At 39.1% G+C, this 112,584-nt stretch carries 115 protein-coding genes and 1 pseudogene (1 of these 116 running past the window's edge); 81 read left to right on the top strand and 35 right to left on the bottom strand.

The features are described from left to right. Nucleotides 1–1,571: hypothetical protein (locus JI666_RS11350; protein WP_206891785.1), on the top strand; the 1,571-nt coding region annotated here is incomplete at its 5' end. Between the two features lie 109 nt (nt 1,572–1,680). Continuing rightward, nucleotides 1,681–2,381: pseudogene (locus JI666_RS11345) on the top strand (DsbA family oxidoreductase). Nucleotides 2,382–2,420: 39 nt separating this feature from the next. Here the strand turns inward: JI666_RS11345 and yvfG are convergent. Beyond that, the gene (gene yvfG / locus JI666_RS11340; RefSeq protein ID WP_206891784.1) at nt 2,421–2,642 is read right to left on the bottom strand and encodes a protein YvfG; all 222 of its coding nucleotides are present in this window, start codon (nt 2,640–2,642) and stop codon (nt 2,421–2,423) included. Nucleotides 2,643–2,893: 251 nt separating this feature from the next. Next, on the bottom strand, nt 2,894–3,565 hold the full coding sequence (locus tag JI666_RS11335; protein ID WP_206891783.1) for a B3/B4 domain-containing protein: 672 nt from the start codon (nt 3,563–3,565) through the stop codon (nt 2,894–2,896). An 81-nt stretch (nt 3,566–3,646) separates the two neighbouring features. Between JI666_RS11335 and JI666_RS11330 the strand changes: the two genes are divergently transcribed. The 14 genes from JI666_RS11330 to JI666_RS11265 all read left to right on the top strand — a co-directional run bounded on the left by JI666_RS11330 (nt 3,647) and on the right by JI666_RS11265 (nt 19,213). Then, nucleotides 3,647–5,347: an ABC-ATPase domain-containing protein gene (locus JI666_RS11330; protein WP_206891782.1), complete on the top strand. Its 1,701-nt coding sequence runs from the start codon at nt 3,647–3,649 to the stop codon at nt 5,345–5,347. A gap of 34 nt (nt 5,348–5,381) precedes the next feature. Continuing rightward, nucleotides 5,382–6,521, top strand: coding sequence for a tRNA epoxyqueuosine(34) reductase QueG (gene queG, locus JI666_RS11325; protein WP_206891781.1), 1,140 nt, complete (start codon nt 5,382–5,384; stop codon nt 6,519–6,521). 65 nt (nt 6,522–6,586) lie between these two features. Continuing rightward, complete coding sequence (locus tag JI666_RS11320; RefSeq protein ID WP_211201490.1) at nt 6,587–7,123, top strand: methylated-DNA--[protein]-cysteine S-methyltransferase; 537 nt, start codon at nt 6,587–6,589, stop codon at nt 7,121–7,123. 155 nt (nt 7,124–7,278) lie between these two features. Further along, nucleotides 7,279–8,169 (top strand): amidase domain-containing protein, encoded by an 891-nt coding sequence (locus JI666_RS11315; protein ID WP_206891779.1) that lies wholly within the window; start codon nt 7,279–7,281, stop codon nt 8,167–8,169. Nucleotides 8,170–8,234: 65 nt separating this feature from the next. Next, nucleotides 8,235–8,708, top strand: a complete 474-nt coding sequence (trmL, locus tag JI666_RS11310; RefSeq protein WP_206891777.1) for a tRNA (uridine(34)/cytosine(34)/5-carboxymethylaminomethyluridine(34)-2'-O)-methyltransferase TrmL — start codon at nt 8,235–8,237, stop codon at nt 8,706–8,708. A 642-nt stretch (nt 8,709–9,350) separates the two neighbouring features. Continuing rightward, nucleotides 9,351–9,656 (top strand): antibiotic biosynthesis monooxygenase family protein, encoded by a 306-nt coding sequence (locus tag JI666_RS11305; protein WP_098446377.1) that lies wholly within the window; start codon nt 9,351–9,353, stop codon nt 9,654–9,656. Nucleotides 9,657–9,847: 191 nt separating this feature from the next. Further along, nucleotides 9,848–11,743, top strand: coding sequence for an ATP-dependent protease PrkA (gene prkA / locus JI666_RS11300; RefSeq protein WP_206891771.1), 1,896 nt, complete (start codon nt 9,848–9,850; stop codon nt 11,741–11,743). Nucleotides 11,744–11,889: 146 nt separating this feature from the next. Beyond that, on the top strand, nt 11,890–12,447 hold the full coding sequence (gene lepB, locus JI666_RS11295; RefSeq protein WP_206891770.1) for a signal peptidase I: 558 nt from the start codon (nt 11,890–11,892) through the stop codon (nt 12,445–12,447). Nucleotides 12,448–12,504: 57 nt separating this feature from the next. Next, a complete protein-coding gene (locus JI666_RS11290; protein WP_206891837.1) occupies nt 12,505–12,672 on the top strand; it encodes a hypothetical protein in 168 nt (55 codons plus the stop codon). A 290-nt stretch (nt 12,673–12,962) separates the two neighbouring features. Further along, nucleotides 12,963–14,132 (top strand): sporulation protein YhbH, encoded by a 1,170-nt coding sequence (yhbH, locus tag JI666_RS11285; protein WP_206891769.1) that lies wholly within the window; start codon nt 12,963–12,965, stop codon nt 14,130–14,132. An 87-nt stretch (nt 14,133–14,219) separates the two neighbouring features. Beyond that, nucleotides 14,220–15,089 carry a ComEC/Rec2 family competence protein gene (locus JI666_RS11280; RefSeq protein WP_206891768.1) on the top strand — a complete coding sequence of 290 codons (870 nt, stop codon included), beginning with the start codon at nt 14,220–14,222 and terminating at the stop codon, nt 15,087–15,089. A gap of 76 nt (nt 15,090–15,165) precedes the next feature. Further along, nucleotides 15,166–15,603, top strand: a complete 438-nt coding sequence (locus JI666_RS11275) for a CBS domain-containing protein (protein ID WP_206891767.1) — start codon at nt 15,166–15,168, stop codon at nt 15,601–15,603. A 120-nt stretch (nt 15,604–15,723) separates the two neighbouring features. Continuing rightward, complete coding sequence (locus JI666_RS11270) at nt 15,724–17,259, top strand: bifunctional GNAT family N-acetyltransferase/carbon-nitrogen hydrolase family protein (protein WP_206891766.1); 1,536 nt, start codon at nt 15,724–15,726, stop codon at nt 17,257–17,259. A gap of 214 nt (nt 17,260–17,473) precedes the next feature. Further along, complete coding sequence (locus tag JI666_RS11265; protein ID WP_206891765.1) at nt 17,474–19,213, top strand: phospho-sugar mutase; 1,740 nt, start codon at nt 17,474–17,476, stop codon at nt 19,211–19,213. A gap of 96 nt (nt 19,214–19,309) precedes the next feature. Here the strand turns inward: JI666_RS11265 and JI666_RS11260 are convergent, their stop codons facing one another. Beyond that, nucleotides 19,310–19,498 carry a hypothetical protein gene (locus JI666_RS11260; protein ID WP_048312976.1) on the bottom strand — a complete coding sequence of 63 codons (189 nt, stop codon included), beginning with the start codon at nt 19,496–19,498 and terminating at the stop codon, nt 19,310–19,312. A 154-nt stretch (nt 19,499–19,652) separates the two neighbouring features. Between JI666_RS11260 and JI666_RS11255 the strand changes: the two genes are divergently transcribed. The 5 genes from JI666_RS11255 to JI666_RS11235 all read left to right on the top strand — a co-directional run bounded on the left by JI666_RS11255 (nt 19,653) and on the right by JI666_RS11235 (nt 22,762). Next, nucleotides 19,653–19,913, top strand: a complete 261-nt coding sequence (locus tag JI666_RS11255; RefSeq protein ID WP_206891764.1) for a metal-sensitive transcriptional regulator — start codon at nt 19,653–19,655, stop codon at nt 19,911–19,913. A 47-nt stretch (nt 19,914–19,960) separates the two neighbouring features. After that, the gene (locus tag JI666_RS11250) at nt 19,961–20,599 is read left to right on the top strand and encodes a hypothetical protein (RefSeq protein WP_206891762.1); all 639 of its coding nucleotides are present in this window, start codon (nt 19,961–19,963) and stop codon (nt 20,597–20,599) included. Further along, nucleotides 20,596–21,156 carry a peroxiredoxin family protein gene (locus tag JI666_RS11245; protein WP_206891761.1) on the top strand — a complete coding sequence of 187 codons (561 nt, stop codon included), beginning with the start codon at nt 20,596–20,598 and terminating at the stop codon, nt 21,154–21,156. Before JI666_RS11250 ends, JI666_RS11245 begins: the two co-directional genes overlap by 4 nt. Before the next feature lie 119 nt (nt 21,157–21,275). Further along, nucleotides 21,276–21,464 carry a hypothetical protein gene (locus JI666_RS11240; RefSeq protein ID WP_206891760.1) on the top strand — a complete coding sequence of 63 codons (189 nt, stop codon included), beginning with the start codon at nt 21,276–21,278 and terminating at the stop codon, nt 21,462–21,464. A gap of 215 nt (nt 21,465–21,679) precedes the next feature. Beyond that, entirely contained in the window at nt 21,680–22,762 is a 1,083-nt protein-coding gene (locus tag JI666_RS11235; RefSeq protein ID WP_206891759.1) for a mechanosensitive ion channel family protein, read from the top strand. Between the two features lie 39 nt (nt 22,763–22,801). Here JI666_RS11235 and JI666_RS11230 read toward each other — a convergent pair whose 3' ends face one another. After that, the gene (locus JI666_RS11230; RefSeq protein WP_206891758.1) at nt 22,802–23,770 is read right to left on the bottom strand and encodes a bile acid:sodium symporter family protein; all 969 of its coding nucleotides are present in this window, start codon (nt 23,768–23,770) and stop codon (nt 22,802–22,804) included. Nucleotides 23,771–23,934: 164 nt separating this feature from the next. Here JI666_RS11230 and JI666_RS11225 point away from each other — a divergent pair, with 164 nt between their 5' ends. The 5 genes from JI666_RS11225 (at nt 23,935) to JI666_RS11205 (ending at nt 28,306) form a co-directional block, all read left to right on the top strand. Continuing rightward, nucleotides 23,935–25,338, top strand: coding sequence for a SpoVR family protein (locus tag JI666_RS11225; RefSeq protein WP_206891756.1), 1,404 nt, complete (start codon nt 23,935–23,937; stop codon nt 25,336–25,338). Nucleotides 25,339–25,341: 3 nt separating this feature from the next. Further along, nucleotides 25,342–25,917: a DUF4257 domain-containing protein gene (locus JI666_RS11220; RefSeq protein ID WP_206891755.1), complete on the top strand. Its 576-nt coding sequence runs from the start codon at nt 25,342–25,344 to the stop codon at nt 25,915–25,917. A gap of 352 nt (nt 25,918–26,269) precedes the next feature. After that, on the top strand, nt 26,270–27,631 hold the full coding sequence (locus JI666_RS11215) for a TrkH family potassium uptake protein (RefSeq protein ID WP_206891754.1): 1,362 nt from the start codon (nt 26,270–26,272) through the stop codon (nt 27,629–27,631). A 127-nt stretch (nt 27,632–27,758) separates the two neighbouring features. Continuing rightward, the gene (locus JI666_RS11210) at nt 27,759–27,974 is read left to right on the top strand and encodes an alpha/beta-type small acid-soluble spore protein (RefSeq protein ID WP_048313244.1); all 216 of its coding nucleotides are present in this window, start codon (nt 27,759–27,761) and stop codon (nt 27,972–27,974) included. Between the two features lie 80 nt (nt 27,975–28,054). Then, on the top strand, nt 28,055–28,306 hold the full coding sequence (locus tag JI666_RS11205) for a hypothetical protein (RefSeq protein WP_206891753.1): 252 nt from the start codon (nt 28,055–28,057) through the stop codon (nt 28,304–28,306). A gap of 33 nt (nt 28,307–28,339) precedes the next feature. Here the strand turns inward: JI666_RS11205 and JI666_RS11200 are convergent, their stop codons facing one another. The 10 genes from JI666_RS11200 to JI666_RS11155 form a co-directional block, all read right to left on the bottom strand. Further along, a complete protein-coding gene (locus JI666_RS11200; protein ID WP_206891752.1) occupies nt 28,340–28,999 on the bottom strand; it encodes an amino acid ABC transporter permease in 660 nt (219 codons plus the stop codon). After that, nucleotides 28,992–29,783, bottom strand: coding sequence for a transporter substrate-binding domain-containing protein (locus JI666_RS11195; protein WP_286170747.1), 792 nt, complete (start codon nt 29,781–29,783; stop codon nt 28,992–28,994). Before JI666_RS11195 ends, JI666_RS11200 begins: the two co-directional genes overlap by 8 nt. 171 nt (nt 29,784–29,954) lie before the next feature. Further along, the gene (msmX, locus tag JI666_RS11190) at nt 29,955–31,052 is read right to left on the bottom strand and encodes an oligosaccharide ABC transporter ATP-binding protein MsmX (protein ID WP_206891746.1); all 1,098 of its coding nucleotides are present in this window, start codon (nt 31,050–31,052) and stop codon (nt 29,955–29,957) included. A 312-nt stretch (nt 31,053–31,364) separates the two neighbouring features. Then, nucleotides 31,365–32,252: a PucR family transcriptional regulator gene (locus JI666_RS11185; protein ID WP_206891745.1), complete on the bottom strand. Its 888-nt coding sequence runs from the start codon at nt 32,250–32,252 to the stop codon at nt 31,365–31,367. A gap of 139 nt (nt 32,253–32,391) precedes the next feature. Further along, a complete protein-coding gene (locus JI666_RS11180) occupies nt 32,392–32,574 on the bottom strand; it encodes a hypothetical protein (protein WP_206891744.1) in 183 nt (60 codons plus the stop codon). A 66-nt stretch (nt 32,575–32,640) separates the two neighbouring features. Then, nucleotides 32,641–32,853, bottom strand: a complete 213-nt coding sequence (locus tag JI666_RS11175; protein ID WP_136948112.1) for a DUF5342 family protein — start codon at nt 32,851–32,853, stop codon at nt 32,641–32,643. A gap of 45 nt (nt 32,854–32,898) precedes the next feature. Continuing rightward, the gene (locus tag JI666_RS11170) at nt 32,899–34,068 is read right to left on the bottom strand and encodes a YheC/YheD family endospore coat-associated protein (protein ID WP_206891742.1); all 1,170 of its coding nucleotides are present in this window, start codon (nt 34,066–34,068) and stop codon (nt 32,899–32,901) included. Then, nucleotides 34,065–35,438: a spore coat-associated protein YheD gene (gene yheD / locus JI666_RS11165; RefSeq protein ID WP_206891741.1), complete on the bottom strand. Its 1,374-nt coding sequence runs from the start codon at nt 35,436–35,438 to the stop codon at nt 34,065–34,067. The genes JI666_RS11170 and yheD overlap by 4 nt, the downstream gene beginning before the upstream one ends. Next, on the bottom strand, nt 35,435–36,496 hold the full coding sequence (locus JI666_RS11160) for a YheC/YheD family endospore coat-associated protein (RefSeq protein WP_206891740.1): 1,062 nt from the start codon (nt 36,494–36,496) through the stop codon (nt 35,435–35,437). Before JI666_RS11160 ends, yheD begins: the two co-directional genes overlap by 4 nt. 9 nt (nt 36,497–36,505) lie before the next feature. Next, nucleotides 36,506–37,861 carry a YheC/YheD family endospore coat-associated protein gene (locus tag JI666_RS11155; RefSeq protein ID WP_206891739.1) on the bottom strand — a complete coding sequence of 452 codons (1,356 nt, stop codon included), beginning with the start codon at nt 37,859–37,861 and terminating at the stop codon, nt 36,506–36,508. A 131-nt stretch (nt 37,862–37,992) separates the two neighbouring features. Here JI666_RS11155 and JI666_RS11150 point away from each other — a divergent pair, with 131 nt between their 5' ends. Continuing rightward, nucleotides 37,993–39,135 (top strand): DUF445 domain-containing protein, encoded by a 1,143-nt coding sequence (locus JI666_RS11150; RefSeq protein ID WP_206891738.1) that lies wholly within the window; start codon nt 37,993–37,995, stop codon nt 39,133–39,135. An 81-nt stretch (nt 39,136–39,216) separates the two neighbouring features. After that, on the top strand, nt 39,217–39,585 hold the full coding sequence (locus JI666_RS11145) for a YlbF/YmcA family competence regulator (RefSeq protein ID WP_206891737.1): 369 nt from the start codon (nt 39,217–39,219) through the stop codon (nt 39,583–39,585). Nucleotides 39,586–39,686: 101 nt separating this feature from the next. Here the strand turns inward: JI666_RS11145 and JI666_RS11140 are convergent, their stop codons facing one another. Further along, complete coding sequence (locus JI666_RS11140; RefSeq protein ID WP_206891736.1) at nt 39,687–39,962, bottom strand: FmdB family zinc ribbon protein; 276 nt, start codon at nt 39,960–39,962, stop codon at nt 39,687–39,689. Nucleotides 39,963–40,104: 142 nt separating this feature from the next. On the opposite strand from JI666_RS11140, the gene JI666_RS11135 reads away from it, so the two are divergent. Further along, the gene (locus JI666_RS11135; RefSeq protein WP_206891735.1) at nt 40,105–40,956 is read left to right on the top strand and encodes a Cof-type HAD-IIB family hydrolase; all 852 of its coding nucleotides are present in this window, start codon (nt 40,105–40,107) and stop codon (nt 40,954–40,956) included. Nucleotides 40,957–41,140: 184 nt separating this feature from the next. Next, nucleotides 41,141–42,622, top strand: a complete 1,482-nt coding sequence (locus tag JI666_RS11130) for an aldehyde dehydrogenase family protein (RefSeq protein WP_206891730.1) — start codon at nt 41,141–41,143, stop codon at nt 42,620–42,622. A gap of 211 nt (nt 42,623–42,833) precedes the next feature. On the opposite strand, the gene JI666_RS11125 is transcribed toward JI666_RS11130, so the two are convergent. Beyond that, a complete protein-coding gene (locus JI666_RS11125) occupies nt 42,834–43,019 on the bottom strand; it encodes a YhzD family protein (protein WP_206891728.1) in 186 nt (61 codons plus the stop codon). A gap of 148 nt (nt 43,020–43,167) precedes the next feature. Between JI666_RS11125 and JI666_RS11120 the strand changes: the two genes are divergently transcribed. The 9 genes from JI666_RS11120 (at nt 43,168) to JI666_RS11080 (ending at nt 54,329) form a co-directional block, all read left to right on the top strand. After that, nucleotides 43,168–44,067: an ABC transporter ATP-binding protein gene (locus JI666_RS11120; RefSeq protein ID WP_206891826.1), complete on the top strand. Its 900-nt coding sequence runs from the start codon at nt 43,168–43,170 to the stop codon at nt 44,065–44,067. Next, complete coding sequence (locus JI666_RS11115; RefSeq protein ID WP_206891726.1) at nt 44,060–45,313, top strand: ABC transporter permease; 1,254 nt, start codon at nt 44,060–44,062, stop codon at nt 45,311–45,313. The genes JI666_RS11120 and JI666_RS11115 overlap by 8 nt, the downstream gene beginning before the upstream one ends. 189 nt (nt 45,314–45,502) lie before the next feature. After that, entirely contained in the window at nt 45,503–46,747 is a 1,245-nt protein-coding gene (locus tag JI666_RS11110) for a metallophosphoesterase family protein (RefSeq protein WP_206891725.1), read from the top strand. Further along, nucleotides 46,744–49,524, top strand: a complete 2,781-nt coding sequence (locus JI666_RS11105) for an ATP-binding protein (protein WP_206891724.1) — start codon at nt 46,744–46,746, stop codon at nt 49,522–49,524. The genes JI666_RS11110 and JI666_RS11105 overlap by 4 nt, the downstream gene beginning before the upstream one ends. A 15-nt stretch (nt 49,525–49,539) precedes the next feature. Beyond that, nucleotides 49,540–50,205: a response regulator transcription factor gene (locus JI666_RS11100; RefSeq protein ID WP_206891723.1), complete on the top strand. Its 666-nt coding sequence runs from the start codon at nt 49,540–49,542 to the stop codon at nt 50,203–50,205. Next, nucleotides 50,202–51,563, top strand: coding sequence for a sensor histidine kinase (locus JI666_RS11095; protein ID WP_206891722.1), 1,362 nt, complete (start codon nt 50,202–50,204; stop codon nt 51,561–51,563). Before JI666_RS11100 ends, JI666_RS11095 begins: the two co-directional genes overlap by 4 nt. Before the next feature lie 70 nt (nt 51,564–51,633). Beyond that, the gene (yhaM, locus tag JI666_RS11090) at nt 51,634–52,599 is read left to right on the top strand and encodes a 3'-5' exoribonuclease YhaM (protein WP_206891721.1); all 966 of its coding nucleotides are present in this window, start codon (nt 51,634–51,636) and stop codon (nt 52,597–52,599) included. Nucleotides 52,600–52,682: 83 nt separating this feature from the next. Continuing rightward, nucleotides 52,683–53,969, top strand: coding sequence for an MDR family MFS transporter (locus JI666_RS11085; RefSeq protein ID WP_206891720.1), 1,287 nt, complete (start codon nt 52,683–52,685; stop codon nt 53,967–53,969). 84 nt (nt 53,970–54,053) lie between these two features. Next, entirely contained in the window at nt 54,054–54,329 is a 276-nt protein-coding gene (locus JI666_RS11080) for a sporulation YhaL family protein (protein ID WP_211201487.1), read from the top strand. Nucleotides 54,330–54,370: 41 nt separating this feature from the next. On the opposite strand, the gene JI666_RS11075 is transcribed toward JI666_RS11080, so the two are convergent. Together JI666_RS11075 and JI666_RS11070 are read right to left on the bottom strand one after the other, a co-directional pair. Further along, nucleotides 54,371–55,276 carry a peptidylprolyl isomerase gene (locus tag JI666_RS11075; RefSeq protein WP_206891719.1) on the bottom strand — a complete coding sequence of 302 codons (906 nt, stop codon included), beginning with the start codon at nt 55,274–55,276 and terminating at the stop codon, nt 54,371–54,373. A gap of 388 nt (nt 55,277–55,664) precedes the next feature. Then, entirely contained in the window at nt 55,665–55,853 is a 189-nt protein-coding gene (locus tag JI666_RS11070; RefSeq protein ID WP_211201486.1) for a hypothetical protein, read from the bottom strand. Nucleotides 55,854–55,970: 117 nt separating this feature from the next. On the opposite strand from JI666_RS11070, the gene JI666_RS11065 reads away from it, so the two are divergent. Next, complete coding sequence (locus tag JI666_RS11065; protein ID WP_206891717.1) at nt 55,971–56,567, top strand: YpmS family protein; 597 nt, start codon at nt 55,971–55,973, stop codon at nt 56,565–56,567. Between the two features lie 133 nt (nt 56,568–56,700). On the opposite strand, the gene JI666_RS11060 is transcribed toward JI666_RS11065, so the two are convergent. After that, nucleotides 56,701–57,243 (bottom strand): DUF3267 domain-containing protein, encoded by a 543-nt coding sequence (locus JI666_RS11060; protein ID WP_206891715.1) that lies wholly within the window; start codon nt 57,241–57,243, stop codon nt 56,701–56,703. 239 nt (nt 57,244–57,482) lie between these two features. On the opposite strand from JI666_RS11060, the gene JI666_RS11055 reads away from it, so the two are divergent. Continuing rightward, nucleotides 57,483–57,824 (top strand): DUF1878 family protein, encoded by a 342-nt coding sequence (locus JI666_RS11055; RefSeq protein WP_206891713.1) that lies wholly within the window; start codon nt 57,483–57,485, stop codon nt 57,822–57,824. On the opposite strand, the gene JI666_RS11050 is transcribed toward JI666_RS11055, so the two are convergent. Further along, complete coding sequence (locus JI666_RS11050) at nt 57,821–58,393, bottom strand: HTH-type transcriptional regulator Hpr (protein WP_136948135.1); 573 nt, start codon at nt 58,391–58,393, stop codon at nt 57,821–57,823. The two genes, JI666_RS11055 and JI666_RS11050, sit on opposite strands and share 4 nt — an antisense overlap. A 71-nt stretch (nt 58,394–58,464) precedes the next feature. After that, nucleotides 58,465–58,833 carry a YtxH domain-containing protein gene (locus JI666_RS11045; RefSeq protein ID WP_206891710.1) on the bottom strand — a complete coding sequence of 123 codons (369 nt, stop codon included), beginning with the start codon at nt 58,831–58,833 and terminating at the stop codon, nt 58,465–58,467. Nucleotides 58,834–59,058: 225 nt separating this feature from the next. Here JI666_RS11045 and JI666_RS11040 point away from each other — a divergent pair, with 225 nt between their 5' ends. Both JI666_RS11040 and JI666_RS11035 read left to right on the top strand, forming a co-directional pair. Beyond that, nucleotides 59,059–59,256, top strand: coding sequence for a hypothetical protein (locus JI666_RS11040; RefSeq protein WP_136948137.1), 198 nt, complete (start codon nt 59,059–59,061; stop codon nt 59,254–59,256). 124 nt (nt 59,257–59,380) lie between these two features. Then, nucleotides 59,381–59,779 (top strand): YkvA family protein, encoded by a 399-nt coding sequence (locus JI666_RS11035; RefSeq protein WP_206891708.1) that lies wholly within the window; start codon nt 59,381–59,383, stop codon nt 59,777–59,779. Nucleotides 59,780–59,818: 39 nt separating this feature from the next. On the opposite strand, the gene JI666_RS11030 is transcribed toward JI666_RS11035, so the two are convergent. Both JI666_RS11030 and serC read right to left on the bottom strand, forming a co-directional pair. After that, nucleotides 59,819–60,337 carry a tryptophan transporter gene (locus tag JI666_RS11030; RefSeq protein WP_206891705.1) on the bottom strand — a complete coding sequence of 173 codons (519 nt, stop codon included), beginning with the start codon at nt 60,335–60,337 and terminating at the stop codon, nt 59,819–59,821. Nucleotides 60,338–60,466: 129 nt separating this feature from the next. After that, the gene (serC, locus tag JI666_RS11025) at nt 60,467–61,555 is read right to left on the bottom strand and encodes a 3-phosphoserine/phosphohydroxythreonine transaminase (protein WP_206891703.1); all 1,089 of its coding nucleotides are present in this window, start codon (nt 61,553–61,555) and stop codon (nt 60,467–60,469) included. A 179-nt stretch (nt 61,556–61,734) separates the two neighbouring features. On the opposite strand from serC, the gene JI666_RS11020 reads away from it, so the two are divergent. After that, nucleotides 61,735–62,634, top strand: coding sequence for a hypothetical protein (locus JI666_RS11020; RefSeq protein ID WP_206891702.1), 900 nt, complete (start codon nt 61,735–61,737; stop codon nt 62,632–62,634). 34 nt (nt 62,635–62,668) lie between these two features. Here the strand turns inward: JI666_RS11020 and JI666_RS11015 are convergent, their stop codons facing one another. Further along, the gene (locus JI666_RS11015) at nt 62,669–63,112 is read right to left on the bottom strand and encodes an HIT family protein (RefSeq protein WP_286170746.1); all 444 of its coding nucleotides are present in this window, start codon (nt 63,110–63,112) and stop codon (nt 62,669–62,671) included. Nucleotides 63,113–63,418: 306 nt separating this feature from the next. Here JI666_RS11015 and JI666_RS11010 point away from each other — a divergent pair, with 306 nt between their 5' ends. From JI666_RS11010 to JI666_RS10995, 4 genes are all read left to right on the top strand, one after another. Further along, nucleotides 63,419–63,886 (top strand): PCYCGC motif-containing (lipo)protein, encoded by a 468-nt coding sequence (locus JI666_RS11010; RefSeq protein ID WP_206891701.1) that lies wholly within the window; start codon nt 63,419–63,421, stop codon nt 63,884–63,886. Nucleotides 63,887–63,963: 77 nt separating this feature from the next. Continuing rightward, nucleotides 63,964–64,704 (top strand): ABC transporter ATP-binding protein, encoded by a 741-nt coding sequence (locus JI666_RS11005; RefSeq protein WP_206891700.1) that lies wholly within the window; start codon nt 63,964–63,966, stop codon nt 64,702–64,704. Then, complete coding sequence (locus tag JI666_RS11000; RefSeq protein WP_206891699.1) at nt 64,701–65,948, top strand: ABC transporter permease; 1,248 nt, start codon at nt 64,701–64,703, stop codon at nt 65,946–65,948. The genes JI666_RS11005 and JI666_RS11000 overlap by 4 nt, the downstream gene beginning before the upstream one ends. Before the next feature lie 12 nt (nt 65,949–65,960). Further along, entirely contained in the window at nt 65,961–66,704 is a 744-nt protein-coding gene (locus JI666_RS10995) for an EcsC family protein (RefSeq protein ID WP_206891698.1), read from the top strand. Between the two features lie 45 nt (nt 66,705–66,749). Here JI666_RS10995 and JI666_RS10990 read toward each other — a convergent pair whose 3' ends face one another. Next, complete coding sequence (locus JI666_RS10990) at nt 66,750–67,184, bottom strand: ferritin-like domain-containing protein (RefSeq protein ID WP_136948147.1); 435 nt, start codon at nt 67,182–67,184, stop codon at nt 66,750–66,752. Nucleotides 67,185–67,364: 180 nt separating this feature from the next. On the opposite strand from JI666_RS10990, the gene JI666_RS10985 reads away from it, so the two are divergent. From JI666_RS10985 to JI666_RS10975, 3 genes are all read left to right on the top strand, one after another. Continuing rightward, the gene (locus JI666_RS10985) at nt 67,365–67,880 is read left to right on the top strand and encodes a type 1 glutamine amidotransferase domain-containing protein (protein ID WP_286170745.1); all 516 of its coding nucleotides are present in this window, start codon (nt 67,365–67,367) and stop codon (nt 67,878–67,880) included. A gap of 17 nt (nt 67,881–67,897) precedes the next feature. Then, nucleotides 67,898–68,245 carry a DUF3243 domain-containing protein gene (locus JI666_RS10980; protein WP_206891697.1) on the top strand — a complete coding sequence of 116 codons (348 nt, stop codon included), beginning with the start codon at nt 67,898–67,900 and terminating at the stop codon, nt 68,243–68,245. A 63-nt stretch (nt 68,246–68,308) separates the two neighbouring features. After that, nucleotides 68,309–69,055 (top strand): phosphatase PAP2 family protein, encoded by a 747-nt coding sequence (locus tag JI666_RS10975; RefSeq protein WP_206891696.1) that lies wholly within the window; start codon nt 68,309–68,311, stop codon nt 69,053–69,055. Here JI666_RS10975 and JI666_RS10970 read toward each other — a convergent pair. Further along, nucleotides 69,020–69,913, bottom strand: a complete 894-nt coding sequence (locus JI666_RS10970; protein WP_206891695.1) for a diacylglycerol/lipid kinase family protein — start codon at nt 69,911–69,913, stop codon at nt 69,020–69,022. The genes JI666_RS10975 and JI666_RS10970 overlap by 36 nt on opposite strands. Nucleotides 69,914–70,165: 252 nt before the next feature. On the opposite strand from JI666_RS10970, the gene JI666_RS10965 reads away from it, so the two are divergent. Next, nucleotides 70,166–72,385: a YhgE/Pip domain-containing protein gene (locus JI666_RS10965; protein ID WP_206891694.1), complete on the top strand. Its 2,220-nt coding sequence runs from the start codon at nt 70,166–70,168 to the stop codon at nt 72,383–72,385. 47 nt (nt 72,386–72,432) lie between these two features. Here the strand turns inward: JI666_RS10965 and JI666_RS10960 are convergent, their stop codons facing one another. The 3 genes from JI666_RS10960 to JI666_RS10950 all read right to left on the bottom strand — a co-directional run bounded on the left by JI666_RS10960 (nt 72,433) and on the right by JI666_RS10950 (nt 74,815). Then, entirely contained in the window at nt 72,433–73,296 is an 864-nt protein-coding gene (locus tag JI666_RS10960; RefSeq protein WP_349769325.1) for a formate/nitrite transporter family protein, read from the bottom strand. Between the two features lie 198 nt (nt 73,297–73,494). Next, nucleotides 73,495–74,250, bottom strand: coding sequence for a PRC-barrel domain containing protein (locus tag JI666_RS10955; RefSeq protein WP_206891692.1), 756 nt, complete (start codon nt 74,248–74,250; stop codon nt 73,495–73,497). A gap of 70 nt (nt 74,251–74,320) precedes the next feature. Further along, nucleotides 74,321–74,815: an antibiotic biosynthesis monooxygenase family protein gene (locus JI666_RS10950; protein WP_206891691.1), complete on the bottom strand. Its 495-nt coding sequence runs from the start codon at nt 74,813–74,815 to the stop codon at nt 74,321–74,323. A 162-nt stretch (nt 74,816–74,977) separates the two neighbouring features. On the opposite strand from JI666_RS10950, the gene JI666_RS10945 reads away from it, so the two are divergent. From JI666_RS10945 to JI666_RS10900, 10 genes are all read left to right on the top strand, one after another. Then, entirely contained in the window at nt 74,978–77,197 is a 2,220-nt protein-coding gene (locus JI666_RS10945) for a transglycosylase domain-containing protein (RefSeq protein ID WP_206891689.1), read from the top strand. Nucleotides 77,198–77,370: 173 nt separating this feature from the next. Further along, nucleotides 77,371–78,414, top strand: a complete 1,044-nt coding sequence (gene hemE / locus JI666_RS10940; protein ID WP_206891687.1) for a uroporphyrinogen decarboxylase — start codon at nt 77,371–77,373, stop codon at nt 78,412–78,414. A 17-nt stretch (nt 78,415–78,431) separates the two neighbouring features. Next, nucleotides 78,432–79,388, top strand: coding sequence for a ferrochelatase (gene hemH, locus JI666_RS10935; RefSeq protein ID WP_206891685.1), 957 nt, complete (start codon nt 78,432–78,434; stop codon nt 79,386–79,388). Continuing rightward, on the top strand, nt 79,381–80,787 hold the full coding sequence (gene hemY / locus JI666_RS10930; RefSeq protein WP_206891682.1) for a protoporphyrinogen oxidase: 1,407 nt from the start codon (nt 79,381–79,383) through the stop codon (nt 80,785–80,787). Before hemH ends, hemY begins: the two co-directional genes overlap by 8 nt. Nucleotides 80,788–80,926: 139 nt before the next feature. After that, complete coding sequence (locus tag JI666_RS10925) at nt 80,927–82,174, top strand: ATP-binding protein (protein WP_206891681.1); 1,248 nt, start codon at nt 80,927–80,929, stop codon at nt 82,172–82,174. A gap of 13 nt (nt 82,175–82,187) precedes the next feature. Then, complete coding sequence (locus tag JI666_RS10920) at nt 82,188–82,763, top strand: TetR/AcrR family transcriptional regulator (RefSeq protein ID WP_206891680.1); 576 nt, start codon at nt 82,188–82,190, stop codon at nt 82,761–82,763. Between the two features lie 198 nt (nt 82,764–82,961). Further along, nucleotides 82,962–85,289 (top strand): YhgE/Pip domain-containing protein, encoded by a 2,328-nt coding sequence (locus JI666_RS10915; protein WP_206891678.1) that lies wholly within the window; start codon nt 82,962–82,964, stop codon nt 85,287–85,289. A gap of 178 nt (nt 85,290–85,467) precedes the next feature. After that, on the top strand, nt 85,468–86,607 hold the full coding sequence (locus JI666_RS10910; RefSeq protein WP_206891676.1) for an ABC transporter ATP-binding protein: 1,140 nt from the start codon (nt 85,468–85,470) through the stop codon (nt 86,605–86,607). Further along, nucleotides 86,600–87,262, top strand: a complete 663-nt coding sequence (locus tag JI666_RS10905; RefSeq protein ID WP_206891674.1) for an ABC transporter permease — start codon at nt 86,600–86,602, stop codon at nt 87,260–87,262. Before JI666_RS10910 ends, JI666_RS10905 begins: the two co-directional genes overlap by 8 nt. A gap of 29 nt (nt 87,263–87,291) precedes the next feature. Beyond that, complete coding sequence (locus JI666_RS10900) at nt 87,292–88,176, top strand: glycine betaine ABC transporter substrate-binding protein (protein WP_206891820.1); 885 nt, start codon at nt 87,292–87,294, stop codon at nt 88,174–88,176. Nucleotides 88,177–88,218: 42 nt separating this feature from the next. Here the strand turns inward: JI666_RS10900 and JI666_RS10895 are convergent, their stop codons facing one another. From JI666_RS10895 to JI666_RS10885, 3 genes are read right to left on the bottom strand one after another with little or no spacing between them, the layout of a single operon-like run. Further along, the gene (locus tag JI666_RS10895) at nt 88,219–89,142 is read right to left on the bottom strand and encodes a glycine betaine ABC transporter substrate-binding protein (RefSeq protein ID WP_206891673.1); all 924 of its coding nucleotides are present in this window, start codon (nt 89,140–89,142) and stop codon (nt 88,219–88,221) included. Between the two features lie 11 nt (nt 89,143–89,153). Further along, nucleotides 89,154–89,987 carry an ABC transporter permease gene (locus tag JI666_RS10890; protein ID WP_206891671.1) on the bottom strand — a complete coding sequence of 278 codons (834 nt, stop codon included), beginning with the start codon at nt 89,985–89,987 and terminating at the stop codon, nt 89,154–89,156. Continuing rightward, nucleotides 89,988–91,196 carry a quaternary amine ABC transporter ATP-binding protein gene (locus tag JI666_RS10885; RefSeq protein ID WP_206891668.1) on the bottom strand — a complete coding sequence of 403 codons (1,209 nt, stop codon included), beginning with the start codon at nt 91,194–91,196 and terminating at the stop codon, nt 89,988–89,990. It abuts the gene before it with no gap. Between the two features lie 334 nt (nt 91,197–91,530). On the opposite strand from JI666_RS10885, the gene JI666_RS10880 reads away from it, so the two are divergent. Beyond that, entirely contained in the window at nt 91,531–92,058 is a 528-nt protein-coding gene (locus JI666_RS10880) for a GbsR/MarR family transcriptional regulator (RefSeq protein ID WP_206891666.1), read from the top strand. Nucleotides 92,059–92,217: 159 nt separating this feature from the next. On the opposite strand, the gene JI666_RS10875 is transcribed toward JI666_RS10880, so the two are convergent. Beyond that, a complete protein-coding gene (locus tag JI666_RS10875) occupies nt 92,218–92,946 on the bottom strand; it encodes an amino acid ABC transporter ATP-binding protein (RefSeq protein WP_211201485.1) in 729 nt (242 codons plus the stop codon). A gap of 251 nt (nt 92,947–93,197) precedes the next feature. Between JI666_RS10875 and JI666_RS10870 the strand changes: the two genes are divergently transcribed. From JI666_RS10870 to JI666_RS10855, 4 genes are all read left to right on the top strand, one after another. Continuing rightward, nucleotides 93,198–94,871, top strand: a complete 1,674-nt coding sequence (locus JI666_RS10870) for a glycoside hydrolase family 13 protein (protein ID WP_206891664.1) — start codon at nt 93,198–93,200, stop codon at nt 94,869–94,871. A gap of 312 nt (nt 94,872–95,183) precedes the next feature. Then, on the top strand, nt 95,184–97,184 hold the full coding sequence (gene tkt, locus JI666_RS10865; protein WP_206891663.1) for a transketolase: 2,001 nt from the start codon (nt 95,184–95,186) through the stop codon (nt 97,182–97,184). Between the two features lie 152 nt (nt 97,185–97,336). Next, nucleotides 97,337–98,299, top strand: coding sequence for a DNA-binding transcriptional repressor DeoR (gene deoR, locus JI666_RS10860; RefSeq protein WP_206891660.1), 963 nt, complete (start codon nt 97,337–97,339; stop codon nt 98,297–98,299). Beyond that, nucleotides 98,296–99,036, top strand: a complete 741-nt coding sequence (locus tag JI666_RS10855; protein WP_206891659.1) for an MBL fold metallo-hydrolase — start codon at nt 98,296–98,298, stop codon at nt 99,034–99,036. The genes deoR and JI666_RS10855 overlap by 4 nt, the downstream gene beginning before the upstream one ends. A gap of 191 nt (nt 99,037–99,227) precedes the next feature. Here JI666_RS10855 and JI666_RS10850 read toward each other — a convergent pair whose 3' ends face one another. After that, entirely contained in the window at nt 99,228–99,422 is a 195-nt protein-coding gene (locus JI666_RS10850) for a hypothetical protein (protein WP_206891658.1), read from the bottom strand. Between the two features lie 169 nt (nt 99,423–99,591). Here JI666_RS10850 and lplA point away from each other — a divergent pair, with 169 nt between their 5' ends. The 10 genes from lplA to paaX all read left to right on the top strand — a co-directional run bounded on the left by lplA (nt 99,592) and on the right by paaX (nt 108,030). After that, nucleotides 99,592–100,581 carry a lipoate--protein ligase gene (lplA, locus tag JI666_RS10845; protein WP_206891657.1) on the top strand — a complete coding sequence of 330 codons (990 nt, stop codon included), beginning with the start codon at nt 99,592–99,594 and terminating at the stop codon, nt 100,579–100,581. A gap of 178 nt (nt 100,582–100,759) precedes the next feature. Then, nucleotides 100,760–102,286 carry a fatty acid--CoA ligase family protein gene (locus JI666_RS10840; RefSeq protein ID WP_206891654.1) on the top strand — a complete coding sequence of 509 codons (1,527 nt, stop codon included), beginning with the start codon at nt 100,760–100,762 and terminating at the stop codon, nt 102,284–102,286. 125 nt (nt 102,287–102,411) lie between these two features. Beyond that, the gene (paaA, locus tag JI666_RS10835) at nt 102,412–103,377 is read left to right on the top strand and encodes a 1,2-phenylacetyl-CoA epoxidase subunit PaaA (RefSeq protein WP_206891652.1); all 966 of its coding nucleotides are present in this window, start codon (nt 102,412–102,414) and stop codon (nt 103,375–103,377) included. Beyond that, a complete protein-coding gene (gene paaB / locus JI666_RS10830) occupies nt 103,370–103,711 on the top strand; it encodes a 1,2-phenylacetyl-CoA epoxidase subunit PaaB (protein ID WP_136948176.1) in 342 nt (113 codons plus the stop codon). The genes paaA and paaB overlap by 8 nt, the downstream gene beginning before the upstream one ends. Then, complete coding sequence (paaC, locus tag JI666_RS10825) at nt 103,711–104,490, top strand: 1,2-phenylacetyl-CoA epoxidase subunit PaaC (protein WP_206891650.1); 780 nt, start codon at nt 103,711–103,713, stop codon at nt 104,488–104,490. Before paaB ends, paaC begins: the two co-directional genes overlap by 1 nt. A 17-nt stretch (nt 104,491–104,507) precedes the next feature. After that, on the top strand, nt 104,508–104,981 hold the full coding sequence (gene paaD / locus JI666_RS10820; protein WP_206891648.1) for a 1,2-phenylacetyl-CoA epoxidase subunit PaaD: 474 nt from the start codon (nt 104,508–104,510) through the stop codon (nt 104,979–104,981). A gap of 25 nt (nt 104,982–105,006) precedes the next feature. After that, nucleotides 105,007–105,327, top strand: coding sequence for an EthD family reductase (locus tag JI666_RS10815; protein ID WP_206891640.1), 321 nt, complete (start codon nt 105,007–105,009; stop codon nt 105,325–105,327). Nucleotides 105,328–105,347: 20 nt separating this feature from the next. Continuing rightward, nucleotides 105,348–106,121 carry an enoyl-CoA hydratase-related protein gene (locus tag JI666_RS10810; protein ID WP_206891638.1) on the top strand — a complete coding sequence of 258 codons (774 nt, stop codon included), beginning with the start codon at nt 105,348–105,350 and terminating at the stop codon, nt 106,119–106,121. A gap of 144 nt (nt 106,122–106,265) precedes the next feature. Beyond that, entirely contained in the window at nt 106,266–107,042 is a 777-nt protein-coding gene (locus JI666_RS10805) for an enoyl-CoA hydratase-related protein (RefSeq protein WP_206891636.1), read from the top strand. Between the two features lie 94 nt (nt 107,043–107,136). After that, entirely contained in the window at nt 107,137–108,030 is an 894-nt protein-coding gene (paaX, locus tag JI666_RS10800; protein WP_206891634.1) for a phenylacetic acid degradation operon negative regulatory protein PaaX, read from the top strand. Nucleotides 108,031–108,062: 32 nt separating this feature from the next. On the opposite strand, the gene JI666_RS10795 is transcribed toward paaX, so the two are convergent. Further along, entirely contained in the window at nt 108,063–108,593 is a 531-nt protein-coding gene (locus tag JI666_RS10795) for a gamma carbonic anhydrase family protein (RefSeq protein WP_206891631.1), read from the bottom strand. 131 nt (nt 108,594–108,724) lie between these two features. Between JI666_RS10795 and JI666_RS10790 the strand changes: the two genes are divergently transcribed. The 4 genes from JI666_RS10790 to JI666_RS10775 form a co-directional block, all read left to right on the top strand. Next, nucleotides 108,725–109,696 (top strand): NAD(P)H-dependent flavin oxidoreductase, encoded by a 972-nt coding sequence (locus JI666_RS10790; protein WP_206891629.1) that lies wholly within the window; start codon nt 108,725–108,727, stop codon nt 109,694–109,696. A 227-nt stretch (nt 109,697–109,923) separates the two neighbouring features. Next, nucleotides 109,924–110,892: an ABC transporter substrate-binding protein gene (locus JI666_RS10785; RefSeq protein WP_206891818.1), complete on the top strand. Its 969-nt coding sequence runs from the start codon at nt 109,924–109,926 to the stop codon at nt 110,890–110,892. Between the two features lie 96 nt (nt 110,893–110,988). Continuing rightward, nucleotides 110,989–112,023, top strand: a complete 1,035-nt coding sequence (locus JI666_RS10780) for an ABC transporter permease (RefSeq protein WP_206891626.1) — start codon at nt 110,989–110,991, stop codon at nt 112,021–112,023. Then, nucleotides 111,989–112,584, top strand: partial view of an ABC transporter ATP-binding protein gene (locus tag JI666_RS10775; RefSeq protein WP_206891625.1) — the 5' portion only. Its footprint extends 199 nt past the window's final position; 596 of the gene's 795 nt are visible here — the first part of the coding sequence; its start codon is at nt 111,989–111,991; its stop codon lies off the right edge, out of view. Before JI666_RS10780 ends, JI666_RS10775 begins: the two co-directional genes overlap by 35 nt.

The raw sequence follows: 112,584 nt of genomic DNA, 5'->3' as shown, positions 1-112,584 counted from the left end.
CTACAGGACCAACTGGAACAACGGGACCAACCGGACCAACTGGAGCAACCGGAGCGACTGGAGATACAGGAACAACTGGGGCAACGGGAACAACCGGAGCAACTGGAGTAACCGGAGCAACCGGGACAGCCGGAACAACTGGACCCACAGGAGCAACCGGAACGCCAGGTGTAACCGGGGCAACTGGATCAACGGGAGCGACCGGAGCAACAGGACCAACTGGGGCAACCGGAGCGACTGGAACAACAGGTTCAAGTGGAGCTACGGGCCCAACAGTTGTTAATGTTGAAAGAGTGGCATTTGTAGATGATGTTTTTGGCAATGATTCAACTGGGGTTGTTCAAGATGAAACTAAACCTTTTAAAACGATTGCGAGCGCTTTTACGGCCATTAATGGAGTATCTGGTACAAGAAATAGTAATAACAGGTGGAAGGTTCAAATTCGACCTGGTTTGTACGCGTCTGAACCATCCAATTCAATTACAACTCTAGATTTTATTGATCTATATGGTTCAGGATCTTCGACAGTTTTACCTGTTTCAATCAATGTAAGAGGTGGTCCGTTAACCATTTCTGATGTCTCTATCGTACCGCCTAAAACTGTTAGTACACCAATACAAATTTCATCGTCAGTTACTTTTAGGGAAGCAGATATTACTTATTTAGGACCAGGAGATGGAAATAGCGCTACTTTGATTACATTGAGTGCTGGAGGAGCTGCCAATTTTATAAATACTGCTCTTACTATTACAAATAATCCTGGCTCTGCAGTGCTAATAGGTCTTGATACGACAGCCGGATCTTACAATCTCTTTATGGATGGTATTCGTGCCAATGTTACGGGTAGTAACCTTGCACAAATAGTAAATCGTCCTATAAGTGTAGCGAACGGTAATTATGCTCTAACCTTTCTAAATAGTAACTTCGGAGTTCTTTTTACCACAACAGCTGCAAACGAAGTTTTATATTCAATTCAGGGGACGGTAAACAGCATGGTGTCCGTTACTGAAAGTTGTAATTATTTAATTTCTTATAGTAATGCAAATACGCTTACTGGAACGATAACTGTTGTTAATGCTGATTTACCAATAGGTTCTAGATTCGACTTAAGACATTCAGGATTTCGTTTATCGGGGCCAGGAACTTTAAATAACTTTATTTCAGCGAATGCTACAACTTCGAATACTGTATCTCTCATTAGTAACCACTGGGCAAATGTTTTTCCTAAACCACCTGAGGGTGTTTCTTCGCAGTCGATCAACCGCATTAACTATAGTGGCCTTGGTACATTAGACATTTCGGGTGGAATTCAGCTTAATATTAGATCAGTATCGGAAAACACGTTAGTTGGCGATAATGATTTTGCAATTATTGCAACTGGAAATACGTCTGTAACTCTTCCTCAACCTAGTAATCGTTACTTTGGTAAAGCTGTTGTGGTGAGAAACAATGGATCAGGAACTGTAACTGTCAATGCTTTTGGCGTAGGAGGAATCGCCACACTCTCTGCAGGCACGGTTATTATTGTTCAATGTGATGCTACAAGCTGGTATATCATTTCTTCATCTTAGAGTTAAAAATATGGCTGCATCCCTTGCTTTTATCATAATCTTGATTACATGCATTTTATCTTATATTAATGTTAAGATAACTGTAATCTTTATGGAAAAGAGTGATACGATGCAAGTTGAAATTTGGTCTGATTTCGTATGTCCATTTTGTTATATAGGAAAAAGACGTCTTGAGAATGCACTTAGTAGCTTTCCACAAAAAGATCAGGTAGAGGTTATCTTCAAAAGTTTTGAACTTGATCCGAATGCTAAAAATCGAATGGAGAAAGCATGGCGGAGCTACTCTCAGCGAAGTATAATGTGAGCTTAGAGCAGGCTCACGGTATGTGCGAGAATATGAGACAGCAGGCAGCTGGAGAGGATCTAACGTATGACTTCGATAAGATGATCCCTACTAATTCGTTCGATGCTCATCGTCTTGTGCATTATGCGAAAGAGATTGGTAAAAGCAACGAAATGTCAGAGCGTATATTCTATGCTTTCTTTACTGAATCTAGAAATATTGGTGACCATGAAACCCTAGCGTCGCTTGGTGATGAACTTGGGTTAGATGGTACTGATATTAAGCGTATGTTGGGTACCGACGAGTTTAGTAAAGAAGTACGTAATGATGAAGCAATGGGAAGCCAGCTAGGCATTCAGGGAGTCCCGTTCTTTGTATTTGATGGTAAATATGCCGTATCAGGTGCTCAGCCTGTAGAGATGTTTGAACAGGCGCTTGCTAAGGCTTGGGGAGAAGGGAATAAACTTGAGGTTGTTGGTGGCGATGCAGATTCATGCACAGCTGATTCTTGTGATTTTCCAAAATAAGCATGTAAAAAGCTCTCTTATTGAAAAGAGAGCTTTTTCTTATGCTTCGGTATTTTCTTGTTTAATCGTTTTGTATGCCGAATCTAGATTACGAATGCGACGAACGATTTCTGAGTTTTTATTCAAGTTGTCGTAAATCATAGAGGAAACAACTGAGCGGTAATAGCTGTTCATCGCTTCTAATTTTGAAAAAACGTCGCTATTCTTTTGTATGTACTGACGAAAGTTCTCTTCAAAAAAAGGTGTTGAAAATGGTTCCATATAGTTGCTCCTTTCTACTTGTCTCTCTGCTTGATTATAGGGGGTGTTTTGTTTAATCGTCAAACCGGAATGGTGCTAATCGAATCGATTTGTAAGTGAGATGTAAAGAAATTATAAATATCTATTGTTTATTGTTATTGTTCTGTGGTATTCTAACTACATCAGCGAGGAATGTAGAAATTCCTCGAATTTTCACCATTTACCCAACGCAGTGTTTCGTTATATTAACGAAGCGTTGCGTTTTTTTATTTTCAACGATCGATAACACCATATTGGAAACGACCACCGTGAATCTGGTTAAACATTTCTGCTGAAGCTTTTACGAGTTTCTCTGCTTCAATGGTAGGTAATGATGGTTGTATATAGAAAAGCTGGATTGCGTTTTGTGTCTCCTCTGTTACAACTGTTCGTTTTGAGTCAACGATCGGACTACCAAAAGGACCAACACCATCGCTCGAGATAAGCTTATTGTTAAATGTTACAATACGTCCGTTCAAACCTTCATATGAGTGAGACTCATCCCCAATATGAATCGTTATAGCTCCTTCTACCTGATCCAGATCATATATACCAATTGGTATTTTGTATTGAAGTGAAAGAAGATTATTGATATCAGCAGCAGAATGAATGAGTGGCAATGGTGTGCCTTTTTTTAATCGACGCAAAAGTGCTTCTGAAGAAGGACGATACCGAGAAGGGTCTGTTCCAATCCGTTTGAATGTGGAGCGCCATTCTGCAACAGCGTTGAATGTATTTAAGTCTGTTTCTTCGAGATCCATCATCATGGTTTCTTGATAGAATTGATAGCGCCCGCGTACCATTTGCGGTGAATTTTCAACCACGATATCATGATAAGTAGCGTACCCAATTTTAAAATCCGGAAGTGTATCAGCGATAATTGGAGAGAATGATAACTGTGTCATGACGTTTTCCTCCGATCTATACATTTTTCGTTCATTTTATCACATACAAGGAAACGAAGCTTACAAGGAGGTTTTCCTCAAATGAAAGAACTTAAAAGCAAATTAGATAAAATAGATGGAAAAGGATATAAGGCATATAAAGACATTAGGGGCAGCTATTCATTCGCTGATTATACCCTTTCAATTGATTATGTGCAGGGAGATCCATTTGCAAGTCCTTCTAGAATTAGAATAATCATACCTCGTCATAAGACTATTATAGATCCAGAATGTGACCTAACGACAGTTAGAAGAATTCGATCAGAAGACGAGATCGCAAGAAAGGTAGCTTTTGCGATACAGAAACAAAAGAGGAGGGCGAAAGGTACTGGAAAAAGCGGTCTTATCTCTATTGATGAACCCGGCCAAAAAGTAATCGAACGCTCAGCTGTGACTATTACCGAAGATAAAGTTACGATTTGCTTATCTATTGGTCTACCAGCACAGGGAAGGCGTGTCCTTGGGAAACAGGCTCAACAGATGTTGTTTCATCAGTTGCAAGAGACGGTGAGTAACTCTGTATTTTCATTAAATAAAGAGGAAGTAACGAAGGCGCTCTACTTGGCTGATCAGCAACATGCCATTAGGGAGCATTTAGTAGACAATGGCTATGTATCCTTCATCGCAAATGGTGCTGTATTACCTCGTGAGAGTGGAATTAGCGATCGCCCTATGACAAATCGCGCTGTTGCGTTTCAATCACCAAATCAAATGGAAGTAGAACTCACTCTCCCACATCGAGAAAAGCCAATTAAGGGGCTGGCGATTAAGGAAGGGATAACATTAATCGTTGGTGGTGGTTACCATGGTAAGAGTACCCTCTTGCGTGCAATGGAACACGGCGTATATGATCATATTGCAGGAGACGGAAGAGAATATGTGATCTCGAATGAACATGCTATGAAGATTCGTTCTGAAGATGGTCGTAAAGTAACGGGTGTTGATATCTCCCCGTTCATACAAAATCTTCCATACGGTAAAGATACAAGCTCATTTACTTCAGAAAATGCTAGTGGTAGTACATCACAGGCTGCTAATATTGTTGAAGCCATTGAATCGGGTTCTAAAACCCTTTTTATTGATGAAGATACAAGTGCAACGAATTTCATGATTCGCGATTTTCGTATGCAGCAATTAGTTGCTAAAGAAAAGGAACCGATTACGCCCTTTATTGATCGAGTAAAACAGCTTTTAACAGATTACGGAATTTCAACTGTTCTTGTTATGGGAGGATCAGGTGATTATTTCGATGTAGCTGACAATGTAATCCTAATGGAAAATTACTTACCTTATGATGTAACAGACGAAGCCAAAAAAATTTCACATGAGAACTCTTACACTCGTAATCAAGAGGGTGGCGAGCGGTTTGGTGAAATGAGAAGAAGGATTCCAGCAGGGGCAAGTTTGAACAGTCAGAAGGGTAAGAAATCCAAGGTTTCCGCGAAAGGATTGCACCACATCTTATACGGGAATACCGATCTATTATTGCATCAGGTAGAACAACTCGTAGATCCAAGTCAAACGCGCTTAGCAGCTGATGTGCTTCATTACCTTGAGAGAAACAACTTACTTGGAGAGCATACAATTCCTGAATTACTTGATCTCATAGAAGATAGGATGAATAAAGAAGGCATTGGAGCTTTTTCCTTATTTCAAAATCAACACCCTGGAGACGTTGCTCGTATTAGAAGATCTGATATGGCAGCAGTTCTGAATAGACTTCGTACGTTAAGGATCATGTAAAGTATGTAAATGAGGAAAGAAAGGAGGGAGAAAAATGAAAAACGCACAGTTAAAGTCAGATATTGTAGCATACAGTAAAACCATAGGGATTGATAAAATAGGTTTTGCAGCAGCTGATCCCTTTAAGTCACTTAAAGAGCGATTAAAACGTCAGCAGGATCTCGGGTATCAGTCAGGGTTTGAAGAATCAGATATTGAAAAACGCACTGAACCAGAACTATTGCTTAATGGTGCTACAACAATTATATCAATCGCAATTGCTTACCCATCTAGAATGAAGGAAAGTCCAAGAAGTAAGCGAGGGGAGCGAAGAGGTTTGTTCTGTCGCGCTTCCTGGGGTGTCGATTATCACCATGTGCTTAGAGAGAAACTCTCCCTTCTAGATGAATATATTAAATCAAAGGTCCCTGAAGCGAGCACAAGTTCAATGGTAGACACAGGAGAACTTTCTGATAGAGCTGTTGCAGAAAGAGCAGGCATTGGATTTAGTGCTAAGAATACAATGACAATAACCGAGGAATTTGGTTCATGGGTTTACCTTGGTGAAATGATTACGGATCTTTATTTGGAGCCGGATGAACCGGTAGAGGAGGGGTGTGGAGACTGTAATATTTGCGTTGATGCATGTCCAACAGGAGCGCTAATTGAAGGAGGACAGCTCGATGCTAACAAGTGTATTGCATTTCTCACTCAAACAAAAGGATTCCTTCCAGATGAATATCGCGCAAAACTTGGCAACCGACTATATGGTTGTGACACATGTCAGCTTGTCTGTCCTAAAAATAAAGGCAAAGATTTTCATCATCATCCAGAACTCGAACCAGATCCTGAAGTGGTTAAACCGAAGTTAATACCGCTACTCACGATGAGTAACCGTGAATTCAAAGAGAAATTTGGAAACGCAGCTGGGTCGTGGAGAGGAAAGAAACCGATTCAACGAAATGCTATTCTAGCTCTTGCTCATTATAAGGATGAATCAGCTGTTGATACATTGATTGAATTGATGGAAAACGATCCACGTCCTGTTATTCGTGGAACTTCAGCATGGGCATTAGGGAAAATTGGTGGAAATAGGGCTTATGATGCTCTTTATAAAGAGCAAATGCGAGAAAAAGACAAGGATGCAGCTGATGAGATAGCTAAAGGGCTATCAATGCTTGAAAATAAGGTTTAATGCCGATGGTCAAACATTAACATGCGTTGTAAGATAGTGAAAAATGTACAAAAAGAAGGGATAGTATGGAGAAACAAGTGGTTCATTATGGGGAGTTTCAATCGCCAATCGGTATGATAACGATATTTACTAGTCCTGCGGGTGTTAGTAGGGTTGATTTTGGTTGTGCGGATGATGTACTACCTGCAGTTGAAACGTGGTATAAAAAGCATCACGTGATAGCGGACCTTGTTTTCAATCCTGAAATGATTGAACCCATAACCATGCAATTAGAGGAATACTTCAATGGGAAAAGAAGATTCTTTGATCTTAAGCTTGATATGATTGGAACGATTTTTCAACAGAAAGTATGGAACAACCTTACTGAAATCCCATATGGTGAAACCCGATCTTATAAAGATGTCGCTGTTAACATTTCTGCACCAAAAGCTGTTCGCGCAATTGGTTCAGCTAATAATCGTAATCCATTACCCATCATTGTACCCTGCCATCGAGTAATTGGTAGCAATGGAGCTTTAGTAGGTTACGGCGGTGGCGTTGATAAGAAAGAATATTTGTTATCGCTTGAACAGCAGAATTCGTTACATGTAGCACTACCATAGTTTTTTAAGCCAGCTTTCCTCTTTTCTTACAAAGAGGAAAGCTGGCTTTTTACTTTTTTATAGCTTCGTCTTCTTTTGCCTCACTTGATAGTAGCGATAACTCTAAGGCATGTGTTTGTAATCCACGTCATAAAGTGCGATGAGGGGGGACGCACATGGGGTGGGGTGACCAGGTTAAAACATTTTGGGAAGAGCAAGCTACGAGCTTACTAAATAGAACAGATCATTCTAGGTTAGGAACAAGGCCAGCAGAGGAAGAAGAAGCTGCAGCAAGATATATGAATCAATGTAACGAAAGAGGAGCAACTGTTATTCGTATCAAAAACCGTGGGATTCTACTTGGGAAAAAGAATCTTGTTCATACTCAAATTTACGATTATCTATTGCATCATCAATACCTTATTAAGCAGGGGAATAAAATTTATCAGGAAGAACGAGTAGAAAAAAGGCTAGCAAAGATGGAAGACGGCGCACTAGTCCTCGATCGATCAGTTGAAACGGAAGGGAATATGATTGAAGAAAATATTGAAGGTAGTGGTAATTCTGTAAGTCGTTCAAAAGGTTCATATTATGATCGTCTTTCAGCTGTGAAATATGCTGAGCGGTGGTGGGATGATTACAATCCTGCTTATAAGGGTTTTGATGTTGATTGTACAAATTTCATTTCTCAATGTCTTTATGCTGGAAAGGCTCCGATGCGTGGATATCCAGATCGTACAAAAGGATGGTGGATGCAAGGGAAAAGTTGGAGTTATTCATGGACAGTTGCTCATGCACTCCGCTGGCATTTAAGTGGCTCTAAAAGTGGGCTAAGGGCTCGGGAAGTATCTCAGGCTGATGATCTAGTCCCAGGTGATGTGATCTGCTATGATTTCGATGGAGATGGGCGCTTTGAACATACTACATTCGTAGTGGATCAGGATGAGAAAGGGCATCCACTTGTGAATGCTCATACAATGAACAGCCGCTTACGCTACTGGGCATACGAAGACTCGACTGCATGGACTCCGGATATTAAGTATAAGTTTTTTCATATAGAGGATTAGTGTATTCCATCTTCCTTATTAAAACATGCTATAATAGATATGTTTTGATGTGGAGGTGAATGAATATGTCTTTAAATATCGTCCTTTTTCAGCCAGAAATTCCTGCTAATACTGGCAATATTGCTCGTACATGTGCAGCAACAAATACAAGTTTACATTTAATTCGTCCACTTGGATTCTCAACAGATGATAAAATGCTTAAACGTGCTGGATTGGATTACTGGCAATATGCTGATGTGCATTATTATGATTCCCTTAATGAGTTCTTTGAGAAGAATCCTAATGGGGATTATTACTATATTACGAAATATGGTACAAACACGCACACTGACTTCGATTACTCTGAACAGGACAAAAACACATACTTTGTTTTTGGAAGAGAAACAAACGGTCTGCCAGATGATTTGATTCAGAATAATAAAGAGCGTTGTCTGCGTCTTCCAATGACTGAGCATGTACGCGCGCTTAACCTTTCAAATACAGCAGCCATTATGGTGTATGAAGCTCTTAGGCAGCGGAATTATCCTAACATGGACTAAAAAAGAACGACCTCAAATGAGGTCGTTCTTTTTGGTGGATCACTTTGATATGTCATTCTTTCACCAATGGTTTAGTTCAAGAGCTCCAATATCTCCGTTTCTAAACGCTCGTCTCCGCTTTTCTAGTCCAGCTGCAGTGGGCAGACCCTCGGTCACTTCACCATCAAACTCGAACACAAAGACCGTGTTCAATTTTGATGGTTCCAGTGCCTGTCGGGTCTAAACGCCCACTTCCGCTTTTCTAGTCCAGCTGCAGTGGCCAGGTCCTCGATCGCTTCACCCCACCATCCGAACACAAAGACCGTGTTCAAATTGTGGGGCTCCAGCGCTTGTCGGACCTAAACGGCCACTTCCGCTTTTCGGGTTTACCGACTTCCTTTTTTGGTTTTGCTTGGTCGGTCGTTGTAGCCGGCTGTAAAGATGGCTGCAAGGAAAGCTAAGATTACTACTAAAATACCTAGGAAACTCATGGTCTCATCCTCCTCAGGTAAAATTGTGTCCAAATCTACCTCTCATTATAAACCAAGTTCTTTATGCTGTGAATGTTTTGAGGGTAATTCTTCGAGTGTGGAGTAGATACAATTGGAAAAAAACGTTGTAATCCTATACGATAGAGAAAGAATGGCAAAGGAGGATTTACTTATGTATGTTGTAATGAACGAATTAAAAGTACCTGATGAAGCAAAAGACATGATGAAGCAGCGTTTTGGTAAAAGTGCTGAAAGTATGAAAAATGTTGAAGGTTGTTTGGAATTTATGTTCCTTGAACAGTCTGCTGAGAATGGTAAGCTTATTGTTTTTACTAAATGGGAGAATGAAGAAGCTTATCAAAACTGGGTGCATTCAGATTCTTTCAAAAATGCTCATAAAGAAAAGCGTGAATCCAAAGAGAAGTCCCCTGCAACAGGGAATGAATTAAGTGAATTTACAGTTGTCTATCATACGTGAAAAATGGAACCGGTCCTACCGGTTCTTTTTTTTGTTCTATTGCTTTTCATTAAACTAATATACTCAGAATGAATTATGTTAGACAGAGGCTTACTTTATTGAGACTTAAGCGAAAAGAAAGCCGAATGTTATAGGACATCCCCGCATAACATGTATTAAATCCGATGAATCAAACTTGGAGGGGGCTCTTAATGGATATCTTACGCAAAATCCAGCAGCATCGAGAAGAAGAGAGGCGGCTGAAGTGGGAAGGAACCTTCAGTGAGTACTTAGAAATTATCCGGGAACGACCTGAAGTAGCGCAGTCAGCTCATTCACGTGTTTATAATATGATAAAAGATGCTGGGATTGATGAAGTCGACGGCAATAGAAGTTATTCTTTCTTCTCAGAAGAACTTTATGGACTTGAGGAAGCGATTGAACGTCTGGTAGAAGAGTATTTTCACCCTGCTGCGAAAAGGTTAGATGTCAGAAAACGTATTCTCTTATTAATGGGTCCTGTTAGTGGGGGGAAATCAACATTAGTGACAGTTCTGAAAAGAGGTTTGGAGAAATATTCTCATGAAGATTCTGGTGCGGTCTATGCAATTAAAGGCTGCCCAATGCATGAAGATCCACTGCATCTTATTCCTCATCACTTAAGAGAGGAATTCCATGATGAGTATGGTATTCGTATCGAAGGAAGTCTATCGCCACTTAATGTGATGCGTCTTGAACAAGAATATGGTGGGCGTATTGAAGATGTTATGGTTGAACGAATTTTCTTTAACGAAGACAAAAGGACAGGTATTGGAACATTCAGTCCGTCTGATCCAAAATCACAGGATATTGCTGACTTAACTGGTAGCATTGACTTTTCAACAATTGCGGAATTTGGTTCAGAGTCAGACCCGAGAGCTTACCGATTCGATGGAGAATTGAACAAGGCGAACCGTGGAATGATGGAGTTCCAGGAAATGCTGAAATGTGATGAGAAGTTTCTATGGCATTTGCTCTCATTAACGCAGGAAGGAAATTTTAAAGCAGGCCGATTTGCTTTAATTTCTGCTGATGAGCTGGTAGTGGCCCATACGAACGAAGCGGAGTATCGTTCCTTTATTTCAAATAAAAAGAATGAAGCTCTCCATTCGCGTATCATCGTCATGCCTGTTCCTTATAACTTAAAAGTGAGTCAGGAAGAGCGTATCTATGAAAAAATGATTCGGGAAAGTGATGTTGCAGATGTTCATATAGCACCTCACGCTCTCCGAGTAGCTGCTATATTCTCTATTCTTACAAGATTAAAGGATACAAATCGTCAGGGCGTTGATCTTGTTAAGAAAATGCGTCTTTATGATGGGGAAATTGTAGAAGGCTTTAACCAGGTGGATGTAGATGAGCTTCATAAAGAGCATTCAGACGAAGGGATGAGCGGTATTGATCCGCGTTATGTGATCAACCGTATTTCATCTACGATTATTCGAAAAGAAGTACCATCAATCAATGCGCTTGATGTGCTCCGTTCTCTGAAAGATGGACTCGATCAACATGCTTCCATCTCCAAAGAAGATAAAGAGCGTTACATGAATTTCATATCAATTGCTCGTAAAGAATACGATGAAATTGCGAAGAAAGAAGTGCAGAAAGCATTCGTTTACTCGTATGAAGAAAGTGCGAAGACGCTTATGGATAATTATCTTGATAACGTAGAAGCATATTGCAATAAAAATAAGTTACGTGATCCGCTTACTGGAGAAGAAATGAGTCCAGATGACAAGTTGATGCGTTCCATCGAGGAGCAAATCGGAATTTCAGAGAATGCAAAGAAAGCATTCCGAGAAGAGATTCTCATTCGGATATCAGCATATGCTCGTAAAGGGAAGAAATTTGACTATAACTCGCATGAACGTCTAAGAGAGGCCATTCAAAAGAAGCTATTTGCTGATCTAAAAGATGTTGTGAAAATCACGACTTCTTCTAAGACACCAAATGAAAACCAGCTTAAGAAAATTAACGAAGTTATTGCCTGCTTGATTGATGAACATGGCTATAATTCTATTTCAGCAAATGAATTGCTCCGATATGTTGGCAGTTTGTTAAATCGATAATATAACGAGGCATACCTTAATAGGTATGCTTCTTTTTAATGAATTGAATTGTTTGTTTTGAAACCGCTATCAAAACCTTGCGTGCTTGTGCCTATGGATTATGAGTGATAGATTATACGTAAAGACGTATCGAAAAGAGGTTTAACATGAAGAAGGAACGCAGTCCGCTATGGGAATGGATTAAAGCTTTTTCTATAGCTGTCGTCCTAGCCATTGTTATACGTGAATTTCTTATCACTAACTACGTTGTTCACGGTGAGTCTATGATGCCTACGATTCAAGATGGGAATCGTTTAATTATTAATAAAATTGGATATGAAGTGTCTGAACCAGATCGGTTTGATCTTGTTGTTTTTCATGCAAATGAAAAAGAAGATTATATTAAAAGAGTAATCGGTCTTCCTGGAGATACGATTGAATATAAAAATGATGAGCTTTACATTAATGGAGATAAGATAGAAGAGAGTTATCTTGATCGATATAAAGATGACATCTTTAACGGAAATTTAACTGAGAATTTTAAGTTAGAAGATAAGACGGGGAAAGTTGAAGTGCCAGAAGGGTATTTATTTCTTATGGGAGACAATCGTCGACATAGCTATGATAGTAGACATATCGGTTTTGTTCCGATGGATCAAGTTGTAGGAAAGGTGAACCTTCGCTACTGGCCGCTTGAAAAAATCGATTTCAGTTTTCACAAATAACCTAATTGGGTTAGAAAAAACAAAATACGGGTACTGTACCTCGTGAGGTGATTCATTGTGGCAAATCGTAAAGAAAAGCCTGAAAACAGTTCGATGGCAATGGATGAGAAAGAAATGAAAGAGCTTGGTAAGGAAATGGAAGAGCTTGATACGAATGAACAAGTAAAAGAAAAAGGACACCATCCAGATCCTGAACAACATGAAAATGAAGATAGTAAAGGATAACTCCCATCAAGGGAGTTATTTTTTTGGATTCAATTCTGGTGTTTGACGTAAAACTGGTGAGAAAAATGTACAACTTTTAATTAATTATTGAAATTAGAGCGGTTAAAGCCCTATTTGTCAGAATTAATTGTCAATTATCGCTTGTATTTGCATAGGATAAAGTATACTATTCCACGCAGCCAAGGGATGTCCACATTAGGATTATGTTTTTGAACAAACATCATGAACGATCATCGATCATTGAATAAATTTCCGATAGAAATTTTATTTTTTAAGGAGGGGAATAAGGCATGAAAGACAAAGATTCCAACAATTTCGTCGTCTCTCAGGAGAATTGGTCCCTCCACCGAAAAGGCTATCAGGATCAACAACGCCATGCCGAAAAAGTTCAGGATGCTATCCAAAACAATCTCCCGGATCTCATCAGTGAAGAGAACATTATTCTTTCCAACGGTCGAGATGTCATTAAAATACCAATTCGTTCTCTTGATGAATATAAAATTCGTTACAACTATGATAAGTCAAAGCATGTTGGGCAAGGTGAAGGCGATAGTCAGGTGGGAGACGTAGTGGCACGTGATGGGTCTGGTGAAAAGAAACCAGGTGCAGGTAAGGGTGAAGGAGCAGGCGATCAACCAGGTGAAGATTATTATGAAGCAGAAGTCTCGCTTGTAGAACTGCAGGATATTCTATTCAAAGAACTTGAATTGCCGAATTTACGTGAGAAAGAAACAGCTGATGTTGTGCAGAAAAAAGTGGAGTTTAATGATATTCGAAAAACAGGTCTAATGGGTAACATCGATAAGAAACGAACGATCTTAACGGCTTATAAGCGAAATGCAATCAGCGGGAAACCTTCGATTGCTCCGATTTATCAAGATGATCTACGTTTCAAAACATGGAATGAAGAAATCAAGCGTGAGTCAAAAGCTGTTGTTCTAGCGATGATGGATACAAGTGGCTCAATGGGCAAATGGGAAAAATATATGGCAAGAAGCTTTTTCTTCTGGATGTCTCGTTTTCTAAGGTCTAAATATGAAACAGTGGAGATTGAGTTTATCGCTCATCATACAGAAGCAAAAGTCGTCACTGAAGACGATTTTTTTTCAAAAGGAGAAAGCGGTGGAACCATCTGTTCTTCTGCTTATCGAAAAGCGCTTGAGCTAATTGATGAAAAGTATTCGCCGACACGTTACAATATATATCCGTTCCATTTCTCAGATGGAGATAATTTAACATCAGACAATACACGATGTGTTAAACTAGTTAATCAAATTATGAAGGTTTCAAATATGTTTGGATACGGTGAAGTCAATGCTTATAATCGGCATTCGACGCTTATGAGCGCATATAAGAACATTCACGATCCGAAATTTAGGCATTATATTCTTAAAGAGAAAAAAGATGTATATCACGCAATGAAAAGTTTCTTTAGAAAAGAAGAAGAAGTTCGTTCTTAAAGGTTTCCCTAAATGGGAAGCTTTTTTTCTTTTAGTAAGAAAAGAAACGCACATACTAATGAGAAGAAAAGCTCTGGAGGAATTTATATGAAGTATATAGCTATATTCTTTTCTTCGCTTCTTCTTTTATTGCTAATGCCCACCAGTGCAACAGCCCAAATGAATGAGGCAGAAATTCATTTTATCGATGTTGGACAAGCGGATAGCATTCTTGTCATTCATGGAGACAAATCCATGTTAGTTGATGCAGGGGATAATGGTGACGGAGACATTGTGACAGAATATATAAAAAGAATTGGGATAGAAGAGCTGGATTACGTTGTTGCTACGCACCCACATCATGACCACATCGGGGGTATGGATGAAGTGTTGAAGGCATTTAAAGTTGGAAAACTTATTATGCCTGATGTGTCATACCCAACTTATCATTACAAAGCACTACAGCGAGTTATTAAGAAAAAGAAAATTAGTGTAATGTATGCAGAGGAAGGAAAGAAAATTAAACTTGGACAGGATGTATACGTCCACATATTGTCGCCACAAAAGCGTGCTGAATATGAGGACTTTAATGATTACAGTGCTGTTTTACGACTTCGTCACAAGCAAAATACATTTCTTCTAATGGGTGATGCCGGTGTGGAGGTTGAGAAAAATATGATGTCTTCATTAAAGAAGAAACAACTGTCTTCAGATATTTTGAAATTAGGACATCATGGGGCTGATTCAGCTACCTCAGAATTATTCCTTAATACCGTTTCGCCTGAAGCCGCTGTTATATCTGTAGGCAGAAATAATAGGTATCATTTTCCAGATACTAACGTATTGCAGAGGTTGAAGTTGCAAAACATCCCAATACTTCGAACAGACCAAATTGGTACAATTATTGCGACAAGCGATGGTAAGCATATTGTTTTTCATACAGATAACAGTTTCATTTCACAGAATAAGGAAAAATAATTGAAGAGGAAGGGGTCTACACTAGAGGGTGAAAGACGTTGTCTTTCATGTCTTACGATCTAATAAATCGGGAGGAATGCTTGTGCATAATAATCTGCAAAACCTCATGTCGAAGAATATTGTGTCTGTTTCTCCAGAGCAATCGATTCAGGAAGCAGCAGCTTTAATGAATCAATATAACATTGGTTCACTGCCTGTCATGAAAAACGGCCAGCTCTGTGGAATGGTTACCGATCGAGACATCACAACTCGAGCTACTGCTACTGGAGGCAATGCGAATTGTCAGGTGAGTCAGTGCATGTCTGACAATATCGTTTCTGCCACATCAAACATGAGTGCAGAAGAAGCGGCGGCTTTAATGGCACAGAACCAGATTCGACGCCTGCCTGTTGTAGAGAACAATCAGGTTGTCGGGATGGTATCACTTGGTGATTTCGCTACGAAGACACCAGGCCAGCAAGAAGCAGGTACTGCACTTTCTAGCATTTCTCAGAATGGAACAACTCGAGCGTAAAGACAAAGAGGCTGACGAATGTCAGTCTCTTCTATTTGATTAATCGTATGATAAAATCAGGGTAGAATGATCACTAAATAGGGTACATAAGAAAATAGATAGAATGTGGAGGGAAAGCAGATGTCAGAATTAGACGTTTCGAAGTTTGAAAAGAAGATTGAACTAAGACCCATTCGGTATGAGGACATTGATGAAATTCTTGCATTACAGAAAAAGTGTTTTCCCGGTATGGAACCGTGGAAACGAGATCATCTCGAAAGCCATTTAGATATTTTTCCTGAAGGACAGTTTTGTGTAGAGCTTGAAGGAGAAATTATCGGCTCATGTTCAAGCCTAATGGTGAACTTTGATGAGTATGATGACCAGCATACCTGGGACGATATAACAGATGAAGGGTATATTACAAACCATAACCCAGATGGGTACAACCTATATGGTATTGAAGTAATGGTTGATCCTGAATATAGAAGAATGAAAATTGGTAAGCGACTTTATGATGCTCGTAAGGATCTTGCCCGCGAATTAAATGTGAAGAGTATTATAATAGGTGGACGAATTCCTAATTACCATAAACATTCGGATGAAATGAAAGCAACAGAATACGTTGAAGAAGTGAAATTCCAGAATATATACGATCCAGTGCTGACATTCCAATTAATGAATGGATTTAACGTCATGAGAATTAATCCAAACTACTTACCCGACGATAAAGCTTCAAAGCAATTTGCCACATTAATGGAGTGGAACAATGTAGAGTATAAAGCCAAAACACGTAGGCATTTTAGATCTTCTTTCCCTGTTCGGATCTGTGCCATACAGTATGCAATGAAGAAAATCTCCTCATTCGAAGAATTTGCGAATCAGGTTGAATATTATGTTGATGTTGCAGCAGACTTTGGATCAGACTTTGCTGTTTTTCCTGAAATCTTCACGACACAGTTGATGTCATTTATGGATGAAAAGATTCCAAGTAAAGCTGTAAGGCGTCTGACGGAATACACAGAACCATATATAGAACTATTTACAGAATTAGCTGTGAAATACAATGTAAATATTATTGGTGGATCTCACTTTGTTCTAGAAGATGAGAAAATTTATAATATCGCTTATTTATTTAGAAGAGATGGAACAATTGAAAAGCAATACAAAATTCATGTTACTCCTAATGAACGTCGCTGGTGGGGGATACATGGTTCAGATGGTATTGAAGTGTTTGATACAGATTGCGGTAAGATTGCCATCCAAATCTGTTATGATATTGAATTCCCTGAGCTTGGACGCATTGCAACTGACAAAGGAGCAAATATTCTATTCACCCCATTCTGTACAGATGACAGACAAGGCTATCTTCGTGTACGTTACTGTGCGCAGGCTAGAGCTGTTGAGAACCAAATCTATACGGTAATTGCCGGTACGATTGGAAACCTTTCTCAGGTAGAAAATATGGACGTACAGTACGCACAGTCAGGTATTTTCACTCCATCTGATTTTGCGTTTTCAAGAGATGGCATTGCTGGTGAGTGTCATCCAAATATTGAAACAGTTGTTGTGGGTGATGTTGATCTTGAAATACTTAGAAGACAGCGCCAATCTGGAACAGTACGTCAGCTCCGTGATCGAAGAAAAGATTTATATGAAATCCATTATAAAAAGTAAGCCGATACATGGCTTGCTTTTTTTGTGTCTAATTTGCCTAGTTTATTAAAAGAAAAAGTGATTTTTCTGAAATGTCATTGGCATATATTTCAATTCGTATTATGATGAACAAAGAAGTAGAGAGAATGTATACCAATCCTTAAAAACAGCAGGATTTCGACTGATACTCTCGAATATATACCATTACAGAAGTTCTACATAACAGGAGGCAAATATGGACTGGAAAAACGAATATCAACGATGGACAACAGCGACTTCACTTGATGAGGAACTGAAAAGAGATCTTGAAGCTCTTAAAGGACAGGACAAAGCAATTGAAGATGCATTTTATAAAAATCTTGAATTTGGAACAGGCGGTATGCGCGGTGAAATCGGACCGGGTACTAATCGGATGAATCTTTACACGATCCGCAAAGCGTCTGAAGGTCTTGCTCAATACATAGATGCACATGGCGAAGAATCAAAAAAACGTGGAGTAGCGATCGCTTATGATTCTCGCCATAAATCTCCTGAGTTCGCTATGGAGGCTGCAAAGACGCTTGCAACCCATGGCATCCAAACTTACGTATTTGAAGAGCTACGCCCCACTCCAGAGCTTTCATTTGCAGTAAGGAAGCTAAACGCCTACGCAGGTATCGTTATCACCGCTAGTCACAATCCTCCCGAATACAATGGATACAAAGTATATGGTGAAGACGGTGGCCAGTTACCACCTAAAGCAGCAGCAGAAGTTATTTCCTACGTTGACGGTGTTGCGAATGAGCTAGAAGTACAAGTTGATTCAGAACAGAAGCTGAAAGATAACGGACTTATTGAGATGATTGGAGCAGAAATTGATGCTCAGTACATTGAAGAGTTAAAAACGCTTCGCGTCAATACGGAGCTTCTTGAAGAAATGGGCGATCAATTGAAAATCGTATTTACGCCATTGCACGGAACAGCAAACCTTCCTGTACGTGAAGGTCTTAAGGCATATGGATTTAACCAAGTAACAGTTGTAGAAGAACAGGAGCTTCCTGATCCTAATTTCTCAACAGTTTCTTCACCGAACCCAGAAGAGCATGCAGCATTTGAGCTAGCTATTAAGTATGGGGAGAAACAAGATGCTGATCTACTTTTAGCGACAGACCCTGATGCGGATCGTGTTGGAGTTGCGGTTAAGAATAAAGAAGGTCAGTATGTGGTGCTCACAGGTAATCAAACCGGTGCCCTCTTATTGAACTATATTATTACTCAAAAGAAAGAAAATGGAGTCTTACCAGAAAACGGTGCTGTTCTTAAAACAATCGTTACATCAGAGATTGGTCGCAAAATTGCGGAAGACAATGGGCTTACATCTTATGATACATTGACTGGATTTAAATTTATTGGAGAGAAAATAAAAGAATTCGAAACATCAGGTGAACATACCTTTTTATTTGGATATGAGGAAAGCTACGGTTATTTGGTTGGTGACTTTGTACGTGACAAAGATGCTGTACAAGCCTGTCTTGTAGCAGCCGAAGTAGCTGCTTTCTATAAGTCGAAAGGTATGACACTTTATGAAGGATTGCTTGAGGTGTTTGAGCAATATGGTTATTATCAGGAAGGGCTTGAGTCGTTAACGCTAAAAGGTAAAGAAGGAGCAGAAAAGATTGTATCCCTTCTCGCTCAATTCCGTGAACAACCACCGACTGAAGCGGCCGGCCTTAGGGTGGATAGTGTAGAGGATTATCAAACCAGTGTGCGAACTTATTTGGAGAAAGAAAGCACCGAGAAAATCGATCTTCCTAAGTCCAATGTGCTGAAATACAAACTTGAAGATGGATCATGGTTCTGTCTGCGACCTTCAGGAACTGAACCGAAAGTTAAGTTCTACTTTGGTGTCGATAGTGACAATCTCGACAACAGTAAGAACAAACTTGATGAATTAAGAAAGTCTGTTATGAGTAAGGTCCACGACCGTTTGGGGTAACATAGTACTATAATAGAAAGCCAGGACCATGGAGTCCTGGCTTTTGATTGAATTCGTAAACATAAAGAAAACCGGCTTGCTCAGCCGGTTTTTCTATTATTGGTGAAGTTGTTGTTTATTTAATTGATGTTCGTAGTCAGCTTTGTTCATACGAATGAGATTAAATACTTTGTCTTTCGTTTCGTTATCTAATTTCTCAAGAATTTTACCTGCTTTGTACTCGTTCGAGGTAACAATTTTTCGATAAATTTTTGATAACCGTTTATCATCTTCGGATAAATCCAAAGGGCACTGCCTCCTTTTATTTACCTAAACCTTTTTCCTATCCTTAAATTACGATTTATTTTACAATATATGAAGAGAAGTAGCAAGAAATTAATTTATTTATGACAGAATATTCGTAAATAACGTTTTATATAAATGATTTAGGAGGGTAATTATGGAATATTCAAAAGAAATGAAAAACCGATTAAAGAGAGTAGAAGGCCAGATTAGAGGTGTTCTACGTATGATGGAAGAAGAAAAGGATTGTAAAGAAGTAATTACTCAACTTTCTGCAAGCCGAACAGCGATTGATCGTACGATTGGTTTAATTGTTGGTTCTAATCTTGAAGAATGTTTGCGTGAGCAACTTAGTAAAGGAGAATCAACGGAAGATGTTGTGAAACAAGCCGTTGAACTTCTAGTCAAAAGTCGGTAGGTTGCTGGTGTTTTAAAAGTATGCGAGTGTGAAGGTGAAAAACGAATATGACTACCATCGGAAAAATCTCGGTTCCAGATGAGTTTGTATGGGCTGGAATTGGCATAATTGTTGCACTTTTGATGATTTATTTCATTGAGAAAAAATGGTACAACCATTCAACGGCATCTTCTATTGCATATGAGACGGTGATATTTTTTGTGCTTGTTTGGAAATTAAGCCTAGTGTTTTTAAATCCAACACTTGTTTTTACAGCTCCATTATCACTTGTCTATTTTACTGGAGGTAGCTATGGTTTTGTGATAGCACTATTCTTAAGTATAGGGTATGTTGGTTGGAAAATTATGAAGCTACATGAACGGAGAAGGATCTTATTTCTATTAGTAATAGCGGTAGAAATAACGTCGGTCATCATTGGAGTATGTTCTTGGCTGTATAGTGATGGAAGTTTCTTGTTTATGCTTCTACATGCTTTTCTGCTTGGTCTATTATTTTTGACAAAATCATCACAGTGGCTTTTTCTTGATCTTCTCCTTTGGGGAGGGATTCTTTCTATCATAGTAGAGTTCTTCTTTGGAGAGCCAACGTTACTTGGTCTATCAGGTTGGCAGTGGATTAATCTTATTACTGCCGGATCTGCATCTTTTATTCTACTTCACTTGCATACGAGGAGGAGCTACGAATGAAACGGTCACTCTTTGGAATAGTTGTCCTTATTATGCTTATCACTATTGGTGTTATTTCCTCTAACGCAGGTAACAAAAGTGAAAATGAAGAATTAACAGAACCGGTTACAGGAGAACAAGAAGTTGGGATAAACGAAGGAAATGTTGCTCCTGATTTTACATTATATTCATTAGAAGGCCAGGAAGTGAGACTATCTGATTATAGAGGGAAAGTAGTATTTGTAAACTTCTGGGCAACCTGGTGCCCTCCATGTAAAGCAGAAATGCCTCATATGGAAGAGTTTTATCAGGAAAAGGCTGAAGAATATGATGCAGAAATTCTTGCTGTAAATATTACGAGTGAGGAATCATCCGCCCAGGTGGTGGAAGAGTTCATCAATAAATATGAAATTACGTTTCCTGTGCTTATGGATACCGAGGGAGAGCAAGCAGAAAATTTTGCAACAATCACAATTCCTACTACGTATGTGATTGACAAAAATGGTATAATAATGAAAAGGCTAGTTGGACCAATGAGTAAAGATCGTATGATTGAATTGGCATCTTCTATTGATTAGAAGGTGCTTCTGATTATTGAATACCGACTAATTGTTCGTTTTATGGAACGATAATTGTCGAAAACTGTCTTTGGAAATTTTAAAAAGAACAGGGAAGGTGTAAAGGGGGGGAGTCGGCAGTGACAAGCTTAGCGTCCGGCATTATGCTGCTGTTCATACTGGGGTTTGTTCAATACAGTTGGTTATATGAGCCAATTAACGGAGTTTCAATCGAATTTCAATCAAAGTGGTCTTATATATTCATTTCTACTTTTTTAGGGGTTCTTGTTGGTTATTTAATTACGACTGGATTGCATTATTCTTATTAGGAAAGAAACCTGCTGATTTCTAGAGGGCTTTCTTTTAATACTCATTCAGACCACAAAACTCTATAAGACGAAACGTATATGTTAATCGCCCACCTATTTATCGAGTGGGCGATTTTTTGATAGTAAATGAGCTATTATAGATGTTGGACTGCCAAAATGGTAGTAGAAGAAACGAATGTCTATTCTAATAACCTATAAAAAGGAGAAATTGCGTAATGGAGTTTTTAGAGGTTGAAAACAAATGGCTTCAATTAGGAATCGCTCTAGGAATTTTCTTTCTGTTTCTCATCATGAGAAAAATTTTCGCGAAATACATCTTTACTTTATTTCTAAAAATCAGTAGAAAATCTTCTACAGAATTCTTTACGCATTTGTTCCTGGCTTTTGAAAGACCTGTTCGAATGCTTTTTGTCATTATTGGTTTATATATTTCCGTCTTGTATGTACCGTTTTGGAATCATCATAATGATATTTTCCTACAAGTCGTCCGTTCGTCTCTCATCTTTCTTGCATCATGGGGGTTGTATAATCTATCTTCTGCATCCTCGTTGTTCTTCAACACCGTCAATGAGAAATACAATTTAAAAATTGATCAGTTGCTCATCCCATTCCTATCTAAGACGATTCGTTTCTTAATTGTAGCAATGACCTTCAGTGTTATTGCAGGTGAGTTTGATTACGATGTGAATGGATTTATAACAGGGCTAGGTCTCGGGGGTCTTGCCTTTGCACTTGCTGCAAAAGAAACAATTGAGAACTTCTTTGGCGGGATTGTCATTATTACAGAGAAACCGTTCTCGATCGGAGAATGGATTAAAACGCCGAGTGTTGAGGGTGTAGTTGAGGATATCACGTTTAGAAGTACCAAAATTCGTACCTTCGCTCAAGCGCTTGTTACCGTACCAAATGCGAGATTAGCAAATGAAAACATTACGAATTGGTCAAAAATGGGCAAACGTCAAATTACGTTTCATCTTGGTGTAACGTATGATACACCGTCTGAACGATTAGAAATCTGCATTAATCGTATTGAGAATATGCTTCGAGAGCATGATGATATTCATCCAGAAACAATTTTTGTATCGTTTGATGAGTTTAATCACAGTAGTCTTGATATCTTCTTATACTTCTTTACAAATACGACTACATGGGGTGACTTCTTAAATGTGAAGCAGGATGTGAACTTCAAAATTATGAGAATTCTTGAAGAAGAGCAAGTTTCCTTTGCATTTCCTACTCAAACACTTCATCTCGAGAAGACATCTTCAAATAAAGAAGAAGAAAAAGTATATAACTAATTTAAGACAGGCTCCTCATATGAGGGGCCTGTCTTTTCATTATGCACTTTTACTCTCTATAGATCCTTTATTAGATTTACTAACTGTCGATTTCTTACTCCAAATTGTTGCAAGAATAGGTCCTGATAGGTTATGCCAAACACTAAATATCGCACTTGGTACGGCTGCGATTGGGTTAAAATGGGCAGCAGCGAGTGCGGCACCAAGTCCGGAATTTTGCATACCAACCTCGATCGATATAGCGCGCTGATCGGATTCCTTCAAACGAAGGAACTTTGCAAGCCAGTAGCCGATGAGAAGCCCAAGAAGATTGTGAAGAATAACGATTGAAAAAATAATTAGACCAGTCTCTGCAATTCGATCCTTACTTGCTCCAACCACTGCGGCTACGATTGCAACGATAGAAATAACAGAAATAAGAGGGAGAGCTTTAACGCTTTGCTCCACTTTTTCTTTAAATACTAATTTAACGGCAAAACCAAGTGTAATTGGAATAACGACCATTTGAAAAATGGAGAGAAAAAGATCACCTGCTGAAACAGGTAACCATTGACTCGCTAATAATAATACGAGTGAAGGGGTTAATAGTGGTGCAAGAAGAGTGGAAACTGCTGTAATGGCCACTGACAGTGCTGTATTCCCTTTGGCAAGGTATGTCATGACATTAGAAGCTGTTCCGCCCGGACAGCAGCCTACTAGTATAACGCCAACTGCTACTTCAGGAGGTAATTGAAACACAACGGCAAGTCCATAAGCAAGGAGCGGCATCACAATAAATTGAGCAGCTACACCAATCGCAACGCTTTTAGGTTGTTTAACCACTTCTTTAAAATCACTTCCTGACAAGGTCATACCCATTCCAAACATAATAATACCAAGCAAAATCGTTATGTAGGACGTGATCCATGTAAAACCTTCTGGGAAAAGATACCCAAGCACAGCAAAGAGAATAACCCATACTGCAAATGTATTTCCTGCGATTCGACTGGCATTTTCAAGTAGCTTCAAATCATCAACTCCCTTACAAAATTTATCCTTGATTATACTCTTAATAATAGAATTTTCAATAGATTTAAAAAATACGGTTGAGTAGCTTGTTTTTAATCCCTCTAATCATGAACCTACCTGTCCGGTCATACATATTAGTAAGCAATCCTTTAGGAGGGAATGACATGACTACAGAGAAAGAAATTTTTTTCGCTATTGAAGAGATTACAGAGATAGCGAAAGGATTCGGCCTTGATTATTATCCTATGCGTTATGAAATTTGTCCTGCAGACATTATTTATACGTTCGGTGCATATGGAATGCCTACGCGGTTTTCCCACTGGAGTTTCGGTAAGCAATTTCATAAAATGAAACTTCAATATGACCTTGGTTTAAGCAAAATCTACGAACTCGTTATTAATTCTGATCCCTGCTATGCCTTCCTGTTAGATACAAACAGTTTAATTCAGAACAAACTCATTATTGCCCATGTACTTGCTCACTGTGATTTCTTTAAAAATAATGTTCGTTTCTCTAATACGAGGCGGGATATGGTTGAAAGTATGACGGCCACTGCTGAACGTGTTGCTTATTATGAACATCATTATGGTAAGGAGGAAGTAGAGAACTTCTTGGACGCGGTGCTCTCGATTCAAGAGCATATTGATCCATCCATTATGCGACCTAGGTTAACTTACAGTGCTCAGGAAGATGATTTACCGCCAGTAAGAGACGATTCTCCTTATAATGATTTATGGTCACTTGATAAAGACAGTATGGCGGACGAGCCGGTTCCAAAAAAGAAAAAGAAGTTTCCACCTCATCCTGAGAAGGATCTACTGCTATTTATACAAGAAAATAGCACCGAACTAGAAGACTGGCAAAGAGACATTATGACTATGATGCGTGAGGAAATGCTATATTTCTGGCCGCAACTTGAAACAAAGATCATGAATGAAGGATGGGCGAGTTATTGGCATCAACGCATTTTACGAGAAATGGATTTAACAACGGATGAAGCGATAGAGTTTGCTTCCCTTAATGCAAACGTTGTTCAGCCTTCCAAAACGCGTATTAATCCTTACTACCTTGGACTTAAAATCTTTGAACATATTGAAGAAGTATACGATAATCCAACGGAAGAAATGAAGCGAAGAGGGTTTATGCCTGGTGGTGGCAGAGAGAAAATGTTTGAGGTTCGTGAAGTGGAAGCTGATATTTCGTTTATTCGAAATTACTTAACCAAAGATCTTGTTTATAGAGAAGACTTGTATTTATTCCAGAAGAAAGGTCGTGACTACAAAATCGTTGATAAAGAATGGGAACACATTCGAGATCAACTTGTTACGATGAGAGTGAACGGAGGCTTCCCATATTTAACGGTTACAGATGGGAATTACATGAAAGCTGGAGAAATGTATGTTCATCATTCATTTGAAGATACTGAACTTGACCTCCAATATTTAGAGCGAGTTCTGCCTTACATTCATCAATTGTGGGGACGTCCTGTTCATATGGAGACAAGAGTAGAGGATAAAGAAGTGTTATTTTCTTATGACGGAAAGAAATTGCACCGTAGATACTTATAGAAAATGGATATTATTTCTGATTTAACAGATCACTTCTGGAGTTACATTGTATTTATTAGTGTTGCTGGTGCACTTGGCGGTGTTGGTAATATTCTCATGTCTGGAGAATTTCAACCATGGCGAAAGGTCGTTAATCAACAATCCAAAACGATCCATTATAACATTGGATCGTTGAAGGAGCCTTTCGTTGGGGCGATAGGTGGAATATTAACCACACTTCTGTTTATTGAGAGTGGGACTGGACAATATTTATTATATCTCTCAATGTTAACAGGATTTGGAAGTAGTGCGTTTCTAAAACGGTACATTGATCATAAAACAAATCAAATTATTGAGGAAAGTAACATTAAAATTGAGGGGGAGAACATTCAAACTTATCATCTAAAAGATGAACATTCTACGACTCCAGTTGTAAAAGGAGTCATGTCACCGCCTCCTGTTTATTTAACAGAAGAGGAGGTAAATCGCCTCACTTTGCTTCAGTGCAATTTAGCTGAATCAATCGGACCAAGAGAAGCAAAAGTTTTTCAGTCCGAAATCAATGCGTTACTGAATAACGGAAAACAGCGTTCCCTTTAGTTCTATGCAACTGTTTAATTCTATACAAAATAGAAGGAGCTGATTATTTCAGCTCCTTCTATTTTGTATGAGTGGATATATAGGTATTTCTTTTTGGACATGCTTTCATATAAACTAGAAGAAGAATTAGAATAGAACGTGTGAAGATTCTCAATAATGGGTGATATAGGAAAAGAGATTGACACTTACCTTATTTGAGTTAAGATAGGGATGGTGATTATCAATACTCTAAGGGGCAGTACATCCTTTACCTCAAAACAGGTGAGGCGACTGCCCCTTTAGTTCTCCAATACTAACTATCAGAGGAAATAAAGCCCCCTTCTGTTAGAAGTTTCACTATACTGAAAAGGCTGTGGATGCTTTGTTACGATCTCGTTTTCGACGCATACGATTAACCTCTGTACAGTTAATCGTTTTATTCTATTTAATAGCGGTAACGATTTCCACTTTTTTAATCGGCTTACCGATAGCACATCAGCAAGGAGTTGAGCTGTCCTTTATTGATGCGCTTTTTACTGCTGTAAGTGCTGTAAGTGTAACTGGTCTTACTGTTGTTTCCACAGCGGATACATTCAGTGTACCAGGTATCTTTATAATTGCTTTCGTGCTGCAAATTGGTGGGATCGGCATAATGACCCTGGGTACATTTGTGTGGCTAGTTATGGGTAAAAAGATTGGATTAAAAGAACGTCAGCTTATCATGACGGATCAAAATCAATCCACTTTAGCTGGGTTAGTACAGTTGATGAAGCAAATACTTGGTTTAATCTTCATCATTGAGCTGATAGGTGCACTCGTCCTTGGTACTTATTACCTTCGTTTTTTTGAAACTTGGCAAGAAGCCTATTTGCAGGGGTTCTTTGCTTCTGTCAGCGCAACAACGAATGGCGGTTTTGATATAACAGGAAAATCTCTTCAACCATTTGCACATGATTACTTTGTTCAATTTATTCATACTTTGTTAATTGTAACCGGCGCAATCGGCTTTCCTGTGTTGATAGAAGTGAAAAACTTTTTATTTTCAAGACAAAACAGCTATCGATATAAATTCTCATTGTTCACGAAGCTTACAACGATGACGTTCCTAGTGCTTGTAGTATCAGGGGCCATTCTCATATGGGCATTTGAAGCAACATCATTTTTTGCAGATAAAAAGTGGCACGAAACATTTTTCTACTCGATGTTTCAATCCGTTACAACGCGAAGTGGCGGTCTCTCAACAATGGACGTGAATCAGTTTCAGGAGCCAACACAGCTACTAATGTCTGCACTGATGTTTATCGGTGCTTCACCAAGTAGTGTAGGTGGCGGTGTTCGTACAACAACATTTGCCATCGTATTGCTTGCGATTTTCTTTTTTGCAAAAGGTGCGACATCCATTAAAGTATTTGGTCGGGAACTCCATCATGAAGACATCCACAAAGCGTTTGTCGTTTTTTCAGTTGCCATCATTGTGTGGAGCATTGGCATTGTAATGCTTTCATTCTCAGAGCCATTTCCGATTGTAGCGATCATTTTTGAAGTCTCCTCAGCGTTTGGTACGACAGGACTATCAATGGGTATTACCCCAGGTCTAAGTCCATTTGGTAAGATCGTTATAATGTGTCTTATGTTTATTGGACGGATTGGGATTCTGTCATTTTTATTCCTTATTCGTGGAACGGTTCTACGTGAAAGATATCACTATCCAACCGAACGAGTCATTATTGGTTAAAAGTAAGAGGGATAACTCCTCTTGCTTTTTTTTTTGAGTATTTCTGTCTATGGTCATAATTACCAATTCTTTTTGGTATATAAAAAGTGAGATTTCACAAACTAGTTGTACAAAGGAGGTGATTGACATGGCTCAACAACAAAGCAGACAAGGAAGCTCTAACAACCTTGTAGTACCTGGTGTAGCTCAAGCTATCGACCAGATGAAGTATGAAATCGCAACTGAATTCGGAGTACAACTTGGTCCGGACTCAACTTCTCGCGCTAACGGATCTGTTGGTGGAGAAATCACTAAGCGTTTGGTTCAAATGGCTGAACAACAGCTTGGCGGTTACCAAAAATAATTATATACCATGGCTGTAAGGGGTGGACAAGTCCATCCCTTCTTACGTCATTCAGTACATAAGAATTAAGGGGGATATCGATGACGTTTGAGTGTCCACTTTGCAATAGTTTTGCGGCGATTCAGCTTGTATGTCACATATGTGAGTCTATTCCACTAGTAGATCAAGGAAGAGAAGCAGATTATTATGATGATTACAGTCCATATGAACCCATTGAGTCGCTCAAGCAAAACGATGGATATCAAGACAAGGTTCATGAGTGTCCCCATTTGTTAGCATGCCCTACATGTGGAATGAGCGAGGTCTACTTAATTGAAGAGTGGATGACATAGTTAAAAGAGCTGCCTAACGTTAGGCAGCTCTTCTTATGAGGATGGAATGTATAATCGTTTTTCTAGAATGCTTTGAATAATGTTAAGAATGGTTGTGAAGAACCAATAAATAAGTGCTGCTGTTAATAGAATTGGGAGTACCTTATAGCTAGAAGCTGCAATCTGGTCTGCGTTATACGTTAGTTCAGAGATTGTAAGTACCGAAGCAAGGGAAGAAGCTTTTACTATGTCAATCAATGAATTCCATACTGGTGGAATAGCTCTTCGCCATGCTTGAGGTAATATAACCTCTTTGTAAATTAACGATTTCTTCATACCTAGCGACATGGCTGCTTCCCATTGCCCTTTTGAAAGGGATAGAATGGCTGCTCGAAAAGATTCAGATATATAGGCACCAAAGTGCAGAATCAGTCCAGTGTATGCTGCCTGCCATGCTGTTAGTTCGATATTAACAGATACAAGTCCGTAGTATAGAATGAATAACTGTATGAGCAGAGGCGTACCTCTGAAGAACGATACATAGAGTTTTGCTACACCTGTTGCTAATTTGTTTTTCGATAAACGTAATAATGCGATGACTAAACCAACAAGTAAGGCACCAAAAATAGAGAAAAAACTAAGTAGAAGAGTATTCTTTGCCCCTTCAAATAGAAAAGGCAAAGAATTAATCAAAACATCAGTTGTTTCACTCACTTACATTCTCTCCATCGAAATACTTCTTAGAGAGTTCCTCAAGGGTACCATCTTCTTTCATTTCTTTTAGTGCTCCATTAATTTTCTCGATTAAGTCATCTTTTCCTTTTGGTAAGGCAAAAGCCATTTCTGTTTTATTAAAAGTTTCTCCAACGCCTTTAACGTTGTAATCTTGTTCTGGAAGTTCAGTTAGAATGAAAAGACGATCATTCATTGCAGCATCAATGTTTCGTCCACTGCTTAGGTCCGTTAACACTTGGTTAGCACCTTTATAAATTTTTGTCTCAGCTCCAGCTTCTTCAGCAGCTTGTGCATAGTTACTACCTTGTGTTGTACCAACTGTTTTACCTTTCAGGTCGTCAATACCTTTGATGTCATTGTTGTTTTCGTTAACGATTACTTGTCCACCAGAATATGTGTATGGTGATGTGAAGTCGAATTGTTCTTTACGGTCATCTGTGATGGTTACCTGATTCGCTACCATATCAATACGCTCTGTTTCAAGAGAAGAGAGGAGCCCTTTCCATTCAATTGCTTTAAATTCAGGTTCCATACCAATTCGATTAGCTACTTCGCGTGCAACTTCTACGTCGTATCCTGTGATTTCATTATTATCATCTCGATAACTGAATGGTGGATATGTTGCTTCTGTACCAATTAGAAGCGTTTCTTTCTTATCTGAAGAGTCTTCTCCTGCATTTTCAGTATCCTGATTACTGCCACATGCCGCAAGTATGCTGAGTGTCAGAACGAATACCAACCCTAGCATCCATTTTTTATTCAAATTAAATCCTCCTTAATTCCTACAAAATTGATGTGAATTACAGGTTTATTGTAGTCAGGATTTGACGGAAAGTCAATCTCGAAACATTATTGACGTTAATTCCATTATTCATGCATTTCATCACCATAAAAAAACACCTCCTCAAATAGAGGAAGTGTTTCAACTAAAATGTTATTTGATACGAAGTTCTGAGTCAGTATCGAAGAAATGACACTTGTTCATATCGAATGCAAGACTAATGTTTTGACCGTTTTGAATATCTGTACGAGAATCAACGCGTGCAACGAAATCTTGATCTGCTATCTTCGAGTACAGGTACGTTTCAGCTCCCATTAATTCAGCTACATCGATGACGGCATTTACTTTTGTATCCTGAGAAGACTCAATAAATACTGGCTCATCATGAATGTCCTCTGGACGAATACCAAGCATAACCTCTTTGTTTAAGTATCCATTTTCACGTAGCGTTTTCATTTTTCCTTCAGGTACTTTCACTTTAACGTCGCCCATTTTAAAGTAGCCATCTTCAAGTGTTCCGCGGAAGAAGTTCATAGCTGGAGATCCAATAAAACCACCAACGAAGACGTTATCAGGTGCGTCATAAACTTCTTTAGGTGAACCAACCTGTTGAATAACGCCGTCTTTCATAATAACGATTCGTGTTGCCATTGTCATAGCTTCTGTTTGGTCATGTGTTACGTAAATAGTTGTTGTCTGCAAACGTTGGTGAAGCTTAGAAATTTCAGCACGCATTTGTACACGTAGCTTTGCATCTAGGTTTGAAAGAGGTTCGTCCATTAAGAATACTTTAGGATCTCGAACAATTGCACGTCCCAATGCAACACGCTGACGCTGACCACCTGAAAGAGCTTTAGGTTTACGATCAAGAAGACTTTCAAGACCAAGGATGCGAGCAGCATCTGTAACGCGACGTTCAATTTCTTTTTTGTCGAATTTACGAAGCTTTAATCCAAATGCCATGTTGTCGTATACATTCATATGTGGATAAAGGGCGTAGTTCTGGAATACCATTGCAATATCACGATCTTTAGGTGCTACATCATTCACACGACGATCTCCAATTACAAGGTCGCCATCTGAAATATCTTCAAGACCCGCAATCATACGAAGTGTTGTTGATTTACCACAACCAGAAGGTCCAACGAAAACGATGAATTCCTTATCTTTAATATCTAAGTTAAAATCCTTAACTGCTTCGAATTTATTATCATATCGTTTGTAAATGTGATTGAGTGTAATTTCTGCCATTATAAAAGCCTCCCAAGAATTGAACTCTTTTGTTAGTTCTAAGTCTACTTTATGAAAACGCTATCGTAAATTGGAAGCGTGCACAAAAAACATGATGAGTTTTGTGCAGTATGAACGAAAGAGCTCATTTTTTAGTGCAAATCAAGAAGGATCTTTTATTAAAATTCTTTAATTATGGCTCTTTTCTAAAAGATTGTTGTTTTGAAAGGTTATTCTTAAAAAGAACCTGACTTCGCTAATTGGAGCGGAAATTGACCTACTCTTTCAGCAACAATGTATACGAAAAGACCCCTATAAAAGAACTGCGTTATATCAACGCAGTTCTTGAGCAAGAAGGGATAAATAAACCATTACCGCTCCTCTAAAACTCTTTACATCTATTCCAGTTTTCTCAATGAATTTATCTACACGGTATTGAAGACTGTTTCTATGTACATACAGCTGTTTAGCAGCAAGCGTGATGTTTAAATTACATTCCAAATATATTCGAATGCTCTTCACTAATTCAACATCTTCTTTAACAGGTTCAATTAGTCTTATTAAGTATTGAATGGTGTCTGTTCTTGCTTCATTAAATAGAATAGCAGGAATGAGGTCCTGGTGAGTAAAGACCAGTTTGGAAGGGAATATGTTCAATCCTGAAGAGAACCACTCCTTCTCAGAAGTATAAATTCGGGTTAAACTCCTTTCATCAGTTTGTTGAATCGTTTGCCCGACGAACAGAGCCATGCCAGTAAAGAAGTCAGCAGTAAGTGCAGCAGCCATTTGTTCAAGATCGTGAACACTTTCTCCATCTATCGCATTCAATTGAATAAGGAGTCCTTCTTTTTCATTTTCAAAAAGTAAGATCGTTTCCTCAGAAAATAACCCCATCATTGCTTCTCTGAAATCGAGAAGATCAGAGGGAGCTTCTTTTAAGGAGAATTGTATGTATCTTATAGGAGCTTTAACATTAATGTCGACATTAGAGTCCTCATTGAATAAGAGGGAAGCCCATTTCTTCTGAGTAGGATTTAGCTCTTCTTCAAGTCGTATAGTGGGAAAGAGAGCGTTGAGAAGGCTTTTCTCTCGTGTAGTTAATCGAGTTTTACGAATACCAAACCGTTCTCCCTCAGGAGTTCTGTACCAGAAAAATTGTTCAGGCTGATCCGTTCTAATTGTATAATCGTTCCCATATAAGTCAGCTAGTTTTGTATTCATTAGGAGCACTCCTTTCTCAATCAGTATCCTTTAGTATAACGCAACACTTCTAACAAATTAATATAAAATGGAGAAATAGAAAGAACCTCTGTAGGTGACAGAGGTTCGAAAGATTTATTTTTGCTAATCGGTATTCACTTTACTTCTCCTTTGAACGAGGAGGCTCCTGTTCCATAATGGGTATGGCTTCTTCAATCTGAGCCTGCTTATAGCTATGGTGAACAGCTCCACCAGCCATTCCTTCATTTACCATACGATCAATATCCATGTCGTATTTATCTCGACCTTCATACATAGAATCTTCAACTTTTTTCTTGGTCATAATCCTGCAACCCCCTGTTTAGTTAGATAGGGTTAGTATGAGGATATACAGAGATAAATATGAATTTTATTTCTCATAGACGTGGAAAAGCATTAACTCATGTATTTGAGATTGGAGCTTTTCCTGCTCAGACTCAGGAGGAGCAGGTTCAAACCAATCAAACTTACCGTTGTGAAGATAAAGGGCACGGTAGTATGCACCCTGGTAGAAAAATGAAATTTCCCATTTCGGTTTTCTTGCTTTTAATCCAACTGATTTATATTGAAAATGTGAAAACATTTTTACTCCCCCATACATCGTTTTCCCTAATCATAACATAAGGTGTTAGAACGCGGAGAAGGTTCGAAATGAAGCAATGAGTGATTGAATATAATCACGATGAATATAAGGTTCATCGAACCGCATTGGCTTAGAATTGGCTTCGAAAATCCAGAACTGCCCGTCCGAATCTTTGCCAATATCCATTGAACATTCCTTCATCTTCGTTTCTTCTTCAAGCACTTCAGCTGCCATAATAGCGAGTCTCGTTAATTTTGCTTTGTCCTTATGATTAGCAAGTTTATGGAATGGTATAATTCGTCCTCCCCTTGGTACATGTGTAGTTAGACTACCAGCTTGTGCCGCACGTATACCAATTCCAGTTACGTTCCAACTGTTGAGGGGCTTTTGAACGAGGATTCTGAAATCATAGGTTTGGTTTTCGTAAGTATCAAGTTGAATGTCACGCTGTATCATATAGTTTTCAAGTAGAAGGGGGTGGATATAATCATGAAGCTTATTAATTGAAGCGAAGCTATGCGCGTTATCGTGATCGATGTACTGATAACCTGTAGAGGTGTTTTTCACTCTAAAGATGCCTCTTCCTTTACTCCCAGAAGAGGGTTTACAGAAAACGGATGGATACGTGTGTAGATATTCCTCTAAGCTTGTGACCGTTAATCTTTCTGTTTCTGGTATGAAGTTTGTTAGTTTTTCATTGCTGTTAAGGTGTGAAATAATCGCATCCTTTTGGAAAAATGACCGATTAAAATAAGGGATTCCTTTTTGTGAAAATAAGTTAAATAGAAGAGCTACTTTCTCTGCTTGTTCTTCCTTTCGATCAGGTATCCGATTGTAGACAATGTTCGGGTAAGGGAACCGGTAACCTGTCCACTTTTTTGAATGTGGATCATAGAGATACCCCTTAATGAATGTTCGGTATACATCGTTAGGGGTGAAAACATAGGAAAGACCTCCAGTGTTACGGATTTCTTCTTGGATGGATTTGAATATAGAGGCATTCCCACTGAAGTGATGAGAGGAATTTGACCCTGCAAGAATGCCTACAATTGGTCGTATTGCATCGTTTTTATTTGAGTCCAATGTGATGATTGAAGAAATGGAAGAACTAGGAGGGGGAGCGAGCCTTTTCTGCTCTTTCCCCCAATAAAGAAATTGATATGTGCTTTTTTGATACCATTTATTTGTCTTATCATTGTAGAGAAGTTCAATCATACGGTTGTAACCAGCTGTTTTTCAATTGCAGATTTCGCCAGGAATATGGCATATTCCATTGGTAAAGATCTTGTTCTAGCTTCCTCAGATTTAAGTCTAGCGTGTGAAAAGATTCCTCTACCTGGCTTAGAATTCGCTTCGAAAAGATAAATTTGCCCTTCCTTCGTAACACCAAGGTCAAATCCAATTTCTCCGATGAATCCCGGAAGCTTTAAATCGATGGCACGACTTAATTGCAAAGAAGCCTCCATTAAATCTGTTTCGATTTGTCTATTAATACCAAACTCAGAAGCAAGTTCACCAATTGTTTTAACGGTTCCGTCCGATGCCATATGAGTCGTTAAACTTCCTGCGCCTGCTATTTTGGCAGCAATTGCGCTTACTTCCCATTTTCCTTCTTTATTCTTGTTCGTATGAACACGGTAATCCATAGGTCTCTGATTAATGCGGTGGAGGTCTATGCCCTGTTGGACAATTAAGCCTTTCAAACCGTTAGGATATTGCGTTTTCAACAATCTAGTGAGAGAAGTGTATCTTCTCAGACGATTTTCTTTCTCTGTTCTAAATCGACAATAGTAATATTTTTCATTTGCTGGCTTAAGGATTTGTTGAATACCTAATCCAAGACTTCCGTTTGCTGGTTTAATATAAACCTGTTCATAATCATTTAGCATTCGTGATAGGATGCTACTTTTAGGATTCAAAAGAGTTTCTGGTAAGTACTGCTTAACGATCTGATCTTCACGAAGCTTCTCAAACATCGTCCATTTATCGAAGAAGCCAGGGTTAAACCAAGGTGTGAAATATTGTGACTGTAATTTCTGCATCGTGTCTGAAACTTGTTCGATTGCTTCTGAGCTACGGTTCGGTAGACGATCGTAAACAACATCTGGAATGGGAACCGTTGCCCTGTACCAACCTCGTTTGTTGTACATTAACCCTTTAATTGTTCCTGATTTCCAATTAATTTGATGTGCGCCAAAAACAAAACCGACCGCACCACATTTTGTTGCAGATGAAAGCAATTTAGCAAAATACATACTACGCTCTCCAATTGGCCTCATACTATCCTTCGTAAATCCCGCTGTGAAAATACCAACTAGTGGTCCAATATGGAGTGAGTTCCCCTTCTCAAAAAGATGGATCGGACACTCTTCAGGGATACCAAGTACCTTCCAAAGATCCTCGGAAAGCAGGGATTCCTCTTTGTTTTCAGGATGGGGGGAAACGGTACAAAATGAGCGACGAGAACCAAAACAGAGTTGATTTGGGAACGAAACCTGATCTACCCAGCTTTTAAATCGACTTGGAGGTACATAAAACGTTCCAGTAGAGTTCTTTTCTTTCTTCAATGAAAGTATCGTATTCATATTTTCTTAACCCCTTCCTTCTCGTTAAGGAGAGAACCGCAGTATTCAAATAACAATGACGGATAATTAATATGGGTTGGAATAACTTGATGACCAGGCTTTGAATTCGCTTCAAGCAACCAAACTTTACCTGATTGATCTATACCAAAATCTAGACCAAGTTCGAAAAGAGGAGGGAACTTTTTCTCTAATAAGTTAGCAATATATGAAGCGAGTTGTGTGATCTTCTCATCTGCAGCCAGAAGGAGCTGAGATGGTACAGCAACTTGATCGTCGTGTTCGATCGAACCGCCACTATGCAAATTCGAAACGAACGATTGTTCTTTCCCTACACGCATTGCACGACCTAATTCGATCCATGTAGAATTTGCACTTTTCTTTAATACAACTCTCCTGTCGAATGGCCTTTGTTTCTCATCGAGCAGTGTAAGCATTTGTTGTGCCATATAATCATGCTGGTACAATATTCTATTTACAAATTGAAGAAAAGAACTGGTTGTATCATAAGTATGATGAGTGACATTGCCTTTATGATTGATTTGAAGAGAGATCTTTTGTGAGGTCTTTGTAATATGAATTAGTCCGTTTCCTTGTGAACCAAAAATAGGTTTCATGATAAGAGTATGATTGTTTTTAAACCAATCAGTTAAAGCTCTAGAACTGGTGTGATACTGAAGTTTAAGTGTTTTCGGAAGGTGTCTACGAAGTAATGGGTCCGTTTTTAAATATTTATATATAATCCATTTTCCAGGAAGGCCGTAACCAAGAAAGGTTGCATTCGTTTGATTTTTCAACCAGTGGACAAAGGGAGATTGCTTATCTTTTTTACTTGCAGGGTAGAAACAGCGATCGTAGATAAAATTTGGTACAGGGAAGGTTGCCTTCTTCCAAGATTGTAATGATCGATCGTAGGTTAAGCCGCTTATATTATTCAAAGGAATTTGATCAGGTAGAAAACGGTAGATAGAATAGCCCAACGAGCTCCCTTCTTGTGCGATTCTTTCTATATAATTCTGTTCGTGCATGAACGAGGACTGCATAATGCCAAATGATGTCATATAATCCTCCTAAGATGTGTACCAGTTAAAAAAGCGGATGAGTGCTTTTACTGATGGCCGATAACTCTTTGTATTGATTCCATCAGACGTCTTAGATGGCTTGGTATTAACTTCAATAATCCATGGGTGTCCATCTTGATCCACAGACAGATCAATACCGAGTTCGCCAAACATCCCGTCACTTTCTTGATCAATAATTTGTGAAATTTCGCATGCAAGTTCAGGAACAATTCTTTTGGTTTGTTTCTGAAGGGCTTCATCGAATTGAATGAGGCCTTCTTCAAATTTTTTTAACATGGCGCCACGAGCAATGTTGGATACAAACTGGTCTTTAGACTGAGCAATGCGTGCAACTGCTGAAACGACCTTCCATCTTTCGCCGGAATCCTTTAAACACAAGATTCGGAAGTCAACAGGGCATCCATCAATTTCAAGAAGCGGAATCCCCTGTTGGACAAGATAAGGTACAAGCTTAGAACGGGCGCGAATGGTTGGATAAAGTCCTGAAAGGGTCTTTGATGTGATGGTCTGATTCCCTTGAAAGCTAGAGTAGTCAAGTTGAAAAAGGTGATTGTGATGACTAATACGAAAAATATGCTTTCCCTGACTTCCATTAAGTGGTTTTAAATAGAGTGTAGGATAGCTATTCATCATGGATTGAATGTTATCTAATGATTCAAGTAAAATCGTCTCTGGAAGATAAGGTGCTACTTCATCATGTGATAAAAGTTTTTGATGCACTTCCCACTTATTAAGAAAGGACTCATTGAAATATGGAATGTTTTGTTCTCGCCATATGTCTTTCAGTTTCTCAATTTGACTGGATTTCTCTAGTTTTCTTGAATGAATGCGGTTATAGATTAAGGATGGTATAGGTAGATCTGAATTAACCCATGTGCGTTGATTCCATATCGTTCCCAGCACTCGATGTTCATTCCATGGCTTTAATGTGTATACATAGAACAGTATATGGTGTTCTTCGCAATACTCGGCGATTTCTCTGCAGAAAGCTGTGTACGCTCCAAACGGTTGTGATTCATCACCCGTTGCGTTAGTTGCGAGACAAAATATTGGACCGAGTGATATCACATTTTGCTTGTTGCAAAATGTAAGAGTGATAGGAATGGTTTGGTTCGGTAGTGAAAGGGAAGTGAGGAGAGCAGGTGAACAGTATACGGTATGACTTGAACTAGTTCGATAGACCTGTACCTCTACGACTGTTTCAAGTGCACCACATCGAAATAAAAGTGATGGTTCATTTAAATGCCACTTTATTGCGATCGTTTCCGGGATTGATAGTGACAGAAGAGTGGTATTCTTTATTTCATTATTAGGTTGCAAAATAATCTTCTCAGTATATTTCATCAGAGACCCTCGTTCAACTGTTTTTCTGTTTTTTAATACCTTCCTTTAACTGGATAGGCAATAGCGGATATCGTATACTATGAAGATGGAGTTTAGTATGTGAATGTGATAGATAGAAAGGTTGAGGTACGATGTCGTCCATTATCATAACTGTCCTATTTATGATAGCGATTGGCGCTATTATAGGAGGACTTACGAATTCATTAGCGATTAAAATGTTATTCAGACCCTATGAAGCACGTTACATTGGCAAGTGGAAAGTTCCGTTTACACCTGGACTTATTCCTAAGAGAAGAGATGAGCTTGCTGTTCAGCTTGGAAGAATGGTTGTCGAACATCTTCTTACCGCTGAAGGCATACAGCAGAAAATGCATGATCCAGTATTCAAGCGAACGATGATTGAATATGCGCAAAAAGAAGTGCTTCGTTTCCTTGAGACAGATGAATCGATAGAAGCACTTTTAAAAAAAGGTCTTCATATGCAGAATCCTACAAATGAAGTAAAAATGAGAGCTTCCACTTATATTAGTGGCAAGCTTGAATTGAAGATGGCGCAATTGAAACAAAAGGAAGTTGTTGACATTCTTCCTGAACGATTGCAAACGAAAGTAGATGGAGCTATTGAACCTTTTGCTGACTTAATTCTTACAAAAGTTAGTGATTATATTGCCTCGACAGAAGGTAAGGATAAGTTGTCTATTATGATTGATCGCTATCTAGCTGATCGTGGGACATTAGGAAGCATGATTAATATGTTTTTTACAAACACGCGACTCGTGGATAAAGTACAGCCAGAACTGCTTCGGCTTTTGAAGCAGAAGGATATACAGAATGTAATCGTGACGATGCTTGAGAAGGAATGGAACGAACTGAAGGTAACGAAGCTGGAATCGTTTGAAGGTAAATTCGATTCAAAAGAAATGATTGAGGAAATCACTTCACTTATTGTAAATGAGCTTCCTATTGATCATTTCATGCAGCTTTCATTAACGGATGCTGTAGCACCGTATAAAGATCGTATCGTTGAAGATATTGTTCCTAGAATTGTGGATGCTGCTGGAAATTATTTAAGTAATAATCTTCAGCCACTAATGGAGCAAATGCATCTCGCAGATATTGTAAAAGGACAAGTAGAAACCTTTTCAGTAGGGCGAATAGAAGAAATGGTTCTTTCCATTTCAAGAAGAGAATTTAAAATGATTACGTACCTTGGAGCAGTGCTTGGAGGACTGATCGGATTGATTCAGGGAGTTGTTATTACCCTTATCGGATGAATTTCATCTCAGTCTTTGTTATAGTGGGTAAGTAAAGGGTTATGAGAGCGAAATAATCCTCAATCTAAGGAGGTATATACAATGGCAGAGAAAAATCTATACGACGTAGCATATGAGCTAGAAAGCGCAATGCGTGAGCATGAGGACTATACGAAGCTTAAAGAATTATACGATCAAGTAAACCAGGATGAAGTATCAAAGAAACTTTTTGATAACTTCCGCAACATGCAGATGGAGCTTCAACAGAAGCAAATGACTGGTGAGCAAATCACTGAAGAAGAAGCACAAAAAGCTCAACAGCAAGTTGAACTTGTGCAGCAGCACGAAGTGATTTCTCAACTAATGCAACAAGAGCAGCGCATGAGCCAAGTTATTCAGGACATTAACAAAATCGTAACTAGACCGCTTGAAGATCTGTACGGTAGCCCTGAAGAAGATGCAGAGCAATAAGTCGTTTTAAGACGATAGAAGAACGCCCGCCATACTAATGGCGGGCGTTCTTTTTTAATTGGCTAAGTTGTAAGTGAAGAGTTTCTTATTTAGGATAAGTCCTAGACAGCGTTTTCGATTACTCCAACCACTTCAAACTGCTGTGGATGAGTTGTAATCCTCTCTGTTACTTCACATTGAGGGCAATCCAGTTCATAATCCCTGTTCTCATTTCCACCAATCATTCCACGAAATTCATGATCACACTCTGAACATTTGTAAACATGCGGTTCTTCTAACGTACCAACACAGTCAAATCGGATTCGCTCTTTTCCTTGTGTCATACCTACTAGCCCCTCTCTTCTATTGTAATACATTTGTAATAATAGTAGTTTCATATTAAAACTTCCCACGGTCCAATCATTCTAAACTCCTATTTATAACAATAAGTCATTTGGTTCAAATTTAAGTGATAAGACAAGATTCAACCTTCATAGAGTTAAGTGATAAGAGGACTACTTTTGTTCAGGAGGGATCCGAATGGTATACAAACTTCTTGCTTTAGACATCGATGGAACCCTGCTTAGGTCTAATCATAAGATTGATAAAGAAACGAAAGATGCCATTAGTTATGTTCAAGAAAAAGGTGTGTATGTAACCCTTACGACGAGTCGTAATTTTGCATCTGCTAAAAAGATTGCGAAGGCAGTAAAGCTTGATGATGCTATTCTCATTACTCATAGTGGAGCTTTCATTGCAGAACAGGTAAAAGAGCCTGTTTATGAAGAGAGGATATCAAAAAAGGATGTTCGAGAAATCGTTCAAATTCTTGAGAAGTTCGATTGTCATATTCGTATTATTCATGAACGATTAGCAGTGGGCAATCGAGTAAAGCATAACCATTATTTATCTGCCAAAATGACATTAGGGATAGGTGATCCACTTTTCTATCCGGTCAACTTTGTAGAAACCCTTAGTGAATATTTAGAGATGAAAGAACTCTCTCCACCAAAGATTGATGCTCATTTTTTCCATGAACAGGAAAGAGAAGAAGCTCGTCATCTTCTTGAAGAACGAATTCCTTCCATCTCTGTTGTTCGTTCGACAAAGTGTAACTTCGGTATCGTTCCTAAAGGGGTATCAAAAGCAAAAGGATTGCGTCTTCTTGGTGATAAATTAGGAATATCAGTGGATCAAATGGTAGTGATAGGCGATGCGGATTGCGATGCAGAAATGATTCGTCAAGCAGGGCTTGGTGTTGCAATGGGAAATGCAACGTATGAATTAAAAAGATTAGCCGATTGGGTAACGCGGTCAAATGACCAACAGGGTGTATCGTATATGGTCAAAGAAGTATTCAGGAGACAAATGCGTGTACAGCTAAAAAGATAGTTTACCGTTCAATTAGAATAGCTTCAAACGTTATGCGCCTTAGTCGAACCCTGTCAAATAGAGGGGGATTAAGGTGTTTTTTGTGTGACTTTCGATGCATTTTTACAAAATGAAAAGGCTTTCATGGAAAAATATCTAATATGTATAACGTTTGATAATTTTATTATCTGGAGGGATAGTTAGTATGCAAAAAATTCTCGATTTGAGTCCAAAGGTAGCAGAATTTCTGAAAGGAACGAAACAACTCTACATTAACGGTCAATGGAAAGATTCAGTATCAGGAAGAACATTTGATACACTAAACCCCTCAACTGGAGAAGTATTAGCTACTGTTAGTGAAGCCATGAAAGACGATATTGATGAAGCGGTTATGGCTGCAAGAAAAGCATTTGATAGTGGTCCGTGGTCTCGAATGTCTGCTTCAGCAAGAAGCCGATTAATTTATAAACTAGCTGATTTAATGGAAGAGAACAAAGAAGAGCTAGCTATGATTGACACACTTGATAACGGTAAACCAATTCGCGAAACGCGAAATGCTGATGTACCTCTTGCTATTGAGCATTTCCGATATTACGCAGGATGGTCTACGAAAATCATGGGACAAACGATCCCTGTAAACGGTCCGTTTTTTAACTATACTCGTCATGAGGCACTAGGTGTTGTTGGTCAAATCATTCCGTGGAACTTCCCATTACTAATGGCTGCATGGAAACTTGGTGCAGCACTTGCGACTGGTTGTACAGTTGTTTTAAAACCAGCTGAACAAACTCCGTTATCTGCTCTTTACCTGGCTCAGCTAATGGAAGAAGCAGGCTTCCCTGAAGGTGTTGTGAACGTTGTACCTGGTTACGGAGAAACTGCAGGCGATGCGCTTGTTAAACATCCAAATGTGGACAAAATTGCCTTCACTGGATCAACCCCAGTTGGTAAATATATTATGAATCAAGCATCAAACGACTTGAAGCGTGTAACGCTAGAGCTTGGTGGGAAATCACCGAATATCATATTACCAGATGCTGATATGACAAAAGCAATTCCGGGTGCCCTGAGCGGCATTATGTTTAACCAAGGACAGGTATGCTGTGCAGGCTCAAGATTGTATATTCAAAAGAAAGCCTATGACAACGTAATGGCAGACCTGGTGAGCCATAGTCAAAAGATTAAACAAGGGGCAGGTCTTGATCCAGATACAGAAATGGGACCACTTGTATCGGAAGAACAGCATCAGCGCGTAATGAATTACATTTCAAAGGGTCAGGATGAAGGCGCTGAATTGCTGACTGGTGGACAAGTTCCATACGAAAAGGGCTATTATGTGCAGCCGACTATTTTCTCTGATGTTGACGACAAAATGACAATTGCGAAAGAAGAAATTTTCGGTCCAGTTGTAGCAGCTATGCCGTTCGAAGATCTTGATGAAGTCATTGAACGTGCAAATGACTCGAACTACGGCCTAGCAGCAGGACTGTGGACTGAAAACTTAAAATCTGCTCACTATGTGGCAAATAAGATTAAAGCCGGAACTGTTTGGGTGAACTGTTACAATGCATTTGATGCAGCTTCTCCATTCGGAGGCTACAAGCAGTCTGGAATTGGAAGAGAAATGGGCTCTTACGCACTTAACAATTACACAGAAGTAAAGAGTGTTTGGATTAACTTGAAGTAAGAAGAAGAAAACCGCCCGTCCATATGATATGGACGGGCGGTTTTTTGGTTGGATTGAAGCGCTTTTCGAGGCTAAACGGCCACTTCCGCTTTTCGTGTCTAGCTGCAGTGGGCAGACACTCGGTCACTTCACCCTATAACTCGAACACAAAGAACGTGTTCAATTTATAGGGCTCCAGTGCCTGTCGTGTCTAAACGCCCACTTCCGCTTTTCATCTTTTAAACAAAATTAGTTTTCCTTGTGATGAGACGACGCGGGCGGAGTTTTTTTCTAGTCCTTTTTGTTTGAGTAGTTCTTCGCCGACTTTTTTTGCTTCTTTTTCGTCCTGAGCTTCGAAGCTTTCGTCTAAGACGTTGGTTCCGTTTTTTTCGAATGCGGTGATAATGTATTTTTCCATTTTAATCCCCTCCTGCTAATATCCATTTTACCGATTGTGCTTTTCGTTGTCACTTTTTTCTGAAAAAATGAATCTTTTGGTTTAATCAAACGTTATACTAATGGTGGAAAGTAATGTTAGTGTAGCTAGGTCATTATATTAGGGGGGAATTATGCTTCAATTTCAAAATGTAACAAAGCGTTTTGGAGCTTTCACAGCAGTTGATGGTTTGAATTTATCAATACCGGAGAATGAGATCTTTGGACTACTTGGAGGGAATGGTGCTGGTAAAACAACAACATTTCGAATGCTCTTACGTCTCATTGATCAGACGGAAGGCACCATTTCATGGAAGGAAGATGCTATATCTTATGATTCTAGTCATTTGATTGGTTATTTACCTGAGGAGCGGGGACTTTACCCCAAAATGAAAGTGAAAGAACAATTAATCTACCTTGGTAAATTAAGGGGGATGAAGAAATCTGAGGTAGAGAAGGAAGTCGTTTTATGGCTTGAGCGATTTAATGTACCGGAGTACATTGATAAGAAAGTGGAAGAACTATCGAAAGGTAATCAGCAAAAAATCCAGTTTATTGCAGCGGTCATACATAAGCCAGAATTACTCATTCTTGATGAGCCGTTTAGTGGCCTTGATCCAGTTAATGTTGAAGTTCTAAAAGACGCTGTTCTAGATCTTAAGAAGTTAGGTACAACAATTCTTTTTTCCAGTCATCGAATGGAGCACGTGGAAGAATTATGTGAACATTTGTGTATTCTTCATAAAGGGAAACCCGTTGTATCAGGTAACTTAAAGGAGATTAAGCGCTCCTATGGTAAAAAGAACATTCTCATTGATGTAGATTTTGATCTCGCTTTTCTTGAAAATCTTGAGGGAGTCCACCTAATTAAACAGGGATTGAACCATAGCGTTGTCCAAATAGAGGAAGAGCAGGTTTCTCAAGTTGTACTTCATAAATTAACAGAAAGAGGATTTGTTCGAAGATTTGAATTAGAAGAGCCATCTTTGAATGATATATTCATAGAGAAAGTGGGGGCGGCATATGAATAAGTTTCTAATTGTTCTTTCCCGAACCTACTTAAATCGTTTAAAGTCAAAAGCCTTTATCGTAACAACGGTAATAACGCTTCTAATGATCTTTCTTATAACCAATATATCCACTATTATTGATCGATTTGATACTAGTGAAGAAGATCAAGTCGGAGTAGTCACAACAAGTAACTATTTCCCTTTGCTTCAGACGCAATTAAATAAAATGGAGTCTAATCTCGTTCTGAAACCATTTGATGGAACGGAAAAAGAGGCGCAGCAGGCAATTGAAGAAGGGGAACTTGATAGCTATTTGATTTTAGGTGAAAACGGAGCTGGCGAACCAACGGCTGTCTATAAAGCAGAAACTGTTGCAGAACAAATCACACCTCAATTGCTTGAGTCAGCACTCCAACAAGTCAAGAGCACCATTGCGGCAGAGAGGGCTGGGGTAACACAAGAGCAGCTTCTTGAAATTGATCAGCCAGTTCAATTTGAGAAAGTAGCGCTAGAAAAAGGCGCAAAAACTGAAGAAGAATTGAATCAAGCGAGAGTGTTTGTCTATGTGCTTTTGTTTGTTATTTATTTCTCAGTGATTTTCTATGGCAATATGGTAGCAGTGGAAGTTGCAACAGAGAAGTCTTCTAGAGTGATGGAGATCTTGATTTCGAGTGTATCTCCAGTAAAGCAAATGTTTGGGAAAATCCTTGGTATCGCTTTACTAGGTTTAACACAATATACGATTATTATTTTAAGTGGGTACCTCTTTATGAAGCTACAAGATGAAGAAGTATCACAAACTGGTTTTCTTTCATTTCTCGATTTTAGTAATTTAACTGTTTCGCTTGTTGTTTATGCAATTGTTTTCTTCATTCTTGGCTATTTGCTCTATGCTACAATTCTCGCTATGGTGGGTTCACTAGTCAGTCGAGCAGAAGAAGTCCAACAGCTTATTATGCCTATTCAATTTTTGATCATTATTGCTTTCTTTATCGCAATGTTTGGGCTAGGTACACCTTCTTCTCCTTTCGTAACAATTGCATCATATATCCCGTTCTTTACTCCAGTCGTTATGTTTTTGCGAGTTGGAATGCTTGCCATTCCATTTTGGGAAGTTGCAATTAGTCTTGCACTCCTTATAGGGACGATTATTGCATTTGGAATTCTTGGTGCCAGAGTTTATCGAGGTGGAGTGTTGATGTATGGTAAATCATCTTCATTAAAAGATATAGGAAAAGCATTGAAATTATCCAGGAGAGAACGGTAGTCTGTCACTGTGTTTGTAAAAAAGTCATCCGCCATAACGTTGCGGATGACTTTTTAAATGCGAAAATTCTAGTTAAGGGTTAAGTATAAGGCATTTTTGGAGATTATATAGGTGAGATTGTGCGAACGTGCGCTCGATTTAATGTGGTAAACTAGTAGGTAAAAAGAGCAATCGAAGGAGAGATGAGTAATGACAGCAATATCCTTCCTGCACTGCGCGGATCTTCATTTAGACAGACCTTTTTCCGGTGCCAACCGACTTCCAAATTCCATGCATGAGTTTGTAAAAGATAGTGCTTATCGTTCGTTAAGGCGCATTATTGATCTGGCGATTTCTCATAAAGTCGATTTTGTCCTTTTTGCAGGAGATTTATATGATACTAGCTATCGAAGTCTTAAGGCACAGATGACGCTTTTAACAGAATTACAGAGATTGCACGACGCAGGAATTAATAGCTATTTATCACATGGAAATCATGACGCGCTTGATGGTGAATGGGTGAAGTTAACATGGCCAGAAAGTAGTTACTTCTTTAAAAGCAAAGTAGAAACGGTTCAATTTGAGCGAAATGGCCAAAGGCTTGCTCATATTCACGGCTTTAGTTATCCTTCACGTCATGTAAATGAAAAGATGATCGATCAATATAATAGAGTGGAAGATAGGAGTTTCCAAATAGGGATGCTTCATGGAAATCTTGAGGGGCAAACAGAGCATTCTTCATACGCTCCATTCTCGCTCAATGAATTAGCGGAAAAAGGTTTTGATTACTGGGCTCTTGGTCATATCCATCAACGTGCACAGCTTTTAGAAGAGCCACCCGTTATCTATCCAGGAAACATACAAGGGGCGCATCGAAAGGAGACAGGAGTTAAAGGATGCTACCTTGTAACTTTAAGTGAAGCATCTTCTTCAACCTCTTTTCATCAAACCTCTGATGTTACATGGCATCGGCAAGCTATAGAATTGGGACATCATGAAACAATGCAAGATCTCTTGCATGCTTGTGAAGAGCTTTTGAATCAAGAAACCTATGCTTCTGGAGGGCATTTAGTAGAAATTGAGCTAACTGGTATTAGTCACCTACATACGCAACTACTTCAAGAAGATCAGCTAGAGGATCTTCTTCAGGCGGTTCAACTAAACCGAGATATGGAAGAGAATCATTTTGTGTGGCCGTATAAATTTTCTTTGAAGTCAAAGCCTGCATGGGATCGAGAGACCTTAAAACAACAAGATGGATTTATAAAGGATATTCTCGTGACTTCAGACAATTATCAGGAGAATCATTTTCAAGAAGCGCTGGCACCTTTATTTGAACACAGGAGAGCGAGAAAAGCGCTTGAGTCAATTGACGATCAAGATCAGCTCATGAAAGAAGCTGAGGAACTGTTACTTTCATACCTGATTGAGAATAACGGAGGTGATATGAAGTGAAGCTTCTTGAATTACATATTTATAGTTTTGGGAAATTCGAAGATTATCAATTGACGGATATTTCTTCTAACATTCACCTCATTTACGGTGAAAATGAAGCTGGCAAATCCACTCTTCTTGCTTTCATTGAATCGATTTTGTTTGGTTTTCCTTCTCGTCAAGATGAGAGTTACGAAATGAACCATCATGGTCGATTTGGTGGAACCCTCACAATAGAGAGCAATAATGAAACGGTAATCATTGAACGAACGAAAGGGAAGGCTTTAGGTGATGTTACGATTTACTATCCTGATGGATCAACCGGTAATGAAGAAAAATTACAGTTGCTTTTAAAAGGAATGAATCGAACTAGCTTCCGACAAATTTTCTTTTGCAATCTCACAACTCTTAATGACTACCGAAGTTATGATGAAAACGGTTGGAATCAAGTTCTATATGAAGCAGGTATGAGTGGAGGTGCTTCTCTGTTAGCTGTTGAAAAAACATTTGATAAGCGACAGGGAGAGCTGTTTAAACCTGGTGGGAGAAAGCCTCTTTTAAATGAGGAGCTTGAAAAATGGGAGGTATTGAAGAAAAAATCAAATGAATGGGCGAAGAAGAACGGAGATTATAATCGGTTAGTTCAGAATAAACAGGAACTTGAAGAACAAGTTGTTGAGCATACCGAACGATTAGAGCTCTTGCAAAGGAAGCGTCGAAAACTTGATAGGGAGAAGCGAGTATTTCCTCTTTTAAAGGAAAAGCGTAGATTAGAGAAGCACCTTAACAAACTTCCTGAATGTAAACCATTCCCAGAGGATGGATTAATCCGGATCGATAAGTGGAAAGAACAAGCCGTTCTGCTATCCGGAGAGTCAGAAAGTATGATGAAAAGACTTCATAAAATGAAAGCAGAAATGGAGAGCTATGAAGTCATGCCAGAGTGGAAAGAGTTTCTACATGACGTTTCATACTGGAATGAACAAATGATTCTGTTTCGAGCAAGAACGGAAGAACGGAAAGAGCTTGAACGCGATATCATGTCTATCGATTCTATCATTGCAGAAGAACTAGAGAGTCTTGGATTATTAGAAGACGATGCTAGTCAGGTGAACACTAGTTTTACAGCGAGAGAAGACCTGAAACAACTTATAGAAGATCGCAATCGATCTGATCAGCAGTATCGCTATATAAACGAAGCTTTTCTGTCAGCTCGAGATGAATTGGAGAAAGAAGAGAGCGAATACGAGCTACTAAAGGCAAGGCTTTTGTCTGAAAGCGAAAGAGAGAAGATCAGAAACAAAAAAGGATCAGGCGGAAAACGGAGATGGCAGGGAGGAATGGTCATTTTAGCTGTGCTCCTTTTTCTTGGATTAGGCTTTTATGAAAACTGGCTTCTTGGGGCCGCGGCAGCAGCTATTGCTCTTATAGGTGCTTTTCTAATGACGCTTACAAAGGAAAATGACCATGGAAGCGATCATGAGTTACTTATCCAGGATCTTGAGCTCAGAAGGAGAGTTGAGCAAGCCAAAGACCAGATTGATCGCTTGAACCGTACCTATAATAAAGCTGCTGAAAACGTAGATCGCTGGGAAGCAGAACGCTATCAAATTGAGAGTGCTATTAAGAAATGGAGGTCATCCAATACATTTCCTGAGACCCTTCCACTTCATTCAGTCCTGGATGCATTTGATCGAATTACTTCCATTAAAAAGCGACAACAAAATTATGATCATAAGCAGAGACAATTAGAAGAACTTGACTACAGTTTAAAGGTAGTTGAAGATGGAATTAAGAAATTATGTGAGGATACGAACATTACCTATTATCATGCTGAAAATGCGATGCAACTTTTGCTTCAGAAAGCAGACGCAGAGCGTGAAGCAATTCGAGAAATTGAAAAGCTAAGTGATCAATACCAATCCCTTGAATCACAACTAGATGACATTAACGAAAAGCTAACATCATGCAATAAGGAAATGAAAGAATTAATGAGTATGGCAAAAACAGATACGGAGGAAGCGTTTAGAACGAAAGGAAATGCGCAAAAGGAAGCTAAGGAGCTTATAAACCAACTTGTAACCATTGATTCGCAGTTAGACGAATCGGATCTAGTATCAAAGCGTATATCAATTGAAGAAATAGAGAACGAACTCAATACATTAGAGCGTGAAGAACGGTCTCTTTTAAAGAAGCAACAGGAAGTTTACCAACATATAGCTACTGAACAGGAGAGAATTCATCTATTAACAGAAGATGGTACATATGAAGATCTTCTGTTACAGCAAAAGCAACAGGAAGACGAAATGAATGCACTGGCGTGGAAGTGGTCGGTGTTTAAAGTGGCATCTGATCTCCTAACAAAGGCAAAGGCCCGTTATCAAGAAGAACGTCTACCTGCTGTACTGAAAAGAGCAGAACATTATTTCACATTTATCACAGATGGTCGCTATACTGCTATTTTCCCTCCTACTGAAGGAATGGGTTTTCGTGTGATGCATAGTGGAGGAAAAGCATACAAGCCTTCTGAGCTGAGCAGGGGCACAGTTGAACAGCTATACCTTTGTATTCGACTTGCCCTCGCTTCTATATCAGCTATACGTTTACCTATTTTTCTGGATGATATTTTTGTGAATTTTGATGCAAAACGTACAGAGAAAGCGAAAGAGTTTATTAAGGAGTTTTCTATAGATCATCAGGTGATATTACTAACCTGTCATATGGACACCACCAGGGGTCTAGAAGAGAATATTCATGTTCTAGAGCGTACGCCATTCTCTACAAAAAAGGTACAATAAAATGAGGTGAAATTGATGGAAGAAACCTACAAAGTGCATTTAGTCGAAGATGAAGAAAATTTAGTTCAAATACTAAAAACATATATGGAAAAAGAAGGATTTCAGGTTAAAACCTTTCTGAGTGGTGAAGAGGCATGGGAGAGTATTCATGAGCCATGCCATCTTTGGATTCTTGATATTATGTTGCCTGGTATAGACGGATATGAATTATTAAAGAAGATTAAAGCGGAGGATGACGTTCCGGTTATCTTTATATCTGCAAGAGATGAAGATCTCGATCGCATTGTAGGTCTTGAATTAGGAAGCGATGATTACATTGCTAAACCTTTCATGCCAAGAGAACTAATCATTCGAGCTAAAAAGCTTTTGAATAGAGTGTATCAACAACCTTCACAAAAGCGCTTCGAAATTGTTGAATATGAAATTGATCCAACAGCACGTAAAGTACTGGATCGTGGTGAAACTGTTGAATTAACAACGAAGGAAATGGATTTAATTCTTTACCTTGTGGATCATGTGAATCAAACGCTGTCGAGAGAACAGATATTAGTTCATGTTTGGGGCGACGATTATGTTGGCTCCGATCGTGCCGTCGATGATGTGATTAGACGAGTCCGCAAAAAGATGCCTCGAATGAACCTTGAAACATCTTACGGACTTGGTTACCGGTTGATTACATGATTCGTCTTAACCTAACGAAGCGGATCTGGTTATCGTTCATGATCCTTGTCTTACTGGTTGGGGTAGTTATTGCAGTAATCTATCCACTTTCCATTAAGGGAACCCTCACTGAAGAAACGTATCAAATTATTGAGAGTGAGCAGCAGCGGTATACCTTTCCAGATCAAGATGGACCACTTCCCCCTCAAACGGATCAAGATTTTATTGAACGAAGAGACGCTGAGCGCTCAGTAGGGCACACGTTAATTACAAGGTTATATAGTGGACCGCTACAGGGAGATCCTATTCCTGATGAAGTGATTATTGAAATGCGTAAAAATGCATTAGATCAACAAAAGGATAAAGCCCGATATGAGTTAACTTATAATGATCAAGCGTCCCTTTTTTATGTCATCTCTAAAGTTGACGTAAATGGGCAGGAAGCCTATTTTATTTCATATATGTGGGATACGTACCGTGACCAGATGATTGATCGTCTATGGTGGAGATTAATTATTATTCTTCTATTCGCTTTGCTATTGAGTCTCTTCCCAGCTGCATGGATTGCAAGGTATTTACGGAGACCGCTAACTGTTCTTGGGGAACGGTTTGAACAAATTGCAAACCGTAACTGGAAAGAGCCATTTCGCTGGGAGGGTGATGAAGAATTTCAGAAGCTTTCCAATCAGTTTGAGTTGATGAGACAGAATTTAATGCGTTATGACAAAGCTCAGAAAACATTTATCCAACATGCTTCACATGAATTAAAAACACCGATAATGATTATTAAAAGCTACGCCCAATCAATTAAAGATGGCGTTATGCCAGATTCTCTTGATAATACTATGACGATTATCCTAAATGAGTCAAATCGAATGGATCAACGGGTAAAGGCAATGCTAACGTATATTAAATTGGATTCCATTGATGAACCTGAAGGAAACTTTGAAACGTTTCGATTTGGAGTTCTAGCAGAGGAAATTCGTGAGCGATTCATGTATCAGCGGGAAGACGTCTTGTTTACAATCTCTGGTGAGAATATTGAAATTACAGCCATACGTGAACAAATGCTAACAGCAATGGACAATCTTGTTCAAAATGCATTACGGTATGCTAGTAGCAAAATAGAACTAAGTGCCATTCAAGCAGATCAACAGGTAAGAGTTGAGGTATACAATGACGGCCAACAAATTTCTTTCGAAACAGTGGAAAAAGAGCGTCTATTCGAACCCTTTCAAAAAGGTGATAAAGGGCAATTTGGAATAGGGCTTGCGATTGTGAAAAAAATTGCAGAGCGTCATGAAGGGACAGCAGAAGTAACGAATATAGAAGATGGAGTCGTATTTACAATTATTATTCCAAGTAAAATAAAGAAATAAAGTAATGCTCCAATGACAAAGTGGGGCTGTGCTATACTAGGTAGATAGATTTTGCCGCGGAGGTGGAAAGATGAAGGAATTTAAAGGAATCGGTCATTATCGTGTTGGTGATCAGGTTGATCACTACTTATTAATAAAATCATCAGTTAAAGGTGTGGCCAGCAACGGTAAGCCTTTCTTAACGTTAATTCTTCAAGATAAGTCAGGAGACATTGAAGCGAAGCTATGGGATGCATCTTCTGATGATGAGGAAAGCTTCGATGCGCAACAAATTATTAAAGTAAAAGGTGACGTAACGAACTATAGAGGTCGCAACCAGCTTCGAATTAAGACAATACGTCTCGCGACAGAGATGGATCAAGTCAAAGTTAGTGATTTCGTAGAATCTGCTCCACTAGAAATAAATGAAATTATGGAGAAGATCACGCAGTATGTATTTGAAATGCGCAATCCAAATATTCAAAGAATTACAAGACACCTTGTTAAAAAACATCAAAATGAATTTCTCACTTTTCCAGCAGCAACGAAAAATCATCACGAGTTCGTATCGGGATTATCTTACCATGTTGTATCCATGCTTGATATTGCTAAATCCCTTTCCGCTCTCTATCCATCGTTAGATACAGATTTGCTTTATGGAGGCATTATCCTTCATGACCTGGGGAAAGTTGTTGAGCTATCTGGTTCGATTGCTGCAAGCTATACAAATGAAGGAAAGCTTCTCGGACACATTTCCATTATGGTAAATGAGATTGGACAAGCTGCGAAAGAATTAGAAATTGAAGGAGAAGAAGTGATGCTTCTTCAACACCTTATTCTAAGCCACCATGGAAAAGCAGAGTGGGGAAGTCCGAAGCCCCCTATGATCCGCGAAGCAGAAATCCTTCATATGATTGATAACATTGATGCCAAAATGAATATGCTTGATCGCGCTCTTGATAAAGTGGAACCAGGTGAATTCACTGATCGAGTATTCGCTCTAGATAATCGCTCATTCTACAAGCCACAGATGGCCGCTTTGAAAAGCGAAAGCTAATAGAGGCATAAGAACGAAAGAGAAACGCGCTTAGGAGCCGTTTCTCTTTTTTTCGCGCCTGTTCAATTACCGGGGGTAAGTTTATGAGAATAAAAGACTGGGATCGAAACTTAAAGATTAGATTGTTTGGTGAAGGAATGATGAATGTTCTTTTCTGGATGTTCTTTCCCTTCATGGCGATATATTTTTCGGATTCATTTGGAAAGGGAATGGCAGGGCTTCTTCTTGTGCTTTCTCAAGTAATCGCTGTTATTGCTAATCTTGTTGGTGGTTACTGTGCAGATCAGTATGGAAGAAAACGAATGATGTTTGTATCTGCACTAGGACAAGGAATAACGTTTATTGTATTCGCGCTTGCTAATTCTCCGTGGTTTACCTCTCCAATGCTAACATTTATTAGCTTCTCAATACTTGGGGTTTTTGGTTCATTGTATTGGCCAGCAAGTCATGCAATGGTAGCAGATGTCGTGGAAGAGAAAGATCGAAATACCGTTTTTGCTGTATTTTATACAGCACTCAATATATCTGTTGTAGCTGGCCCGATTCTTGGTGGAATCTTTTTCTTTCAACACCGGTTTGAATTACTTATACTAGCGGCGCTTGTAAGTTTTGGTGTCAGTGCCCTAATTGGAATCTTTATTCGAGAAACAGCTCCTGATAAAATGCAAAAGAAACTTGTTTCTGAGTCTTCCACAAAGTGGACAAGCTTTATTTGGGATCAGCTGAGGGACTACAAAATTATTGTGCAGGATAAAGTATTTCTTTTATTTATTCTTGCTGGAATTCTTGTAGCTCAAACGTTCATGCAGCTAGATTTGTTAATCGCTGTCTATTTAAGTGAATCAGTACCAGAACAACCTGTCCTATCAATTTTTAAATTCAATATTACTGCTGATGGGAACCGTATTTTCAGCTGGCTGATTTCAGAAAATGGACTTTTAGTCGCTTTATTAACTGTGTATATGACATCAAAAATGAGCAGATATAAGGAGCGAAATGTCTTTATCGCTTCATGTCTGATCTATGCTTTAAGTATGGTTATGTTTGGTCATACGAATCATGTGTGGATTCTTGCGATAGCGATGTTTGTTTTCACTTTGGGAGAGCTTATGGTTGTAGGTATTCAAGAAGGATTTGTGTCGAGACTTGCACCGGAGCATATGCGCGGTCAATATTTCGCTGCAGGTAGTCTTCGGTTCACTATAGGAAGAACACTTGCTCCAGCAGCTATACCATTGACAGCATTAATAGGATTTAAAATGACCTTTTACCTCATTAGTATACTCGCTGTAGGTGCAGCATTGATTTATGGTGTAATGTTTAAGCTTCGTAGCCAACAGGATGCAAATCAAATTCCAACTGAAACGTAACCTGAGGCATATTCCCCTTTATTCTTTCATACAGTGTAGTAATCAAATGAGCTTGTACGAGAGTAGGAAAGGAAGTGGCTTACGTTGAGGAAAGGTGTTCTTATTATCCTTGGCTTTCTATTTATTCTTAGTGTTCTTCAGCTTACCGAGATTTCTTCGACTTTATCTGGCTTTTTCTCTAGTTACCCATGGTGGCTTTATTTTGTATTAGCAGGAATTATTTACAGCGGTTATAAAACCATGCAGTTGACGGCAGAAGAGAGAAAAGTAGATCAGATTCATATTGAAGAAGAAGGCCGTGTTTATGTAGAGAGAATGGAAGAAGAGCGTAAAAGAAGGAAGCAAGCTACCGAAAATTAATAAAAAAAACGAAAGGGTACGAAGTCCCTTTCGTTTTTTTATTATTCTTTTGAATCTTTGTTTGCATCAGATTCTTCTTGAGCAGCTTCTTTCTTATCAAAGAGGTCTTTGAATTGATCGTCCTTGACTTTAATGTCAGAGTCCTGGATTAGCTTATCAATGACAGTTGGAACGTCTTTCGCATTCTGCAACATGTACTGCTCTTCAACTTGATCCTTAGCTTCTTTAAATGGCTTAACCGTCTTACTCTTCAGCTTAATGATGTGATAGCCGAATTGTGATTGTACGATATCACTAACTTCGCCTTCTTTAAGAGCGAATGCTGCTTCTTCAAATTCAGCTACCATGTCACCCTTTTTAAAGATACCAAGTTCTCCGCCATTTTCAGCTGAGCCGTCTTTAGAGTATTCCTTTGCAAGCTTCGCAAAGTCACCACCATCTTCAAGCTTTTTCTGAACTTCTTTAGCTGTTTTCTCATCATCTACAAGGATGTGACTTGCTTCTAATTCAGTAAAGAGATTTTTGTTATTCTCATAGAATTCCTTTAGCTTTTTATCAGTTACTTCTACGCCTTCAGTAGCAGCTTTCTGAGCAAGTAGCTGTTTGCGTACATCTACTTTGAACTGTTCAAGATCTTTGTATCCATTAGATTGTAGTGCTTGTTCTAGCTGTTCGTCTGTTTCGAAGTTTTCTTTAATCTTCTCGAGTTCCGCTTCTACTTCTTTATCAGAAACATCGTATTTATCTTCAAGAATTTTAGTTTGTACTAAATCACTCAACACGGCCTCTCCGGATTGGTCTTTCATTGCTTGGTAGAATTCTTCTTTGGTTACGTCGCCAGCACTCGTCTCTACAACGACTTCTGAATTATCGGCAGAATCGTTACTGCATGCAGAGATGGCAAGCATTGCAATCAAAGCTGAAAGCATAATGAACATTTTTTTCATCAAAGATACACTCCTAAAGGGTTAGTTATATTTAATCTGTTTGTGATACAGTTAATACTATAGCATAGAAAGATATGGTAAGTTAAATTGATTTGGAAATATGAGAAAAATTACATAAAAGAAGTAAAATTTACGACGATTGATACAATTATATATAGGGATCAGGTTGTCATACTGCGACAAATGGACTACCTTTCCAAAAAGCAGCATTCACATTCTATTTTAAAGCCTTTTTTCGTAGACAGTATTGCTAAATGTAGTGGTTGATTTCCGCTCCAATCAGCTAAGTGTAGTTTGTTATGAGAAAATTCTTCCAAAAACAACAATGTCTATCTAAAAAACTCAAAAAAAAGATGAGGCTTGATTGCCTCATCTTTTAGGTCAGCTGCTAAGTGAAAAGAACTTCTACATATGAAGAAATGAGCAAAATGGTAATAAGAACATTAATCGTTCTAAATACATTAGGCTGCTTTTCTTCAGGTATATTTTTCTTTAAACAAAGCGCATTTGTCATTGAATTGAACGTTACTAGAATGAACGTGGCAAATAGGATGAAGAATATTCCGATTATAGTCATGTAAGAACCTCCCAGAGTCCATTTCGATAATTCGAAGAATATATAACGATTTACTTTAACTAAACTCTCTATCCGTAGTATGATGGAGAATATTCGTCCCACAAGGAGCTGTTAGAAATGTTTAAAAACCGATGGAAGGCGGCCTTTATTATTCTTTTTGCCGCTGTGATCCTCTTGTTTGCAGGAGTAGTAGGATTCTATCAATACTATTTTCCTGAAAGTGAAATTGCCAAACTCTCAAATGAGAGAAACAAGGAAGAATCTTTTGAAACGACATTTTCCATACAGATGAAGAAAGATGAACTGAATGAAACAATCAATCAAGAGCTTGAAAAGTATAGTGAAAAGCAAGATAACATTGGGTATAGTGTTAATCTCAATGAGCTTGCTACATTTCAAGGGTACGTTACGATATTTGATCGAAAGGTTGATTTCTTTTTGAAATTTGAGCCGCAGGTTCAACCGAACGGAGACCTTTTATTAAAAGAAAAATCGTTTCAGATTGGCCTTCTAGAGCTCCCAAGTGATAAAGTTCTCTCATTTATAAAAAAACAGGCTTCACTTCCGCCTGAAATAACAATCGATTCCGATAAAGGGACAATCTACATGGCCGTAAGCGATCTAGAATTGAAGAATGATATGAGGCTGAAAGCTAGATCATTTGATCTTCCAAATGATCAGATCATTTTTGATGCCTACTATCCTATTAAGTAGATCGTTGTCCTATTGTTATTATGAAGGAAGTCTTATGAGAATTCAATACTGACGACTGTGTCCTCTATACAAAAGAACAGAGCGCTGAAGATCAGCGCTCTGTTTTCTTGCTATCTTAATCACACTATCCTTTTTACGAAGCTTGTTTAATGAGTATATGGAACCCTTCGCTTCTATCCTCTACATATGCATTTTTGGGCGCGCGTAGCACTTGAGAAGCATAGAGAAAGTCACTGAAGCTGAATCCAAGATTTATAGCGGCTAAGATTGAGAAGAACGATACATAAGTTGGCATATAAATCGATGCTGTAATAGCAGCAGCAGTAATACTAACTGCTGGAGATAGAGCTGCAATCAAAAAGAGATTGCGTGAAATAGGACTGCACGTTTCACATCGCATCAAAGGTAACAAAGCGCCTTTTTCGAACTTCATCGTTGCTTTCAATCCGGCCAGTGTTAAAGGAAGCCAGTGAATAATCTTATGAATAGGGAAAAGGACTGCTAAGGAACCTAGAAACGGTAATATAGGTACAATCGCATGTTTTGTTGTCGGGTATAACAAACTAAATACAAGATAAAATGCAATAAAGTATAATAGTGTTAATAGCATAGAGAAAATAGTTAATCGATGAGTCCCAAATTCGCGATTTAGATATATCGATTTCCAACAATTCATAAGAGTCACCTGCTTCCGTAGCTTTCTTCTAAGTTTGTTTTAATTATGAATACTCGTATACTGTACAGCCATTTGATTAAGAAATCAACACGTTTTTTTGTAAAGAAATTAGTCGAAATTTTTTTGACAAAATCAGCGCTTTTTCGCGCTGGATTAGTCTGGAAAATACATTTCAATTTAGACCCTATTCCGTTAAACTATAAGTACAATTGATCGCAAAGTAAGGAGTTAAGTTGAGAATGGAAGCCATCCACAAACGATTAGACAAGATTGAATTTCATATGCGCTTACTTGCTAAAATGAAAGAGGAAGGTGAGTACCCATTCTATCGTATGGTTATTGAACAGGGGCTTACTGAAGAAGAATTAATAGAAGTGTATAAACTATGCGCAGAAGTCAACAAAAAAATGCTTGAACAAGTGGAGGAGGGACTGCTTAACCGATCCTCATTGCTCACGCATTTTGTAGGGATGTTGAATATTAAACTGGACCCACTTGCAACAATTAAAGCTTTACAAGCTCAGGAGAAGCTTTATCAAGAGCTTATGGAGACCCTTTTAAAGGTATCACCTTATCGCTAGAGTGATGATGAGCGATTCTCAACACCTTGTTCAGTGAGTTCTTTAGAGAATTCACTTTCAAGCTTGGTGAACGATTTTTGGAAGATTTCCATAAAGTCTTCACCATAGAGGCTTTTTATGACACACATCATTTCGGTGAACTCAGGGAACTTACCGTATAGCTCACGTAATGGCATGGATGCTTTTAAGACGCTATCTCGATTCGGAGAATAATGTTTCCACGTTTCCTGGAGAAGCCTCTCTCCCTTTTCTGTTAGCTGTACATATGTATTGCGCTTGTCGTTTTCTTTTTTTGAAAAGGTTAGAAGGGACCGTGACTCTAGCTTTTTTGAAAAGTTAAAAGCTGTTGATACATGCATAACACCGAACTTAGCGATATCAGAAATTGAAGAACCGTCTAGGTGATAAGCAATTGAAAGAATATGATGCTCGTTAATATTCAAATCAAATGGCTTAAGCCACTCTTGCCAGTCGCGTTCAACGGATTTCCAGAGTGCTTTGCTTAGTTGTCCGATTCTGTGGCTGAATATCATTGCTTCTTGAATAGATATATCCTGTTTTTCTTTCATAAGTTCCTCCTTTACCTCTTTCATCTCTCAAGCTATATTAGAATATTGTTATTCATCTGAAAAAAAACCGGCTATTTCGGAGCCGGGCTGTTTACTTCATCTTTAACCGTTTCAATGGTTTTCTGCATTTCTTCAACATCATCTTTTAATCTCGTAAGATTTGGCTCAATATCCTCCTGATAAGATGCAATTGATCGTTTAAGATCAGCAGCAACCTCTTGTATCACTTCTTTGCCTTCGGAAGATAATTGTTTTACTTGAGCAGTTAATTCATTAAGGTCTTGCTTAAGCCTTGTAAACCCTTCCTTTATATCATCGCTCTTATCCTTTGCTTCAGCGATCATTTCTTTGCCTGATTTTGGTGTTGTTAAAAGTACAGAGGCAGCGGAAACAATTCCACCAAATACAAACCCTGTTAGTAATGTTTTAGCTTTTCCCATGGAGCTCATCCTTTCCTATCCAATCTATCTAGTAATACATCGACTTATTAGACAATAGTTCGCCACGTACGTGTAAATTCCTTCTTTTCGTTGTAACTCATTTCAAGCGATGGAGGTAAAAAAACATAAGCCGCTTATCAATCCCAAACTCCATAAGGGTATGAAAATAGGTGTATTCACATATACCTTGTAGTATACGTTATGGCAAAAAGGAGAGGAACGGATATGGCTGGATTCATTTTCATTCTAATAGTTGTAGGTAGTTTACTGCTTACGGCAATGATAAGTAGGTTATTACTCATTAGAAAATATTCGTTTCATAACGAACAAATGATTCGAAAGCAAAAAAGTGCATATTTGTTTGGTACATGTGCTATTGTCTTTCTAGTTCTTGGCGTATCGATGGCAATGCTTCTTTTTTAACAGTCATTTTATATTTTCCCCACGGATTTCACTTCACAAACATAAAAATTTTAGTGTACTGTGTTAGAAACGCGCTCAATTGAGGTATCTTATAGAGAGAAGGGTAATGAAGGAGCGTGTGAAAATGAATCGAATGGTTAAAAGCGTATTTAAGCGAATGACAAAAAAAGCTGTATCTGTTGTAAAAGATAAAGATCAACTTAATGAGATTTCAGTTGACTCATTGAAAAAGGGAGCTTTATACAAAGGTAGAAAAGGTATGGATGAAATGTGGGTTGATGTGAAAACATTCTCGAGGCTTGTACAGGAAGTGAGGAAGGGGAGCTATCGAGATATCTCAAAGAAGTCTGTCATTATGATCGTGGGTGCATTGCTCTATTTTATTAGCCCAATTGATGCTGTACCTGATCTTTTAGCAGGAGTGGGGTTACTTGACGATGTTGCAGTTATTGGGTTTGTTGCAAGTCAGTTGAAACAGGAGTTACAGAAGTTTCGTGAGTGGGAAACAGGAATTAGAATATAAGAAAACCGGCCAGAAAATGGCCGGTTTTCTTATATTTATTTAATAAGCAAAACTTGTTCGTTTAAGAATAGATTGTACAACTGGATAGATTAGTACAATAGCGATGGTGTTTACTGCAGCAGTTGGAATGACTACTGTTAGGAATAAACCTGTAAATGCAGCGCCGCCAGGAAGTCCTGCAAATACGAGTGCTGCTCCTAGGAATATTGCTCCGCTAATCATCGTACCAATTGCAGTTAGTACACCAGCAGTAATTAATGACTGACCAAAGCGCTGAACAAGTAGATAAAGTCCGAAAAAGGCAAAAGCAGTAATCGGCTTATCAATTATGTTAGCAAGTTGTCCACCTGGAAATGTAGTTGTTGCAGCTGAAATTACGCCAGTTGCAAGCCCAAGTACGAGTACACTTTTACGTTCAGGAAACAACAGAATCCCAAGAAACATCATTGTAAGAAGCATATCGTTCTTCATTCCAGATATAAGACCAGGAATAATGGCGTGAAGAATCGTGCCAATCCCAAGTAGTAAAGCCATTAATACTAAATTTTTCGTTTTCATTAAAAATCTCTCCTCTTCTCATCTCATTCTCCGCCAAAAGACGGTGTTCTCTCCATCAGTGCGCTATGTGCCTGCTGCGAAAGAACTAGTTTTATTTATAATAACAAACGATTATCTAATTTTAAAGTGTTAAATATTGTGTTTGTGATGGAATGTGTGCATAAAATCGCATAGTGCTTGGACTGATTCGATCGGTACAGCGTTGTATAGTGAAGCTCGACAGCCTCCAACTGAACGGTGTCCCTTTAGACCAACAAATCCTTCTTCCTCTGCTTCTATAAGAAATAATTCTTCGAGTTCTTTTCCAGGAAGCCTGAATGTAACATTCATGGATGATCGGCTTTGCTTTTCAGCTGTTCCGTTGTAAAAACCTCTGCTTCCATCAATAGTATCGTAGAGGAGGTTTGTTTTTTCTGCGTTCATTTTTTCAATTGCTTGAATACCACCTTGCTTCTTTGTCCACTGAAGAACAAGTGAGAGCATATAAATGGCGAAAGATGGTGGGGTATTATATAGAGATTTTTTATCCACATGTGTTCGGTAGTCTAGCATAGTTGGAAGGTTGTCTGGAATGTGCTTAAGCATGTCTTTCTTTACAATCACGACTGTGACACCAGCAGGACCAAGGTTCTTCTGAGCACCAGCATAAATAAGACTAAATTGGTCAATAGGTAGAGAACGACTTAGAATATCGCTCGACATATCAGCAATGAAATTCGACTGATGGTTTTCGGGGAAACTTTTCCATTGGGTACCATGGATTGTATTGTTGGAAGTGAGATGCACGTAAGCGTCACGATCATTATACTTAATCGTATCCATATCAGGAATGCTACGGAAATCATTGTCTTTACTGCTGCTGCCAATGAAAGTATGTCCTAATTTCTCAGCTTCTTTTAGGGCTTTCTGGGACCAGCTTCCAGTAATAAGATAGTTACCTTGCTTACCTTCAGTGAGAAAGTTCATAGGAATCATAGAGAACTGTAGGCTTGCTCCCCCTTGGAGAAAGAGTACCTCATAATCATCTGGTATGTTCAATAATCCCCTTAACAGTTCGTTCGCTCCATCATGAATCTTCTGGTATTCTTTGCTGCGGTGACTGAATTCCATTATCGACATACCAAGTTGCTGGTAGCTGAGAAGCTCTGATTGAGCGTGGTCCAGCACTTCCTGAGGTAATGCTGAAGGACCAGCGTTGAAATTATAACGACGTTCCACTAGTAGACACTCCTTTAGCGATGTAATGCGACTTGATTTAGCTTGTCATTATCCTATCATTAAAATAATGACCGTTGCTATGTTTTTTTTCTAATCTTTTAGAATATTTAGCATTTGCTCTTATTGCATATTTTGCTATTCTTGTAGAATCGAATGAACAGAAAGTGGTGTATTGAAGAATGTATCGAGAAAACAAGCCAACACTTATTGGACCATATGATCATCCAGATATTTATCCAGGGCCAAGACCCTCTTCCTCTTTTCTATACCATAACGGGAAAGCGCATCGCATTGAAGAGAAAGAAAGTGTACCTGTTGAGAAGCAGATCGTTCATTATGCAAGGGGAGAAGATGTTTCAGGCTCATTGGCATTCGCTTCTTCTGAGCAATATACGGTAGAAGAATTAATAAGGAAGGAAGGGTTGTCTCCAATTGAAGATCGTATTCCATTGCTAGCATACGGATCGAATGTGTGTCTTGCGCAGTTAAGATACAAATTTAGCCTAAATCCAGATTTAAATGATTTCATTCTTTATTATCGTGCAGAAATTACGGATACCGATGTAGTAGCGGGATCATTTCTTGCGCCTTATGGAGCTCTTCCTGCTGTGATAGCTCCAGTGAAAGGGGCAACCACTGAAGTCTGGGTCACATTTGTCGATCGAGAACAGCTAGAATTATTAAATCGTACTGAAGGTAGTTATGTTCTTAAGGAACACCAAAACGGGAAGTTAACGCTTAAAACAGGAGAGCATTTCGAACGAGTCTATGCGTATTACTTTCCGCATGCCTATCTTAGACAGGGGTCATTTGTTCGATTTATGGATATACCAGGGGAGTCGAAGCTTCCATCTATGTGGCAGGCTGACTTGTTAAATGAGCTAAAATCAATGATTGGTTACGGTGGACATCGAGAAGAATTTATCCATGAATTAAGATGGAATGGTAGTTTACGAAAGAAAATGACTATGATGTTAACGGATTTAGATGAAACGTTTGATCATCCAGACTGGATCGAACCAAATGGATTTCATACGTTAAAGAATATGACGCGATCACAAAGAAAAAGGAGACCTTAATGGGTCTCCTTTTCACTAATTCATTTAATGTTTTTTACTGATATTGCGAACGGACACCCTCAGCGAGACGCTGTAAAGTATCGGCATCATAATCATTTTCATGCGTTTTCCAAACGGCACCAAATCCATCTCCTTTACCATAACGAGGGATCAGGTGGAGGTGATAATGGAATACTGACTGACCAGCGATAGCTTCATTGTTATTTAGAATGTTCATGCCTTGAGGTGCGAAATTCGCTTTCAAAGCATTAGCAATTTCAGGTACAGCAGCAAATAGCTTTGATGCTGTTTCAGGTTCGAGTTCGTAAATGTTTTGTTGGTGTTTTTTTGGAATGACGAGTGTGTGCCCTTCCGTTACTTGTGTAATGTCAAGAAAGGCAAGTACCTCATCATTCTCATACACTTTCGCAGAGGGAATGTCTCCGTTAATAATTTTGCAGAAAATGCAATCTGGTGAATGGCTCATCATCATCATCATCCTTTCACTCTTTTTATTTATCGTACCATAATTTTCTATCAGTTAAGATTATTTCACTTTACTAGAAATAATAAATCAGTAGTAAAATACACTAGCAAATAAAGAAAATGGGCTCTGCCGGGGGTGCAGAGCCCTGAGTGTAACTTATTTCAGGGAAGACGTCACACTCTCTATAAGGATGTTCGCAAATTCATTGATCTATTCAACTATTTTCAAATGTTTTACGAACTTCTAAGAGGGTTTCTAGAAACTCCTGCCAAAACACGGTAAGATATGGACAGATAGATGAGTAGGAGGGGATAAAAGTTGAAGAGAATCAGAATGTCAGCATGTATCGGTATACTTGCTCTTGGGATCGTCTCAGGTTGCGGAAGTGAAGACCACAATAAGACACATATGGTAAATGGCGATATAAGAGAAACGACAGCTCATAAAGACATACTTCCATCATTCCTTGAAGATAAGCAGGATACTGTCAAAACTATATATGCAGAAGTTGCACAAAATAAAGATCTGCTAGAATCCATTCCCTGTTACTGCGGATGTGGGGAAACTGCTGGGCATACAAGCAACTATGATTGTTTTATAAATTATCAGAATGATAGCGAAATGACGTGGGATGATCATGGTACAAAATGCGGCGTTTGTCTTGATATTGCAGTTCAATCAATGAGTTGGTCTAATGAAGGGAAAACTGTGAAAGAAATTAGAGAACGAATTGATGAAGCGTATAAAGAAGGATATGGTACGCCGACGCCAACTCCTGAAGTATAAAGCGGGTAAGCCGCAACTTCACTCGACCACAAAAAATTTGTTAAAATAAATGCAAATGAAGAAATGAGAGGACCTCTATGACAAATTCAATTTTGGAAGTTAGTAATCTTACTGGTGGATACCAGGCGAATAAACCAGTTCTTCACAATCTATCTTTAAACGTAGGACCAAATGAAATTGTAGGATTAATTGGTTTAAATGGTGCAGGAAAAAGTACTAGCATTAAGCATATTCTTGGCCTCCTGGATCCAATGGAAGGTAATATTCGTGTTGCAGGAAAAACTTTTTCTGAAGATAAAGATGGTTATCGTAAACAGGTTTCTTATATACCTGAGACCCCGCTATTATATGATGAATTAACCCTATGGGAGCATCTACAATTAACTGCTCTTGCATATGAGTTAGACAACGAATGGAAAGATCGTGCTGAAGATCTTTTGAAAGAATTTCGGATGACAAATATGAAAAAATGGTTCCCGGGACATTTCTCTAAAGGGATGAGACAGAAAGTCATGATTATGTGTGCCTTTCTTGTGAAACCTTCTCTATACATTGTAGATGAGCCTTTTGTAGGACTTGATCCGATTGGTATTCAATCTTTTCTTGATACAATGCTACAAATGAAGGAAGAAGGTGCAGGTGTATTAATGTCCACACACATTCTTTCGACAGCCGAAAGATACTGCGATCGCTTTATTATTCTTCATGATGGGAAAATTGTGATGTCAGGCACGCTTAATGAGTTGCAAAACCAAATTGGTCAATCAGCTGCTACGCTTGACGATATTTATATTGAAGCGACCAGGAGTGGAAAATGATGCAGCTTGATACGTTATGGAAGGAGAGATCGGGGGCATTTTGGAGTATTGCTCTTCGCTATTTTCGATTAATAGGGAACAGTAGCTTTTTGTTCACCCTCGTTCTGACGTTAATATTTGGAGCGTATTATTACAGTGAATTACTTAAGGTTCTACCAGAATCGTTTCCTGGCTTAGTCGTTATAACCGGCATCGCAGCAGTTGTACTCGTTCGAACTCCACTTCGTTTTTTCTTATACGAAGCAGATCTTGTTTTTTTGTTGCCGGCTGAAGGAAGGCTAAATGGCTATTTTCGTAAATCCCTTATATACAGCTTTCTGCTCCAGGTATTTACGACAGTTGTGGTGTTGACGATTCTTGCACCTTTATATCAACATGAAACAAACGCAGGAACTGGATATTATGTTTTTGTTATCTCAGTTTCAATAGTTCTAAAAGGCCTAAACGTAATTATGAAATGGTTGGAACTTCACCAACCTGCACATCGATCAGTAGTTGGTTATATCCTTTTAAGGCTGTTACTTACTATGCTGATTACATACTTATTGCTGATTCAAGCTCAGTGGCTTTATGTCGCTTTTGCAGTAGGATTGATTGTTGGCATTCTGTTCCTTCTGTATTTACCGCTTCAAAAAAAGTATTCGATAAAGTGGCAGAGGCTACTTTCAATCGACGAGCACCAAAGTATGAGGTTCTACCGAACAGCAAATTTATTTACTGATGTTCCTAAGCTAAAGCAATCTGTTAAACACAGACGCATGTTAAGTGCACTTGCAGAAAAAGTTCTTCCTATGAATACGGTTTATGCAACGCTATACCAGAAAGCCTTTATCCGCAGCAATGAATATTTTGGCATCTACATACGCCTTTTGCTTGTAGGATTAGCTCTTATTGCATTTGTGCCAAGTGAAACAGGTAGAATGATTGGTGCAGCGCTTATTGTCTATTTGACAGCTGTCCAGTTGCGAACTCTATACCCACATTATCAGTCACATGTTATGGTAAAGCTGTATCCGATATCTGACGCAAATCAAGAAGAAGCATATCGGACTCTTCTAATTCGTCTGCTTGGTACTCAGGCTGTTGCTTTTGCACTTCTTTCACTTGTTCTTCACCTTAACTTTGTTGAGTTTATGCTGATTGCACTTGCGGGAGCTGCGGCAGTAGTGTTTGCTACCCTTGGCAATCGATCGAAGAAATTCAAGTTTATGAACTACCTTTGGCTTAAAGTAGTTCAGAAGTGAAGGGTGATGTCAATGGATAATTACCTCAGTGAAGTTGAAGAAGAACTTGAGTCATGGGAAAGAAAAATGAAGAAAAAGTCTTCCGTAGTCTCGCGAACGGCAAAAAAAGTACAAAATCGAATAAATAATATAATTCCTGAACGTGTGCACAAGGTTGTAACAGGAAGCATCAAAACGATGGTGAAGGGCGTTCTTACTGGGAATACCTATTCTGTTAAAGCCCCTGTTCAAAATTTGTCGCTTCGTTCAAGGGATACGAAGGCAAGGCAGCTGATACAAACATATAAGCGAATTGCCGCGGCTGAAGGTGCAGGGACTGGTGCTGGAGGAATTCTTCTTGGATTAGCAGACTTCCCTCTGCTCTTGTCCATTAAAATCAAATTTCTTTTTGATATTGCGAGTATTTATGGATATGATGCAAAGCAATTTGAAGAGAGAGTATTTATTCTCTATATCTTTCAATTGGCATTTTCATCTGATCGAACAAGGAAAGAAGTTTATGAACGTATTCAGTACTGGGACCAGTCTTCACTCCAGAAGGAAGTAAGAGATACATTTAATGAAAAGCATGATTGGAAAGCATTTCAGCTTGAATATCGCGATTACATTGATTTTCCTAAGTTACTTCAAATGATTCCAGGTATAGGAGCAATTGTTGGAGCCTACGTTAATTATCATTTTATTGACTGGCTTGGTGAAACAGCAATAAATGCCTACAGGCAACGACACTTTCAAACAGAAGATAAAGACCAATAACATAACGAAAGGCCAGCCGGATCGGCTGGCCTTTCGTTATGTTATTTATTCAAATCGTGCATCGCTTAAAATGCGATCCATTTCTTCCATATGATGTGTTTCATCAGCAATCATGTCATCTAGCTTAACGACTAACTCAGTAAAACCGAGCTCTTCAGCTTGCTTCTTGCGTTTTTCGTAACGTTCTATAGTATCTTTTTCAGCTGTTCTAGCTTCAATTAGCATTTCTTTCACATCTGTTAGTTGTTTTACCTCTGCAGGTGCTGTTGTTGGCGTACCGCCTAACACTTTAATTTTCTCAGCAAGATAGAGAGCGTGTCCTTGCTCATCTGCGATTTCACTTTCGAAGAAAGGTTTTAATGTTTGACGGTATAGTCCAGATACAACTGCCGCATTGTAAGTATACATGATGCTCGCAGCATATTCGTTAGCTAGGTCTACATTGAGACCATCAATTAATTCTTGTTTCTTGTCTGCCATTAAAAACATCCTTTCTAATTCATATCAGTTTTGCTTCCACCTTAATTTTACCCTTTGAGGTGATTAATAAAACATAAATGCAATAAAACATATCAACACTATATAGGAGGTTTGACAGATGAATGGAGGGGTAATAATCAACTATACAGATCATACTACCATTATATAGGAGGGCTTCACTTGAGTAAGATTGCAGTACTAATGACAAGCATGTTTGAGGATGTTGAATATACAAAACCAGCAGAACAGTTTAAGAATGCAGGACATTCATTGACGGTTATCAGCCCAGAAGCTGGTCAGGAACTAACAGGAAAACAAGGTGAAGCAAAAGTGACTTCTTACAAAGGCATTGGTGATGTTAAGCCTGAAGAGTTTGACGTTCTTTTCATTCCTGGCGGAGTATCACCAGATGAATTACGAGCGGACGACCGATTTGTAGCTTTTACGAAAAAGATGATGTTTATGAATAAGAAAACATTGGTCATTTGTCACGGACCACAGCTATTAATTTCTGCGGAAGTATTAAACGGACGTAATATTACCGGGTTTAAATCAATTCAAACAGATCTTAAATATGCTGGAGCAAACGTATTTGATGAAGAAGTTGTTGTTTGTGGAGGAAATCTTGTAAGCAGTAGAAATCCTGATGACATCCCAGCATTTATTGAGAAATCACTATCTATTCTAGACAGTTGATTAAAGGAGTGTAAATAATGAGTGAGCAAAACCATCTTGTAAATAAAGACAGTGAGCTTAACGTAAATAAAGTTGATGATACAATTGAGCGCATGAGCGATGATCGTCTTGATGATATTCTAGCGAATTTCGAAGAATTTAAAGGCTATCTTGCAACACGAGTTCAAGTGGGTGAAAAGCTAGGGCTAAATGAAGAAGCGCTAGCGCAGGCTGCAGAGAAAGTAGCTGGATATTTAGCCAAGAAAGAAGAGCCAAAAAATAGAGAAGAAAAACTTCTTAAAGAATTATGGTTGGTTGGAGATAAAGATCAACGCCATCAACTCGCACACCTTCTTGTGAGAATGGTGCAAACAAAAGAGAAGTAAGTAAAAAGCCGCTGCTGGTTCAGCGGCTTTTTTAAAAGAATAGAAAGTGAAAGGCGAGATTTTATGAATAAAAATGAATTTTTCAGTTCTTTCCCAGGAGTATTAAAACAAAAAAAAGTATGGTATCCGCTTGTACTAAATGGATTTGGTCTTTTAATTGCTATTCTTGCTATTATGTTATTTTCTGAATTAGCGGAAGAAATACTTGAAAAAGAGACGCTTCAATTTGATCAGACTATTATTTCAGCCGTTGATTTAATTCGGTCCGATTGGATGCTAAACGCTATGGGAGTGATTACGGAATTAGGGGCAGTATGGTGGATTACAGTCGTTTCAATTCTTACGGTTTCCATTCTTTGGTTTAGAGAAAGAGATGTGTGGAGCATTATTTTCTTTATTGTGGCAGTGGCTGCTGGGGGACTTTTAACTAGTGTGTTAAAGCATTTCTTTGCGCGTTCTAGACCTACTGTTGATGCTGCTTACGATGCCGTTGGCTATAGCTTTCCGAGCGGACATGCAATGGGGTCATTTATATTATATGGTTTTATTGGGTACTTAATTATTAGAAGCCAGAGAGGTAGAACAACAAAATGGATAAGTGGACTATTAGTGGGACTTTTCATCCTTTTAATAGGATTTAGCCGAATTTATCTCGGAGTTCATTATCCAAGTGATGTTCTTGCTGGCTATGCAGCAGGTACACTCTGGCTTTTTGTTTGTATCTTTTCTCTAGAATGGGTGATGTGGATCAAACGATCATCAGTAAGCTTTAACTCATTCAGGAAAATGTTCTCCAGTAAGGACAGTTAAATAATCAGGTAGTATTTCTAGAGATGAGGGAGTGGTGTGATACCGCTCTCCGTCACAGTCAATATTCTGTTCAGGTTCAGTTGATATGCGTAAATTTTTCGTTTGAAAATGAATAATACCTTCGTTGAAACGTGACTCTTTCATGATTTTGGATTGGAATATAGACCAAAATGTTGAAAGAGATGATTCCTTAATGATTAGAACGTCAAATTTACCATCCTGAAGGTTGTTTTGCGGGAAAAAGGCTTGAATGCCTCCCGTAAAAGGACCATTCCCAACAATCATCATGACAGCTTCGCCTTCAAAAGACTTTTCATCTGACTCCACTTTAAGGTGAAAAGGCTCAGGATTATTTACTGTCTGAGCTGTACTAATGTAATAGGAAAGTCTCCCGAAAACCTCCTTTGTATCAGAGTTAATGTTCTCTGAAGCCTGAGTAATTAATCCAATTCCCCAGAAGTTTAAAAAATACTCATCATTTGAGCAACCAATATCTATTGTTGAACGGTTGTCCTTGAGCAGTTGTTCTACGGCTTGAAGTGGATTCTGATTCATTCCAATCGCACGAGAAAAATCGTTGGCTGTTCCACCTGGAATAATGCCAAACGCAGGACGTTTTTCTCTTCGGCATAAGGCGTTTGCCAATTCGTAAATCGTCCCATCTCCACCAGCGCCTATAATGACATCTACCTGATCCGCCACCTGATCAATAAGTTCTGCACCGTGCCCCTTATAATCTGTTTTATATAGCGTTACTTCATCAAATTTCTCCTGAAGCCTATGCTGTATGGCATCAATTTGATTTACCATTTTGACATTCCCCGCTTTGGGATTCAAGATCAATGCTACACGTGTCACTATGATTTCCCCTTTCGCGTTATCTTCCTTTCTTATTCCCTTATAAATAGTGTTCTACACTCGTATAAAGAGATTAGAGAATGAAATTAAACTAAAGTCATTTATAAAAATTTCAAGGACCACGGTTTTCTTTTGTATAGAGTTGGGAGATACCAACAGACTTTTGTCTTGCTCAAGAGGACTCATGATATTGCAATACGAGGGAATTATACTTAAGGGTACGTACTTATTTTTAAAAGTGGGAGCATAAACATGAAAAACATCTTAAGAATTTTCACGAAAGACTGGAGAAGTATTGGAACAAACTGGGTAGCGGCAATCTTATTAGGTGGTCTCATCATTCTTCCGTCACTTTATGCTTGGTTTAATATAGGGGCTTCATGGGACCCTTATAGCCAAACAGATCAGCTGCCTGTAGGAATTGTCAATGAAGATCAGGGAGCCACTATAAGAGATAAAGCTATTGATGTAGGTGGGGAACTAACTAAAGAATTAAAGCACAACAATAGTTTGGAATGGCATTTTTCAAAACGAGACCGTGCAATGGAAAAGCTGAAAAATGGAGATTACTTTGCAGTGATTGTAATTCCTAAAGATTTTTCTAAAAAACTAGGGACTGTTATCAATGATAAGCCAGAAAAGGCGGAAGTTGAGTATTATGTTAATGAAAAGGTAAATGCAATTGCTCCTAAAATCACAGAAAAAGGGGCTAGTGTCATTGTTGATCAAATTACAAGCAACTTTGTATCCGTAGTGAATGGCACCATTTTTGATTTATTTAACGAGTTAGGCCTCGAATTTGAGAGAGACCTTTCAGATATTAAACGATTTGAAGAGTATGTATTTAAATTAGAGGAGAACCTTCCGGAGATAAATCGTTTAGTTTCTGATGCTATGAAAGATTCAAAAGATGCTGAGAAAGTGATTAATAAAGTTCAAGGTCTACTTCCAGAGGCGGAGCAAATAACGAGTGAAGGCATTAACACAATTGATGACACGACTCATTTTCTAAATGAAGCGGAAGACAGATTGAATAAGTTAGCACCTCAAGTGGAAGAGGATTTAACAACGGCTCAACAAACAGCAGAAGATGTTAATGAATTTATTAATGATTTAAAAACACCTGATATTGATCTATCCTCCGTTGAAGAGATAAGGGGTAAAATGAATCAACAGATTGATGACTCTGTTCAACGAATAAATAATGTTCAAGAAGTTTTGAACCAGGTGAAGAAAACGGGAAGCAATAAGCAAAATACTGAGGAGGGTGAGACTTCAGAAGCAGACCCTGCTCAACCAGCTGTGAATCAGAAACAAAAAGAAGTGATTGATCAGGCAATTACCGATCTTGATCAGGTTAAAAAGCAGCTAAATGGTATAAAAGGAGATTCTGAAGAGATCGGCACTCATTTGGCTGACAAACAAAAAGAGATAGATAATATATTATCTTCTCTTCAAGAAAAATCGGGTGATACAGCTAATAAAATCGACGCTTTTCTAAAAGAGTATAATGAAAACATTGAACCGAAAGTTCTTTCAGAAGTAGCAAGTGCAAAGAAGACATTGTCAAATGCCCGCTCAACTTTGAAAGAGGCGCAAACCACGATTCCGGAAGTTAAACGCATTCTCTCAAGTACAGAAGAGAATATAGGAGAAGGTCAAGATATCTTAGCTTATATGCTGAATGAATATCCTTACGTCAATGATAAAGTAAACCAACTTGCCGATCGCATTCGAGAGATTCAGGGAGAAACCGATATTAATGATATTATTGAACTCTTGAAGAATGATCCTATGGCGGAACAAAGCTTTTTTGAAGAACCCATTGTATTGAGTAAGAACTCTCTGTTTCCAATCCAAAATTATGGAACAGGTATGACACCTTTTTATACCGTTCTTTCTTTATGGGTAGGAGCTCTACTATTAGTGTCACTATTAACAACCGAAGTATCTGGACTTAAAGAGGTTTCAAATCGTCAGATATATTTTGGGAAATTACTTACTTTTATTAGCGTAGGCTTTCTCCAAACAATTGTTGTCACGTTAGGTGATCTCTTTATCCTACATGTTGATATTGTGCACCCTGTCCTATTTGTTCTATTTGGACTAGCGACTAGCTTTGTTTTCATGTTGATGGTTTATACCCTCGTTTCGGTATTTGGTGATGTAGGGAAAGCAATGGCTATTGTCTTTCTTGTTCTCCAAATTGCAGGCTCGGGCGGAACATATCCTGTCGCGTTATTACCTGAATTTTTTCAGAAGATCCATCCTTTCTTGCCGTTTTCTTATGCTGTGGATTTGATGCGAGAAGCTGTCGGAGGAATCATTTGGCAGCGTGTAAAAGAAGATTTATTCTTTTTAGGAATATTTGCAGTAGTTTATCTTCTTGTAGGTGCATTCCTTAAAGAACGTTTAAATAATAAGACAAATCAACTGATGAAAAAATCTAGAAAATCAGGTTTGTTTCATTAAACTAGTATGATTAAGGGCAGCATGTCGTTCGACATGCTGCCCTTTTCTTAATTTGCTTCTTCTCTTGGAAGTCGGTCTTCGTCAATTTCATCTTTAAAAGCATAGGTAAACGTTAATGCTACAAGAATACCGCCTCCAATGAGGTTACCGATACTAGCAGGAGCTAGGTTGAAGAATAGAAATTCAACCCAGGAATACTCAGCACCATGTATGAAGGAAGTACTGAAGTATCCCATATTTGCTACACTGTGTTGAAAATTCCCTGCAACGAAAATGATAACAGGTAGTGTTGTTGCTAGTACTTTTCCTGTTAAGTCACGCGCAGCTGTCGCAAGAAATGCGGCCATACCAATTAACCAATTGGCGATAATTCCAGAGATAAGTATTTGAAACCAGCCTAATGTACCATTAGAAAGGAATTTCATTTTATGCTCCGTATATGTTGTTAATTCAGAATAAAATTCAGGAGAGAGAGAACCGGATGCCACGACAAGTGCACCGACGAGTAGAGCACCAATCAGGTTGCCTATATAACATACAACCCAGAACTTGAGAATGTGTTTCGGAATCCAGAATTTTCTCTGTAAGATATAAGTCGGCAACAGCACATTAACTTCAGTGAATAATATAGCTCCGGATATAAATACAATGGCATAGCCGGTAACGAAACCAATTCCTGCAAGTAGGTTATGAATGCCTTCCGTCTCGACTTCAAGTGCAATGAGAACCGAAAAGATAGCTCCAAAGGTAACGAACGCACCAGCTAATATGGATAAGATAAATTGTCGATTAAGGGCTCGTGCACTATGAGATTCACCTTTTGCAATAAATGTTTCGACTATTTGTGCGGGGAAATAGAATTGTCTCTCAGGATACTTTACATCCTTGTTTTTCTTTTTTGATTTCTCCACGATCAATCTCCTATCTATTTTCTTTTTCTGCTAGATACCTTTAAAAAATCATAAGTAAACTGTTTAATAGGTTCGTAAAATGAGGAAAATGTGCAAACCTATTTAACTTTGCTGTCTAAAAGTAAGATTTCCTGGGAAATTAACATACAATGTGTCTGAAATAGACGAGAGCGAGATGGATATCCACCTCGCTAGCTTTTAAAATTTCCAATATCCTGTTTTTCCGTAATGAGTATGAAGATCTTCTTCAAATCGACGAGAAATGGGTTCGTTAAGTCTGTATTCAGGGGCATTGCGAATGTCTTCTTTCTTAACGTCCACCTGAACAGTTCGATCATGCCAATGAATATTTGTAATCCATTCTGTTGAGAGTAATACCTCTTTCCCAGGAAGTAAGTTTCTAGTATCTATTATGAAATAGCGTAGCTTCCAAGTCTCTTCATCAAAAATGAAATCTTTCACATGACCGATTTCTCCGTCGACAGCGTGAATGTGATAACCAGAAATTTCTTTCGTACTTCTTAAATGGTTTTCTTCTTCTTTAGAACTTTGAAGAGGGGATTCATCTTCCACTATATCTTCTGCCATAAATGGTTTTGGGTACATTCCGCTACCCCATGCACCTGTACCGACCCAATAATATGGCCAGCTAAAATGACGATTGATTTCCATCTCATGCTTTCTAGCAATCGGTTGCTCAGTATCAATGTCTGGACTATCTTTGACTTCATCGCTTGTAAGTGAAACGGAAATTGCCTCATTCTCATGGTCTAATTTATTAATTGAAAGAGGAGACAGAAGAACTTTGCGTCCAGGTATCCATTTATGAGTATCGACAACAAGATACCGTATTGTCCAATGTTCGTCATCGAAATAAAGTTGCTTTAATACGCCTTTTTCTCCATCACTCGTATCGATTGAATAGCGATACACTTCATTTTCGCTAACTAACATTTCTATCACTCCTATAGGAAATAATCTACGTATTTAGTACAATTCCCTGGTATCAGTTAGGCTAAACGAATTACTCGACTTGATAGGTTTTTAGGTAAGGTTTTCCTGAAAAAATAGTTTTAGGTAAGCCTTTGCTTGTATGTCTGTTCTTATGTGCCTCCCCATACGCTTCGGAGGATTGCCAGTTTTTGAAATCTTTTTCTGAATTCCAGAAAGTAGCCACAATGTATGGGTCATTGTGAACAGGTCTTAGTATGCGTATTCCCTGACAACCAGGTTCGCTTTCTACTTTTCCTGCTCTATTTTTGAAACGGTCCTCGAATACAGCGCGTTCGCTTTCTTCTACAGGGATGTGATTTAGCACAACAAATCCAGGGTCTGTCAATGTGCCTTTATTGTCCATAAGTTCATATTTCTTAGCATTTTTGAAAAAAGTTTCTGATGAAGTTTCATGATAGAGGGCTGCGCCGTCAGGATTAGAGAAGAGCATAACCTCTTCTTGATCATGTTCTTCTTTCACTTTTGCTAAATACTCGTATGTTCCATATGTAACAAATATATTCATCTTACTCATCATCCTTTCAATGAAGTGATCAGGCAGAATTGCCTGATACTTTACCCTTATTTGGCAAAAGCTAAACAGAATCGTCACTCTATATAGTACAAAAAAATCAATTTTTCATGTAAGCTTAGCTTTAATTATGTTTATAAGGGAGTGCCTCATAGAATGAAAAAGCTTGGGATAGGCCTTATCGCCACAGCAGCCGTTTTCTTGATAGGATTGTTAGGCTATCTTGGCATTTTGCTTGCAGGTAATTACGTGATTGATGAGAAGAAATTAGTTATGAATTCCGCCACTAAACTTGTTGATACCGAAGGGGAATTAATTACAAAGCTCTACTTTGAAAATCGCGATCCTGTTTCAATAGATAATGTACCTGATCATGTTCAAGAAGCTTTTGTTGCGACAGAGGACAGTCGGTTCTACGATCATCATGGACTTGACATTAAAGCAATTGGACGTGCGCTATATCGCGACATTCTTGCAGGTAAAAAAGTAGAAGGCGGAAGTACGATAACGCAGCAGCTTGCGAAAAACGTCTTTCTAACAAATGATAAATCCTGGCTTAGAAAAACAAAAGAAGCCGTCATTGCTATTAACCTTGAACGAAACTATAGTAAGAATAAAATTCTAGAAATGTACTTAAATCAGATTTATTTTGGACATGGAGCTTACGGCATACAATCTGCTTCCATGATGTTTTTCAATAAACCAGTTTCAGAACTCAGTGTAGAAGAAGGCGCAACGTTAGCAGGTCTTCCGAAAGCCCCTTCTAATTATTCCCCTATTAACCACCCTGAAGAAAGCAAAGAGCGAAGGGATCTTGTTCTTTCATTAATGGAAAAACACGATTATTTGACAGCTGAAGAAACAGTTCGACTACAAGGAAAAACTCTTTCGTTAGATGTAGCTGAAGTGACGAAAGAACCTGCTTATCTTACGTATATTGATATGACGCTTCAAGAAGCAAAAACACGGTATAAGTTATCTAATGAAGAAGTTCTAAGAGGGGGCTACAAGATCGTCGTTCCGATGAATGTCGATCTGCAAAAAGAAGCTTATACGCAATTTCAGAATAAATCTTTTTTCCCAGGCAGTGACACTGAAAACCCTCCTGAGGGCGCGTTAACCATGATGGATACAAAGAGCGGAGGCGTTGTGGCTGTTCAGGGTGGAAGAAAATATGTTCAAAGGGGCCTCAATCATGTGACTTCGAAAAGGCAGCCGGGCTCTGCATTTAAGCCCATTGCTGTGTATGGACCAGCGTTAGAAAAAAAGGAGTATAGCCCATATACATTATTGAAAGATGAAAAAATAGACTATGATGGCTATTCGCCTTCCAATTATAACAACCAATACACAGGGGAGATTTCTTTATACGATGCAGTTAGAACATCTGCAAACGCACCAGCTGTCTGGCTTCTAAATGAAATGGGTATATCCTATTCTAAAAAGTATCTAGAAAAGGACGGACTTAGTATAGAAGATAAAGATTTAAAGATTGCGCTTGGAGGCATTGATAACGGTGTATCCCCTTTCGAAATGATGGAAGCTTATCGCCCATTTGCTGCAGAAGGGGAACACATCGATCCCTATTTCATTACTAAGCTCTACGATCACGATGGAAAGCTAGTTGGAGAAGCAAAACATCAGGAAAAGAAGGTGTATTCGAAACAAACAGCCTGGTATATGACGAGGATTCTAGAAGGCGTAGTTCGAAACGGCACAGCAACTAGCGGCGAATCTAAAGTTGAAGTTGCAGGGAAAACTGGTACAACAAGTTATGAAAAAGTTCCTGGCGGAGCAAGAGATGCATGGTTTGTTGGTTTTACTCCAGAGTTAGTAGGAGCAGTTTGGATAGGTTATGATCGCACAACTGAGACGAATTATCTCACTGGTGGAAGTGAATATCCTGTTCAGCTTTTTAAAAAAGTAGTGAATGCTAATATTAATGAAAAGAGTACTGTTTCATTTGACAAGCCATCTGGTGTAAAAGATATGGAAAAGCCAATTTCACTACCTGATATTTCGGATTTAAGTGCTAAATTTGACTTCCTTTATGGTCTTCCAGCAGTAAAACTTAAATGGACTCCTTCATCGGATGATCGTGTTACATACCATATTTATGAAATAAAAGATGGTGAACGTGAGCAGATTGCAGAAGTAGAAGGAAAAGGAGAATATACTCGAAATTCTATTTCGTTCTTCGGATCAGTATCTTATCAGGTTATACCTTATAACTCGTTAACCGATCAGGAGGGTAAGCCTTCTAATGAAGCTTCAGTTAGCTTGTTCAATAGTTTTAAAAACGATAAGAAAGAGAAAGGTAATAAGGACGAGAAGAACGGGAAAGAAAACAAAGAGAAAGCAAAATCGAACGAGTGAATCGTGACTTTTCCTTTAAGACTGATTCTATTATGATAGAGTAGATGTAAACGGCTACAAACTAGGACGATTTTATGACTTTTTTCCTTAATGACTGTACACAAATGCCATCGATCGCTATAGTATGTAGGGATGTAAAAATGAACGTTTTGTAATTAGAAAGGTGGACAAGCATGAGTAAAGCATCATTTAATGATCAATTTCTTCGGGCATGCCGAGGAGAAGAGACAGACCATACACCTGTGTGGTATATGAGACAAGCTGGCCGTTATCAGGCTGAATATAGAAAAATTAGACAGAAATACTCCTTTCATGAGATGAACCTTAATCCGGAAGTAGCAGCAGAAGTCACACGTTTTGCGGTTGAGCAGCTTGGTGTTGATTCTGCTATTCTTTTCGCTGACATTATGACACCACTTCCATCTATAGGTGTTGATGTTGAAATAAAATCCGGGGTAGGTCCAGTCATTGATAACCCTATTCAATCGAGATCAGATGTTGATCGTCTAGGTGAACTTGATCCATTGAAAGATGTTCCATACGTGATGGAAACGATCAAAATGCTTCGTGAACAGCTATCTGTACCGTTAATCGGTTTCAGTGGAGCACCGTTTACTGTCGCAAGCTATATGATTGAAGGCGGGCCATCAAAGAATTATCATAAGACCAAAGCATTTATGTATACAGACCCAGAAGGCTGGCACCAATTAATGAATAAACTTGGTGATATGACGATTGCTTATTTGACAGCGCAGGTCAAAGCCGGTGCTCAAGCCGTGCAATTATTCGATTCATGGGTAGGTGCATTAAATGAAGCGGATTACAGAACGTATATTGCGCCGGTAATGAATCGTATCTTTTCTTCTCTAAAAGAATTGGGAGTACCGCTCTTAATGTTTGGTGTAGGGGCAAGCCACCTAATCCAGGAATGGAATAAGCTTCCTGTTGATGTAATTGGAATTGACTGGAGAATTACGATTAAAAAAGCGCGAGAAGTAGAAGGGATTACGAAGCCTCTTATGGGAAATCTTGAGCCTGCACTCTTGCTTGCACCATGGGAAGTAATTGAAGAAAGAACAAAAGAAATTCTTGATCAGGGTATGCAGTCACCAGGATTCATTTTCAACTTGGGTCATGGCGTATTTCCACAAGTTAAAGTAGAAACTTTACAACGCTTAACAAGCTTTGTACATGATTATACACGCAAGAACAGCTAGGGAACGGGAGGTGTAGCATGAAGAAGACGATTGGCCTTCTTGTAATGGCTTATGGCACACCGCGAAGCGAAACAGAAATCGAACCATACTATACGCATATCCACCGGGGGAAGAAACCTACAGATGAAATGCTACAAGATTTAATCGATCGGTACGAAGCGATCGGTGGCATATCTCCTTCTTCGGATATTACGCAAGAACAAGCTCAAAAGTTAGAAGATCGAATGAATGAGCAATTTGGTGATGAAACCATCCAATTTAAAAGCTATCTTGGGTTGAAGCATATTGAGCCGTTTGTAGAGGAAGCGGTTAGAGATATGCAAAAAGACGGGATTAAAGAAGCAGTTAGTATAGTTCTTGCGCCTCATTATTCCACGTTAAGTGTTAAAACCTATAATGAACGGGCAAAAGCAGAAGCGGTAAAGCTTGGTTATCCTTATATTTATACAATTGATCAATGGTACAACGAGCCAAAATTTATCCAGTACTGGGTAAACCAACTTCAATCTTGTTTAAGTGAAATGAATGAAGATAAAAAGAAAAAAACGGTTGTGATTTTTTCTGCTCATAGTGTCCCAGAGAGATTATTGCAAGATGGCGATCCATACCCTGCTCAGCTTGAGGAAACAGCGAAACATATCGCAGATCGGGCAGGGATTAAGAATTATGCTATTGGATGGCAGAGTGAAGAAAGCACACCAGATCCATGGATTGGGCCTGATATTCAGGATTTGACGCGTGATCTATTTGAACAAGAAGGCTTCACTGGATTTATCTATTGTCCCGTTGGTTTCGTAGCCGATCATTTAGAAGTGCTGTACGATAATGACTATGAGTGCAGACAAATGACAGATGAGCTAGGAGCTTTCTATCATAGACCAGAGATGCCAAATGCAACGGATGAATTTATAGAAATTCTAGCAACAGTTGTGACACGTGAATTAACTAAAAAGAAGATGATTAGTGATGAATAAACAGCCAAAAAGAATTGTTATTGTAGGTGGAGGAATCACAGGATTAACTGCTGCCTATTATCTTCAAAAGGAAATGCGTGAATCAGACGTTCCTTATAAGATTACTTTACTTGAAGGCAATGACCGATTAGGCGGCAAAATCCAGACAGATACCACGAACGGGTATGTGATTGAGCGAGGACCTGATTCCTTTCTTGCTAGAAAAGAGAGTGCGGCTCGTTTAGTCAAAGAAGTGGGTATGGAGGATCAGCTTGTCCCGAATTCCACTGGGCAAGCATTTGTTTTGAATAATGATCAACTTTACCCAATACCAGGTGGTGCCGTTATGGGTATTCCTACTGAACTTGCTCCGTTTGTGTCGACTCAGTTGTTTAGCCTAAAAGGGAAGGTCAGAGCAGCCTTTGACTTAATTCTTCCAAGAAGAGAAGATGATGGAAATGATCAGTCGCTTGGCCTGTTCTTCCGTAGACGCCTAGGGAATGAAGTGGTTGAAAATCTAATCGAACCACTCTTATCTGGAATTTATGCAGGTGATATTGATAAATTGAGTTTAATGTCTACTTTCCCACAATTCTATGATGTAGAAAGAAAGTATCGTAGCTTAATTCTAGGTATGAAAAAGACAACACCTCCATCACGGAGAAGCACTGGAAAGAAGAAGCCAGCCTTCTTGACCGTAAAGTCAGGTTTACAATCATTTATCCAAGCAATTGAAGATAAGCTGACAGATATAGAGATCAAGAGAAATGTAAAAGTAGATCAGCTGACAAGAGAAAAGGATTCCTATATTCTGACGACAACTAATGGTGACGAAATTGTAGCAGATGCGGTCATCGTTACGACTCCTCACCAGCAGGTTCACCACATGTTACGTGATCAAAAAGAAGTAGCACCTCTTGCGGAAATGCCTTCTACAACGGTTGCAACTGTTGCGATGGCATTCCCTGAAGAAGCAGTGAAGAAGGCAATGGATGGGACTGGATTTGTTGTATCTAGAAATGCCGACTATACCATCACAGCTTGCACTTGGACGCATCGTAAGTGGCAACATGCCGCACCAAAAGGTAAAGTACTATTACGCTGCTATGTTGGAAGAGCAGGAAAAGAAGAAATTGTGGAAAAGGGCGATGAAGAAATCGTACAGACCGTTCTAAATGACCTGAATCAGATCATGGAAATTGAGGGACATCCTGAATTCTATCGAATAACAAGATGGAGACAATCAATGCCTCAATACGAGGTTGGCCACCGAAATAGGATTGATGTAGTGAAAGAAGGAATTGAAGCGAAAATGCCAGGTGTATTCTTAGCAGGCGCCTCCTATAACGGTGTGGGTCTGCCAGATTGCATAAATCAAGGAGAAGCTTCTGTAACTTCTGTGCTGAACTTCTTAAAGTAAGAAAGGTTCACCTTTAAGTAGGTGAACCTTTTTGTGTAATAAGAAAATGACAAAAGTTTATAGGAGTTCATTGTGTTTTGTTTTATAATAGTGTAGATTTGCGTTGTTGGTAACAATTAGTAATAAAGGAGAAAATATCATGTTGGAAATGGCAAGACCTTTACTTATCAATATAGCAATGCTCTTCTCTGTATTATTTATTTGGAACATGGTCATGCCATTTAGGAGATCAATATCAATTAATTTGAAGAAGAAGCTCATTTACGGATTTATTAGTTCAATAATGGCCCTTCTCTGTATGCTTTTTCCACTGGAGACATTTGGTGAAACAGTATTTGATTTAAGAATAGTTCCTCTGATACTGGTCACATTGTATGGTGGTGGATTTGCAGGACTACTATGTATGTCCACAATAATCCTTATGCGATTAGGAATGGGTGGAGAATACGCTTGGGTAGGCGTACTGATTGCTATGGTCGGTTATATTATCTCGCTTATTTTCTACAGGTATTTTAAAAGATCAATAAGAAAGTGGAAGGTTATTCTACTGACTGGTGGAACCTTTATGCTTTTTTATATCACTATTGTACTTACATTGATTGTTCCATTAAAAACGTATTTTTATCCGATCTATTTCACTTCTTTTGCTATTGCTTACTTTTTTATTTTCTATTTAACAGAACGTCTAGTTCTTATTAATATACAGCTGGAAGAAACAGTATATCTCGAAAAATTGTCTGTAGCTGGTAAAATGGCAGCTGCAATCGCTCATGAAATACGAAATCCACTAACGACGGTGAGAGGACTTCTTCAGTTTATTTCTAGTGATTCAGATGATGAAAAGATTAAGAATTATGCGCCACTAATGATCGAAGAAATAGATCGAACGAACAAAATTATTACAGATTATCTCATGCTCATTAAACCCTCAAAAAGTGATTATGAGATTGTTAATTTAAATAAGGTTGTAAAAGATACAACAAATTTAACAGAGGTACTAGCATCTTATCATGCCGTTAAGATGCAGTATGAAGAAAAAGGCGATTTTGAAATAAATGGTAACTCCCAGGAGTTAAAGCAATGTTTAATTAATTTAATTAAAAATTCTATTGAATCAATTGAGGAAAAAGGACTAATTCTTATTTCATTGCAAAATGGGACAAAAAAAGGTACTGTAGATATCGTTATTCAGGACAATGGAGCTGGAATGAACGAAGAACAACTTGAAAAGATTGGTCTTCCCTTCTATACCACGAAATCAAAAGGGACCGGTCTCGGAACAATGATTACAATTCGACTCATACGTAACATTGGCGGGAAGGTTTCATACAAGAGTAAACTAGGAGAGGGTACGACTGTAACAGTGACGCTACCAACGAATAACTAAAAGGGGGAGCACGATGGTATTTGATCGAAGGAAGAGTATTCTAGAAGCTGCTGAAAAGTCATTTTCAATGTTTGGGTATAAAGCGACCACTATGGATCAAGTAGCGAAAATAGCTAATGTAGGAAAAGGTACGATCTATACCTTCTTTAAAAATAAAGAAGAATTATTTAATGAGATCGTAACCGGTATGGTAAAGGAATTGAAGGAGCTTGCTAAGAGTTCAATTTACAAAGAAGATAATTTCTTCGTGAATTTGCATAGAGCTCTCTATAGTGTACTTGAACATCGAAGAGAGCATCAATTGGCCATTAAACTTTCACAGGAAGTGCGTGAGATTGGCACACCAGCAGCAATTGATGCACTTGAACTTATTGAAAAAGCGATCCTTTCATTTCTCGAACAAGAGATTGAACGGGGCATAGAGAACAATGAAGTTAAAGAATGTGACCCTTCTCTTACAGCATTTCTTATGTTTAAAGTGTACATTGCTCTTATTTTTGACTGGGAAAAATCACATCAGTCGCTTACAAAAGAGGAAATTGCGGATCATCTAGAATTTTATATGATGCGAGGCATAAAGGTAGAATAGTAATAACAGAAATAAAGTATCAAATGGCTATTGCTATTCAAAAAAAAGGGTGTTATATTACTATTTGTAGCAAAAAATGACCAGAATCAAGAAGTGGTCAACCAAGGGTTTTAAATAAATATAATAGTGCTGTTGCTCTTTTTTTTGTTTTACAATGACCAAATGAGAAGAACGGTCAAATAGACAGGAGGATATAATATGAAAAAATCATTTCGTCAATTTCGATCGGAATGGTCATCATTACTCAAAAATAAAAAGATTTTAATCCCAGTTATAGCGGTTTTGTTTATTCCAGTTCTTTATAGTGGAATGTTTCTCTGGGCATTCTGGGATCCATATGAAAATCTCGACGAAATTCCAGTAGCAGTTGTTAATAATGACGAGGGCGCTGATTTTGAAGGAGAACATCTGGAGATTGGGAATGAGTTAGTAGATAAGTTAAAAGAGGAACCTGAATTTAAATGGGATTTTGTAAGTGAGAAAGAAGCCAATGAAGGGCTTCAAGATCAGACATATTACATGAAAATTCAAATTCCGGACAATTTTTCAGAGAAATCCACTACTGTTCTTGATGAGCATCCGGATAAATTAAACCTAGAATATGTTCCAAATGAAAGCTTTAACTTCCTTGCTGGGCAAATTGGTGGAACAGCAGTAGAGCAAATTAAATCTCAAATCGCTGAAAACATTACGGAAAATTATAGTGAAGTCGTGTTTGATAAATTTAGTGAAATTGCGGATGGATTGTCAGACGCATCTGATGGTGCGGGAAAACTCGCTGATGGTTCATCTGATTTAAAAGATGGCACAAAGCAGTTAAAAGATAATCTTGCTGTACTTAATGAAGGCTCAATTGAGTTAACAAATGGTCTTAGTAGTGCAGAAAGTGCATCTTATGATCTTGCAAATGGTATTAACAAGGCAAACCAGGGATCAACAGATCTATTAAACGGTTTAGAGAAGAAACAACCTGAAATTAACCAGTTAGCTGACGGGTCAAAACAGGTTAGTAATGGTGTTGGCGAGCTTAGTAACGGGATGGACCAGTTTAAATCAGGACAAGAAAAGCTTCTTGCTGGTGTACAAGATAGCAAAGCAGGAACAAAGAAACTGATGGACGGTTTGAATCAGACTGTTACCAAACTAGAGAATTCATCTCCAAGTAGTGTAGATACTGCGGGCTTGAAGGAGTCTTTAACGAACGGTGGTACAAAGGCGAAAGAAGTTCCACAAGAACTTCAGGCAGTCATTCAATCGATCCAGAAAAATGACCAATATACGGATGAACAGAAACAAGAGCTTATTAGTCAGTTGAAACCAATCGCTGAGAAGTCAGGTTCTGCTGCTAAATCTATTGGAGATGTAGCGACGGGTTTTACAACTCTTTCTGAGAAACTGTCTAATGCATCAGCAAATGCTAATGCTCTTCTAGAAGGTCAGAAAGCTTTAGCACAGGGTGCAACTGATCTCTATAAAGGTCAGGCACAATTAGAAGAAGGTCTTGTTAGCTATGGTGAGCGTGTTAATCAAGCGAAAGATAGTGTAAATCAACTTCATGCTGGTGCAGAAAAAGTTGCCGATGGAAGCAGCGCAGTTGCATCAGGTTGGACAACAATGATTGATAATGTAAATCAACTTAATTCTGGTATGAATAAGTTGTTTAGTGGATCAAAAGAGCTTGCAAATGGACTTTCCGAGCTTGAGGGTGGATCAAATGACTTATCCTCAGGGGCAAGTCAATTAGCAGACGGATCTACGAAACTTGATAACGGAGCGAAAGATTTAACAGACGGATCAGTCGAACTTCGTGACAAACTTGGTGATGCTGCAGAAGAGACTTCAGAAACAAAAGCCGATGATGAAACGTACAGTATGTTTGCTGATCCAGTGGATGTTGATACTGAAGCCGTATCTTCAGTACCGAACTACGGTACAGGATTCGCGCCTTACTTCCTTTCACTTGGTTTATTTGTAGGAGCGCTATTAATGTCAATTGTGTTCCCACTACGTGAGCCAGCAGGAAGCCCGCGTACAGCAATCGGATGGTTTATGAGTAAATACGGTATTCTTCTAACAGTTGGAATTATTCAATCTCTAGTAGCAGATGCCCTATTATTGTATGGCCTTGGTATTGAAGTTCAAAGCGTACCGTTATTCCTATTATTCTCAATAGTATCAAGTCTTGCTTATATGACGCTTATTCAGTTCTTTGTTACGACACTTGGAGATCCTGGTCGATTCGTTGCTATTATCATCTTGATCTTGCAACTGACAACAAGCGCTGGTACGTTCCCTATTGAATTAATACCAGAAGGATTACAAGTGTTTAATATCTGGTTACCAATGACGTATACTGTATCAGGCTTCAAAGCAGTTATTTCAAGTGGCGATATTGCGTACATGTGGCAAAACGTCTATGTTCTTTTAGGATTTATTGCGATTTTTGCGATAGGTACCATTACGTTCTTCTTCTTCCAATTGAAAAAACACAAAAAACAAGGATTAGAACCAGCTTTAAACGAATAGTTAAACTAGAAGCCTTCTCAACATATTGAGAAGGCTTCTTTTTTTGAAAATAGATTCGAAAAACGATACAGTAATAGTAAGAAAGTTGCGGAAGAGCAAGCTAATTGGTTTAATAGTAAACTAGAATAGGGTAAATATAAGGATGTTTAATTACTTGGGAGGCAGGAGAATCGATAGAATGATTACATTTGAGCATATAAGCAAAAAGTTTCCTGATGGAACAGAAGCACTTAAGGATATTAATTTACATATTGAAAAGGGCGAATTGTTAACGTTAATTGGTCCAAGTGGTTGTGGTAAGACAACAACAATGAAGATGATTAACAGACTAATTGAGCCAAGTGGGGGCCAGATTTATATTGATGGACAACCTATTTCTGAACGTGATCCGGTTGAACTTAGAAGAAGCATAGGGTATGTCATTCAACAGATTGGCCTCCTTCCACATATGACGATTGCAGAAAACATCGCATTGATACCCAATTTGAAAAAGTGGGACAAAAACAAAATAAATAAAAGAGTCGACGAAATGCTTCATCTTGTAGGTCTCGAACCTTCTACTTTTAGGTCACGTTATCCTCTAGAGCTAAGCGGAGGACAGCAACAGCGAGTAGGTGTTATTCGTGCTCTTGCAGCAGAACCGCCAATCATTCTAATGGATGAGCCTTTTAGTGCGCTCGATCCAATTAGTCGGGAGCAGCTTCAGGATGAGCTTGTTAAGTTGCAGAAAGAAATACAGAAGACGATTGTTTTTGTGACACATGATATGGATGAGGCCATGAAGATTGCAGACCGAATTGCGATTATGAAAGATGGAGAAATTCTTCAGCTTGATACACCCGATCGTTTGCTACGACATCCTAAGAATGAATTTGTTCGCAACTTCATTGGAGATGAACGGATGGCAAAGGGACAGGCTCCATCTGCAGTTGATTTAATGATTCGTAAAGTAGCTACTATTAAAGAAAATTGCGGGGTTGCTGAAGCGTTTCGATTGATGAAATCTGAACGAGTAGATAGTCTTGTTGTGACAGGTCCAGAACAAGAATACAAAGGTGTTGTTGCGGTAGACCACGTGCAAAAATATGTTGATGATGATGCAAAACGGATTCAGGACGTTATAGAAGAAATTGAGCCTATCCTTCCAAATGTCCTATACCCTGAAATTGCAAAACGATTTGCAGAGAATCATCCGATTAGCATTCCAGTAGTAGAAGAAGGCAAACTTGTAGGTTTAGTGACGAGCAATAGTATGATGCGTGGTTTAGCAGGACTTGAGCAACATAGCTATCGAGAGGAGGGTGCTCTGAATGAATGAAGAAAACTTTTTCGTCCTATTTATTGATATCGTACAAAGTCGCTGGGATGATATTTTTGTTGCCCTTCAGGAGCATCTATTCCTATCATTTATCTCAATCGTTATCGCTATAGTCATATCTGTTCCACTGGGTATTTTCATCTCAAGAAGAAAGAAACTTGCAGAACCTTTCATTGCGGTTACAGCTATTTTTCAAACCGTTCCTAGCCTTGCTTTATTTGGGTTTTTAATTCCTTTCTTAGGCATTGGGAATGTGACTGCGATTATTGCTTTGACGGTTTACGCTTTACTACCTATTTTACGAAATACTTATACGGGTATTACGTCAGTTGACCAATCATCTATTGAAGCTGGAAGAGGGATGGGCATGACTGATTTACAAATATTAATGAAAATTGAAGTTCCACTTTCGCTCCCTGTTATTATGGCAGGTGTGCGAACAGCGACCGTGCTAACGATCGGTGTAGCAACACTTGCAACCTTTGTTGGTGCTGGTGGTCTTGGTGATATTATTTATAGAGGTCTTACATCTAATAAAGATGAACTTGTGTTAGCTGGTGCGCTACCAGCAACCATACTTGCACTTGGTTTTGATTTAATTCTAAAGTTACTTGAAAATGCGGCAACTCCTAAAGGGGTTAAAGCAAAAAAATAAAGGGAGAGATTTGATTGAAAAGATTCGCAATGCTTTTGATTGGAGTAGTGATGATACTTGCTGCATGTGGAGGAGATAGCGGTAGTGAGGAAAGTGATCCGATTGTAATTTCCGGTAAGCCATGGACTGAACAATATATCCTACCACACCTTCTCGCAGAATACATAAAGGCAAACAGTGACTATGAAGTTGAAGTAGATGCTGGAGTAGGTGAGGTGAATATCCTTCAACAAGCTCTTGTAGATGGGGATATTGATATGTACGTTGAGTATACCGGTACTGGCCTTGAAGCAGTATTAAAGCAAAGTGCTGATTCCGATGAATCAGCAGATGAAATTTTCAAGCGTGTTAAAAAAGGATACAAAGACGAATTTAATCTTGTTTGGCTTGAGCCACTTGGATTTGAGAATGGGTACACCCTTGCATTAACTCAAGAAACAAATGAAGGTTTAAATGCTGAGAACTTCTCAGACCTTATTCCTAAGTCAGATGAAATGGTTTTCGGTGCACCTCACTCATTCTATGAGCGAGAAGATGGTTATGAAGCACTAGTAGATGCATATGGATTTAATTTCAAAGGAACTGAAAGTCTTGATCCTAACATAATGTACGATGCGCTTAATGAAGGTGAAGTAGATGTTATTCCAGCTTTTACTACGGATGGCCGCATTGCAAGATTTGATCTTGTTACTACAAAAGATGATAAGCAGTTTTTCCCACCTTACTATGCTGCTCCGGTAGTTCGACAAGAAGTTCTAGAAACACATCCCGACCTTGAGAAAGTTGTGAATGAATTTGCCGGCAGTATTTCTGAGGAAGAGATGTCTGAAATGAATGCAAAAGTTGATATGGATGGCGAAGAGCCAGAAGATGTGGCAGTTGAATTCTTGAAGAACAAAGGCCTGATTGATTAACAAAAAGGTGCTGACAAATTTGTCAGCACCTTTTTGGTGTTATTATTCAGCTGGCTTTAGGTCTTCAATAGAATCTGCTTCAACATAAGATGGAACAACTAGGCCAGTCTTTGCACCTTCAAGGTTTGGTCCTAGACGATCCATTGTGTCACCATATTCTTCTAAAAGATCAGCATGAGTAATTGGAAGCCATCCAGCAACCATTGCATCAGCATCACCTTCAGAGACAGCGATAAACATAGAAGCTGCATCAAGCTGTGTCAATTCTACATTGTAACCCATGCTCTCAAGTACTTGTGCAACAACATTAGTACTGGCAATTTCAGAATCCCATGCAACGTATGCTAGAGAAATTTCTTCGCCATCTACTTCGTCAGCACCGTTTGTCCATTCTTCTACCATGTCAGTATGTTCGTTCACCCAATTTTTTGCTGCTTCTTCTGGTTTAGCACCTTCTTGAATTTCTACCATTACTGCATTCATATCTTCAGGAGTCCAATGGAACTGATCAAGAATCTTATGTGCAGAAGACTGATCTTCTTTCAGACCCTCACGTGCAAATGTTTCAATGTTTTCTTCTTCCCCGTAAAGGCCTTTAGGATCTTCAAGGTATTTAAGGTCGTATTTCGCAAACATCCAGTGTGGAGTCCATCCTGTTACAATAACTGGCTCTTCATCTTCAATCGCTTTACCAAGTTCTGCTGCCATTGCTGCAGAAGATGATTCAACAAGTTCCCAACCTTTTAGGCTATCGTACTGTTCAATAGCAGCGGTAGTTGCTTTCATGATACCTGCCCCTGGTTCAATTCCAACAATTTCGTAATTTACTTCATCTCCAACACTAGATCCGCTTTCGCTTGATCCTTCGCTGTTATCACCGCTATTGTTTCCGCCGCAAGCAGCTAGAATCAATGTGAGTGAAAGAAATAGTGCAAGTCCTGTTAAACCTTTTTTAAAGTTAAACATGTAATTCCCCCTTAGTTTTTTGTTTTACCTATATTTTGAGAAATCCGGTCAAGCATGATTGCAAGAATTACAATAGCAAGACCAGCTTCAAAACCAATACCAACTTTAATTTGTGTTACAGCGCGATAAACATCCGCTCCAAGACCTGGTGCACCTACTAGAGATGCGATAACAACCATCGAAAGTGAAAGCATAATGCTCTGGTTAATACCAGCCATGATCGTTGGAGTTGCTAGTGGCAGTTGTATCTTAATTAATTTCTGCTTAGTTGTTGATCCAAATGCGTTGGATGCTTCAATCAAATCTTCAGGAACCTGGCGAATGCCAAGGTTCGTTAGACGAATGGTAGGAGGCATTGCGAAGATTACCGATGCAATAATACCTGGTACCATTCCAATTCCGAAGAATAGAATTGCTGGAATTAAGTAGACGAATGCTGGCATCGTCTGCATGAAATCAAGAATTGGCGTTATGATTCCTCTAAATCGATCACTTTGTGATGCCCAGATACCGAGTGGTACTCCGAGTATGATCGATATAATCACAGAGGTTAATACAAGTGCCAATGTATCAAGTGTAGGATCCCAGTAACCGAGGTTATCGATTAACAAGAGCCCAAGAAACGTAAAGATTGCAACTGGCCATCTGCTTGACCACCATGCAAGAACAGTGAAGATTGCAATGAGTACAATTGCTGGTGGAAAGGCCAGTATGGAAACGATTCCTTCTACGAACCAATCAATTCCTGTTGTAATTCCATCAAACAATGGTTCAAGGTTATCAGTTAACATATCAACAATGCTATCAACCCAGTCAGCTAACGGAATTTTAGGAAATAACTGCATTTAATTCACCTCAGCTTTCGTTGCTTCAGTCTCGTTGCCTGCAAGTGCTCCGATTACTGCACCGCGAACAATGATGCCTTTAAATTTATCTGCTTCATCAATTACTGGAAGAGGTAGAGAAGAGTCTGCCATCTTCACAAACATATCCGTTAGTAAAGTATCTGGTGTAACGGTATGAAGGTCTGTAATTAAGATATCTGTAATTTCCTTTTTAGAATCTATTGCTTTGGCAGCATCATCTGCTGTAATGGCACCAAGAAGTTTTTGTTTTTTGTCTACGATATAAAGACTAGATAGCCCTTTATCTTTCATAAGCTGCAGTGCAACTCTTGGTCCGCGATCAGCTCTTACCGTTTCCGCTCGCTTCATGACGTGAGAGGCTGTCAGTACTTTCGAAAGGTCAACATCTTCAACAAATCGTTCAACGTAATCGTTAGCAGGGTTCGTCATAATTTCTTCTGGTGAACCAATCTGAACGATAGATCCATCTTTCATTAAAGCAATTCGATCACCTATGCGAAGTGCTTCGTCTAGGTCATGCGTAATGAAAACAATCGTTTTCTCCATCGATTCCTGAAGCTCAAGTAGCTCATCCTGCATATCTTTACGAATAAGCGGATCAAGTGCACTAAATGCTTCATCCATAAGAAGTACATCAGGATCATTTGCAAGGGCACGAGCTAGACCAACACGCTGCTGCATACCACCACTTAATTCTGAAGGGAAGCTATTCTCATACCCTTTTAATCCCACAAGCTCAAGTGACTCCTGTGCTTTCTTCGCTCTGTTTTCTTTGCCAATATTTTGTACTTCAAGACCGTATTCTGTATTTTCTAGTACAGTACGATGTGGGAAAAGAGCGAAACGCTGGAATACCATACTGAGCTTCTTTCGTCTGACTTCACGAAGCTGTTCAGGTTTCATCCTGACGATATCTTCATCATCAATGAGAACCTGACCTGAAGTTGGTTCAATTAATCGATTGAGCAATCGGACGAGTGTTGACTTCCCACTTCCCGAAAGACCCATGATGACAAAGATTTCACCGGGATAGACGTCAAAGCTAGCGCGGTTGACACCAACAGTCATCCCTGTTTCATTAAGAATTTCACTTTTTGACCTGCCCTGATCTAACAGTTTAACTGCTTGTTTGGGCGATTTGCCAAAAACTTTTGTTACATCTTTAACTGTGATTTTGGCTTTTTCCATAGTTTCACCTCTGCCTTTATTAATAAATTTCAACGGTTAATGTTACAAAAGTCACTGAAAGATGTCGAAATTTACGATAATTAATCATTTACTAGTCTTTTTTTACCGACCTATTAAGTATAGAGTGTGGGTACTTCATACTACAAATGGCGTGAGAGCCCAAAATCAGGTAATTCAGTACATACAGAAAAAACTGTACAAACTAAACAGTAAAATGCTTAAGTATCTTCCTAAATGCTACTACATGCTAGGAGCTTTATAGGTGAACTTTACAATTACGATGGTTAACCATACACTATGAAATGACAAATGATAGAAAAAGTAGGTGTATAGTTTGCAAGATGAAAGACTGGAGAATGCTCGCGAAAGAGTGATTGAATCGATCTCTAAAAACATGGACATTTATAGTGTAACTCCTTCTGTAGGAAGGTTGTATGGTGCTATGTTCTTTGAGGAAAATCCGATGACTCTCGATGAAATGAAAGACAAACTTCAAATGAGCAAAACAAGTATGTCGACTGGTGTTCGAACTTTAATTGACCTAAATATGATAGAAAAAGTATGGAGGAAAGGAGAACGGAAGGATCTTTACGAAGTGAAGTCAAACTGGTATCAAACATTTACCGACTTTTTCTGCATTCATTGGCGCAAAGGAATTGAGATGAATCGTGATGCATGTAAGGAATCAATCGCTGAATTAATGGAGCTTCTCGAAGATAATATACCTCACGAAAAAAGAATAACTGCTCAAGAAGATCTGGATCGAATATCCTATGCTTTAGGGTACTATGAGTGGTTAAACAAGGTCGTTGATTTATTTGAATCTCGTGAAATATTCGATGTAATTGATAAAGTAGAATAGGTTTTCTACTTATAATAAAAGGCTCGTAAACATTGTTACTATAAGAGTGGGGAATTTCTGCTCCAATTAGCAAAGTGTAGTGTTCTCTAAAGAACAATCTTTTAGAAAAGAGCCTAATATAAAAAAGCGTGCAGGATTAGAACAATCCTGCACGCTTTTTTATAGAATTTTACTTAAGAATGCTTTGGTACGCTCGTTCTGAGGGTTAGAGAAAAGTTCGTTAGGGACATTTTCTTCAACAATATAACCGCCGTCCATAAAGATTACTCGATCACCAACTTCACGAGCAAAACCCATCTCATGGGTTACAACAACCATCGTCATACCCTCTTTGGCTAGCTGCTTCATAACTTCTAGCACCTCTCCAATCATTTCTGGATCGAGTGCTGAAGTAGGCTCATCAAACAGCATAACACTAGGTTCCATAGCAAGTGCACGTGCAATAGCGACACGTTGCTTCTGCCCTCCTGATAGCTCACCAGGATAACTGTCAGCCTTGTCCTTAAGACCGACCTTTTCAAGAAGATCAAGTGCTTTTTTAGTGGAATTATCTTTGTTTTCTCCTTTAACCTTCAAAGGAGCTAGTGTAATGTTCTGAAGTACTGTTTTATGTGGGAAAAGGTTAAAGTGTTGAAAGACCATCCCTACATCTTGTCGAACTTTGTTAATATTCGTTTTGGGGTCCGCGATATCGTGCCCATTCACTATGACACTTCCACCTGTAATCTCTTCGAGTTTATTTAAACAGCGGAGAAAAGTACTTTTTCCTGACCCTGAAGGTCCAACCACGCAGACTACTTCTTTCTCCTTTACATCAGTATTAATGTTCTTCAATACTTCTAGGTCTCCAAATGATTTCTTTAGATCTTTAACTTGAATGATGCTCATGGTGGTTATGATCTCCTCTCCGAGAAAACGTCATTATTATAATGACTAGTTAATAGTAAAAGTAAACGCTGATGTAGATTTACTATAGTATAACAAGTAATTTCGCATTTAAAAAAGATCATGTCTTAATTTACAGGTTCATTCACTTTATTTGGATTTGTACTGCACCATGAACTTTATTATAATAACTAATGAAAACGTTTGCGCAGTTTTAAGTAAATTTACACAGTAGGAAATCAGGAGGGTACAACATGGCAGAACAGTGGTGGAAAGAAAGCGTTATCTATCAAATTTATCCCAGGAGCTTTAGTGACAGTAATGGTGATGGGATTGGTGATATTAAAGGAATTACAGAAAAGCTAGATTACTTAAAAGAGCTTGGCATTGATGTTGTCTGGTTGTCGCCAGTTTATCAATCGCCTAACGATGATAATGGATATGACATCAGTGATTATCGAAATATCATGGATGAGTTCGGCACAATGGAAGATTGGGAGGAAATGCTAGACGGTATGCACAAAAGAGGCATTCGACTTGTGATGGATCTTGTTGTGAACCACTCTTCAGATGAACATGCCTGGTTTACTGAAGCAAGGAAATCCAAAGATAGCCCATTTCGTGATTATTATATCTGGCATCCTGGTAAAGACGGTCAGCCTCCAAATAACTGGGGTTCCTTCTTCGGTGGTTCTGCGTGGGACTATGATGAGTTGAGCGATGAATATTATCTACATCTTTTCTCGAATAAACAGCCTGACCTTAACTGGGAGAATAGAGAACTTAGAGAGGAAATATACGACCTTATGAAGTTCTGGCTCGATAAAGGAGCAGATGGCTTTCGCATGGATGTCATTAATTTAATTTCGAAGGATTCTAATCTTCCTGATGCAGAAGTTACGTCTAGAGATCGTTACCAGTGGGGTGGTGATTATTTTGTTAATGGACCTAAATTTGTTGAGTATATGACGGAAATGAATGAGAAGGTTCTTCAACATTATGATGCCATGACAGTTGGCGAGATGCCTATGGCAACACCTGAGGATGGAGCAAGATATACTGATGAAGATAATGGAATCGTTAATATGCTCTTTCAGTTTGAACATATGGATGTTACAAGCGGTCCCGGAGGGAAATGGGATCAGCAACCATGGCAGCTAACAGACTTAAAACGCATTATTTCGAAGTGGCAAACGGAACTTCACGGTAAAGGATGGAACAGTCTTTACATGGAAAATCACGATCAGCCACGCTCGGTTTCAGTGTTTGGAGATGATGAAACCTATCGAGTCGAATCTGCAAAGATGTTAGCAGCATGGCTGCATTTTCTTCAAGGAACTCCTTATATTTATCAAGGTCAAGAACTTGGAATGACAAATGTGTATTTCGATTCGATTGAAGATTACGAAGATATTGAGACACTAAACATGTATAGGGAAGAGGTAATGGAAAAGGGTAAGCATCCAGAGGATGTGATGAAAGCCATTCACAAAAAGGGTCGTGATAACGCTCGAACGCCAATGCAATGGACTGATGACAATCATGCAGGATTTACTACAGGTACACCATGGCTTAAAGTGAATGCTAATTATCCTGATCTTAATGCTAGGAAGGCATTGAGTGATGAAAACTCGGTCTTCTATTTCTATCAGAAATTAATTCGATTGCGTAAAGAGTATCCGGTTATTATTCATGGTGATTATTGCCTATTGTTAGAGGAACACGAAAACCTGTATGTGTATTCACGGTCATATAAGAATACAACATTACTTCTTGCTGCAAATTTTTCAGCAGAAACAAGTCACATGACTCTTCCAGAAAAATTTAATGGAGGAAAGATTTTGGTTAATAACTATTCAGATGCTCCGAAATCTCTGGATCATCAATCTACTATGCGCGCTTATGAAGTAAGAGCATATTTACTATAGGACCTAAGGGGAGTGAGGAAGCTTGAGCAAATGCTCAAGCTTTTTCTTTTTGGCCTCAGCTTTGCTGAAAGGCGAGTGAAAAATTGAGAAATCAACAAAGGAAGCTAGCATAGCCTTCCTTTAAATTGTCATCTCAAAAATAGAAGGATTGAATGAATCCTTTCGAGGGAAGATAATTCTGTGGTAAAGAAATTAGTAGGAAATATGATCGGTTTCCTTTTTCTTTTTGATCGAGTGTTGTATAATTACAGATGTACATTTGTTCATAAGTGATTTTACTAAATTTCATAATAAAAAAAGGAGTGTATACATATGACAACGACTCAAATGGATTCACTTGCTGTAAACACGATTCGTACGCTAGCAATCGATGCAGTTGAAAAAGCAAACTCAGGTCATCCAGGAATGCCAATGGGGGCTGCACCAATGGCTTATACGCTATGGAGTCAATTCATGAATCACAATCCATCTAACCCTGATTGGTTTAACCGCGACCGTTTTGTTCTTTCAGCAGGTCATGGTTCAGCTCTACTATATAGCATGCTTCACTTGTTTGGATATGACGTAACAATGGAAGATTTAAAATCCTTCCGTCAGTGGGGAAGCAATACTCCGGGACACCCAGAATTCGGTGAGACTCCAGGAGTAGACGCAACAACTGGACCACTTGGCCAGGGACTTGCGATGGCAACTGGTATGGCGATGGCTGAGCGTCATTTAGCTGCAACGTATAACCGAGATAACTTTAATGTAATTGATCACTATACGTACAGCATTTGTGGTGATGGTGACTTGATGGAGGGTGTTTCTTCAGAATCTGCATCTCTAGCTGCCCACTTGAAGCTTGGCCGCCTTATTGTGATGTATGATTCAAACGACATCTCTCTTGACGGTGATCTTGATCAGTCCTTCTCAGAAAACGTTCAAAAACGTTATGAGGCATACGGCTGGCAAGTGATTCGCGTTGAAGATGGTAATGACATGGATGCTATTGCGGAAGCTCTTAAGCAAGCGAAAAGCAATACAGAACAACCAACTCTAATTGAAGTGAAAACAACAATTGGGTATGGTTCACCTAATAAAGGTGGCAAAAACACTTCTCATGGTGCGCCGCTTGGTAAAGACGAAATTCAACTAGTGAAAGAAAACTACCAGTGGACTTTCGAAGAAGATTTCTATATTCCTGAAGAAGTGAAAGGCCAATTTGCAGATTTTAAAGAAGCTGGAAGCAAGAAAGAACAGGAGTGGAATGAACTTTTCAAAAAGTATGAAGCGGAATATCCTGAGCTTGCGAAGCAACTAACTGCAGCTCTAAATAACGAACTTCCTGAAGGATGGGATAGCGAAGTTCCTACTTATGAAAGAGGAACAAGCACAGCATCTCGTGCTGCTTCTGGCGAAGTTCTTAATGCACTTGCTAAGAACAATACGCAAATCTTTGGTGGATCAGCTGACCTTGCTTCTTCTAACAAAACAATGTTAAAAGACGAGCAGGACTTCTCACCAACAGATTACAGCGGACGTAACATCTGGTTCGGTGTACGTGAATTCGGAATGGCTGCAGCGATGAACGGAATTGCTCTTCATAAAGGTCTTCGTATCTTTGGTGCAACCTTCTTCGTATTCTCAGACTACCTCCGTCCAGCACTTCGCCTATCTGCATTGATGGGAGTACCTGTAACGTACGTATTTACTCATGATAGCGTAGCAGTAGGAGAAGATGGTCCAACTCACGAACCTGTTGAGCAACTTGCTTCACTACGTGCAATGCCAGGTCTTTCAGTGATTCGTCCTGCTGATGGAAATGAAACTGCAGCTGCATGGAAACTATCTGTTGAAGCAACAGATCACCCAACAGCTCTCGTGCTTTCTCGTCAGAATCTCCCAGTTGTGACAGATTCACAGGAACAAGCATACGAAGGTGTTAAACGTGGAGCTTATGTTGTAGCTGGTGGCGAAAATGCTGAAGCAATTTTACTAGCATCAGGATCTGAAGTAGGGCTAGCTGTTGAAGCCCAAGAGCTTCTTGAGAAAGAAGGCATCTCAGCATCTGTTGTTAGCATGCCAAGCTGGGATCGTTTTGAAAAACAGTCAGCTGATTACAAAGAGAGCGTATTACCAGAAAACGTAACAGCTCGCCTTGGTATTGAAATGGGAGTATCATTTGGCTGGGATAAGTATGTTGGCCAAAAAGGTGATATCCTAGCGATTGATCGCTTTGGTGCTTCAGCTCCTGGTGATACCATTATTAAGGAATTTGGATTTACAGCTGAGAATGTTGTGAACAAAGTGAAAGCAATGCTATCTAGATAAAGAAGTGTAACTTTATTGCCATAGGATTAATGTTTTTAACTTACTATGGTGACATGAAAGGGGCTTTCAGAAGGCGTATACAGTCTTTCTGAAAGCCCTTTTCTTAACAGGGAAAGATCATGATGTTAAATATTTTATGTATAGGTGTTGCTATGGATAAAGATAAACTTGCAAAGGTAGTTGAAGCAGCTCGTCTGTACTACCAATTAGACAATAGTCAACAAGAAATCGCTAAGAAACTTTCTGTGTCTAGACCAACCGTCTCGCGCTTACTTAAACAGGCTAAAGCAGCAGGTATAGTGGAAATTACCATTCATGATCCATCTCAAGATGTTAACAAGCTTGCTTTTGAGTTAGCAGATACCTTTGATTTGCTGGATGCCAGAGTGGCGATTGTGCCTCAATTTGATGATAGTATTGTTAAAAAACATATTGGAAAAATAGCGGCGGAATACTTGAATTCAACCATACAGGATAATGATTTAATCGGTGTTTCATGGGGAACTACTCTAAACGAAGTTGGAAAAAACTTACGACACAAACTACTTAAGAATGTATCGGTTGTGCAGTTAAATGGTGGGATTAGCTACTCAGAAACGAACACCTATGCCTACGAAATCATTCAAATGCTCGGTAGAGCGTTTCACGCAACTAGTCACTTCTTACCTGTCCCAGCTATTGTGGATCATCTGCTTGTTAAGCAAACTTTGGAAGAAGATCGACATATACGAAAAGTATTAGACATGGGTAGAAATGCGAATGTTGCTTTGTTTAGTGTAGGGATACCTACAAATGATTCTGTCATTGTACAAGCTGAGTATGTGTCAGAGCAGGAGTTAGATACCATTCATTCTAAATCAGTAGGTGAAATATGCTCTCGTTTTTTTGATGAGAAAGGGAAGCTTATTCATAAAGATTTAAATGCCCGCACCATTGGAATTGATCTTGAAGAACTTTCAAGAAAAGAGAAATCTATTATGGCTGCAGGCGGACCGAAGAAAATTGAAGCGGTATACGGAGCCTTACAAGGTGGGTATGCCAATATTCTTGTAACAGACCAATATACGGCTAGAGCCCTTCTAGAAAAGAAGAAACAGGAGAGTGAAATAGGATGAAAGTAACAGTGCTTGGTCCATGGGGAGGTTATCCTAAAGCAGGTGAAGCTAGTGCTGGGTACCTTGTACAGCATGACGGATACAATTTGCTGATTGACTGTGGAAGCGGAGTTTTATCTCAGCTTCAGCATTACCTTCCTGTAGAAGAACTGGACAGTGTAGTGATTAGTCATTATCACCCTGATCATATTGCGGATACTGGCGTACTGTATCATGGCAGGCTTATTCAATCGAAAATAGGATCAGAGCTTCCGGTGCTACCGATTTATGCTCATCCTTATGATGAAGTAGGATTTCAAAGCTTGGATCATCACCCTTATACTGAAGCGAGACCATTTAAGGAAGATGACAAACTAGAATTAGGTCCATTTACGATCACTTTCCTTGAAACTATTCATCCAGTAAAGTGTTATGCCATGCGAGTAACAGATGGACACCATTCAATGGTATTTACGGCTGATTCCAGTTATAAAAAAGAGTTTGAAACCTTCTCAGACGGAGCAGATTTACTTATCTCCGAATGTAATCTATACAGTCATATGGATGGATCTGCAATGGGACATATGAATAGCACTGATGCTGCAAGCATTGCAAAAGAAGCGAACGTCTCAACATTGATGTTGACTCACCTTCCACACTTCGGGGATCTAACTGAGTTAGAAAAGGATGCCAATCGTATTTTTAAAGGTGAAGTTGTATTAGCTTCAACTGGGCTTGTTTGGGATTCGGAGCAGTAAGAATGATTAAGGCCAGAAGGGCTGACCTTCTGGCCTTTTTTCTGTGGTTCTAAACGCCCACTTCCGCTTTTCGTGTCTAGCTCCGACTCGCAGAAACTCTGATATTTCACTCTTTCACCGGAACACAAAGAACGTGTTCCAGTTCAAGAGCTCCAATATCTCCGTTTCTAAACGCCCGTCTCCGCTTTTCGTTATTCCCCTAAAGTTGAGTCCAGTTTTCCGTTCATGTCCATTAGGAATCCGATTTCGCGTCCGAGTAGTCTAGCTAGTTCTTTGGATTTTTTTTCGCCTTCGGATTTAATTTGTTCGATTGTGAGGCTTGAGTTAAGGTTAGATGCCCCTACGATTACTGGGATATCACCTTTTTCGTAATAAACAATTTTCATAATGCTCCTCCTCAAAGTACGTTTGCTTACAATATTCGTAAAGAGGAGCGGGAGAAAGGGTAGGGGGTTTCATTTTTTAATACTATTGTCCGGGGGTCATAAGTATCAGGTTTTGATTCCGTCACGACAATTCATTAGAATAGAAGAAGAACATACAGGAGGTAACGATATGCTTTATATTGATAATGAAAACATTATGGACGCCGGAATCAATCTGGCTATTGAGGAATATATCCTGAAGGAGCTTGATCCTGAGGAAACCTATCTTTTGTTCTATTCGATGAATCCTACAGTTATTGTGGGAAAGAACCAGAATACTATTGAACAAATCGATACGAGTTATATTCGTGAAAATGAGGTAGATGTGATTCGTCGCTTGTCTGGTGGTGGAGCCGTTTATAATGATCAAGGTAACTTAAGCTTTAGTATTATTACTAAGGATGACGGAAATAGCTTTCACAACTACAAAAAATTTACTGACCCAGTGGTGAAAGCGTTATGGAAATTGGGTGTTGATGCAGAGTTAAGCGGACGAAATGATCTTCTTGTTAACGGTAAGAAAATTTCAGGTAACGCACAATTCTCTACAAAAGGAAGAATGTATAGCCACGGGACCTTGATGTTTAATGTGAATCTTGAAAATGTGGTGAAAGCTCTTAAGGTCAATAAAGAAAAGATTGAGTCCAAGGGGATTAAATCAATTCGTAGTCGAGTGACAAATATCAGTGAACACATGGATCAGGAGATGACACGAGAAGAGTTTAAAGCAACCCTTCTTGAGTATATCTTTGAAGGGGAACAAGTCATTCCTTCTTACACGCTTAAAGAAGAGGACTGGACTGCTATCCATAAGATTGCAGAGGAGCGGTATAAGAACTGGGATTGGAATTACGGCCGTTCGCCTAAATTTAACATCCAACATTCAAAACGCTTTCCAATTGGGTCCATTGATGTTCGTCTTGAAGTTAAAAAGGGTTATATTGAACAAGCCACGATTTTTGGTGACTTCTTTGGAGTGGGCGATGTGAAAGAAATAGAAGAACGTTTGCAAGGTGTACGATATGAGCCAAGTTCCTTAGAGGATGCACTCAATGACGTAGATGTATCTCATTATTTCGGAAAAATAACGAAAGAAGAATTTATTAATCTTATTTATTAGATGAGTAGGAGCTGGATATCCAGCTCTTTTTCTTGTTTTTAACCCATTAGATGGTAGTATTTAGTTATTTAATTCATGAACTTTCCTCTGTTCCCCTTGCTAGACAAATTTTCTTCCAATATAATATATTTAGAAAATTAAAAATGAATGACTACTCATTCATACAGGAGGAGAGCGAATGAATTTATCTGAGCAGTTAAGACAGACGGCAGTCACTTATCCGGATAAACTTGCGTACATTTTTGACGATCAATCTGTTACATATGAGAATCTCGATCAAAAGGTGTCAACTTTTGCGGCAAATCTTTCTTTAGAAGGAATTCAAAAAGGTGATCATGTAGCTCTTATTCTTGGTAACTCACCAGAATTTCTAATTGGTTATTATGGTGCCTTACGTGCTGGAGCTGTCGTGATACCTATTAATCCGATCTATACACCTGATGAAATAGGGTACTTGCTTCAAAATGGAGATGTTAAAGCCATCATAACTCTTGAGCAAGCTTTGCCTCTCGTTGAGAAAATGAGCCATCAGCTTCCAGACATTTCGTTAGTAGCTTACACTGGAACAGGAGTAGAAGAAAAGACTATTTCAAAAACTAAATTGAAACCGTTTACAAGTATGATTGAAGAATCTGGCCATCCTGTTCCAAACGTTTCGATTGAAGAAGATGATCTTGCTGTTATTCTTTATACATCAGGTACAACCGGTCAACCAAAAGGTGCCATGCTCTCCCACTACAACTTATTTAGCAATGCTTCAGATACAGGATCTTATCTTCAAATTTCTTCAGAAGATGTTGTTATAACGGCACTTCCAATGTTCCACGTGTTCTGCATGACTGTCTCGATGAATGCACCACTCATATCAGGTGGCACAATTCTCATTCTTCCTAAGTTTAGTCCTCAAGAAGTTTTCCGTGTTGCAGAGAAATACAAAGCTACTATTTTCGCAGGCGTTCCAACTATGTACAACTTTCTATACCAATACCCTGAAGGTCGGACGGAATATTTTCGACATATGCGTTTATGTATCTCAGGTGGTTCCTCGTTGCCAGTTGCTCTTCTCCACCGATTTGAGGAAAAGTTTAATGTGCGCATATCTGAAGGGTATGGTCTCTCAGAAGCCGCTCCGGTTACAACTTTTAACCCGCTTGATCGTCCGCGTAAGGCCGGATCCATTGGTATGAATATTACGAATGTATCAAATAAAGTAGTGGATGAATTAGGACAGGAAGTTCCTGTGGGAACAGTTGGAGAACTTGTTGTGAAAGGTCCTAATGTTATGAGAGGGTATTATAAAATGCCAGAAGATACAGCGGTTACAATCAAGGAAGGTTGGCTTTTTACAGGTGACCTAGCCAAGATGGATGAAGAAGGATATTTCTATATTGTTGATCGAAAGAAAGATATGGTTATAGTTGGAGGATATAACGTTTATCCTCGTGAAGTAGAAGAAGTTCTGTACCAGCACCCTGCTATAGTGGAAGCGGCTGTTGTTGGTGTACCAGATCCTAATTTTGGTGAGGCTGTACAAGCTTTTGTGGTTGTTAAACAACAAGTAACAGAGGAAGAAGTTCTGAGACACTGTCGTGAGCACCTTGCAAAGTACAAGTGCCCGACAATTATCGAGTTTATTGAAGAGTTACCGAAAAATACGACAGGTAAAATTCTTAGAAAAGCACTCCGTAAGCAGATAAATGTATAAAGCACAAGAGCTGATCCAATATGGATCAGCTTTTTCTATAGAGTGAAATGTCAGAAAACATTTGATATTTATATAACAATAAAATATAATGACGTTAAATAAACGTTATATAGGAGGTGCGTAAAATGGTGGTTGCTTCAGAACATCAGTTGGAACAGTTCATGAATCGAATTGATAGTGGTGAAAAAATTGAAGCAAATGATTGGATGCCTGATGATTACCGTGAAGCTTTGATCCGCTTGATTTCAATGCATGGCATTAGTGAGATTATGGGAGCATTACCAGAGAAAGAGTGGGTTCCAAAGGCGCCTACTCTTCATCGAAAGCTTGCTATTATGGCAAAAGTTCAAGATGAGATGGGGCACGGACAGCTGCTTCTTCGAGTAGCTGAAGACTTAATGGAGCCTCTTGGCAAGAACCGTGATGACATTATGCAGGACTTATTTTCCGGAAAGCTTAAATTTCATAATGTTTTTCATATGGAGGCACCGACATGGGGAGATGCAGGCATTATTGCCTGGTTAGTGGATGGTGCAGCCATAATTTCGCAGACGATGATGCTTGGAACTTCTTATGGACCATATGGCCGTGCTTTGAAACGAATATGCGCCGAAGAAGTGTTTCACGCTCAGCACGGAGAAAGTATTATCATGGCACTTGCGGAGGGTACGAAGGAGCAAAGAGGATTATTACAAGATTCAATAAATAGCTGGTGGCCCTCACTATTGATGTTCTTTGGACCTAAATCAAAGGCGGAAACCGGTCATACAAATCAAGATAAAAATATGCGCTACAAGCTCCGTACGAAGTCAAATGAACAGCTGCGACAGGAGTTTCTGACAAAGTACGTTCCACGAATTTCGGCATTAGGGTTAACGATACCAGATGAATCGCTCCGCTTCGATGAAGCCGATGGTGAATGGAAATATGCTCAACCAGATTGGAATGAATTTAAGCGGATCGTAACCGGTCATGGTCCTAAATCACAAGAACGATTATCGCTTAGGGTACGATCATATGAAATGAATAAGTGGGTAAGAGAAGCGCTAGGGAAGAGCGCGCAGGCGAGTGAGGTGGGAAGCTATGAGTGAGGAGCGAAATGGATTTTATCAAGTTTTTGAAGTGTTTAGTAAAAAGACAGACACTTCATCATTACAACATCAGTTTAGCCTCCTTGCTCCTAATCGAGACCTTGCGTTTATTATGGCAAAGGAAAACTTCTTCAGACGAGAGCAGGTAGCTGACATTTGGGTAGTAAAACGCGATGATATTAAGCGCATGTCTCAAAGTGAGCGCGAAGCAATGAAGCATCTAAATAAAGATTATCGTGAAACGAAAGGGTACGGGTATTTAAAGAAGAAATGGCGCCAGTATGAACAGGAGCAGCTTACTGAAAAAGATATTATGGGGGGAGGGGATACGTAATGGAATCAGGTGAGTACCGCAAATGCTTAATAGAATTATTGTATCAGCTTGCAGACGATGATTTCATCTTGGCTTATCGAGGGTCTGAATGGCTGGGTCTTGCTCCACATATCGAAGAAGATGTTGCTTTTTCATCCATTAGTCAGGATTTAATGGGGCATGCTACGCTTTATTATTCTTTGTTAGAAGAGATTGGAGAAGGAGAGGCAGATGATCTCACACATAACCGCCCTCCTGAAAAGTTTCATAACGCCATTATTCTAGAACTGCCAAATGGAACAGGAACTTATCTAGAGAATCCCGACTACGACTGGGGATTTACAGTCGTCCGGAATTACTTCTATACTCTTGCTAAGAAAATTCGACTCGATTCAATTAAAGCAGAATCATATGAGCCTCTTCAACACATTGCAAAGAAAATATCAGTGGAAATGAGCTACCATCTGATGCACTGGGAAACATGGTTTAATCAGTTAATGAATAGTACTCCTGAAGCACGAAATCGAATGGAGAAAGCTATTAAACTCGTATTAGAAGATTTTGATGGGATTTTTTCTTATGGCGAACTAGGAGATCAGATTGTTAAACTATCTCTTATCGAAAGTGAAGCAACACTTAAGCAACGCTGGATAACAGAATTGCAGAAGAACGAACAAATTGATTTATCAATGACGATGAATAAAGGAAACGGCCGTAATGGTATTCACACCAAGCATCTGACAACCTCGTTAGCGACTCTTTCTGAAGTCTATCAATCCATTCCGGCAGTAGAATGGTAAACGAAAGGGTTGTTGTTATGACACTTGAGGAACGAGTAATGGAGGCTCTTCAAACAGTCAAAGATCCTGAAATCCCAACAATCAGCGTAGTGGATCTTGGAATAGTCTATGCTGTTCGGACAATCGATCGTCATGTGGAAATTGATGCGATGCCGACGTTCTCTGGTTGTCCTGCTCTCGATATCATTAAAAGGGATATGAAGCTCGCTGTAGAAGATATTCATGATGTGAAATCTGTTACCGTAACATTTATTCGCGATCCTATTTGGACGACAGAGCGTGTCTCTGAGAAAGGAAGGCGCGAATTGAAGGAGTTTGGAATAGCGCCACCTGAGAATCATCAAGGTGACGAGTGGCGAGTTCCATGTCCTTACTGTGGATCTGTTTATACAACGCTGGATAATATTTTTGGTCCGGCTGCTTGTAGAAGTATTTTGTATTGCAAGTCTTGTAAAAACCCATTTGAGGCAATGAAGCCTGTATCGATTTAACTAATTTGAGAAAGGTTGATGAAGAATGGTAAAAGTGATTGCATTGTATAAACAGCCGGAGAACGCACAGAAATTTGATGAGCATTACTTTAATACGCATGCTCCAATTACATCGAAAATTCCAGGACTGAAGAAAATGGAAGTTACAAAAATTGTAGGATCACCAATGGGGAAAAGCGACTATTATTTAATGTGCGAAATGTTCTATGAAGATCATGAATCGATGAAGGCGGGTATGAAGTCTCAGGAAGGTAAAGCATCAGGCAAAGATTTAATGAGCTTTGCAGGCGATCTCGTCACGTTAATGATTGGAGAAGAAGTTAGCGAAAAAGTTCATACAAAGTAATGAGGGACGGTGTCAAAGGTATGTTCGAAACCATTGAATACGAGGTAAAGGATCACGTAAGCTGGGTCCGTTTAAATCGACCAGATAAATTGAATGCGTTTACATTTAAAATGAATCAGGAAGTAGCAGAAGCAATTGGGAAAGCTACAAGTGATCAAGAAGTCCGCTGTATCGTAGTGACAGGGAATGGTAGAGCTTTTTGCTCCGGTCAGGATTTAAATGGAGTAGAAGAAGGAATTGATCATGGTGAAATGCTTAGGACTGCTTATAATCCGATGGTAAAACAAATTGTATCCTCCAGTAAGCCAATTGTTGCAGCAGTTAATGGGGTAGCTGCAGGTGCAGGTATGAGCCTTGCTCTTGCGTGTGATTTTCGATTGGCGCACGAGCGTGCTAGTTTTATAGAAGCATTTGTTCATGTAGGACTCGTTCCTGATTCAGGAAGCACCTACTTTCTTCCTCGCCTCGTTGGTCACGCGAAGGCGCTGGAGCTTGCAATGCTTGGGGATAAGGTAAGTGCATCTGAAGCGAAGGAATTAGGGCTAGTTAACGAGATTATTTCGAATGAACAGTGGGAGAAGGGGATAGTAGCATTTGCGAACCGTCTTGCGGCACTTCCACCGAAAGCTGTCGGTCTAATCAAACAGAGCTTTTCAAAGAGCTTTGATAATAGTCTTGACCAGGTGCTTGATATGGAAGCAAATGCACAGCGTGAAGCAGGTCGAACGAATGACCATGCTGAAGGGGTTAGGGCATTTGCTGAGAAGCGTAAGCCTGTCTTTCAAGGTAGCTAAAATAGCGGGTACTTAAAAAGAAGGAAACAGAGGGATTATCAAGAATAGATGCTATAGAGTGAAAGTAGCCGCGGAGGTTGATTGCGCATTTCAATCAATTGCCCGGCTCTTTCCTATGCTTACAATACTAGAGGAGGTAATGAAATGGCTGTTGTTACATATGAGGTGGAAAATCACATAGGGTACGTTACATTAAACCGTCCAGATGTATTGAATTGCTTTAATTTCGAAACGCTCTCAGTTCTGCAAGGAATTGTAGATGACATTTATTCAGATCGTAATGTGAGGGCTGTTATTTTTATGGGAGCGGGTGAAAAGGCTTTCAGTGCGGGAGCTGATTTAAAAGAAAGAAGAACATTATCAGAAAGTGAAGTCCGAAGGAATGTTAAGAAAATTCGAGAGGTATTTACTGCTGTCGAGTCATTGCCACAACCAACGATTGCTGCATTGAATGGTTACGCATTCGGAGGTGGATTTGAACTGGCGCTTGCCTGTGATTTCCGTTATGCAGTAGAAGGAACAAAAATGGGTCTAACTGAAACAAGTCTTGGTATTATTCCTGGAGCAGGTGGAACCCAGCGACTTCCTCGATTAATTGGGACTGCAAAGGCTATGGAGTTAGTGTTAACGGCTCGTAAGCTGTCTTCGGAAGAAGCACATGAATATGGCATATTGAATGGTGTAGTTAATCGAGAAGAGTTGCTTACAACGTGTGAAGAGCTTGCTTCTGAAATTTGTCGCAATGCACCTGTTGCTGTGCAACAGGCGAAGTTCGCAGTACGTGAAGGTATGAATGTCGATCGGCATACTGGGATGGCTATTGAATCTAAAGCGTACGAAGTTACGATTCCAACAAAAGATCGTTTGGAAGCGCTCGAGGCGTTTGCTGAAAAGCGTAAGCCAGAATTTAGAGGCGAGTAAAAGTTGCGTTGAGCGTTGTGCTCTGGTAGTATAACATCATATTTAGGCTACGTGTTAATAACGGTATACCGTTATGACGAGCGGGGGTATGATGATGAATGAGGGTTTAAATACAAGGTCGATGATCTTCACTTTATATGGAGAATATATTAGACATTATGGTAATGAAATCTGGATAGGAAGTCTTATTCGCCTTTTGAAAGAATTTGGACACAACGACCAATCAGTTCGAGCAGCCATCTCAAGGATGAATAAACAGGGATGGGTGCAATCGCGGAAAGTAGGTAATAAAAGCTTTTATTACCTGACAGAGCGCGGTGTGAAGCGTATGGATGAAGCAGCAAGAAGGATTTTTAAGCTTCAGCCATCTGAATGGGACGGTAGATGGAGAATGTTCCTTTATACGATTCCTGAAGAAAAGCGACATATTCGAGACGAGCTTCGTAAGGAATTAGTTTGGAGTGGGTTTGGAAGTTCTTCTGCTAGCTTGTGGCTATCACCTAATCATCTTGAAGAACAAGTGGAACTGCTTATTGAGAAATATGATATTAGTGAGCATGTTCATTTCTTTATTGCTGATTACAAAGGGCCACATGAGAACATAGCGCTAGTGAACGAATGCTGGAACCTGGATGAAATAAGTGAGAAGTATAGAGAGTTTATTAAAATGTATAGTGAACGATATGTGGTGGATCGAAGTAAGATTGAACAAGGTAAGATGAGTGACGGAGAATGTTTCGTAGAACGAGCAAAATTGGTACATGAATATAGGAAGTTTTTATTCATAGATCCAGGTCTACCGACGGAATTGCTACCTGATGAATGGCCAGGTGAACATGCTGCAAGGTTATTTAGTGATTACTACAAAACGCTTGCTAAGCCTTCGTCTCAATTCTTTGAAGAGGTTTTTAAAGAAGGAAACGAATTAACAAATAAGGACAATGGGTACGATGCATTACAACATCCACTACTAATTGACCGACCATAGAAAGAAGGAACGGACTCCCGTTCCTTCTTTTTCTATCTTACTTCACTTACGATATGTGACTGTTCTTTAAATTCTTTTCCTTTTGTCTTATATGTTTCAATTGTTAGTCTAATGAGTTCTCTGTCTTTATCAGATAATTCTCTAATTACTTTACCAGGTGATCCAAGGACCATTGAGTTTGGCGGTATTTTCTTGCCGGAAGGTATGAGCGTATTTGCTCCGATTAGTGATCCTTCTCCAATCTCTGCTCCATCAAGTATGATTGCTCCCATACCAATCAAAGCACCTTTCCTAATTGTACAACCATGTAGTATAGCATTATGTCCAACTGATACTTCGTCTTCTAATACCAGAGGATAACCCTCGAATAAATGACAGGTGCAGTTGTCTTGAATATTACAAGCATTACCAATCACGATGGGTGCTTCGTCTCCTCGAAGAACGGCATTAAACCATACGCTAGATTCTGCTCCAATTCGTACATCGCCAATGACTTTGGCACCAGGTGCAATAAATACCTCCTCATTAATTACTGGTTCAATTCCTTGATACGAAATTAACATAAAAATTGCTCCCCTTTCCATTAACTTTAAGCAGGAATATGATAGGTCTCTTTTGAATGTTATAAATAAGTATAACACGAATAAGTTATATCGTTTGTTTATCGTTATATAAAAAGGAAGGAGATTAATAGATGAATAGTGTTTGTGAATTACTTTCGATTCGGTACCCGATTATCCAGGGTGGGATGGGAAATATTTCGAGTCCAATTCTAGCTGCTGCTGTGTCAGAAGCAGGAGGTCTTGGAACAATTGGAACAGGAACAATGGGGCCAGATGAAGTGGAAGAGCTTCTGCTAGATATGAAGAATCGAACGTCTAAACCATTCGCCCTTAATATTCCAATTACAGTGACAACACATTTTAAAGAAATGTGTGAGTTAGCAGTGAAACACGTTGTTCCAGTTGTATCCCTATCAGCAGGAAATCCTGCACCTTTTATACCGTTCTTTAAACAAAATGGGATAAAAGTTATTTGTGTAACAGCAAGTGTTAAGCATGCCAGAAAAGCAGAAGAAGCCGGAGCTGATCTAATCGTTGGTGAGGGATATGAAGCCGCAGGCATTAACTCACCTCTTGAGCTAACAACAATGACCTTAATTCCCCAACTAGTTGCAAACGTATCAGTCCCTGTCATTGCAGCAGGGGGTGTTGGAGATGGACGAGGACTAGCTGCTGCTTTAGCCCTTGGTGCAAAAGGAGTGCAAATGGGAACAAGGCTTGTGGCAACAAAAGATTCTCCCTATCATGAGCGCTATTTAGCAAAGCTTATGGAAGCAAACGACACTGGAACAGTCATTATTGGTCGTAGTGTAGGAAAGGTCCGCAGGGTGTTGAAGACAGAGTATTCCGATCGGTTGGTAGAAGCAGAGTTGGATGGTATTGATTCGAAAAACTTTGCAGCAATGACTGATGAAAACAAGCACAGAATTGGCGCTATTGAGGGACGACTTGATGAGGGATTTATTAATGGTGGGCAAATTAGTGGATTATTGACATCTACTCCTACGGTAAAGGAGCTCTTTGACGAGATGATAGGGGAAGCAACAGGGATTTTTGAGAATCTATCTTCCAAATTCAATACATTGATGCAAAAGGGTTTATAACTCTTATACTACACTGTTTTTCGAAAATATAAAATAGTTATAATTATTTGACATCTCGTTGACAAGCTAGATTTGCAAGTGTACCATAACGATACAATATGCCGGATGAATTAGTGCTAAATGGTGTATAGAAAATATGAAAACGATAAGTTTTAATAACTTATCTAGGGGAGGACAGGCGTGTGAAATCTTGGAAAAAGTGGGTTGGAATATCTCTTGTTAGTGTAATGGCTCTTGCAGGGTGTGGATCAAACAGTACTTCTTCTAATTCGGAAAATAGCGATGGAGAAGAAAGTAAGGAGTCTTATACGATTGGGGTTACGCAGATTGTTGAACATCCTTCGCTCGATGCAGCTTTTGAAGGATTTAAAATGGCTCTTGAAGAGAACGGTTTTAAAGAAGGCGATAACGTTACATATGATATTCAAAACGCACAGAACGATATGAACAACAGTAACACAATCGCTCAAAACTTAGTCGGAGATGAAGTGGATCTTATTTTCGCTAATTCAACACCAAGTGCACAGTCCGCATTAAATGCAACATCTGATATTCCAATTATATTCACATCTGTTACCGATCCAGTAGGTGCAAAGCTTGTTGAATCTTTTGATAAACCGGGAGAGAACATTACAGGAACAACGGATACACATCCTGAAGCGATTCCTAAAACAATTGAATTTATTGCTAATGAATTTAAAGCTGAAAATGTGGGGTTAATTTACAACGCTGGCGAACAAAATTCAGTTGCACAGGTTGAAATTGTTAAGAAAGCCTTAAATAGTAAGGGTATGAAAGCGGTAGAAAAGAGCGTCTCAACCTCGGCTGAAGTTAAACAGGCTGCTGAAGCTCTTGTTGGTAAAGTAGATGTTATCTACATTGCAACAGACAACACTGTTGTATCTGCTCTTGAATCAGTCATTAGTGTAGCAAATGATAAAGACATTCCAATGTTTGCTGGAGAATTTGATTCTGTTAATCGTGGCGCATTTGCAGCATATGGATTTGACTACAAGGATATTGGATATGAAGCTGGTCAAATGGCAGCGAAGATCCTTAAGGGTGAAGCAACAGCTGCAGATTTGTCAGTTCAGTATCCACAGAATCTCAAGCTTAAGATGAACAAAAAAGCAGCAGACGAAATGGATATCGAAGTTAAGGAAGAATGGGAAGAAATGGGGGAATACACGGAGTAAATTGACAGGTTCGAAAAAGAAGGTGTCTTCTTTTTCGAACCTTTTTTTGAAGGAAAACCTTGTACGGAATTGATATGGATTAGGAGGGATTTTGGCATGAGCTCAGCGATGTTTGGTGCAGTAGAATCTGGAATTATTTATGCCATTATGGCACTCGGTGTGTATTTATCTTTTCGCATTCTTGATTTTCCAGACTTAACGGTTGATGGAAGCTTCGTCACTGGTGCGGCTATTGCTGCGATTTTGATTGTGAATGGAACAAATCCATTCTTTGCAACATTGCTAGCAATCGCAGCGGGGTTTCTAGCAGGGTGTGTAACGGGGCTTCTTCATACGAAAGGGAAGATTAATCCACTACTAGCAGGTATTTTAATGATGATTGCTCTCTACTCTATTAATCTAAGGATAATGGGAAGGTCGAATGTTCCTCTACTAAATGAAGAATCTGTTTTTACAAAGATAGAAGCTTTTTTCACATCAACAGGTTTGGATGCACTATTTGGAAGCATGGCAGCAGCAATCGGTCTTCAGAACCTAACGTCGACCTGGTCAGTCTTAATTAGCATGTTGGTCGTAACTTCGCTTATCAAAATTATCACAGACTTATTTCTACGCACCCAAATTGGTCTTGCGCTTCGCGCGACAGGGGACAATAAACGAATGATTAGGAGTTTCTCAGCAAATACAGATCAGCTGACGATTCTTGGACTTGGTCTATCGAATGCACTTGTCGCTCTTGCAGGTGCGCTCATCGCTCAGTATAGTTCTTTTGCAGATGTTGGAATGGGAATTGGGATGATTATTATTGGTCTTGCTTCAGTCATTATTGGAGAGGCGATTTTTGGAACAAAAACGATCGCTGTGACTACCTTCGCTGTAGTTGGTGGGGCCATTGTCTATCGCATCGTCGTCAGCCTTGCACTTCGCGTAGACTTTCTAGAAACAGGTGACATGAAGCTGATTACTGCTGTGATCGTTATTGTAGCTCTCGTATTGCCTCAATTAATTGATGGACAAAAAGAACGAATTAGAAAGAAGAAAAAACGTCTCCAGCAAGAAATGAAGATCAACGAAATGAAAAAGGGAGGCGAAGAGTATGCTTCAACTAAATCAAATTCACAAGGTATTTAACGAAGGAACACTTGATGAGAAAATTGCGCTTGAGGATATTAACTTAACGCTTAAACCAGGTGATTTTGTTACGGTGATTGGCAGCAACGGTGCAGGTAAATCAACTCTTATGAATATGATCTCAGGTGTATTGACTCCAGATGTTGGAGAGGTGTTAATAGATGATAGAAAGATTACAAATTTACCTGAATACAAAAGGTCCCGATTAATCGGACGTGTTTTTCAGGATCCGATGGCGGGAACGGCGCCGTCTATGACAATTCAAGAGAATCTCGCACTTGCTTATAACCGAAATCGAAGAAGAACATTGATGAAGGGTGTAACCAAGAAGCTAAGAACAACATTTCAAGAAGCATTGGAAACACTCCATCTAGGTCTTGAAGATCGTTTGTCAGCAAAGGTTGGTTTACTTTCAGGGGGGGAGAGGCAGGCACTTTCTCTTTTAATGGCAACTTTTACTGAACCTAAAATGTTGCTACTCGATGAGCATACAGCTGCCCTTGATCCAGCGAGAGCAGCTTTGATTACCAAACTTACAGGTGAAATTGTTGAACGTACTCA

It is taken from the genome of Bacillus sp. NTK071 (genome assembly GCF_017303315.1).
Taxonomy (GTDB): Bacteria; Bacillota; Bacilli; order Bacillales; family Guptibacillaceae; genus Guptibacillus.
Note: the sequence above shows the minus strand (reverse complement) of the source record. Positions and strands in the feature narration are given on the sequence as shown.

Excerpts from the sequence above, each read along its gene's own strand:
- lepB (WP_206891770.1), top strand. The coding sequence starts at position 11,890 with ATGAAGAAGGAACGCAGTCCGCTATGGGAATGGATTAAAGCTTTTTCT.
- hemE (WP_206891687.1), top strand. The coding sequence starts at position 77,371 with ATGAGTAAAGCATCATTTAATGATCAATTTCTTCGGGCATGCCGAGGA.
- queG (WP_206891781.1), top strand. The coding sequence starts at position 5,382 with ATGAAAAACGCACAGTTAAAGTCAGATATTGTAGCATACAGTAAAACC.
- JI666_RS11335 (WP_206891783.1), bottom strand. The coding sequence starts at position 3,565 with ATGACACAGTTATCATTCTCTCCAATTATCGCTGATACACTTCCGGAT.
- JI666_RS11275 (WP_206891767.1), top strand. The coding sequence starts at position 15,166 with ATGCTTGTGCATAATAATCTGCAAAACCTCATGTCGAAGAATATTGTG.
- JI666_RS10895 (WP_206891673.1), bottom strand. The coding sequence starts at position 89,142 with ATGTTTAACTTTAAAAAAGGTTTAACAGGACTTGCACTATTTCTTTCA.
- JI666_RS10855 (WP_206891659.1), top strand. The coding sequence starts at position 98,296 with ATGAAAGTAACAGTGCTTGGTCCATGGGGAGGTTATCCTAAAGCAGGT.
- JI666_RS11320 (WP_211201490.1), top strand. The coding sequence starts at position 6,587 with ATGGAGAAACAAGTGGTTCATTATGGGGAGTTTCAATCGCCAATCGGT.
- JI666_RS11160 (WP_206891740.1), bottom strand. The coding sequence starts at position 36,496 with ATGACATCATTTGGCATTATGCAGTCCTCGTTCATGCACGAACAGAAT.
- JI666_RS11115 (WP_206891726.1), top strand. The coding sequence starts at position 44,060 with ATGAATAAGTTTCTAATTGTTCTTTCCCGAACCTACTTAAATCGTTTA.
- JI666_RS11110 (WP_206891725.1), top strand. The coding sequence starts at position 45,503 with ATGACAGCAATATCCTTCCTGCACTGCGCGGATCTTCATTTAGACAGA.
- JI666_RS11205 (WP_206891753.1), top strand. The coding sequence starts at position 28,055 with ATGACGTTTGAGTGTCCACTTTGCAATAGTTTTGCGGCGATTCAGCTT.
- JI666_RS11005 (WP_206891700.1), top strand. The coding sequence starts at position 63,964 with ATGACAAATTCAATTTTGGAAGTTAGTAATCTTACTGGTGGATACCAG.
- JI666_RS11040 (WP_136948137.1), top strand. The coding sequence starts at position 59,059 with ATGGCTGGATTCATTTTCATTCTAATAGTTGTAGGTAGTTTACTGCTT.
- JI666_RS11305 (WP_098446377.1), top strand. The coding sequence starts at position 9,351 with ATGTATGTTGTAATGAACGAATTAAAAGTACCTGATGAAGCAAAAGAC.
- deoR (WP_206891660.1), top strand. The coding sequence starts at position 97,337 with ATGGATAAAGATAAACTTGCAAAGGTAGTTGAAGCAGCTCGTCTGTAC.
- JI666_RS11000 (WP_206891699.1), top strand. The coding sequence starts at position 64,701 with ATGATGCAGCTTGATACGTTATGGAAGGAGAGATCGGGGGCATTTTGG.
- hemY (WP_206891682.1), top strand. The coding sequence starts at position 79,381 with ATGAATAAACAGCCAAAAAGAATTGTTATTGTAGGTGGAGGAATCACA.
- JI666_RS11140 (WP_206891736.1), bottom strand. The coding sequence starts at position 39,962 with ATGAAACTACTATTATTACAAATGTATTACAATAGAAGAGAGGGGCTA.
- paaD (WP_206891648.1), top strand. The coding sequence starts at position 104,508 with ATGACACTTGAGGAACGAGTAATGGAGGCTCTTCAAACAGTCAAAGAT.
- JI666_RS11185 (WP_206891745.1), bottom strand. The coding sequence starts at position 32,252 with ATGAATACAAAACTAGCTGACTTATATGGGAACGATTATACAATTAGA.
- JI666_RS10815 (WP_206891640.1), top strand. The coding sequence starts at position 105,007 with ATGGTAAAAGTGATTGCATTGTATAAACAGCCGGAGAACGCACAGAAA.
- JI666_RS10890 (WP_206891671.1), bottom strand. The coding sequence starts at position 89,987 with ATGCAGTTATTTCCTAAAATTCCGTTAGCTGACTGGGTTGATAGCATT.
- JI666_RS10905 (WP_206891674.1), top strand. The coding sequence starts at position 86,600 with ATGAATGAAGAAAACTTTTTCGTCCTATTTATTGATATCGTACAAAGT.
- JI666_RS10900 (WP_206891820.1), top strand. The coding sequence starts at position 87,292 with ATGCTTTTGATTGGAGTAGTGATGATACTTGCTGCATGTGGAGGAGAT.
- JI666_RS11130 (WP_206891730.1), top strand. The coding sequence starts at position 41,141 with ATGCAAAAAATTCTCGATTTGAGTCCAAAGGTAGCAGAATTTCTGAAA.
- JI666_RS11245 (WP_206891761.1), top strand. The coding sequence starts at position 20,596 with ATGAAACGGTCACTCTTTGGAATAGTTGTCCTTATTATGCTTATCACT.
- JI666_RS11180 (WP_206891744.1), bottom strand. The coding sequence starts at position 32,574 with ATGACCAAGAAAAAAGTTGAAGATTCTATGTATGAAGGTCGAGATAAA.
- JI666_RS11175 (WP_136948112.1), bottom strand. The coding sequence starts at position 32,853 with ATGTTTTCACATTTTCAATATAAATCAGTTGGATTAAAAGCAAGAAAA.
- JI666_RS11220 (WP_206891755.1), top strand. The coding sequence starts at position 25,342 with ATGGATATTATTTCTGATTTAACAGATCACTTCTGGAGTTACATTGTA.
- JI666_RS11255 (WP_206891764.1), top strand. The coding sequence starts at position 19,653 with ATGGAATATTCAAAAGAAATGAAAAACCGATTAAAGAGAGTAGAAGGC.
- JI666_RS11225 (WP_206891756.1), top strand. The coding sequence starts at position 23,935 with ATGACTACAGAGAAAGAAATTTTTTTCGCTATTGAAGAGATTACAGAG.
- JI666_RS10925 (WP_206891681.1), top strand. The coding sequence starts at position 80,927 with ATGTTGGAAATGGCAAGACCTTTACTTATCAATATAGCAATGCTCTTC.
- JI666_RS10850 (WP_206891658.1), bottom strand. The coding sequence starts at position 99,422 with ATGAAAATTGTTTATTACGAAAAAGGTGATATCCCAGTAATCGTAGGG.
- JI666_RS10875 (WP_211201485.1), bottom strand. The coding sequence starts at position 92,946 with ATGAGCATCATTCAAGTTAAAGATCTAAAGAAATCATTTGGAGACCTA.
- JI666_RS10790 (WP_206891629.1), top strand. The coding sequence starts at position 108,725 with ATGAATAGTGTTTGTGAATTACTTTCGATTCGGTACCCGATTATCCAG.
- JI666_RS11045 (WP_206891710.1), bottom strand. The coding sequence starts at position 58,833 with ATGGGAAAAGCTAAAACATTACTAACAGGGTTTGTATTTGGTGGAATT.
- JI666_RS10950 (WP_206891691.1), bottom strand. The coding sequence starts at position 74,815 with ATGAATATATTTGTTACATATGGAACATACGAGTATTTAGCAAAAGTG.
- JI666_RS10920 (WP_206891680.1), top strand. The coding sequence starts at position 82,188 with ATGGTATTTGATCGAAGGAAGAGTATTCTAGAAGCTGCTGAAAAGTCA.
- JI666_RS10990 (WP_136948147.1), bottom strand. The coding sequence starts at position 67,184 with ATGGCAGACAAGAAACAAGAATTAATTGATGGTCTCAATGTAGACCTA.
- prkA (WP_206891771.1), top strand. The coding sequence starts at position 9,848 with ATGGATATCTTACGCAAAATCCAGCAGCATCGAGAAGAAGAGAGGCGG.
- trmL (WP_206891777.1), top strand. The coding sequence starts at position 8,235 with ATGTCTTTAAATATCGTCCTTTTTCAGCCAGAAATTCCTGCTAATACT.
- JI666_RS11125 (WP_206891728.1), bottom strand. The coding sequence starts at position 43,019 with ATGGAAAAATACATTATCACCGCATTCGAAAAAAACGGAACCAACGTC.
- JI666_RS11145 (WP_206891737.1), top strand. The coding sequence starts at position 39,217 with ATGGCAGAGAAAAATCTATACGACGTAGCATATGAGCTAGAAAGCGCA.
- JI666_RS11030 (WP_206891705.1), bottom strand. The coding sequence starts at position 60,337 with ATGAAAACGAAAAATTTAGTATTAATGGCTTTACTACTTGGGATTGGC.
- JI666_RS11250 (WP_206891762.1), top strand. The coding sequence starts at position 19,961 with ATGACTACCATCGGAAAAATCTCGGTTCCAGATGAGTTTGTATGGGCT.
- JI666_RS11085 (WP_206891720.1), top strand. The coding sequence starts at position 52,683 with ATGAGAATAAAAGACTGGGATCGAAACTTAAAGATTAGATTGTTTGGT.
- JI666_RS10910 (WP_206891676.1), top strand. The coding sequence starts at position 85,468 with ATGATTACATTTGAGCATATAAGCAAAAAGTTTCCTGATGGAACAGAA.
- JI666_RS10840 (WP_206891654.1), top strand. The coding sequence starts at position 100,760 with ATGAATTTATCTGAGCAGTTAAGACAGACGGCAGTCACTTATCCGGAT.
- JI666_RS10785 (WP_206891818.1), top strand. The coding sequence starts at position 109,924 with ATGGCTCTTGCAGGGTGTGGATCAAACAGTACTTCTTCTAATTCGGAA.
- JI666_RS11150 (WP_206891738.1), top strand. The coding sequence starts at position 37,993 with ATGTCGTCCATTATCATAACTGTCCTATTTATGATAGCGATTGGCGCT.
- JI666_RS10945 (WP_206891689.1), top strand. The coding sequence starts at position 74,978 with ATGAAAAAGCTTGGGATAGGCCTTATCGCCACAGCAGCCGTTTTCTTG.
- JI666_RS11100 (WP_206891723.1), top strand. The coding sequence starts at position 49,540 with ATGGAAGAAACCTACAAAGTGCATTTAGTCGAAGATGAAGAAAATTTA.
- paaB (WP_136948176.1), top strand. The coding sequence starts at position 103,370 with ATGAGTGAGGAGCGAAATGGATTTTATCAAGTTTTTGAAGTGTTTAGT.
- JI666_RS11315 (WP_206891779.1), top strand. The coding sequence starts at position 7,279 with ATGGGGTGGGGTGACCAGGTTAAAACATTTTGGGAAGAGCAAGCTACG.
- JI666_RS11135 (WP_206891735.1), top strand. The coding sequence starts at position 40,105 with ATGGTATACAAACTTCTTGCTTTAGACATCGATGGAACCCTGCTTAGG.
- paaX (WP_206891634.1), top strand. The coding sequence starts at position 107,137 with ATGAATGAGGGTTTAAATACAAGGTCGATGATCTTCACTTTATATGGA.
- JI666_RS10805 (WP_206891636.1), top strand. The coding sequence starts at position 106,266 with ATGGCTGTTGTTACATATGAGGTGGAAAATCACATAGGGTACGTTACA.
- JI666_RS11060 (WP_206891715.1), bottom strand. The coding sequence starts at position 57,243 with ATGAATTGTTGGAAATCGATATATCTAAATCGCGAATTTGGGACTCAT.
- yhbH (WP_206891769.1), top strand. The coding sequence starts at position 12,963 with ATGAAAGACAAAGATTCCAACAATTTCGTCGTCTCTCAGGAGAATTGG.
- yheD (WP_206891741.1), bottom strand. The coding sequence starts at position 35,438 with ATGAATACGATACTTTCATTGAAGAAAGAAAAGAACTCTACTGGAACG.
- JI666_RS10980 (WP_206891697.1), top strand. The coding sequence starts at position 67,898 with ATGAGTGAGCAAAACCATCTTGTAAATAAAGACAGTGAGCTTAACGTA.
- JI666_RS11270 (WP_206891766.1), top strand. The coding sequence starts at position 15,724 with ATGTCAGAATTAGACGTTTCGAAGTTTGAAAAGAAGATTGAACTAAGA.
- JI666_RS11035 (WP_206891708.1), top strand. The coding sequence starts at position 59,381 with ATGAATCGAATGGTTAAAAGCGTATTTAAGCGAATGACAAAAAAAGCT.
- JI666_RS11065 (WP_206891717.1), top strand. The coding sequence starts at position 55,971 with ATGTTTAAAAACCGATGGAAGGCGGCCTTTATTATTCTTTTTGCCGCT.
- JI666_RS11070 (WP_211201486.1), bottom strand. The coding sequence starts at position 55,853 with ATGACTATAATCGGAATATTCTTCATCCTATTTGCCACGTTCATTCTA.
- tkt (WP_206891663.1), top strand. The coding sequence starts at position 95,184 with ATGACAACGACTCAAATGGATTCACTTGCTGTAAACACGATTCGTACG.
- JI666_RS10965 (WP_206891694.1), top strand. The coding sequence starts at position 70,166 with ATGAAAAACATCTTAAGAATTTTCACGAAAGACTGGAGAAGTATTGGA.
- JI666_RS11210 (WP_048313244.1), top strand. The coding sequence starts at position 27,759 with ATGGCTCAACAACAAAGCAGACAAGGAAGCTCTAACAACCTTGTAGTA.
- yvfG (WP_206891784.1), bottom strand. The coding sequence starts at position 2,642 with ATGGAACCATTTTCAACACCTTTTTTTGAAGAGAACTTTCGTCAGTAC.
- JI666_RS10885 (WP_206891668.1), bottom strand. The coding sequence starts at position 91,196 with ATGGAAAAAGCCAAAATCACAGTTAAAGATGTAACAAAAGTTTTTGGC.
- JI666_RS10975 (WP_206891696.1), top strand. The coding sequence starts at position 68,309 with ATGAATAAAAATGAATTTTTCAGTTCTTTCCCAGGAGTATTAAAACAA.
- JI666_RS11265 (WP_206891765.1), top strand. The coding sequence starts at position 17,474 with ATGGACTGGAAAAACGAATATCAACGATGGACAACAGCGACTTCACTT.
- JI666_RS11235 (WP_206891759.1), top strand. The coding sequence starts at position 21,680 with ATGGAGTTTTTAGAGGTTGAAAACAAATGGCTTCAATTAGGAATCGCT.
- hemH (WP_206891685.1), top strand. The coding sequence starts at position 78,432 with ATGAAGAAGACGATTGGCCTTCTTGTAATGGCTTATGGCACACCGCGA.
- lplA (WP_206891657.1), top strand. The coding sequence starts at position 99,592 with ATGCTTTATATTGATAATGAAAACATTATGGACGCCGGAATCAATCTG.
- paaC (WP_206891650.1), top strand. The coding sequence starts at position 103,711 with ATGGAATCAGGTGAGTACCGCAAATGCTTAATAGAATTATTGTATCAG.
- JI666_RS11020 (WP_206891702.1), top strand. The coding sequence starts at position 61,735 with ATGTATCGAGAAAACAAGCCAACACTTATTGGACCATATGATCATCCA.
- JI666_RS11155 (WP_206891739.1), bottom strand. The coding sequence starts at position 37,861 with ATGAAATATACTGAGAAGATTATTTTGCAACCTAATAATGAAATAAAG.
- JI666_RS11170 (WP_206891742.1), bottom strand. The coding sequence starts at position 34,068 with ATGATTGAACTTCTCTACAATGATAAGACAAATAAATGGTATCAAAAA.
- msmX (WP_206891746.1), bottom strand. The coding sequence starts at position 31,052 with ATGGCAGAAATTACACTCAATCACATTTACAAACGATATGATAATAAA.
- JI666_RS10795 (WP_206891631.1), bottom strand. The coding sequence starts at position 108,593 with ATGTTAATTTCGTATCAAGGAATTGAACCAGTAATTAATGAGGAGGTA.
- JI666_RS10780 (WP_206891626.1), top strand. The coding sequence starts at position 110,989 with ATGAGCTCAGCGATGTTTGGTGCAGTAGAATCTGGAATTATTTATGCC.
- JI666_RS11075 (WP_206891719.1), bottom strand. The coding sequence starts at position 55,276 with ATGAAAAAAATGTTCATTATGCTTTCAGCTTTGATTGCAATGCTTGCC.
- JI666_RS10810 (WP_206891638.1), top strand. The coding sequence starts at position 105,348 with ATGTTCGAAACCATTGAATACGAGGTAAAGGATCACGTAAGCTGGGTC.
- JI666_RS11280 (WP_206891768.1), top strand. The coding sequence starts at position 14,220 with ATGAAGTATATAGCTATATTCTTTTCTTCGCTTCTTCTTTTATTGCTA.
- JI666_RS10955 (WP_206891692.1), bottom strand. The coding sequence starts at position 74,250 with ATGTTAGTTAGCGAAAATGAAGTGTATCGCTATTCAATCGATACGAGT.
- JI666_RS10995 (WP_206891698.1), top strand. The coding sequence starts at position 65,961 with ATGGATAATTACCTCAGTGAAGTTGAAGAAGAACTTGAGTCATGGGAA.
- JI666_RS11095 (WP_206891722.1), top strand. The coding sequence starts at position 50,202 with ATGATTCGTCTTAACCTAACGAAGCGGATCTGGTTATCGTTCATGATC.
- JI666_RS11055 (WP_206891713.1), top strand. The coding sequence starts at position 57,483 with ATGGAAGCCATCCACAAACGATTAGACAAGATTGAATTTCATATGCGC.
- JI666_RS10915 (WP_206891678.1), top strand. The coding sequence starts at position 82,962 with ATGAAAAAATCATTTCGTCAATTTCGATCGGAATGGTCATCATTACTC.
- yhaM (WP_206891721.1), top strand. The coding sequence starts at position 51,634 with ATGAAGGAATTTAAAGGAATCGGTCATTATCGTGTTGGTGATCAGGTT.
- paaA (WP_206891652.1), top strand. The coding sequence starts at position 102,412 with ATGGTGGTTGCTTCAGAACATCAGTTGGAACAGTTCATGAATCGAATT.
- JI666_RS11050 (WP_136948135.1), bottom strand. The coding sequence starts at position 58,393 with ATGAAAGAAAAACAGGATATATCTATTCAAGAAGCAATGATATTCAGC.
- JI666_RS10870 (WP_206891664.1), top strand. The coding sequence starts at position 93,198 with ATGGCAGAACAGTGGTGGAAAGAAAGCGTTATCTATCAAATTTATCCC.
- JI666_RS11015 (WP_286170746.1), bottom strand. The coding sequence starts at position 63,112 with ATGATGATGATGATGAGCCATTCACCAGATTGCATTTTCTGCAAAATT.
- JI666_RS11330 (WP_206891782.1), top strand. The coding sequence starts at position 3,647 with ATGAAAGAACTTAAAAGCAAATTAGATAAAATAGATGGAAAAGGATAT.